This window comes from Streptomyces lasiicapitis (assembly GCF_014646335.1).
Taxonomy (GTDB): Bacteria; Actinomycetota; Actinomycetes; order Streptomycetales; family Streptomycetaceae; genus Streptomyces; species Streptomyces lasiicapitis.
The window spans coordinates 459,319-574,661 of record NZ_BMNG01000002.1 but is presented as its reverse complement, the minus strand read 5'-3'; the positions used below and the strand labels follow the sequence as shown (position 1 = coordinate 574,661).

Here is a 115,343-nt window from a genome sequence, read left to right as displayed (position 1 = left end):
GAGGGCGGCGTCGACCTCTCCGGCGGCCAGTGGCAGCGCATCGCCCTGGCCCGCGCGTACTTCCGCGACGCCGACATCCTCATCTGCGACGAGCCGACCAGCAGCATGGACCCCGCCGCCGAGATCGAGGCCTTCCGCAAGATCCGCGCGCTCGCGTCCGCCGACCAGACCATCGTCCTGGTCACCCACCGCCTGCACAGCGTCAAGGAGGCCGACGTCATCTACGTCCTCGACGAGGGCAGACTCGTCGAGCACGGCGACTTCGCCACGCTGATGTCCGACGACGGACCCGGCCTGTTCCGGCGCCTGTTCGAGCTGCAGTCGCTCCAGTACCGCACGGACCTGCCGGCCGACACTCCGGCCGACACGCTGGACGCCGTGCCCACGCAGCGCGGCCCGGCCGCCCGGGAGGACGCTAGGCCGGGCCGGTCCCCGGTGAACGGTCCGGGCCAGTCCCCGACGGGCGGCGCAACCGGTTGAGCCGCAGGGCGAGTTGGAGCTCCAGGGCCCGGTCGGGCGTGTTCCAGTCCGGGCCCAGGAGGCGGGCCGTACGGTCCAGGCGCTGCACGACGGTGTTCACGTGTACGTGCAGCACCTCCTTGGCGCGCGACAGGCTCGTGCCCGCCTCGAAGTAGGCGTCGAGGGTGCGGACGAGTTCGGTGCCGCGCCGTTCGTCGTAGTCGATGACGGGCCCGATGACACGGTGCACGTAGCCGTCGATGTCCGTGCGGTCGCCGAGGAGTACGCCGACGAAGCCGAGCCCGGACACGCTCGCGCCCTCGCCGGTGCGGCCGAGGACCGTGAGCGCCTGAAGGCAGCGGACGGCTTCGCCGTGGACGGCGGGCAGCCGGGCCGGTCCTTCGGCGGGTCCGGCGGCGCCGCACGTCACCGGCGCCCCGAGGGCCTGGCCGAGGTCGGCGGCCAGGCGCTCGGCGAGCGGTCCGGGCGCGTCGGTCGGCGCGAGCACGACGACGTGACCGCCCTGCGGTCCGGCGAGGCCGCGCAGGGTGCGGGCGTGCCGTGCGGCCTCGGTGGTCAGGCGGGAGCGCAGGCCGGGCTCGCAGTGCAGGACGAGGACGGACGTCGGTTCGGTGAGGTCGACGCCGAGGCGGCGGGCGCGCAGGGTGAGGCTGCCCGCGCGGCGCGGGTCGCCCGCGTGGGCGGGGGTGAGCAGGTCGTCGAGGAGTTCGCCGCGCACCCGGTCCTCGGCCTCGGCCACGGAGCGGCGCAGGAGCAGCAGCAACGCCGTGTCCAGGCTGGCCCGTTCGAAGAGCCGCCGGTCGCTGTCGGTGAGGTCGGGGCGGTCGCTCAGTGCGATGCTGCCGAGCGGTTCGGGTCCGGCGAGCACGGCGGACACCCAGACGCCGTCCACGGGCACGGCGCGGCCGCTGGCGCGCGATGCGGCGACGCCGCGCGCGGCCGGGGCGGGCGAATCGGCGCCCACGCGGGCGAGTTCGGTGCCGTCGGCGTCCTGGACGACCAGGCCGCCGCCGAGGAGCGCGGCGATCTCGGCGGCGAGGTCGGACACGTCGCCGCCGCGCAGCACCAGGTCGGTGAGGCGGTCGTGGGTCTCGGCGGCGCGCCGCATGGCCTCGCTCTGGGCGCGGGCGGTGGCCGTCGCGGCGTTGAGTTCCACGAGGGCGGCGCGGGTCTCCTCCAGGAGGCGGGCGCTGTCGATGGCGACGGCCGCGTGGTCGGCGAGGGAGGCGAGCAGGGCGATCTGGTCGGGGTCGAAGTCGCGCGGCGTCCGGTCGGCCGCGTACAGGACGCCGATGACGCGGCTGCCGACCCGCAGCGGCACGCCGAGGATGCCGCGCAGGCCCTCCTCGCCGACGCCCGTGTCGATGGTGTCGGTGTGCTTGAAGCGGGTGTCGGCGCGGTAGTCGGCGCTGGCGTAGGGCCGGGCGGTCTGCGCGACGAGACCGCCGAGCCCCTCCCCCATGCCGAGCCGCAGCAGTTGGAACCTCGCGGACGTGGAGCCGTCGGTGACCCGCATGAACGTGTCGCCCTCGGCCGGGTCGTTGAGGGTCAGATACGCGACATCGGTACGGAGGAGCAGGCGCGCGCGGCGGACGATGGCGCGCAGGACCGCGTCCAGGTCGCTGAGGGCGGCCAGGTCGCCGGCGGTGTCGAACAGCGCGGACAGTTCGGCCTCGCGGCGGCGGTGCTGGTCGAGGGTGCGGCGGATGGCGAGGGCGGTCTCTGCGGCCTCCTCGACGTAGGCGAGTTCCGCGGGGCCCGCCCCGGCCTCGCGGGCGGCGGCGACTGGCCGCGCGAAGCTCTCGGCGGGGGCCTGCCGGCCGAGGAGGTCGAGCAGGTCACGAAGGGTGGCGGCGGCGAGGCCGTGGGGGGCGGCGGGGCCATCGGGCGTGCTGGTGGGGGCCAGGCCGTCGTGGGATGCCATGTCGCTGCTGCCTTCCGGCCGTTGTCCGTTGTCCGTGGCCCGCTGGTGTCCCTCTGCCGGATGCGCTCAGGACGGTTCGCCGGAGCGTACTGGCGTGCGGGCGGTGTCGGGCAGCGGGGTGTCCGTCGTCGCTGTGCCTGTCTCGACGTGCCGGAGGTCGCGGCCGCGGGTCTCCTTGGCCAGGGCCACCGTCACCGTCGTCACCAGGGCCGCCGCGCACAGGTACACGGACACGGGCACCGACGAGTCGAAGTCCTTCAGGAGCTCGACGGCGATGATCGGGGCGAGCGCGCCCGCGACGATCGAGGCGAGCTGGGAGCCCATGGAGGCGCCGGAGTAGCGGACCTTGGTGTCGAACATCTCCGAGATGAACGCGGCCTGTGGCCCGTACATGGCGCCGTGCAGCAGCAGCCCCACGGTCACCGCCGCCGTGATGACGGTGAACGACTCGGAGTCGACGAGCGTGAAGAACGCGAACGCCCACAGCGCCATGCCCACCGACCCGATGAGCGTCACGGGCCGCCGCCCGATCCGGTCGGAGAGCGCGCCCCAGGCGGGGATCGCGGCGAAGTGGAGGGCGGAGCCGATGAGGACGGCGTTGAGCGCGGTGCTCTTGGGCAGGTCCAGGTGCTTGGTGACGTACACGAGGACGAAGGAGGTGAGGATGTAGTACGAGATGTTCTCGCCGAAGCGGGTGCCGATGGCCGTGAGGACCTGCCGCCAGCTCTTGCGGAACACCTCCACGACGGGCGGCTCGTCCTTCTCCCCCTGCGCGGCGGCGGCCTCGGCCCTGGCCTGCGCCTCCAGGAAGACGGGCGACTCGGACACGGAGAGCCGGATCCACAGGCCGACCATCACCAGGACCCCGGACAGCAGGAACGGCACGCGCCAGCCCCAGGCCTGGAAGGTGGACTCGGACTGCACGGCGGCGAGCAGCGCGAGCACACCGGTGGCGAGGAGGTTGCCGCCGGGGGCGCCCGACTGCGGCCAGGACGCCCAGAAGCCGCGGTGCTTGTCGCCGCCGTGCTCGGAGACGATGAGGACGGCGCCGCCCCACTCGCCGCCGAGCGCGAAGCCCTGCACCAGGCGCAGCACGGTGAGGAGCACGGGCGCGCCGATGCCGATGGCGTCGTACGTGGGCAGCAGCCCCATGGCGAAGGTCGCGCCGCCCATCAGGAGCAGGCTGAGCACGAGGAGTTTCTTGCGGCCGACCTTGTCGCCGTAGTGCCCGAACACGACGCCGCCGAGCGGGCGGGCGAGGAAGCCGATGGCGTAGGTGATGAAGGCGATGAGGGTGCCGGTGAGCGGGTCGGCGGTGGGGAAGAAGATCTCGTTGAAGACGAGGGCGGCGGCTGAGCCGTAGAGGAAGAAGTCGTACCACTCGATGGTGGTGCCGACGAGGCTCGCCGCGACGATGCGGCGGATGCTGTGCGGGGAACGCTCGGGACGCTGGGAACGCTCGGGACGCGCCATGGGGATCACCGTGTTTCGCTCTCGGGGACGGACGGTCAACTGCCTTGCCAGGGAGCCGAGTTGGTCAGGTCGCCGCCCAGCCGCCGTCCATCGACAGACAGGCGCCGGTGACGAAGCCGGTGTGCGGGCCGCACAGCCACAGCGCGGCCGCGGCGACCTCCTCGGGTTCGATGAGCCGCTTCATGGGTGAGCGGGCGAGCAGCACGTCGGAGACGACGGCCTCGTCGCTGATGCGGTGGGCGGCGGCCTGGTCGTGGATCTGCCCCTGCACCAGCGGCGTACGTACGTAGCCGGGGCTCACGCAGTTGCTGGTCACGCCGTGCGGGGCGCCCTCGACGGCGGTGACCTTGCTCAGCCCCTCCAGGGCGTGCTTCGCGGCGACGTACGCGCCCTTGAACGCGCTCGCCCGCCGGCCGTGGACGCTGGAGATGTTGACGACGCGGCCCCAGCCGCCCGCGTACATGTGCGGCAGGGTCTGGCGGAGCAGCAGGAACGGCGCGGTCACCATGACCTGCTGGATGAGCGCGAACCTCGCCGGGGGGAACTCGGTGAGCGGGGCGACGTGCTGGAGTCCCGCGCTGTTGACGAGGATGTCGACGCCGGTGGGCAGCGCCGCTATCGCCTCGGCGTCGGCGAGGTCCGCGATGTGCGCGTGCCCGCCGACGGCGTCCGCGACTGCCTTCGCCGACGCCGCGTCGATGTCGACGACGTGCGTGTCGGCGCCGGCCGCCGCGAGGGCCACCGCGCAGGCCCGGCCGATGCCGCTGCCGCCGCCCGTGACCAGGGCGACGCGTCCGCTCAGGTCGGCGCCGGCCGCGGCGGGGATGGGGTCAGGTGCGCTTGTCATGGCGGGAAACATAGGGGCGGGGCAGGTGAAGGCCCATGTGGCCGGATGCCACACTCACGGCCGCTTTCATGGTGCGTGCCGCCACCTGCCTCACCCGGCGAGCCCCCACCCCGCCCCCATCCGGTATGCCGCGCACATCCCGACATCGAGCAGGTTCGCCCCCGCCGCACCGCACTGTTCACTGCCGGTGCCCGGATCGACGGGCTGGCCGTGCGCCATGCCGGTGACGCGGTACGTCTCCACGACGGGGTCGCCGCCGGGGCCGTGGAAGACCTGGTGCGGGTATCCGGCGACCGTGTCGGAGACGTCCGGTGCCTGATCGGCGCCCTGGACGTCGGTCCACTGGTCGGCAAGGCCGGTCATGTTGACGGGACCGACCTTGGTGTCGGCGGTGCCGTGGAACACGGTGAGCCGCGGCCACGGTCCGGTGTAACCGGGGCGGGCGGCGCGTACCCGGTCGCCCCACTGGCGCGGACTCTGACCGCCGCCCGCGCTCATGCACACCCACGGCGATCCGGCGGCCTGCGCGCACCCGTACGGCAGCCCCGCGACGACGCCGCCCGCAGCGAATTTCTCGGGGTACGTCGCCATCATCACGGCCGTCATGCCGCCGCCGGCGGACAGGCCCGTGACGTACACGCGCGAGGAGTTCCCCGCCACGTCGGCGAGCTGCCGGTCCACCATCTGCGCGACGGACGCGGCCTCGCCCTGGCCGCGCGCCGTGTCGCCGGTCTGGAACCAGTTGAAGCACGAGGAGATGTTGTTGAGGGGCTGCTGCTGCGGCAGCACGAGGGAGAACCCCCACCGGTCGGCCAGCTCGGTCCACCCGCTGCCGGTGCCGTACCCGGCGGCGTTCTGGGTGCACCCGTGCAGCACCACGACGACGGGACGCCCACGCGCAAGGCCGTCGGGAACGTACCGGAACATCTTCAACTGGCCGGGGTTGGTGCCGAAGCCGGTGACTTCCTGGACGGGCGCGGCGGCGCGGGCCGCGGGCGCGGCCGTAGCCGCGGGAAGGGAGGGGGCGACGAGGAGGGCGGCGGCGGCCAGGGCCACCACCGCACCTCCCCGTGACCGACGAAAGCGTCGCGCTCTTCTGGTCTCTGTCTCTGTCATGCGCAGGGACTGTAGAAGCGGGCGCGCGCCGCCCCTATGGCACCGGGAACCACAACTCGCCCGGCACGCCTGTCGGTCGCCGCCCGTTCAGCGCTGCCGGAAGCTACGCGGCGCGGGCGCCGTCGACGGCCGACGAGCGGCCGAGCTTGTCGACGGCCTGGTAGTACGTCCAGGCCAGCGCGTCGCAGGAGACCTTCTTGGCCCCGCTGTACGCGGAGCACACGCGCTTGAGGTCGGCGTAGAAGGCGCTGTCGATCCGGGCCTTGTTGGCGTCGAAGGAGCCTGCCTCCTTGTAGTTGCGGTACCCGAAGTCGTGTCGGGCACAGGACGTCTCGAAGGGGAAGCCGAACGGGTTGTCGGGGGACGAGGAGCAGTAGTCCGTGGACCAGTTGAACTGGTAGGCGCTCCAGGCACCCTGGTTGTTCCGGGCCGAGAGCCAGGCGTTGTAGCTGCCCGCGTCGGTCTGGGTCCAGCGGCTGAGCACCTGCGGCTTGTCCGCGGGGGCGGCGGCGGCCGGGGACGCGGCGATCCCCGTCCCGATGGTGAGGGCGGCGGCACTCATGGCCAGAGCGGCAAGTCGGCGACGCATGGGGGTTCCTCCCGTGGGGGTGGTGCACGAATCGTGGGGGTGGTGCCCACGGGCCGCACCTACGCGCACGGCCCGCGCACTTCAGTGATCACCACTGATCTTTCGACCAGTGGTCGTACGCGCCGCCCAGGCCTGTCGACCCGATGACCAATGAGATCCGGACGGCATCTTCCCTATACGACACCGGAGTTGGCTCGAAACCTTCGTACGACTCCACGCTGCGAGTACGCGCTTCCGCGACTAGTTCGACCACCATGGGGGAAAGGCCCCCGAAAACGATCAAGGGCCCTGCCTCACCGAAGTGAGACAGGGCCCTCGACCCTGGGCTCGAAGCCCTCTTGCACCGTCGGGACGACAGGATTTGAACCTGCGACCCCTTGACCCCCAGTCAAGTGCGCTACCAAGCTGCGCCACGTCCCGGTGCGTTTTGCGCGGTGTCCCGCGTGATCACGCAGGTAGAACTCTACCGCACCCCGCGGGGTGCTCCGAAGCGGTATCCGCGCCGGTGGGGCGGCGGGTGGCCGTCCGGTCCCGCACTCCGGCGCGGGGCGCGCGAGAATCGGCGTATGAGTAGCGCACTTGGTACGGACGGGGCGGACGGCGGGCGTGATCGCGACGCGGAGGGGCGGGCCCGCAACGCCCGGCCGCGCGACGGGCTCGGGCGGCCCTTGCCGTACGGCACCGAGGGTGTGGAGCGGCAGCCGGAGGGCGTGGTGCGTACGCCCCGGGAGACCCTCGCCGAGGCGCAGGCCCTGCTCGACGCGGGCCGGCCCTTCCACGCCCACGAGGTCTTCGAGGACGCCTGGAAGTCCGGGCCCGACGAGGAGCGCGGCCTGTGGAAGGGCCTCGCCCAGCTCGCCGTCGGCCTGACGCACTCCGCGCGCGGCAACACCACCGGCGGGGCACGGCTGCTGCTCCGGGGCGCGGGCGCCGTCTCGGCCTGGGCCGGGGAGGCCTCGGGGCGGCAGCGGCCGTACGGGATCGACGTACCGGAACTGGTGGAGTGGGCGCGGGGGTTGGCGGCGCGGGTGGAGCGAGGGGAGGGCGAGCCGCTGGACGCGGCGGTGTGCGCGCCGCGTCTCGTCTCCGGCGACAGCAGCGGCAGCGGCAGCGGCAGCGGCAACGGCAACGGCAACTGAGCACTCCCGTGCACACCCGCCCACACCCCCCACTCCCCCGTCCGGCAAACTCGCCCCGTGCGAAAGATTCATGTCATCGGCATCGGCGCGGGCGACCCCGACCACCTCACCCTTCAGGCGGTCAAGGCGTTCGGGGACACGGACGTGTTCTTCATTCTCGGGAAGGGCGAGGAGAAGGTGGACCTCGTGGCGCTGCGGCGGGGCATGCTCGACGCGCATCGGCCGGACGGGGCGTACCGGGTCGTGGAGGCGCGTGACCCGGAGCGGGACCGGAAGGCGGGCGGCGCGGACTACTCGCCCGCCGTGGACGACTGGCGGGGCCGCCGCGCGGACATCTACGAGCGGCTCATCGCTGAGGAGCTGCGCGCGGAGGAAACGGGGGCGTTCCTCGTGTGGGGCGACCCGGCGCTGTACGACAGCACCATCGGGATCCTGGAGGAGGTGCTCGCGCGCGGGTCCGTGGAGTTCGACTACGCCGTCGTACCGGGCATCAGCAGCGTCTCCGCGCTCGCCGCGCGCCACCGCACCGGCCTGAACCGCGTCGCGCGCCCCGTGCAGATCACCACGGGCCGCCGCCTCGCCGACGAGGGCTTCCCGGACGGCGTGGACGACGTGGTGGTGATGCTGGACGCCCGGCAGGCCTTCGGGCGGTTCGCCGACCGGGACGATGCCGGGATCTACGAGATCTATTGGGGCGCGTACATCGGTACGCCGGACGAGATCCTCGTCTCCGGGCCGCTGGCCGAGGCCGCCCCGCGGATCGAGCGGCTGCGCGCCGAGGCCCGCGCGCGCAAGGGCTGGATCATGGACACGTATCTGCTGCGCAGGCGCGGCGACGGCTGATCCGCTCCGGGCCGCACTCACCCGCCGTCAGCCCGTCACCGGACCGGACGGCCCCGCATGCACATGCCCGGTGCCGGTGTGAGGGTGGGCCTGTGACCGTTACCGAGCAGCCCGCGGCCGCGCAGGAGCAGGGCCCGCCGGTCCTGGACAAGCGCCGGCGCAATGTCGTCTTCGTGACGATCATGCTGGGCGTCCTCCTCGCCGCGCTCGACCAGACGATCGTGGGCACCGCGCTGCCGACGATCGTGTCGGACCTGGGCGGCGCCGAGCACATGTCGTGGGTCGTGACGTCGTACCTGCTCGCGGAGACGGTCGCGACGGTGCTCGTCGGCAAGTTCGGCGACCTGTTCGGCCGCAAGATCGTGTTCCAGGTGTCGGCGGTCGTCTTCATCACCGGATCGTTCCTGTGCGGCCTCTCGACGAACATGACGCTGCTCATCGCCTGGCGGGCGCTGCAGGGCATCGGCGCGGGCGGCCTGATGGTGACGGCGATGGCGCTGATCGCCGACGTCATCCCGCTGCGGGAGCGCGGCAAGTACCAGGGCGCGATCGGCGCGGTCTTCGGTGTGTCGACGGTCATCGGGCCGCTGCTCGGCGGCCTGTTCACGGACCATCTGACCTGGCGCTGGGCGTTCTACGTCAACGTGCCCATCGCGATCCTCGTGGTGGTGGCGGCGGCCCGCACGATCCCGGTGGTGAAGTCGGCGTCGAAGCCCGTCATCGACTATCTGGGCATCGCGCTCGTGGCGGTCGGCGCGAGCGCGCTGATCCTCGCGACGAGCTGGGGCGGCAACGAGTACGCGTGGGGCTCGGCCACCATCATCGGCCTCTTCGCGGGCGGACTGCTCTCACTCGCGGGCTTCTGCTGGGTGGAGACACGCGCGGCGGAACCCATGCTTCCGATGCGGCTCTTCGCGAACCCCGTGTTCACGGTCTGCTCCATCCTCAGCTTCATCGTGGGCTTCGCGATGCTCGGCGCGATGACGTTCCTGCCGACCTATCTGCAGTACGTCGACGGGGACTCGGCCACGATCTCCGGCGTGCGGACGCTGCCGATGGTCGTCGGGCTGCTCATCGCGTCCATCTTCAGCGGCAATGTGGTCAGCAAGACGGGTACGTACCGTATTTTCCCGATCGTGGGCGCCCTGGTGATGGCGCTCGGGCTGTTCCTGCTTTCGCTGATGGGCAGCGAGACCAGTACGTGGCTGGAGTCCCTGTACATGTTCGTGCTCGGTGCCGGCATCGGGCTGTGCATGCAGGTGCTCACCATCGCCGTGCAGAACACCGTCGCATACGCCGACCTGGGCACCGCCACGTCCGGCGTCACGTTCTTCCGTACGCTGGGCAGCTCGTTCGGGACGGCCGTGTTCGGCACGATCTACGCCAACACACTGGCGCCGAACCTGCGCGACGGGGTCGCCGAGGCCGCGCGGACCGGGGCCGCGCCGCAGGACGCGATCGCGAAGGCCTCGCAGAGCCCGCAGGGGCTGCACGATCTGCCGGGCGCGGCGGCGGCTCCGCTGGTCAAGGCGTACGCGGACACCCTCCAGACGGTGTTCCTGTGGACCGTGCCGGTCGCGCTCGTCGGGTTCGTCGTGGCGTTGTTCCTCAAACAGGTCGAGCTGCGCGACAGCGCGCGGATGAGCTCGTCCGACATGGGTGAGGGCTTCGCGTCGCCGCAGTCGGGCGACTCCGGGCGGCTGCTCGAACTCGCCGTCGGCAACATCCTGCGCGCCAAGGGCCCGCAGACCGCGCGCGCCATCATCCAGAAGTCCGACACCCGCCTGGACATGGCGGGCGCCTGGGCCGTCATGCAGGTCGCCCTGTTCACCCGGATGGTCGGCCACGCCAACCTCAACCTCATCGCGGCCCGCCGCCAGTTGCCCGCCGAGGTCCTTGTGCCGGTGTTCGACCGGATGGTCGAGGAGGGCTATCTGGTCCGCACCGGCACGCTGTTCGAGCACACCGCGGCGGGCGCGCGCGAGGCCGACGTGATCGGTGCGGCGTGGGCGGCCTGGCTGCGCGAGGAGTTGGAGAAGGACGGCGGGCGCGCCCTGGAGGGGACGACCGAGGGCGACGGACGGCTGATGGCGGCGGTCGACGCGATCGCGAAGCGGCTGCTGGCGGAGGAGCTGGCGCAGGGGCTCGCGCTGGACCGGGGGCGGCGGCCCCGACCGGCGGCACCGGCGGTGTCGGCGTAGGCCGCACGCCCACTCCGCCCACTTGCCTGTTCCGCCCCCTTGTCTGTGGTGGGCCCGCCACCTCGCGGCTTACGCGCCCGGCAGTCCGAGTCGTGCGAGTACGGCCTCGATGTCCGCCACCACCGTCACCCCCGGCGGCGGCTCCGGACGGCGGACGATCACCACGGGCAGGGCCAGGTCGCGGGCGGCCGTGAGCTTGGCCGCGGTGGCCGCGCCGCCGCTGTCCTTGGTCACAAGGACGTCGACGCGGTGGGCGCGCAGCAGCGCCGTCTCGCCTTCGACGGTGTACGGGCCGCGGTCCAGGAGGATCTCCACGTCCCGGGGCAGCGGTGGCTCGGGCGGCTCGACGGAGCGTACGAGGAAGTGGAGGGCTTCGTAGGGGGCGAAGGCCGCGAGGCCCAGGCGGCCCGTCGTGAGGAAGACGCGGCGGCCGAGCGCGGGGAGCACGGCGGCGGCCTCGTCGAGGGAGGCCGTCTCGTGCCAGTCGTCGCCGGGGACGGGGCGCCAGCCCGGTCGGCGCAGGGCGAGCGCGGGGACGCCGGTGGCCCGCGCGGCCTGGGCCGCGTGCGCGCTGATCATGACGGCGAAGGGGTGCGTGGCGTCCACGAGGGCGGTCACGCGGTTCTCGCGCAGCCAGTCCGCGAGGCCGTCCGGGCCGCCGAAGCCTCCGACGCGTACGTCGCCGTCGAGTGCCGCGGGACGGCTGACCCGGCCCGCGAGCGACGTCGTCACGCGCACGCCCGGCCGCGCGGCGAGCGCGGCGGCGAGGCGGCGGGCCTCGGTGGTGCCGCCGAGGACGAGCACGTGGGGCGGGTGGGGCATGGGTCGAGCGTACGTGGGGGTGTCGTCGCAGCCGCCGGGCGCGGGGTCAGCGCAGCAGGAGCTGGAGGCCGCCGAGGACGGTCGCGCCGATGACGAGCTGTTCGAAGAGCCGCTGGTTGATGCGGTTCACGCACGCCTTGCCGAGGAGCGCGCCGGGAATCACGAAGAGGGCGAGGGCCGCGTCGAGAAGGAGCGAGGGTCCGTCGATGAGGCCGAGGCCGACGCTGAAGGGCACCTTGGAGGTGTTGACGATGAGGAAGAACCACGCCGAAGTGCCCAGGAAGCTCAGCTTCTTGAAGCCCGCCGAGAGCAGATACATCGACATGACGGGGCCGCCCGCGTTGGCGACCATGGTGGTGAAGCCGCCGAGCACGCCATAGGAGGGGGCGGCGAGCCGTGCCGCCCCGCCCGACGCCTGGTCGTCCTCGGCCTCCGCCCGCTCGGCGGCCCGTCGGCGCCACACCGTCACGGCCGCCATCAGCAGCAGGATCGCCCCGATCGACGTACGCACTGTTCCGTCGTCGGCGAACATCAGGAACACCGTGCCGACGGCGACGCCCGCGCCGACCGCGGGGAACAGCCGCCACAGCGTGGGCCAGTGGGCGTGTCTGCGGTAGGTGAGGACGGCGAGGACGTCGCCGACGATGAGGATCGGCAGGAGCACGCCCGTCGACGCGCGGGCGGGCAGGACGGCGGCGAAGACGGCGAGACTGATCGTGTTCGCGCCGCTGACGGCGGTCTTGGAGAAGCCGACGACACCGGCGGCCAGGGCCAGCGCGCCGAACTCCCAGACGGTGAGGGCGGATGTCCCGGAGAGGGCGGATATGACGGTGGGGGCGGCTGTGGCGTCCATGCTGGGAACCGATGGTATGCCCAAGCAGTTCGCGGCGGGGAAGCCCCGGAGGGCCGGGGTCGCCGGTCCCGTTCGATGCCGGGGTCGTCAGTCCCGTTCGACCAGGAGGGCGCTGCCCTGGCCCACTCCCACGCACATCGTGGCGAGGCCGCGGGTGGTGCCGGTGCGGCGCATGCGGTGCAGGAGGGTGGTGAGGATGCGGGCGCCGGAGCAGCCGAGGGGGTGGCCGAGCGCGATGGCGCCGCCGTCGGGGTTGACCAGCTCCGGGTCGATGCCGAGGGCGTCGACGCAGGCCAGCGCCTGGGCGGCGAACGCCTCGTTGAACTCGGCCTCCTGGATGTCGGCCACGGTCCAACCGAGCCGGGCGAGGGCCTTCTGGGTGGCGGGCACGGGGCCGATGCCCATGACGTCCGGGTGCACGCCTGCGGAGGCGCCCGCGGCGTACCGGCCGAGGGACTCCAGGCCCAGGTCGTTCAGGGCCTCTTCGCTGACGAGGAGCAGCCCGGCCGCGCCGTCGTTCATCGGGGACGCGTTGCCCGCCGTGACGGTGCCGCCCTGGCGGAACACCGGTCGCAGCCCGCTGAGCTTCTCGTACGAGGTGTCCTCGCGGATGCACTCGTCCGCGGTGACGACCGTGCCGTCGGGGGTGGTGACGGGCAGCAGTTCGTCGTCGAAGTGGCCGTTCTTGCGGGCGGCGGCGGCGCGTTGGTGACTGCGCAGGGCGAAGGTGTCCTGGCGCTCGCGGGAGACGTCGTACCGGGCGGCGACCTCCTCGGCCGTCTCCCCCATCGACAGGAGCCCGTGCAGCTCCTTCATCTTCGGGTTGACCAGGCGCCAGCCGAGGCGGGTGTCGACGGTCTCCATGCGGTGCGGCAGGGCCTCGTCGGGGCGGGGCAGCACGAAGGGGGCGCGGCTCATGGACTCGGAGCCGCCCGCGAGGACGATGTCGGCGTCGCCCGCGGCGATGGTGCGGGCCGCCGTGGTGACCGCCTCCAGGCCCGAGGCGCACAGCCGGTTCACCGTGGCGCCGGGCACGGACTCCGGGAGGCCCGCGAGCAGGACGGCCATCCGGGCGACGTTGCGGTTGTCCTCGCCCGCCTGGTTGGCGGCGCCCCAGTAGACGTCGTCGATCCGGGCCGGGTCGAGCTGCGGCACGCCGTCGAGCAGTCCGCGTACGACGGTCGCGGCGAGGTCGTCCGGACGGACGGCGGACAGGGCGCCGCGGAGCTTGCCGATCGGGGTGCGGCGGGCGGCGACGAAGTGAACGGTGCGCACGGGGCTACTCCGGGACGTGAGCGGTTTAATTAGCGCTGCTAGTTTCGGAGTGTACGGGGACCTCGTGCGGCCGTCCAGGGACCTCAGGGGGTGATCGTGCGTGCGCCTCAGGCGGCCGTCCAGGCGCGGAAGACGCCGACGCAGCCGCGGACGGTCAGCTCGTGGCGGTCGAAGTGCCGGTCGAGCTGGGCGCGGAGGTCGTCCAGGGTGTCGCCGTCGTTGTGGAACGCGCCCCGCTTGTTCAGCGTCCGCATCGCCCTGCGGGCGACGGAGGACACCGGCACGCCGCCCGACAGGACCGTGGTGCCGAAGACGACGCCCCCGGGGCGGACCACCGCGGCGGCGTGCGCGAGGGCGATGCCCTTGTCCGGCAGGCCACCCGGGACGCAGTGCAGCAGATAGCTCATGCCGACCGAATCGTGGGAGTGCTCCGGTACGGGCAGGGGCTCGAGGACGTTCGCGCGCACCGTCTCCACCTCGTACCGGCGCAGGCGATGGGCCGTGTGCGCAAGGGAGTTGGGGTTGAGGTCGACCAGGGTGATGCGGGGCTCGGGTACGGGGAACCGGGCGTGGTGGAGCAGATAGCCGCTCCCTACGCCGATGTCCATGTGGCGGGCGCCGACGCACGTGTCGTACAGCTGCCGGGAGACCTTCGGCGGGCAGCGCCAGAGCAGGGGCGCGGTGCCTCGGTACACCATCAGGTCGTAGAGGTTGAGGAACGGCTTCGAGTAGCCGGCCTGGCCGTCGATGACGGCTTGGTCGAGGTGGTCGAGGGACTTGCCGTCGGGGGACTTGCTGTCGGGGGTGCGGTCGGGGGTCATTCTGCTCCTTGGGTGGGGACGGGGGCGGGGACGGGGGCGGGGGCGGCGAGCCAGTCGCGGACCGCGCGCAGGGTGGGTTCGCTGTGTTCGCGGATGAGCGAGAAGTGGGTGCCCGCCGTGTCGACCGCCGTGTGCGGGAGGTGCCAGTGCGGGCGCCAGTTCTCCGGTGCCTCGGCCAACGGTGCGTCAGCCAACTGCGGCTCGGCCAACGGCGGTTCACCCAGAGGGGATTCGGAAGCGCGGACGAGGAGCGTCGGCGCGTCGATCTCCTGCGGCGTCCACGCCCGGAACAGGCCGGTGTAGTGCGCCATCGCGGTGAGGTAGGCGTCGTCCACGGCCTCCTCCGCCCACAGGACGTCCGGCGCTCCGGTCGTCCGCGCGTGCTCGATCCGGGCGTGCAGGTCGGCGAGCGCGGGGCTGTCGGGCCAGTGGGTGTCCAGGAGGACAACGGCGTCGGGGCGGGTGCCACGCGCTTCGAGGACGGCCGCGGTGGCGTGGGCGATCCAGCCGCCCGCGGAGTACCCGAGCAGGACGACGGGACCGCCGTCGGCGCACTGCTCGACGCCGTCGGCCAGCAGCTCCGCCAGGGCATCGACGGACGCGGGCAGCGACTCCTGCCGGCGGAAGCCGGGCACCGGCTGGACCCACACGTCGTGTGCGCCGCCGGACGCGGCGGCGAGGCGTGCGTACTGGGGTGCCCCCGAGCCGACGGCGAACGTCGGGAAGCAGACGAGGCTCGCGGCGGCGGAACCGCGCGCGAGACGGACCTGCGGAGGCCGCAGCCGCTCCTCGGGGACGTCGAAGGCGGGCCTGAACTGGGCTACAAGGCGCACCAGTTCATGGAACTCTTCGGTACGACCCTGCTCGCTCGCGCGGGCGAGGAGGGGCCCCAGGGTGAACTGCGATTGGCTGGGGTCGCCGGGTGCCACGTCGGGGCCTGGGATGTCCCGGCCCGGCGCGTCCGAGTCGTCGTGCGCGGGGCCCGTCGTCTCCCACTCCGCGGCCAGGTGCCGGGTCAGGTCGGTCACCGTCGGGTGCTGGAAGACGAGGGCCGGGGGGAGACGGAGGCCGGTGTCGGCGCCGAGCCGGTTGCGCAGGTCCACCGCCGTCAGCGAGTCGAACCCGAGCTCGGGCAGCGGCCGTTCGTCGTCGACCTCGTCGGCGTCCGGCAGCCTCAGCACCGCCGCGACGTGCGTGCGGACCAGGGCGGCGAGGAGGCGGGCCCGTTCGTCCGCGTCCGCCCCGGCCAGGCGCCCTCGGTCGGTCAGCGCCGGGACAGCGGCGCCCCGGGGGCGGGCCGCGCCGAGCGGCAGGGCGGTCGACTCGGGCCAGTACCGCTGGTTCCGGAAGGCGTACGTGGGCAGGTCCACCAGACGCGCGCCGCAGTCGGTGAGCATCCTGTCCCAGCCCACCGGTACGCCGCCGACGTGCAGGCGAGCCAGCGCGCGCAGGAGGGCTTCCATGTCCGTGACACCGTCCGCGCCCGTGCCGTCGGCCCCCAAGGAGAGCTGGCCGTACACCCCTTGGGAACTGAGCCACGGCTCGGCGTCCGTCGACGGGACGTCGTCCGCGCGCGCGAGGCGTACCCAGTGCTCCGGGGACGAGAGTTCCTCGTACGACACGGGCGTGCCGGTCCGGCCGGAGGCGAGGGGGATCACCGGTGGGCGGAACGTCAGCTCCTTGACGGTGCGTCGGATGCCGTCCCCCGCTTCGCCGCCGGACGACGACGGTTCGGCAGATGCCTCCCCGGCGAGGGCGACCACGAGTGCGGCCGCGTCGGCCAGGGAGAGCACGCCCGCGCAGTGGGCAGCGGTGACCTCGCCGACGGAGTGGCCGAGGAGGGCGTCGGGGGTGACGCCCCAGTGTTCGAGGAGGCGGAAGAGCGCCAATTCGGCGGTGAACAGGGCGACTTGGTCGAGGACGGGGTCCGGGTCGGGGAACGGGTCCAGGTCTGGCTCCAGGTCTGGCTCCAAGACCGCCGCGAACGCGGCCCTGGTCTCCTCGGCGGCGGACGCGAACACCGGCACCCGCGCGTACAACTCCCGTGCGAGCACCGTCCATCCGCCTTCCCGGCCGACGAGCCCGGAGAACGAGAACGCCACCCGGCCGCGTCCGCGCGCCGAGCCGTGGACCACGTCCGGGACGTCGCCCTCGCCCCGGGCCAGCGCCGACAGCGCCGCCATCAGCGCGTCCCGGTCCTGGCCGAGGACCACGGCACGGTGTTCGAGGCAGGCCCGGGTGGCCGTCAGCGAGCGTGCGATGTCGGCCGACAACAGCTCCGTACGCTGCCCGACGAACACGCGCAATCGGTCGGCCTGCTCCCGCAAGGCCTCTTCGGTCCCGCCCGACAGCACCCAGGGCACGGTGGGCAGGCTGGCGGCGGGGGCCACTTCACTCCGGTCGGGTTCGTCCGGCGCCTGCTCCACCATGTCGTCGTCCGGTGCCTGCTCCACCACGTCGTCGTCCGGTGCCTGCTCCACGATCACGTGCGCGTTCGTCCCGCTGATCCCGAAGGACGAGACGCCGGCCCGGCGGGCCCGGCCCGTGTCCGGCCACGGCCTGGACTCGGTGAGGAGTTCCACCGCACCCGAGGACCAGTCGACGTGCGGCGTCGGCTCGTCCACGTGCAGGGTGGGCGGCAACACGCCCTCGCGCAGCGCGAGCACCGTCTTGATCACGCCGCCGACCCCGGCCGCGGCGGCGGTGTGGCCGACGTTGGACTTCAGCGAACCCAGCCACAGCGGGGCGTGGGCGGGCCGACCCCGGCCGTACGTGGCAAGCAGGGCCTCGGCCTCGATGGGGTCGCCGAGGGTGGTGCCCGTGCCGTGGGCCTCGACGGCGTCCACGTCGCGGGCGGTGAGACCGGCCTGGGCCAGGGCCTGGCGGATCACGCGTTGCTGGGCGAGGCCGTTGGGGGCGGAGAGGCCGTTGCTCGCGCCGTCCTGGTTGACGGCGCTGCCGCGGATGAGGGCGAGGACCGGGTGTCCGGCGCGCCGGGCCATGGACAGCGGTTCGATGAGGAGCATGCCGACGCCCTCGCCCCAGCCAGTGCCGTCGGCCGCCGCGGCGAACGCCTTGCAGCGCCCGTTGGGTGCGAGCGCGCCCTGAAGGCTGAATTCGAGGAACGCCCCCGGGGTGGAGAGGATCGTCGCTCCCCCGACCAGGGCGGACGCGCAGTCGCCCTGCCGCAGCGCCTGCACGGCCAGGTGCAGGGCGACCAGGGACGACGAGCACGCGGTGTCGACAGTCACCGCGGGGCCTTCGAGGCCGAAGGTGTAGGCGAGCCGCCCCGACGCGACGCTCGTCGAGGTCCCGGTCATCAAGTGGCCCGCGCCGCCGTCCGGGTCGGCGGTGAGCAGCGGCAGGTAGTCCTGGCCGCTGACGCCGACGAACACGCCGGTGCGGCTGCCCCTGACCGCGTCGGGCGACAGCCTCGCCCGCTCGATGACCTCCCAGGCCACCTCCAGGAGGAGGCGCTGCTGCGGGTCCATCGCCAGCGCCTCGCGGGGGCTGATCCCGAACAGGAGGGGGTCGAACCGGTCGGCGTCGTGGAGGAAACCGCCCCGGCGGACGTACGTGCGCCCTGGCCTGCCCGGGTTCGGGTCGTACAGGTCCTCGGTGTCCCAGCCCCGGTTGACCGGGAAGCCGGAGGTCGCGTCGCGCCCCGAGGCGACCAGGTCCCAGAGCTGCTCGGGCGAGGTCACGTCGCCCGGGTAGCGGCAGCCCATCGCGACGATCGCGATGGGCTCGTCGGCGGCGGGCGCGGCCAACACCGGCCCCTGGGTCACTTCCTGATCGCCCGTCAGGTGGGCGAGGAGGTGCGCGGACAGCCGCTCGGCCGTCGGGTGGTCGAAGACCGCCACCGGTGAGAGCCGGACACCCGTCGCCGTGGCCAGCCTGTTGCGCAGCTCCATCGCCGTCATCGAGACGAACCCGAGATCGGTGAAGGCCTGGGTGACGTCGACGTCCGCCGGGGAGCCGAGGTTCAGTACGGCGGCGGTGTGCTCGCACACCGTCTCCAGGACCAGGCGTTCCCCGCCGCCCGTGGGCAGTTCCGCGAGGCGCTCCCGGAAGCGGGCGGCCGCGCTCTCGTCGCCCTCCGGGGCCGGGACCGCGGCGGGAAGCCCGTCCGGCCAGTACCGGCGGCGCTGGAACGCGTGGGTCGGCAGGTCCACGAGGCGGGCCCCCGGCCCCACACGGGACGACCAGTCCACCCGCAGCCCCTGGACGTGGGCCTCCGCCACGGAGGTGCGGAAGCGCAGCAGGTGCCCCTCGTCGCGCCGCAGCGAGGTCAGCACCGTGCCGTCGCCGACGCTCCCCGTGCTCTCGGCGGCTGCTGCGCCTTCTAGGAGCTCCTGCACCGACACCGCGAGCACCGGGTGCGGGCTCATCTCGATGTACGTGCGGTGTCCGGCCGCGAGGAGTTCGCGCACGGTGGGGTCGAAACGGACCGTCTCGCGCAGGTTCCGGTACCAGTACGTGGCGTCGAGTCCGGTGGTGTCGACCTGGCCGCCCATGACCGTCGAGAAGAAGGGGATCGCGGCGGCCCTCGGGGTGACGCCCGCGAGGGTGGTGAGGAGTTCGCCCTTCAGCGACTCGACCTGGGCCGAGTGCGACGCGTAGTCCACCGCGACGCGGATCGCCCGTGTCCCCTCCCGCTCGGCGGCGTACAGAAGCTCGTCCAGGGCCTCGGCGTCGCCCGAAACCACCACGGACGAGGGACTGTTGGCGGCGGCGACGGAGAGGCGCGTGCCCCACTCCGAGAGCCGGTCCCGCGCCCGGTCCTCCGGCAGGGCGAGGAACGCCATGCCCCCGCTGCCCGCCAGGCGTTCGGCGACGAGCCGGGAGCGCCGCGCCACGATCCGCGCCCCGTCGTCCAGGGAGAGCGCGCCCGCGACGCACGCCGCGGCGATCTCGCCCTGGGAGTGCCCCACGACGGCGCCGGGCTCCACGCCGTGGGACCGCCACAGCGCCGCGAGCGACACCATCATGGCCCACAGCGCGGGCTGGACCACGTCGACCCGGGCCAGGGACGCGGCCCCTTCGGCTCCGCACACGACGTCGACGAGCGAGAAGTCCGCGTACGGGGCCACGGCGTCGGCGCATTCGTGCAGCCGCTCGCGGAAGACCGCTGAGTCGCGGCACAACTCGGCGGCCATGCCCTCCCATTGGGCGCCCTGGCCGGGGAAGACGAACACCGGTTTCCCCGGCTCCTTCGCGACACCCGTCACCACTCCCTCGGCGCTCGTCCCCTCGGCCAGGGCGGCGAGGCCCGCGAGGTACGCGTCCCGGTCGTCGGCGAGCACGACGGCCCGGTGGTCGAACCGGGTACGTGACGTCAGGAGGGAGTGGCTGACGTCGGCCGGTGCCAGGTCAGGCCGGGCGAGGACGTGGTGGCGCAGCCGGGCCGCCTGTTCGCGCAGGCCTTTTTCGGTCCTCGCGGTGATGAGCCAGGGCAGGGGTGGGGCGACCTCGCGGTCGGCGTCGGCGGCGCGGCCGGAGTCGGCGACGGCTCCGAGCGGTACGGCCCGTGCCGGTGCCGCGACTGCGGGCGCGGGGAACGCGTCGTACGCCGACTCCTCAAGGATCACATGGGCGTTGGTGCCGCTGATCCCGAAGGACGACACGCCTGCCCGGCGCAGCCGGTCGCCGCGGGGCCAGTCGCGGGCCCCGGTCAGCAGCCGCACCGCGCCCGAGGACCAGTCCACGTGCGGGGTCGGCTCGTCCACGTGCAGGGTGGGCGGCAGGACTCCCCGGCGCAGCGCCATCACCGTCTTGATGACGCCGCCGACGCCCGCCGCCGCCTGCGTGTGGCCGATGTTGGACTTGATGGAGCCGAGCCAGAGCGGCCGGTCGGCGGGGCGGTCCTGGCCATAGGTGGCGAGGAGTGCCTGGGCCTCGATGGGGTCGCCGAGGGTGGTGCCGGTGCCGTGCGCCTCGACGGCGTCGATGTCGGCCAGGTCGAGGCGCGCGTCGGCGAGGGCCGCCCGGATCACGCGTTGCTGGGAAGGGCCGTTGGGGGCGGTGAGGCCGTTGGACGCGCCGTCCTGGTTCATCGCCGAACCGCGTACGACGGCGAGTACGGGATGGCCGTTGCGGTGCGCGTCGGACAGCCGCTCAAGCAGCAGCAGGCCGACGCCCTCGCCCCAGCCGGTGCCGTCCGCCACCGCGGCGAACGGCTTGCACCGCCCGTCCGGCGCGAGTCCGCGCTGGCGGCTGAACTCGACGAACATGCTCGGTGTCGTCATGACCGAGGCGCCACCGGCAAGGGCCATGGTGCACTCGCCCTGCCGCAGCGCCCGCACCGCCAGATGCAGGGCCGTCAGGGACGCCGAGCAGGCGGTGTCGACGGTGATCGCCGGGCCTTCGAGGCCGAAGGTGTAGGCGAGGCGGCCCGAGAGCACGCTGGCGAGGAATCCCGTCGAGTAGCCCTCGAAGGTCTCCCGGGCGCTCTGCAGCAGCATCGCGTACTCCTGGCTGCTGGTGCCGACGAAGACCCCGGTCCTGCTCCCCCGCAGGGAGGCCGGCGTGAGTCCGGCGCGCTCGAAGGTCTCCCAGGACACTTCGAGGAGCAGGCGCTGCTGCGGGTCCAGCGTCAGCGCCTCCCGCGGGCCCACTCCGAACAGGGCCGCGTCGAACGACGCCACGTCCGCGAGGAAGCCGCCCTCGCGGGCATAGCACTTCCCCAGACGGTCCGGGTCCGGGTCGTAGAGGCCGTCGACGTCCCAGCCGCGGTCGTCGGGGAAGGGCGCGACGGCGTCCCGTCCGGCGGCGACCAGATCCCACAGGTCCTCCGGCGAGGCGACGCCGCCCGGATAGCGGCAGCCCATCGCCACCACCGCGATCGGCTCCCCGGCCGCGTCCTCCAACTCCCGCAGACGGCCCCGGGTTTCGTGCAGGTCGGCGGTCACCCTCTTGAGGTAGTACCGAATCTGGTCGTCCGTCACCATGTGAATCCACCTCGTCGAGACGTCACCGTTGTCCGGCCCGGGCTGGGGCCCCATCTGAGCCGTTGCCGGGGGTCAGGAGATGCCCAGCTCCTTGCTGATGAAGTCGATGACTTCGTCGTCGGTCGCCAGGTCGAGTTCGCCGGCGACGGTCGTTCCGTCGCCCCGGGCGGGCCCCGTCCCGTCCTGCGGGCGCCCTGGCGTGTCCTCGCCCCACTTCCGGGCGAGCGCGCGCAGCCGGTCCGCCACTCGTTCCCGCTCGCCGTCGTCGAGTCGCGTCGCCGCGAGGCGCGTCGCCCAGTCGTCGAGCCGGGAGAGGGCCGAGTCGACCGGCGAGCCGAGGCCCGCGAGGAGTTCCGCCTCGACGTGGTCGCTCAGCGCGGCGGGCGTCGGGCGGTCGAACACCAGGGTGGTGGGCAGGGTCAGACCGGTCGTGGCGCCCAGGCGGTTGCGCAGCTCCACGGCGGTGAGGGAGTCGAACCCGAGCTCCTGGAAGGGGCGGTGCGGTTCCACGTGAGCGGGCGTCATGTGCCCTAGAACCAGGGCGATTTGGCTGCGTACGAGATCGAGTACGGCCGCGCTCCTGTCCTCCGGCGCCAGCGACGCCAAGCGCGTGCGCAGCGTGTCCGCCGCGCCGGGCTCCGCCGCTGTCGCGGTGGTGTGGACCAGGCCGCGGAGCAGGGCGGGGAGGGTGCCGTTGCCTGCTGCGGCGCGCAGTTCGCGTGGGTCGATCCTGGTCGGCACGGACACCGGTTCGCCTGCGGCGAGTGCCGCGTCGAAGAGGGCGAGGCCGTCTTCGGTGGAGAGGGTGGCTGCGCGGGAGTGGCCCATGCGGTCGGCGGGACCTGCGGGGGTTGCGGGACCTGCCGGGTTCGTGGGACCTGCCGGGTTCTTGGGACCTGCCGGGTTCTTGGGACCTGCTTGGTCCACGGGACCTGCCGGAGCCGGCTTCCCCGGCCCCTGCCCCGTCCCCATTCCCCCGGACACGGCCCAGCGGCCCCAGGCCAGGGACGTCGCGGGGCGGCCGGTGTCGTGGCGGTGCCTGGCCAGCGCGTCGAGGAAAGCGTTGGCGGCCGCGTAGTTGGCCTGGCCGGGGGCGCCCAGGGTGCCCGCGGCGGAGGAGAAGACGACGAACGCGGCCAGGTTCTCGTCGCGGGTCAGCTCGTGCAGGTGCCAGGCGCCGTCGGCCTTCGGCCGGAAGGCGGCGTCCACCCGCTCGGGCGTCAGCGACTCCAGGACTCCGTCGTCGAGTACGCCCGCCGTGTGCACCACGGCGGTCAGCGGATGCCCGGCCGGTACGGACGCCAGCAGCTCCGCCACGGCGGCCCGGTCGGCGACGTCGCAGGCCGCGGCCCGCGCCGTCGTCGCGCCCGCCGCGCGCAGCTCGGCCACGAGTTCCGCCGCTCCCTCGGTGTCCGGCCCGCGGCGGCCCGCGAGCACGAGGTGCCGCACCTGGTGGGTGCGCACCAGATGCCGGGCCACCTCGCGGCCGAGAGCGCCGAAGGCACCGGTGACCAGGACAGTCCCCTCCGGATCCCACACCGGCGGCATCGTCAGGACGACCTTGCCCACGTGCCGGGCCTGGGCCAGGAACCGGAACGCGGCGGGCGCCTGCCGTACGTCCCACGCCGTCACCGGCACCGGCCGCAGCCGCCCGCGCTCGAACAGCTCGACGATCTCCGCCAGCATCCCGGCGATGCGCTCGGGCCCGGCGTCCATCAGGTCGAACGCGCGGTAGGCGACACCGTCGTACCGGGCAGCGATGTCATCGGCGTCGCGGATGTCGGTCTTGCCCATCTCGACGAACCTGCCGCCCGGCCGCAGCAGCCGCAGCGACGCGTCGGTCAGCTCGCGCACGAGCGAGTTCAGTACGACGTCGATGCCACGGACACGGGCACTGCCACCGCTGCCGCCGCTCGTCTCCGCGAACCGGGCCTCGAACTCTCCGGTACGGGAGGAGGCGAGATGCTCGTCGTCGACACCGAGGGCGCGTACCGCGTCCCACTTGGCGGGGCTCGCCGTCGCGAACACCTCGGCGCCTAGGTGCTGCGCCAGTTGTACGGCGGCCATCCCGACGCCGCCCGCCGCCGCGTGCACGAGCACCGCGTCGCCGGGTCGGACGTCGGCCAGGTCGACGAGACCCTCGTACGCCGTGAGGAACGTGACGGGAACGGACGCCGCCTGCGGGAACGACCAGTCCCGGGGAATCCGGGCGATCATGCGGTGGTCGACGACGGCGACCGGCCCGAGGCATCCGGCAGCGAGCCCGAACACCCGGTCGCCGGGGGCGAGTTGTTGGACGTCTGCCCCCACCTCGGTGACGACGCCCGCGATCTCCCCGCCCAGTGCCCGCCGGTCGGGCACCATGCCGAGGGCCATGACGACGTCCCGGAAGTTGAGCCCGGCGGCGCGCACGGCGACCCGGACCTGCCCGGCCGCGAGGGGGGCGGCGGCCTCCGGGGAGGGGGTGAGGACGAGGTCGTCGACGGTTCCTCCACCGGTCAGGTCTACGCGCCATTCGCGTGCGCCGGGCGGGGGCAGGAGTGTGCCTGCCGGTAGTCCGCGGGTCAGTCGGGGGGTGAGCAACTGCCCTGCTCGCACGGCGCATTGGGGTTCGTCGGCGGTCAGGGCCGCGGGTAGTGCTGCCGCCGACTCGGGCCGCCCGTCCGTGTCGACGAGCACGAACCGTCCCGGGTTCTCGGCCTGCGCGGCTCGCACCAGGCCCCAGAGCGCGGCGGCGGCCACGTCGGCGATCTGTTCTTCGGCGGCGGCTGCGATGGCGCTGCGGGTCGCGAACACCAGGCGGGAGTTGTGGAGTTGAGTGGTGGCGAGCCAGGTCTGGAGGGTGTCGAGGGCGGAGTGGGTGAGGGAGCGGGCGATGTCTGCGTGGTTGGTGGCGGCGTGGTGCGTGGGGTCGCCCCCTCGGGCTTCGACCTGGGGGGCGGCTGCGGCTGCGGCTGCGTCGTCTCCTGCGTACGACGCCACCACCAACTCCGGTACGGGCTCCCCCGATTCGATCGCCGTCGCCAGCGCGCCGAGGTCGGCATACGCCTGGGCGCCGAGCTGCGCCGCCAGCGCGTCGTCCCCGAGGACGGCGCGACGTGCGGGCGGGGCCGACGGGGGCAGCTCCGTCTCCGCCCAGTCGACGTGGAACAGGGTGTCGTGGGTACCGGTCGCGCGGAGCTGGTGGGCGGAGACCTGGCGGGTGACCAGCGATCCGGCCGACGCCACCGGGGCCCCGTGCTCGTCCCACAGGGCGAGGGACACCGCGTCCGCACCCGCCGGACTCAGCCGCGCCCGCAGGGCCGGTCCGCCCGCGCCGTGGAAGGACACGTCATGCCATGCGAACGGGACCCGCACATGGGCCTGTGCGTGTGCGGGCCTCTGCGTCTGCGCGGGGGTCTGCGTCGGTTCGGACACCGGTTCCGACGCCGACACCGAAGCCCTCGTCCCTTCCCTCTGATCCCCTCCGGCAAGGAGCGCGGCAGCGTGCAGCGCGGCGTCCAGCTGCGCCGGATGCAGTCCGTACCCACCGGCACCCGCGCCGGAAGAGTGCGCCGCGTCCGGGAGCGCGATCTCCGCGTACACCTCGTCGCCGACGCGCCACACCCGCGAAAGGCCGCGGAACGCGGGGCCGTAGGCGAAGCCCGCGTCGGCCATGCGGTCGTAGAAGCCTTCGAGCGGGACCGGTTCCGCGCCGGGAGGCGGCCATGCCTGGCCGGGGCGGAGCGGCGCGGCCGTCGCCTCGGGGGCGAGGACGCCACGGGCGTGGCACGTCCAGGGTTCGTCGGTGAGGGCGTCCTCGCTGCGGGAGTACACGCCCAGCGGGCGGTGACCGTCCTCGCCCGCGGCGGGGCCGACCTTCACCTGGAGGTGGACGGCGCCGCGTTCGGGCAGGAGCAGGGGTGCCTCCTGGGTCAGCTCCACCAGCCGTCGGCACCCGGTCTCGACGCCGGCGCGGAGGCCCATTTCGACGACGGCGGTACCGGGTACGAGGACGGCGCCGAGCATGACGTGGTCGCCGAGCCACGCCTCGGTGCGGCGCGACAGCGTCCCCGTCAGCACGACGCCCTGGGCGTCCGCGAGCTCCAAGGACGCACCGAGCAGCGGGTGTTGGAGGCCCGACAGGCCGACTGCGGTCGGAGCGGCGTCGGTTCCCGCCGTGCTGCTCCAGGGGTAGCGGTGGCGTTGGAAGGGGTACGTGGGCAGGTCGACGACACGGGCCCCGGTGCCGTCGAAGAAGCGGGTCCAGTCGACCCGGGCGCCGTGGGCGAACGCCTCGGACACCGCCGTGCGTACGGTGTCGGCCTCCGGGCGGCCGGCGCGCGCGACCGGGATCACCGCCGTCGCGGTTCCCGGCCGCTGCCCGGCGACGCAGTCCTCGGCCATGGCCGTGAGCGTCCCGGACGGCCCGATCTCCAGGAACGTACGCGTCCCCGCGGCGAGCAGCCGCCGCATCCCGTCGTGGAAGCGCACGGTGGCGTGGGCGTGCCGCACCCAATATTCCGGCGAGCACAGCTCCTCGGCGGTGGCGATGTCCCCCGTGACGTCCGAGACGATCGGGATGCGCGGTGGGTGGAAGGTGAGTTTGCGGGCGACCTGGCCGAACTCGTCGAGCATTCCGGCGAGTTGTGGGGAGTGGAAGGCGTGGCTCACCCGTAGCCGCCGCGTCTTGCGGCCCTTGTCGCGCCAGCGCGCGGCGATGTCGAGCACCGTGCTCTCCGTACCGGAGACGACCACGGACGCGGGGCCGTTGACGGCGGCGACGGCGACTTCGTCCGCGTGGGCCGCGACGTCCGGCAGGATCTCCGCCTCCGTCGCCCGCACCGCGACCATCGCGCCGCTGCCCGGCGCGTCCTGCATGAGGCGGCCCCGGGCGGCGACGAGGGCGCACGCGTCCGGGAGCGAGAGCACTCCGGCGACGTGCGCCGCCGCCAGCTCGCCGACCGAGTGGCCGAGCAACAGGGCGGGGGCGAGCCCCCAGTGCGTGAGCAGCCTGAACAGCGCCACTTCGTACGCGAACAGGGCCGGCTGGGTGTAGGCGGTCTGCTCCAGGAGTGCGGCGGTCGGCGTGCCCTCGACCGCGTACAGGACGTCGCGGAGCGGGCGGTCGAGATACGGGGCGAGGCTGTTCGCGACCGTCTCCAGCGCTTCCGCGAACACCGGGAAGGCGTCGGCCAGTTCACGGCCCATGCCCGGTCGCTGGCTGCCCTGTCCGGCGAAGAGGAACGCCGGGGCGGCGTCGGTTGCCGTACCCCGGACGAGGCCAGGGGCGGGGCGGTCCTCGGCGAGGGCCGTGAGTCCCGCGAGCAGTTCGTCCCGGTCGCGGGCCCACAGCACGGCGCGGCGGTCGAGGGTCGCGCGGGAGGTGGCCAGGGAGCGGCCGATGTCCGCGGGGCGGGCGGCGGGCCGGGCGCGGACGTGGGCGGCCAGGCGCCGCGATTGCTCTCGGAGGGCTTGCTCTCCGCGTGCGGAGAGCACGAGGGGTACGGGGGGCGGGGCGAGAGGTGGCGGGGTGAGCGCGCCCTCGTCCCGCCCGGCCCCCGCAGGAGCCTCCTCCAAAATCACATGCGCGTTGGTGCCACTGATCCCGAAGGAAGACACACCCACCCGCCGCGGGCGCCCCGTCCGCGGCCACTCGCGCTCCTCGGTCAGCAACCGCACCGCACCCGAGGCCCAGTCCACGTGCGGCGAGGGCTCATCGACGTGCAGGGTCCTCGGGAGTACGCCGTGCCGCAGGGCCATGACCATCTTGATCAGCCCGGCGATGCCCGCCGCGCCCTGCGTGTGGCCGATGTTGGACTTGATGGAGCCGAGCCAGAGCGGGCGGTCGGCGGGGCGGTCCTGGCCGTACGTCGCTAGGAGTGCCTGGGCCTCGATGGGGTCGCCGAGGGTGGTGCCGGTGCCGTGCGCCTCCACGGCATCGATCAGGTCGGCCGACAGGCGGGCGGCGGCGAGTGCCTGCCGGATCACGCGTTGCTGGGAGGGGCCGTTGGGGGCCGTGAGGCCGTTGGACGCGCCGTCCTGGTTGACCGCGGAGCCGCGTACGACGGCGAGTACGGGATGCCCGTTGCGGCGCGCGTCGGACAGCCGCTCAAGGAGCACCAGGCCGACGCCCTCGCCCCAGCCGGTGCCGTCCGCCGCCGCGGCGAACGCCTTGCACCGGCCGTCGGGGGCGAGTCCCCGCTGCCGGCTGAACTCGACGAAGATCCCCGGTGTCGTCATCACGGCGGCGCCACCGGCCAGCGCCATGGTGCACTCGCGCTGCCGCAGCGCCTGCACGGCCAGGTGCACCGACGCCAGCGACGCGGAGCACGCGGTGTCGACGGTCATCGCCGGGCCTTCGAGGCCGAAGGTGTACGCGAGGCGCCCCGACAGCACGCTCGCCGCGCCCCCGGTGAGCTGGTGCCCCTCCGTGCCCTCGCCCGTCGCGGCACCGCCGCCGCTGGTCATGAGCACCGACCCGACGAAGGCCCCTACAGGTTGCCCCTTCAGGCCCCCGGGGTCGACGCCCGCACGTTCGAACGTCTCCCACGCGGTCTCCAGGAGCAGCCGCTGCTGGGGGTCCATGGCGGCCGCCTCGCGCGGGCTGATGCCGAACAGATCGGCGTCGAACTCCGCGGCGTCGTCGAGGAAGGCTCCTTCGCGGGCGTAGGTGCGGCCGGGCCGGTCGGGGTCCGGGTCGAAGAGCGCTTCGGTGTCCCAGCCGCGGTCGGTGGGGAACGCCGAGACCGCGTCGGTTCCGGTGGCCACGAGGTGCCACAGGTCCGCCGCGGAACGGACGCCGCCGGGGAAGCGGCAGCCCATCGCGACGACGGCCACGGGCTCGTGGGCGGCTGCGGTCAGTTCACGGGTCCGCGCGCGCAGCGCCTCGGCCTCCTTGAGCGAGACCCGCAGCGCCTCGACGAGCCTCTGGTCACCTACCGGCATCGCGGTCCTCCGTCTCGGCGTGCGCCGCGTTGTTCCGGTTGGTGGTCGGGGTGTTGTCGGGGCTGTTCAACGCCATAGCCAGCAACCCCTCGGCATCCATCGAATCGATCGAGTCGGACACCGAACCGGAATCCGAGCCGACTCCGTTGCCGTCCGGCAGCGCTGTGCCCCCGACACCGTGACCCGCCAGCTCCAGCAGCGCGTCGAGGAGGCCCGCGTCGCGCAGGCGGAGCAGCGGGATGGCGGCCAGGGCCTCGCGCACCTGGCGTTCGGTGTCGCGGTGGGCATCGGACTCCTCGTCCCGGGGGGCGAGTTCGGTGGCGAGGTGTTCGGCGAGGGCCACGGGGGTGGGGTGGTCGAAGACCAAGGTGGGGGGCAGTCGCAGCCCGGTCGCCGCCGTGAGGCGGTTGCGGAGTTCCACGGCGGTCAGCGAGTCGAAGCCGAGGTCCTTGAACGCCCGGTCCCGTCCCACCGCCTCCGGCGTCGCGTAGCCGAGGACGGTGGCGGTCTCGGCGTGGACCAGATCGACCAGTTGCCGGTTCCGCTCGGCCGGGGGCAGCGCGGCGAGACGGCGCCGCAGCGCCCCGGCATCGGACCGGGCGCCGCCCCGCCGCGCCGGGGCCCGCACCAAGCCGCGCAACACCGGTGGCAGCGTGTCGGGACGCGCCCGCAGCACGGACAGGTCAAGGCGGACGGGCAGCAGCAGCGGCTCGTCCGCCGCGCGGGCCGCGTCGAAGAGGGCCAGGCCGTCCTCGGTCGAGAGGGCCTGGACGCCGGAGCGCGACATCCGGGCCCGGTCGGCACGCTCCAACCCGGCCGTCATGTCGCCTGCCTCGGCCCACAGACCCCAGGCGAGCGACAGCGCGGGCAGTCCGGCGCGGCGTCGGCGGCGTACCAACGTATCCACGAACGCGTTCGCCGCCGCGTAGTTGCCCTGGCCCGCGCTGCCCAGCGTGGCCGCGGCCGACGAGAACACCACGAACACCGGCGGCTCACCGGTGCGGGTCAGCTCGTCGAGGTGGCACGCGCCGTCCGCCTTGGGCCGGAACACCCGGTCGACGCGTTCCGCCGACAGCGCCGGGATCACGCCGTCGTCCAGTACACCGGCCGCGTGCACGACGGCCGTGAGCGGGTGCTCGGCGGGCACCGACTTCAGCAGCGCGGCCACCGCGGCGCGGTCGCCGACGTCACATGCCGCCCACGTCACCTCCGCGCCGAGCACGGTCAGTTCGGCCTCCAGGACTGGTGCCTCGGGAGTGTCGCCTCCGCGTCGGCTTACGAGCAGCAGTCGGCGTACGCCATGAGTGGCGACCAGATGCCGGGCCACGGCACGCCCCAGCACCCCGGACGCGCCGGTCACCAGCACGGTGCCACGGGTGTCCCACGCGGGGGCGGTGTCCTGGGCCGGCGGTCGGGCGCGTTCGAGGCGGGGTACGAGGAACTGGCCTGCGCGGAGCGCTAGTTGGGGCTCTTCCGTGGCCAGGGCGGTGGCCACGGCGGTGTCGAGCGCGGCCGTGGAGTCGGGGTGGCCGTCCAGATCGGCCAGCACGAAACGGCCCGGGTGCTCCGCCTGGGCCGAGCGCACCAGACCCCAGACCGCCGCCGCGGCGGGATCGTCGGCGGGCCCCGGATCCCCGTCGGGCGTTGCGGACTCGTCGGGCGCCGAGTGCTCGTCGTCCGGCGCGCCCGACGCGCCGCGCGTGACGAGGACAAGGCGCGCCGTGCTCCCCCGCTCCTCCGCGAGCCAGGCCTGCAACAGCTCCAGCCCGCGGCAGGTCAACTCCCGTGCGCGCGCCGCCTCGTCGTGGTCGCGACCGTCGCGCGGGTCCGCGCCGAGAGCCACGAGGACGGCATCGGGAGCCGTCGTACCCGATCCCATCGCCGCTCGGTACGCGGACAGGTCGGCGAAGCGTTGTACGGAGGCGGGCAGGCCCAGGTCGTCGTCCCCGAGGACCGCCATCCGCACGGGCGCGTGCGTCCCGGTCGGCGCGCCCGGCACACCTGCCCCACCGGGCTCGGCCGTCCACGTAAGACGGAACATCGCGTCCCGAAGCCCCCCAGAAGCCCGCAACTGCTCGGCGGACACCGGCCGGGCCACCAGCGAGCGCACGCTCACCGCAGGCACCCCCTCCGCGTCCGCCACCACCACCGACACCTCCTGCTCGGACGCCCCCGGCGACACCCGCACGCGCACCGCCGGACCGCACGGCCCGTGGAAGGCGACGTCGTTCCAGGCGAACGGCATGGCGGCCCGGTCGGGGCCGCCGTCACGGGCGCGGAGCAGACAGGAGTGCAGCGCCGAGTCGAGGAGCGCGGGGTGGGCTTGGTAGCTGCCCGCCTCGGCGTGGTTCTCGTCCGGCAGCGCCGCCTCGGCGAAGATCTCGTCGCCGAGGCGCCACGCGGTGTGCAGGCCACGGAACATGGGGCCGTAGCCGAGCCCGATCTCATCCAGGCGCTCGTAGAAATCCGAGGAATCCGGGGCACCCGGGGCACCCGAGGAACCCGAGAGTGCCGACAGGTCGACCGGCACAGCTCCCGCAGGCGGCCAGGCCCCGTCCAGCGCAGGCACCGTCCCGGCCTCCGCAGCCGTGAGCGAGCCCCGCGCGTGGCACGCCCACGGGTCCTCCGATGCCGCGTCCTCGGCGCGTGCGTACACACCGAGCGACCGGGCACCGTCCTCCTCCGGCGCCCCCACCCGCACCTGGACGCGCACCGCGCCCCGTTCGGCGAGGACCAGGGGCAGTTCCTGGATCAGTTCGCGGACGTGCGGGCACCCCGTCTCGGCGCCTGCCAGGGCCGCCAGTTCCAGGAACGCGGTGCCCGGCACCACCACGGTGTCCGCGACGGTGTGGTCGGCGAGCCAGGGGTGCGTGTCCAGGGACCACCGCGCGGTGAGTACGGCCTCGGCGGAGTCGGCGAGTGCGACGCGGGCGCCGAGGAGCGGGTGGTCCGGGCGGCCGAGGCCCGCGGCGGTGACGTCACCGGCGCCGGTGGGCGTGTCGAGCCAGAACCTGCGCCGCTGGAAGGGGTACGTCGGCAGGTCCACGACGCGCGGCGCGCGGCCGGCCCAGGCCGCCGACCAGTCCACGGCGACGCCATGGACGTACGCCTCCGCGACCGACGTCAGGAAACGGCCCGTACCGCCCTCGTCGCGCCGCAGCGACGCCACGGCCACGCCCGGCGTCCCGGGACGCTCCTCGATGACCTCCCGCAGGGCCATGGTGAGCATGGGGTGAGGGCTGGCCTCGACGAACGCGCCGAACCCGTGGGCGATCAACTCCCTTACCGCGGGCTCGAATCGGACGGGCTCGCGCAGATTTCGGTACCAGTAGTCGGCGTCGAGCCCGGCGGTGTCCTGGAACTTTCCCGTGAGCGTCGAGAGGAACGCGACGTCGCCCGTTCGCGGGCGGATGCCCGCGAGGTCCCGCGCGATCCGTTCGCGCGCGGCTTCCACGTGGGGCGAGTGGGAGGCGTAGTCCACGGGGATCCGGCGGGCCCAGAGCCCGGTCCGCTCGCAGTGGGCGAGGAGTTCGTCGACGGCGGCCGTGTCGCCCGAAACCACCACCGACGCGGGCCCGTTGACCGCGGCGACGGAGATGCGCCCCCACCACTCGGCCACCAGTTCCTCGGCCCGCGCCGGTGTCGTCGCCAGCGAGACCATCCCGCCGCGCCCCGCGATCGCCGTCAGGGCCCGGCTGCGCAGCGCCACCACGCGCGCGCCGTCGTCGAGGGACAGCCCGCCCGCCACACATGCCGCCGCGATCTCGCCCTGCGAGTGCCCCACGACTGCGGCGGGTTCGACTCCGTACGAACGCCACAGCTCCGCAAGGGACACCATCACCGCCCACAACACCGGCTGCACCACGTCCACCCGGTCCTCGTCGACACCTGCGGCGGTGCCCTGTACGACGTCCGTCAACGACCAGTCGACGTACGGGGAAAGCGCCTCGGCGCACTCGGTCAGTCGGTCACGGAACACCGACGAGGCGTCCCACAACTCAGCGGCCATTCCCGGCCATTGGGCTCCCTGGCCGGGGAACACGAACACCGTCCTGCCGGGGTCACCGGCCAACCCCTCGACGGCGGTGGGTACTTCACGCCCCTGCGCCACGGCGGCGAGACCGGACAGCAGCGCGTCCCGGTCGCCGCCGAGGACCACGGCCCGGTGTTCCAATGTGGCGCGGGTCGTGAGGAGTGAGTGGGCGATGTCGACGGCGTCGAGATCCGGGGCGGCGGCGAGGTGCTTCCGCAGGGCTGTGGCCTGGGCGCGCAGGGCGGGCTCGGTGCGGGCGGAGAGCGTCAACGGGACTGGGGCGTCCGCGACTTGCGCCGATGTCGGCGCGTGGGTGGGTTGAGCGGGGGGAGCCGTATCCACGTCCGACCCCGCAGGAGCCTGTTCCAGGATCACGTGGGCGTTCGTGCCGCTGATGCCGAACGACGACACCGCGGCCCGGCGCGGCCGATCCGTGTCGGGCCACGGGCGGGCCTCGGTCAGCAGCCGGACCCCGCCGGAGGACCAGTCGACGTGCGGCGAGGGCGCGTCGACGTGCAGGGTCCGGGGCAGGACGCCCCGGCGCAGCGCCATGACCGTCTTGATGACCCCGGCGACGCCCGCCGCGGCCTGCGGGTGCCCCAGGTTCGACTTGACGGAGCCGAGCCACAACGGCCGGTCGTCCGGGCGCCGTTGGCCGTACGTCGCGAGGAGCGCCTGCGCCTCGATCGGGTCGCCCAGGGTGGTGCCGGTGCCGTGGGCCTCGACGGCGTCCACGTCGGCGGGGGCGAGCTGGGCACCGGCGAGGGCCTGGGTGATCACGCGTTCCTGGGAGGGCCCGTTGGGGGCGGTCAGGCCGTTGCTCGCGCCGTCCTGGTTGACGGCGGAGCCGCGTACGACGGCGAGGACGCGGTGTCCCCTGCGCCGCGCGTCCGAAAGGCGCTCGACGAGGAGCACACCGGCACCCTCGCCCCACACGGTGCCGTCGGCCGCCGCCGCGAACGGTTTGCAGCGCGCGTCGGCGGCGAGCGCGCCCTGGCGGCTGAACTCGGTGAACGCGTTCGGCGTGCACATCACGGTGACGCCGCCCGCGAGGGCGAGGTCGCAGTCGCCGCCGCGCAGCGCCTGCGCGGCCAGGTGCAGGGCCACAAGCGACGACGAGCAGGCCGTGTCCACGGTGACGGCCGGGCCCTCGAAGCCGAAGGTGTACGCGATGCGGCCGGTGGCGACGCTGCCGGACCCGCCCGTGCCGAGGTACCCGGCGATGTCGTCGGTGATGGTCCCGAGCCGGGTGGTGTAGTCGTGGTACATCAGCCCGGCGAACACGCCGGTGCGGCTGCCGCGCAGGCCCTTCGGGTCGAGGCCCGCGCGTTCGAGGGCCTCCCAGGAGACCTCCAGGAGGAGCCGCTGCTGCGGGTCCATCGCGACGGCCTCGCGCGGGCTGATGCCGAAGAACTCGGGGTCGAACTGCGCGGCGTCACGCAGGAATCCGCCCTTCGCCGCGTACGTTCCCGGGTCGAGGGACCAGCCGCGGTCGGTGGGGAACGCGGACACGGCGTCGGCGCCGCGGTCCACCAGGTCCCACAGGTCCTCCGGCGAGCCGATGCCGCCCGGGAACCGGCAGGCCATGCCCACGACGGCGATCGGCTCGTCGGCACGGACCGCGGCGCGCACCGGCGGCCGAGCCCGTCGGTCCCGGCCGCCGCTCAGCCGTCCGCACAGGTACGCGGCGAGTTCCTGCGGCGTCGGCCGGTCGAAGACGAGGGTGGCGGGCAGCCGCAGGCCGGTCACTCGCGTCAGGCGGTTGCGCAGCTCGACCGCGGTGAGCGAGTCGAAGCCCAACTCCTTGAAGGCGCGGCCCGGTTCGACGGCGGCGGACCCTGCGTGCCCGAGGACGGCGGCGGCCTGGGCGCGCACCATGTCGAGGACCTTCGCGGTCCGGTCGTCGGGCGCGAGGCCCGCGAGGTCGCGCGCCAGGGCGGAGTCCCCGTCGGCGCCTACCGCCGCGCGCCGCGCCGGTGGCCGCACCAGGGCGCGCAGCAGCGCGGGCACACCGTCGGCGGCGGCCCCGGCCCGTACGGCGGCCAGGTCCAGGTGGGCCGGGACGACGACGGGGGCGCCCGCGGCGAGGCTCGCGTCGAGCAGGGCGACGCCCTCCTCGGCGGACAGACCGCTCACCCCGGCGCGGCGCAGCCGGTCGCGGTCGGTGTCCGACATCTGGCCGGTCATCGCGCTGGTCTCGGCCCACAGCCCCCAGGCAAGGGAGAGCGCGGGCAGCCCTTGCGCGCGCCGGACGCAGGCGAACGCGTCGAGGAAGGCGTTGGCCGCCGCGTAGCCGCCCTGGCCCGCGGTGCCGAACGTGCCCGCCGCCGAGGAGAACACGACGAACGCGGAGAGATCGGCGTCCCGGGTCAGCTCGTGCAGATTGACCGCCGCGTCGGCCTTCGGCCGGAACACCGTGTCGATCCGTTCCGGTGACAGGGACGGCACGACGCCGTCGTCGAGGACACCGGCCGCGTGCACGACGCCGCACAGCGCGTGGTCCGGCGGTACGTCCGCGAGGACCTCGGCAAGGGCCGCGCGGTCCGCCGCGTCGCAGGCCGCCCAGCACACCGACGCGCCCAACTCCCGCAAATGCGTGGTGAGTTCGCCCGCTCCGGGCGCGTCCGCGCCACGGCGGCTCACCAGCAGCAGGTGACGTACACCGTGTGCCTCGACGAGGTGGCGGGCCACGACCCGGCCGAGGACGCCGGAGGCGCCGGTCACGAGGACGGTGCCGTCGCTGTCGAAGCCGTCGCCGACGTCAGCGCCGTCGGCGGTCTCCGTCTCACTTTCGTACGGAGCCACTCGCCGGAGCCGCGGGGCGAACGCCTCCCCTGCCCGCAGCGCCACCTGCGGTTCGTCGCCGCCGACGGCGGCGGCCAGCGCCTCGGCCGCCGCGAGCGGCTCCTGTCCGTCGAAGTCGACCAGGACGAGCCGCTCCGGGTTCTCCGCCTGTGCCGAGCGCAGCAGTCCCCACACGGCGGCCAGGGCCGGGTCGGCCGTCTCGTCGTCATTCACGGCGACGGCACCCCGGGTCATCACGACGAGTCGGGCGGACGCGGAACGGTCGTCGGCGAGCCAGTCCTGAATGAGCGTCAGCACCCCGGCGACGGCGCTCCGGGCGGCTGCGGCCGGCCCGTCCGAGTCGGGCGAAGGCACGGGGAGTTCCCACAGCACCGCGTCCGGCGGATCCTGCGACGCGATGGCCGCCGCAAGCTCCGTCTCCCGGCGCACCTCGGCACCGGCGGCGTCGAGCGCCACCGCGATCGCCGTACTCCCCTCGGCTTCGCCGCCGACCACCGCCCAGGTCCCGGGCCGCCCGTTCGCGGCAGCCGGTGCGACCGGCGCCGGGACCCACCCGACGGCGTACAGCGAGTCCGTCGGCACCGGGCCTGCGGCGCGCAGGTCGTCGAGCGCCACAGGGCGCAGCGCCAGGGAGTCCACGGACACGACGGGCGCGCCGGTCGCGTCGACGGCCTCCAGCGCGACGGCGTCGGGCCCCGCCGAGCTGACGCGTACCCGCAGCCGCGTCGCGCCGACCGCGTGGACACGTACACCGGACCAAGAGAACGGAAGCCGGGGACCGATGGCACTCGTCCCGCCGTCGCCGACGACCGCCGCCGCGTGCAGCGCGGCGTCGAGCAGCGCCGGGTGGACGGCGAACCCGTCGCCGTCGCCATCCTCATCCCCGCCCCCGCCGCCCGGGAGCGCGACCTCGGCGAAGACCTCGTCCCCCTGCCGCCAGGCGGCCCGCAGCCCCCGGAAGCGGGGGCCGTACCGCAGGGACAGCGCCGCCAAGTCCTCGTACACCCCTTCCACCGGCAGGGGTTCGGCGCCCGGCGGGGGCCACTCCGACAGGTCGGCCTCGTCCTGGCGAGGGCGGTGGGCGGCGCGGGTGAGTGTGCCGTCGGCCTGCCTGGTCCACGGCCGGTCGGGGGTGTCCTCCGGGCGCGAGTGGAGGGTGACCGGGCGGTCTCCGTGCGCGTCGGCGGGGCCGACGAGGGCGCGGAGGTGGACGCCGCCGCGCGGGGGCAGGACCAGCGGAGCGGCGAGGGTCAGTTCCGCCACGCCGTCGCAGTCCACCTGTTCGGCGGCCGCAACTGCCAGCTCCAGGAAGGCGGTTCCGGGAAGCAGGACGGCGTCGTCGACGGCGTGGTCGGCGAGCCAGGGGTGGGTTTCGCGGGACAGGCGCCCGGTGAGGAGGAAGCCGCCGGAGTCGGGGAGGTCGGTGACCGCGCCCCACCACGGGTGGTCGAGCGGGCTCAGGCCGACCGATCCGACGTCGCCCGCGGGGGCCGTGGCGCCGAGCCAGTAGCGCTGCCGCTCGAAGGCGTACGTGGGCAGGGGCACCCGGCGGGCCCCGGTCCCGGCGAACACCTTCTCCCAGTCGGGGCACAGGCCGCCCGCGTACAGCTCGCCGAGGGAGCGCAGGAAGCGGTCGAGGCCGCCGTCGTCGCGGTGCAGGGTGCCCGTCACGAGCCCGTCCCGGCCGAGGCCGCCGAGTGTCTCCGTCAGGCCGAGGGACAGGACGGGATGCGGACTGCACTCGACGAACGTGCCGTGTCCGGTGGCGGCCAGGCGCTCGACGGCGTCGGAGAGCCGGACGGTCCGCCGCAGGTTGCGGTACCAGTAGTCGGCGGTCAGCTCCTCGCCCGCCACGATCCCGCCGGTGACCGTCGAGTACAGCGGCAACTCCCCGGCGCGCGGGCGGATCCCCGCCAGCGTGGTGAGCAAGTCGGCGCGCAGCAGCTCCACTTGCGGGGAGTGGGAGGCGTAGTCGACCGCGATGCGTCGGGTGCGTACGCCGTCCCGCTCGCAGTCGGCCGTCAACTCGTCGAGGGCGTCCGGGTCTCCGGAGAGCACGACGGACGACGGGCCGTTCACGGCGGCGAGGGCGAGCGTGCCGCCGAAGCCCTCCAGGCGGGCGCGGACCTCGGCCACCGGGGCCGTCACGGAGACCATGCCGCCCGCCCCGGCCAGGCATTCGCCGACCAGCCGGGACCGCAGCGCCACGACCCGGGCGCCGTCGTCCAGCGACAGCGCGCCCGCGACGCATGCCGCGGCGATCTCGCCCTGCGAGTGCCCGACGACTGCGGCGGGCTCCACTCCGTACGAACGCCACAGCTCCGCCAGCGACACCATCACCGCCCACAGCACCGGCTGCACCACGTCCACGCGGTCCTTGTCGCAGTCGTCCGCGACTCCGAACACCACGTCGCGCAGCGACCAGTCGACGTGCGGGGCGAGCGCGGCCGCGCAGGCCTCCATGCGGGCGCGGAAGACGGGAGAGGAGTTCCAGAGGTCCACGGCCATTCCGGTCCACTGGGAGCCCTGGCCGGGGAACACGAAGACGGTCCTGCCGGGGTCGCGCGCCACGTCCTCGACCAGGTTCCCGCCGGGTTCGCCGGACGCCAACTCGCCGAGGGTGAGCAGGAGTTGGCCGTGGTCACGGCCGACGACAACGGCACGGTGGGACAGGGACGCGCGGGTGGTGGCGAGGGAGTACGCGACGTCTGCGGGGCGGAGGGCGGGGTGTGCGGCGAGGTGGTCCCGGAGGCGTGCGGCCTGTGCGCGCAGGGCGGTCGGGCTGCCTGCGGAGAGGACCCAGGGGAGGGGGGATGGTGGTGCCGTGTCGGGTGTGGTCGGTGTGGCTGACGCGTCCGGGGTGCCTGGCGTGGGCTCCGCGTCCGGGGCGGCCTCTGTGGCTCCTGTGACCTCTGCGGCTTCCGTGCCCGGCGCGACCTCCGCGGCCTCTGCGGCTTCCATGCCCGGCGCAGCCTCTGTGGCCTCCACGGCCGCCCGGCGCGCGTCGCCCCCGCCGCCCCCGCTCCCCCCGTCCCCAGCCGGCGCCGCCTCGACGATGACATGCGCATTCGTACCGCTGATGCCGAACGACGACACCCCCGCCCGCCGCGGCCGCCCGGTCTCCGGCCAGGGCCGCGACGCCGTGAGCAGCCGCACGGCGTCGCCGGACCAGTCCACGTGCGGCGTGGGCGCGTCGACGTGCAGGGTCGGCGGCAGCACCCCGTGCCGCAGTGCCATCACCGTCTTCATGACGCCCGCAATGCCCGCGGCGGCCTGCGTGTGGCCGAGGTTGGACTTCAACGACCCGAGCCACAACGGGTGTTCGGCGTCGCGGCCCTGCCCGTAGGTCGCGAGGATCGCCTGTGCCTCGATGGGGTCGCCGAGGCGTGTTCCCGTGCCGTGGGCCTCGACCGCGTCGACGTCGGCCGCCGTGAGTCCGGCGTTCGTGAGGGCCGCGCGGATCACCCGCTGCTGGGAGGGGCCGTTGGGGGCGGTCAGGCCGTTGGACGCGCCGTCCTGGTTGACGGCGCTGCCGCTGACCACGGCGAGCACGGGGTGGCCGTGCCTGCGCGCGTCCGACAGGCGCTCCAGGAGGACGACGCCGACGCCCTCGGCGAGCCCCGTGCCGTCCGCCTGCCCCGCGAAGGCCTTGCAGCGGCCGTCGGGCGAGAGCACGCGCTGCCTGCTGAACTCCAGGAGCGTCGCCGGGCTGGACATCAGCGTGGCCCCGCCGGCCAGGGCGAGGTCGCACTCCCCGTTGCGCAGTGCCTGGACGGCGAGGTGGAGGGCCACCAGTGACGAGGAGCAGGCCGTGTCGAGGGTGACCGCCGGGCCTTCGAGGCCGAAGGTGTACGCCACCCGTCCCGACGCGACGCTCGCCGCGCGGCCCGTCTCCAGGCGGCCCTCGTGCTCCGGGTGTGTGCCGGGCCGGCGGTCCGTGTAGTCCTGTCCCATCATCCCGGTGAAGACCCCGGTGCGGCTGCCGCGTACGGCGGCGGGGGTGAGGCCCGCCCGCTCGAACGTCTCCCAGGAGACTTCGAGGAGCAGCCGCTGCTGCGGGTCCATCACCAGGGCGTCGCGCGGGCTGATCTCGAACAGTGCCGCGTCGAACGACGCGATGTCGGCGAGGAATCCGCCCTCGCGTGCGTAGCAGGTGCCGGGTTGGTCGGGGTCCGGGTGGTAGAGGCCCTCGACGTCCCAGCCGCGGTCGGCGGGGAGGGCGGAGACGCCGTCGGTGGCGGAGGCGACCAGGTCCCACAGGTCCTCGGGGGACGCCACGCCGCCCGGGAAGCGGCAGGCCATCGACACCAGCGCGACGGGTTCGCGGCCCGCCTCCTCGGCGAGGCGCAGGCGCTCGCGGGTCCGGCCCAGCTCGGCGGACAGCCGCTTGAGGTAGTCCAGCGTCCTGTCGTCGTGCGTGCCTCGGGCACTGGAGGAGTCGTGGGTGTCGTGGCTCATGTCGAACGTGCTGCCCTTCGCGCGAAGATGTCGGACCTCGTGCGCTCGCCGTCGCCGACGGCCACCCACGCCTCCCCATGCCCAGGGCCGTGCCCCGAGCCCCGTGGCACCTCAGCGGCGTACCGCCCGCCCGGGTGCCGTCACGCGTCGGTCCTGGCGCGCAGGCGCAGCGGCAGGACGTCAGGACCCGAGACCCCGGTCGAGGGCCGCCAGGTGATCGGCCCGGCGATCTCGGGCGGGTCGAGACGTGCGGCGAGCACCTGGAGGGCCTCGGCGAGTTCGGCGCGGGCCAGGGCCGCGCCCAGGCAGAAATGCGCGCCGCCGCCGAAGGCCAGCGGGGTGGCCTCGCGCTCCACGGTGATGTCGAAGGCGTCGCCGCCCTTGAAGACGAGGGGGTCGCGCTGCGCGGAGTGCGCGCACAGCCAGACCGGGGTGCCCGCCTGGATGGGGAAGTGGTTGACGGTGAAGTCCTCGGCCGCGGCCTTGGTGGCCACCACCGTCGTCGTGGGGCACCAGCGCAGCACTTCCTCGACGGCTCGCGGGATCAGTTCGGGCCGCTCCCGCAGCAGCGCCCACTGCTCGGGGTGGGCGGCGAACGCGACCATGGCGTGGCCGAGTTGGTGGCTGGTGGTCTGGTAGCCGGCGACCAGGAGGGTGGCGATCAGGGTGCGCAGCTCGCGGTCGTCGAGGGCGCCGTTCTCCTGTTGGGCGCGGAGGATGTCGGAGAACAGGTCGGATCCGAGGTGCGTCTTGCGGTGCTTGATGACGGTCTCGAAGTAGTCGTACATCCCCGCGAGGCCTTCCTCGACCTCGCCGACCCGGCTCTGGTCGGGGCCGAGGGCGAGCACCAGGTTGGTGTTCTTGCACCAGCGGCCGACGGTGGCGTGGTCCTCGGGCGGGAAGCCGAGCAGTTCGCACACCACGGCCGCGGGCAGCGGGTCGGCGAACGCCGCGACGAAGTCGCGCTCTCCCCCGGCCGCGAGCTCGTCGGCAAGGCGCTCCGCGGTGGCGCGGATGAACGGCGTAAGGGCGGTGATGCGGCGGGAGGTGAACGCGTGCGTCACCAGGCCGCGCAGCCGCCGGTGGTCGGGACCCTCAAGGCTCTGCATGAAGTCGCGCATGAAGTCGCGCACCAGGCCGTCGGAGGGACCGACCAGGTCCACGACGCCGCGGAAGCCCGAGACGAGCCGCGCGTCGCGGGAGAGGCTGTGGGCCTCGGCGTACCGCAGCACGAGGAGCCCGAGCGGGGTGCTCGCGACCCAGGACCGCTCCCTGGCCTCGGCGACCTCGGGCGAGTCCCAGGCGAAGTCGGGCACGGTGATGTCCAGGAACGGCAGGTCCTGCCAGGACGTTTGGGAGTCTGCGACGGTCGACATTCTCGGTCCTTCCCTCGGGGGAGGCGGATGCGCTGCCGCACCGCATTGTGTTCAGTGGGACTTGGCGCGTTCTTGGAGTGGGCTTGGCTGAGGGGTCCGCTCGTCGGGCGCCGTCAGGAGGGCGTGTGCCCGCAGCAGGGCGCGGCCTTTGAGGAGCACTTCGTCGAACTCGTCGTCGGGGTCGGAGTCGAGGACGATCGCGCCGCCGGCTCCGATCACGGTGCCCGTGCCGGAGGTCACCGCGGTGCGGATCACGATGTTGAGGTCCGCGCCGCCGCCGAGCCCGAAGTAGCCGATGGTGCCCGAGTAGATGCCCCGGGCGTCCTGTTCCAGGCGGTCGATGATGGCCATCGTCCGCAGCTTCGGGGCGCCCGTCATCGAGCCGCCGGGAAAGCAGGCGCGGACGCAGCCGACCGGGTCCACGTCGCGCCGCAGGCGGCCGCGGACCGTCGTGACGAGCTGGTGCACCGTCGCGTACGTCTCGGTCACCATGTAGGCCGGTACGTCGACGGAGCCCACCTCGCACACCCGGCCCAGGTCGTTGCGGAGCAGGTCGACGATCATGAGGTTCTCGGCCCGGGTCTTGGCCGACGCGGTCAAGGACCGGCGGAGTTCCTCGTCGTCGGCGGGGTCCGTGCCGCGGGGCGCCGTGCCCTTGATCGGCTTGCTCTCCACGGTGCCGTCGCGGTCGATCCGCAGGAACCGCTCCGGTGACGAGCAGACGACGCCGACCGCGCCGAGTCGCAGGAAGGCGCTGTACGGGGCGGGGTTGAGGCGACGCAGGAGCAGGTGGTAGTCCAGCGGGTCGGGCAGGGACGGCAGCCGCAGCCGGTTGGTCAGGCAGATCTCGTAGCTCTCCCCGGCGCGCAACTGCTCCAGGCAGTCCTTGATGTCGTCGACGTACTCGGCGCGGGCGCGGGCGAGGTCGACGTGGTCCGGCGGGGGCGCGGGGGCCGTGGCGGGAGCGGCGGAAGGCGCGGGCGGCGCGTCCGGCAGGGTGCGGGCGCGCTCGGCCGTGCGCGCCACCCAGGCGCGGGCGCTCTCGGCCTCGCCCGCGCGGCCGCCGCTCAGCGCCAGGACGTACGTCTTCGCCTCGCCGTGGTCCACCGCGAGGAGGCGGTCAGCGAACATCCACACGGCGTCCGGCGTCTCGGCCTTGTGGACGTTCGGGCTGCCGCACTCGGCCTTCAGCTCGTACCCGAAGTAGCCGACGTAACCGCCGTTGAGGTCGAAGGGCAGGTCCGCCGATGTGACCCGGCGGACGCGGAGCCGCTCCTGGAGCACCTCGAATATGGTGCCGTCCGCGGTCCGTTCGCCACTGCCGTCGCGGACCGCCACGGTGTTCTCGCCGGTTCGGTACGTCAGCGTCTCGGCGAGCGGTCCTGAGTCGTCGCCGAGGAAGGAGAACCGGGACCCGCCGACGCCCGGGGCACTGCTGTCGAGCCAGAAGGAGTGCTCGCTCGCGGAGAACAGCGTGGTGAACAGCGCTTCGGTGTCCACCGCACGGTCGACGACCTCGACGGTCAGGTCGAGGTGCGGTGCCTGGGAGCCGTCGGACGGGCAGGCGCTGTCGGCCGCGCGGACTCCTCCGTCGGACGGGCGGGCCCAGGGCGCGTACTCCGGGGGCGGCGGCGCGGCGTAGTGGCCGCCTATGAGTTCCGCGAAGTTCCGCAGGAGCTGGGCGCCCCATTCGCTCGCCACGGACTCGGGGTGGAACTGCAGGCCCCAGCGCGGCAGTTCGCGGTGGCGCAGCGCCATGACGGTGCCGTCCTCCGCCCAGGCGGTGGCCCGCAGGGCTCCCGGCAGGGGTTCGGTGACACGCAGGGAGTGGTAGCGCACGGCGGTGAAGTGCTGCGGCAGGCCGTCGAACAGGTCCTGGCCGCCGTGCCGGACCCGCGTCAGATGGCCGTGGCGGGCCTCCCCCGGCACCACGTGCCCGCCGTAGTGGTGGGCGATCGCCTGGTGGCCGAGGCACACGCCGAGCACGGGCACGTCCTGCCAGCGGTCCAGGAGGTCCTGGCAGAAGCCGAGGTCGGACGGGCGCTGCGGGCGGCCGGGGCCGGGTGAGACGACCACGCAGTCGAAGGCCGCCGGGTCCTGCTCCGCCCAGGCCGGGTCGTCGTTGACCAGGACGGTCGGCTCCTTGCCGTACACCCGGGCGAGGAGCTGGAACAGGTTGTAGGTGTAGGAGTCGTAGTTGTCGATCAGCAGCGCACGCATCGAGCGATTCCTTGTCAGGTTCGAGCGGGACCGGATCGTTTCCGGTTCGGCGCGCCGGAGACGGCCTACTCGCCGAGCAGGTTGTCGATGTAGTCGAAGACCTCCTCCCGGGACGCCGATCGGAGTTGCTCCGGCACGGCGGCCTCGGCGGGCGTCGCCGGGGGCGCGTCCGGCAGCAGCAGGGTGCGCAGGTGCTGGGCGAGCACCGCGGGCGTGGGGTAGTCGAAGACCAGGGTGGCCGACAGGCGCAGGCCGGTGCCGCCGCCCAGGCGGTTGCGGAGTTGCAGGGCCCGCAGCGAGTCGAAGCCGATGTCGGCGAACGGGCGCCGCTCGCCGACGGTCCCCGGGTCGTCGTAGCCGAGGACGGCCGCGACGTGGGTGCGGACCAAGTGCAGCAGCAGGGCGTCCTGTTCGGGCTCCGGGAGGCGGGCGAGGCGGGTGGCGAGGGAGTCGCCGTCCGTCGTGTCCGCGGTGCCGCCCGGGGAGGCGACGGCGGCGCGGCGGACGGGGGTGCGGGCGAGGCCGCGCAGCAGGGGCGGTACGTCGTCGCCACCACCGGCACCGTCACTGGACCGTCCGCCCAGCCCTGCGATGTCCAACCGCAGCGGGTAGACCACCGGTTCACCGGTGGCGCAGGCGAGGTCGAACAGGGCGAGACCCTGGTCGCTCGACAGCGCCTTGACGCCGGAACGGGCCATACGCCGTACGTCCGCGTCGTCGAGGCCCTCCGTCAGCCCCGACCGCGCGCCCCACAGGCCCCAGCCCAGGGCCAGTCCGGGAAGGCCGACGGCCCGGCGCCGTGCCACCAGCGCGTCCACGAAGGCGTTGGCCGCCGCGTATCCGGCCTGCCCGGCGGGGCCGAGGACGCTCGACACCGAGGAGAACGCGACGAACGCGACATCCGCGCCGGTCAGTTCGTGCAGGTGCCACGCCCCGTCCGCCTTCGGCCGCAGCACCCGGTCGACGCGCTCCGGCGTCTGCGCCTGAAGCACGCCGTCGTCCAGTACGCCGGCCAGGTGCACCACGGCAGTCAGCGGATGCTCGTCCGGAATCGAGCCCAACACCCCGTCCAGGAGCGCCCGTTCACCCACATCGACGGTGACGACGCGGATGTCGGTACCCTCTGCCCGCAACTCCTTCACGAACTCGGCCGCGCCCGCGCCGGACTCCCCGGACCGCGACACCACCACGACGTGCCGGACCCCGTGCGACTCCGCCAAGTGCCGCACCACGAGCCGGCCCAGCGTGCCGAGGCCGCCCGTCACGAGGACAGTCCCGTCCGTGTCCCAGAGCGGACCGCCGCCCTGGGAGGCCGACGCCGTCACCCGCGCCAGGCGCGGAACCATCAACGCCCCTGCACGCACGGCGACTTGGGCTTCCGCGCCCGCCACCACGTCGGGGAGCGCCGACCAGGACGCGTCGAGGCCGTCGACGTCCACAAGGCGGATGCGGTCCGGATGCTCCGACTGGGCCGACGCCACGAGCCCCCACACGGCGGCGAGCGCCGGATCGGGCGCCGAGCCGGGCTCCGGCGCGACCGCACCCCGCGTGACGACGACCAGGCGCGACTCCGCCAGACGCTCGTCGTCCAGCCAGTCCTGCACGGCGGCCAGGACACGGCGGGTGGCCCGGTGGGCGGCGGCGGCCATGTCGGTGTCGGTGTTGCTGTCAGTGTTCCCAGCGCGCGGCGATTCCGCGAGTACGACGACGTCGGGCGCGCTGCCGCCGGTGTCCAAGTACGCCCGCAGCGCTGCCGGATCGGGGTGGTACACGCACTCGATGCCGCGCACGCCGAGCGCTTCGGCCCACTCAGTCGCTCCGGCTCCGGCTCCGGCATCGGCACCGGCACCGGCATCGGCCCCGATCCAAGCCCATCGCGTCGCCGCACTCACGCCACGCGACACGCCCCGCCTCCCCGGCCCCCACTCCAACCGCAGCAGCGAAGCGTCAGCCATCACCGCCGTCCGCCGCAGCGAGTCGACGGAGACCGGACGCATCCCGAGGGACTCGACGGTCACGACGGGGAGCCCGGCGGGATCCGTCGCGGTGACGGACAACGCACCCGTCCCGGTGAACCGGATGCGCGCCCGCAACCTGGTCGCGCCCGTCGCATGCAGCGACACACCGCTCCAGGCGAACGGCAGCCGCGTCACGGCCTCACCCTGATCCGCGCCGGACGGTGCCACGAGCGCCGCGGCGTGCAGGGCCGCGTCGAACAGGGCGGGATGCAGCCCGTAACGGTCGGCGGCCCCGGCACCCTCGGGGAGTTCGACCTCAACGTACAGATCGCCGTCCACACCCCCGTCCGTACCGGCAGCGGCACCCTCCGCGAGCCGCCAACACCGCTTGAGCCCCTGAAACGCGGCGCCATAGTGAAGCCCAGCCTTGGCCAACTCCCGGTAGGCATCCCCGAGTTCGACCTCCTCGGCGCCGGCGGGCGGCCACTCCCCCGCCAACCCGGGCGCCCCCTGCTCACCCCGCGCCAGCATGCCCTCGGCGTGCCGCGTCCACGGCTCGTCGACCCCGGCCTCAGCCGCCCGCGCGTACAGCGCGACGCCGCGCCGCCCCGACTCGTCCGGGCCGCCGACGGTCACCTGCACCCGGACCGTGCCCTCCTCCGGCAGGATCAACGGGGCTTCCAGGACCAGCTCTTCGAGGACGTCGCACCCCGCCTGGGCGCCCGCGTGCAGCGCGACCTCCACCAGTGCCGTGCCCGGTACGACGATGACGTCAGCGACGGCGTGGTCGGCGAGCCACGGGTGGGTGCGCGTGGACAGCGTCCCGGTGAGGAGCATGCCCCCGCTCCCGTCCGCCAGCGGGACGGCGGCCCCCAGGAGCGGGTGGTCGACGCCGTCCAGACCGGCCGAGGCGACGTCCGCCTCGGGCGGGGCGGCGTCCTGGAGCCAGTAGCGGCTGCGCTGGAAGGCGTACGTCGGTACGTCCGTCAGGCGGGCGCCGGTGCGGGCGAACGCCTCCGGCCAGTGGACGGCGACGCCGTGGACGTGGGCCTCGGCGACGGCCGTCAGCATCCGCGCCAGGCCGCCCTCGTTGCGGCGCAGCGACTCCACGACCAGCACGTCGCCGGTGCCCGCGCGGTCGGCGCCCGCCGCCTCGGCGCTCTCCTGGAGGCCGACGGTGAGCACCGGGTGCGGGCTCATCTCGATGTACGTGGTGTGTCCGTCCGCGATCAGCCGGTCGACGGTGCGGTGGAACTGGACGGTCTCGCGGAGATTGCGTACCCAGTACTCGGCGTCCAGGGCCGTGGTGTCGATCGGTTCGCCGGACACCGTCGAGTAGAACGCCACGGCGGCCGGTCGCGGCCGGACGCCGGACAGCGCGGTCAGCAGGGTCTCGCGGATCTCGTCGATCTGCGTCGAGTGCGAGGCGTAGTCGACGGGGATCCGCCGCGCCCGCACACCGCTCGCGTCGAACGCCGCGAGGGCCTCGTCCAGCGCGGCGGGTTCCCCTGAAATCACCACGGACTGCGGTCCGTTGACCGCCGCGACGGACACGGCTCCGCCCCACGGCGCGAGGTCGCGCCGCACCCGGTCGACGGGGGCGACGACCGAGACCATCCCGCCCCGCCCGGCGAGCACCCGCAGGGCCCGGCTGCGTACGGCCACGATGCGGGCCGCGTCGTCCAGGGACAGCGCTCCCGCGACATGGGCCGCCGCGATCTCGCCCTGCGAGTGCCCGACGACCGCGGCGGGTTCCACGCCGTACGACCGCCACAGCGCCGCCAACGAAACCATCACCGCGAACAGCGCGGGCTGCACGACGTCGACGCGGTCCAGCGTGGGTGCGCCGGACTCGCCGCGCAGCACCTTCGTCAGGGACCAGTCGACGTGCGGGGCGAGGCTCGCCGCGCAGGCCTCGATCGCATCGCGGAAGACCGGTGAGGTACGCATCAACTCGGCTGCCATGCCCGGCCATTGGGACCCCTGCCCGGGGAACACGAACGTGACCCGGTCACGGGTCGCGGCCACTCCGCGTGCCACGTGCGAGCCGTGTTCGCCGTACTCGCCGTCCGCCAGGTCGGCGAGGAGCCGCATGGCTTCCGTCCGGTCGGCGGCGACCACGACGGCCCGGTCCGCGAGCGCGGCCCGCGACGTCGCCAGGGAGTACGCGACGTCCGCGTCCGGCGCGTCCGGGTCCGACTCCAGGAAGCCCGCCACGCGCCGGGCCTGGGCGCGCAGGCCCGCCTCGCCGTTCCCGGAGACCAGCCACGGCAGCGGGCGGCTCCCGGCGGCTCCCGCGTCGTGGGTGTCGTGGGTGTCGTACGTGTACGTGTCCTCGGTGGGCGCGGTCGCCGTGGTCCCGTCGGGCTCGGGCGGCCCCTCCTCCAGGATGATGTGGGCATTCGTGCCGCCCACGCCGAACGAGGAGACAGCCGTGCGGCGCGGCCGGCCGGCCTCCGGCCAGGGTGTGGCCTCGGTCAGGAGCCGTACCGCGCCGGATTCCCAGTCGACGTGCGGCGTCGGCTCGGCGATGTGCAGGCTGCGCGGCAGCACGGCGTGGCGCATCGCCTGCACCATCTTGATGACGCCCGCGACCCCGGCCGCGGCCTGAGTGTGGCCGATGTTGGACTTCAACGAGCCCAGCCACAGCGGCCGTTCGGCCGGTCGGCCCTGGCCGTAGGTGGCGAGGAGTGCCTGCGCCTCGATGGGGTCGCCGAGCTGGGTGCCCGCGCCGTGCGCGTCCACGCAGTCCACGTCGGCCGTGGACAGGCCCGCGTGCGCCAGTGCCTGCCGGATCACGCGCTGCTGCGCCGGGCCGTTCGGTGCCGTCAGGCCGTTCGACGCGCCGTCCTGGTTCACCGCCGAGCCGCGGACCACGGCGAGCACCCGGTGCCCGTTGCGCCGCGCGTCGGAGAGCCGCTCCAGGAGGAGGACGCCCGCGCCCTCGGACCAGCTGCTGCCGGCCGCGTCGGCGGAGAACGACCGGCACCGCCCGTCCGGCGCGAGCCCGCGCTGCCTGCTGAACTCGATGTAGCCCCAGGGCGTGGCCATCACGGTGACCCCGCCGGCCACGGCGAGCGTGCACTCGCCCTTGCGCAGCGACTGCGCGGCGAGGTGCACGGCCACCAGGGAGGAGGAGCAGGCGGTGTCCACGGTGACCGCGGGGCCCTCGAAGCCGAAGCTGTAGGCGAGCCGCCCCGAGGCCACGCTGGGCATGCTGCCCACGACGCGGTAGCCCTCGGCGCTCGGCGGCACATGGCGGATGCGGGCGCCGTACTCGCTGTACATGATGCCGACGAACACGCCGGTGCTGCTGCCGCGCAGCGTGGTCGGGTCGATCCTGGCGTTCTCGACGGTCTCCCACGCCGTCTCCAGGAGCAGCCGGTGCTGCGGGTCGATGGTGACGGCCTCGCCGGGGCTGATCGCGAAGAACCCGGCGTCGAAGTCGGCGGCGTCGTAGAGGAATCCGGCGTGCCGGGTGCACGAGGTGCCCACGTGGTCGGGGTCCGGGTCGTACTCGACGGTCCAGCCGCGGTCGCGCGGGAACTCGGAGATCGCGTCCGTCTCCGTACGGACAAGGCGCCACAGGTCCTCCGGCGACGCCACCTCGCCGGGCAGCCGGCAGCCCATGCCCACGATCGCGATGGGCTCGTCCCGCTCACCGGGCGCGTCGGGTTCCCCGGGGTCTCCCACCACCCATAGATCTCCCGTCTCCCCGAGGATCAGGGCGCACAGCCGCTCGGCGAGCGCCCCGGGCGTCGGATAGTCGAAGAGGGCGGTCGCGGGCAGCGTGACGCCCGCCGCCTCGCTGAGCCGCTCCCGCAGCCGCGCGGCGACCCACCCCCGGACGCCCTGCGCGCCGAAGGCCCGGCCGGGGTCGAGGGGCACCTGGTCGGCGCGGTCCAGGGCGGCGGTGGCGTGCGTACGGATCAGGTCGATGAGCAGTCGGCGCCGCTCCGCATCCCCCGCAGCCAACAGGCGCTCGTGCAGCGGCCGTTCGCGTCCCTCGTTCCACTCCATCTCTGCTTCCTTCCTGACGGCGGGCGGCGGGCGGGGCGGGGTGCGGCGGGCGGGTGTCGGAAGCGGATGCGTGCGTACGTGGGGGCGTGCGCGCCATCGCCTTCGGCGGCGTCCGGTCACGTTCCGGGACGCCCGGGGCGGCGGCGTGGCCCGGCAGACTCAGTGGCCCGCCATCGCGGCGGCGGTGGCCGATTCCACTGGGCCGAGGCTGTGCAGCATCCGGTTCGTGCGCCGCGCGAGCGCGCCGAACTCGGCTGGTGTGATGGCCTGTTCGCCGTCGCAGAGCGCGACGTGGCCCTCCTGGTTGACGTCGACCATGACGCCGTCGGCTCCGGCGGCCGCCGCGGCCGCGGCCAGCGGCGCCACCAGGTCCCTGCGGCCGCAGGCGTGGCTGGGGTCGACGATCACCGGCAGATGGCTGAGCCCCTTCACCAGCGGTACGGCGCTGATGTCCAGGGTGAACCGGGTGGAGTTGCCGAGGGTGCGGACGCCGCGTTCGCACAGCAGCACGTCGCCGTTGCCCGCCGCAAGGAGGTACTCGGCGCTGTGCAACCACTCCGGCACCGTGCAGCCGAAGCCCCGCTTCAACAGCACCGGGCGGCCGGTCAGCGCCACTTCGTGGAGCAGCGGGAAGTTCTGCGCGTTGCGGGCGCCTATCTGAAGTACGTGGGCGACTTCGGCCACGGCCTCTACGTGCGCGGCGTCGACGACCTCCGTGACGACGCCGAGCCCGGTCGCGGCGGACGCGTCGCGCAGCAGGTCGAGGCCGTCCTTGCCGATGCCCTGGAACGCGTACGGAGAGGTGCGGGGCTTGAAGGCGCCGCCCCGCAGCAGGTGCGCGCCCCCGTCCCGCACGTCCCGCGCCACGGACATCAGCTGGGCCTCGCTCTCCACGGCGCACGGACCCGCGATCCAGGTGAAGCGGCCGCCGCCCACGGTCCACCGGTCCGACACCCGCACCGCGCTCGGCTCGCCCGTGGCGGCGAGGCTGCCGAGCGGCGGGGCGGCGGCGCTGTCGACGACCGTGTCGACCGTGGGAGTGGCGCGCAGTTGGGCCACGAACTCCTGGCCCGAGGGCGAACCCGCGGCGAGGTCGGGGAAGGTGACGAGGGTGTGGCGTCCTGCCCGGCACTGGAAGGACCGCTGTCCGCGGCGGAGCCACGCCGACGTCAGCCGGCTCCGCTCGTCGACCGGCACGTCGGGATGGAGGCGGGCAACGATCATCGGGTCACCTTTCTGCGCCTGAGGGGCGGTGCGGGGCGGAGTCCGGCGGCGTCATCGGTGCCTTCCCACGCCGGGGGACCATTCCGGGCGTTCGGGGAAGTCGAAGTCGACGGCGTCGGCCACGTCGAGGCGCTCGACCAGCCGCTGGGCGCCGGAGAAGTCCCGGACAAGGCGGCGTCCGGAGCCCGTCGCGCGCAGGTCGCCCACGATCTCGTCGGCGCCCTCGACGCCCGCGGTGACCAGTTCGAGCCGGAGCGTGGAGAGGTCCTGCTCGGCGAACGCGTCCAGGGCAAGCGGCAGACAGCGCACCAGGGTCCGGCGCTGCTCCGCGTTCATCCGTGCGTACAGCTCCCGGACGACCTCGATGACGAGGGAGCCGTGCGCCGTCTCGTCCCGCAGATGCAGGGTGGTGATCAGGGAGTGCATGGGCTGGATGGAGCCGTCCCTGGCAAGGAGCGCGAGCAGCGAGTTGATGCAGGTCTCGGCCACCGCGCCCCAGACCAGGACGGCGACGTCGCGTTCCCACTGCTCTGGCATGTCGGCCAGCAGGGCGCGCAGCCGCCGGTAGGTGACGAGCTGCGGCTGGCGCGGCCTGCTGCGTACGCGGCGCAGCTCCCGGGTGCGGTCGATGGCGAGCATGTGCATGTACGTGTGGAAGCTCTCGTCCACGACGGACTGCTGCACGCCCTGCCGCACCAGCGGGTCGTCGCTGCCGGGGAAGACACCGCGCATCACGAGGTCGAAGGCGGGCTCGGCTATGAGGTGTTCGGTGGCGATGACCCGCTCGTTGTAGCCGATCCACAGGCCCGTCAGGACCTGCCCGCGCTGTTCCGGGGTGGCCGCGAGGAACCGGGGGTGCCCGGCGAACGGCACGATCTCCAGGGGGTAGTCCGGCAGTGCGGGGTCATAGGCGGCCGACGTGTCGAGGGCCCCGGGACTGGTCGTCACCGCGGCCCTGCGTGGCCAGGCGGCCACCAGGCGGCGCAGTGTCGCGCTGCCGACGCCGTCCTCCTCGGTCCACCCTCCGGCCGCCCAGGTCGTCACCAGGTCCGGCTCCTCTCGCATCGGCCCTCCCGGCCTCGTGGTCGCGGTGCCGGTGCATCGTCACCGGCTGCTCTTGGCGGTTTCTTGAACGGGACTTGGCCGCGCCCGAGGGAGCCTTCTGGAAGCCGTCGGGGGGTGCCAGGATGGCCGCCGGGTCCTCCCCGCACTCCCCCGTCGGGCGTGACCGTCTCCCCCGTGCAACCCACTGTGAGGACGCATCATGTTCGTTCCGCTCACCACGGCCGACTTCCTCGACCGCGCCGAGGCGGCCGCCGCCGGGCGCACCGCGCTCGTCGACGAACCCGACCAGCCGGCGGGCCCGTTGCCGACGACCACGTACGGCGGGCTGCTGCGGCGGATACGGGCCTGGCAGGCGGGACTTGACGCGCTGGGCGTCGGCGAGGGCGAGCGCGTCGCCGTCGTCAGCCCCAACTCGGCCCGCCTCCTTGAGCTGTTGTACGCGGTCCCGGCGAGCGGCCGGATCTGCGTGCCGGTGAACCATCGGCTCACGCCCGAGGAGATCGCGTACATCCTGCGGCAGTGCGACGCCTCGGTCGTGTTCGTCGACCCGGAGGTCGAGGCGGCGCTCGGCTCGGTCGAGGGGCCGAAGCGGTTCGTGCTCGGCGAGCAGACCGAGACGCAGGTCATGCGGTACGACATCGCTCCGCGCCCCTGGTCGCGGCCGGACGAGAACGCGGTGGCGACCCTCAACTACACCTCGGGCACCTCCGCGCGTCCCAAGGGCGTGGCGCTGACCCACCGCGCGATCTGGCTGAACGCGATGACGTTCGGCGTGCACGGCCGGATCTGGGAAGGGGACGTCTATCTGCACACGCTGCCGACGTTCCACTGCAACGGCTGGGGAGTGCCGTTCCTGCTCGCCGGGCTCGGCGCCAAGCAGGTGCTGCTGCGCCGGGTCGACGGCGCCCGGATCCTGCGGCGGGTCGAGGAGCACGGCGTGACCCTCGCGTTCGGCGCTCCGGCGGTGTGGGACGCCGTGCTGCGGGCGGCGCGGCAGTGGACCGGGGAGACTCCGGGGCGGGGCAGGGTGCGCGTGGTGTGCGCGGGCGCACCCGTCAGCGAGCGCCTCGTCGCCCAGGTCGAGGAGGAGCTGGGCTGGGAGTTCCTGCAGGTGTACGGCCTGACGGAGACGACGCTGCTCACCTTCAACCGGCGGCCGCCGGGCGCCCCCGGGAGCGGCGGTCTGACGCGGGCGGGCGCGCCCGCGCTCGGCGTGCGGCTGCGGACGGGGGCGCGCGGTGAGGTCCTGGCGCGCTCCAACATGGTGCTCGACGGCTACTGGCAGGACGAGCGGGCGGACGCGGCGGCCCTTGACGGGGGCTGGTTCCGCACCGGCGACGTGGGCGCCTTCGACGAGGAGGGGCAGCTGTCGCTGTTCGACCGGCTGAAGGACGTCATCGTCACCGGCGGGGAGAGCGTGTCGTCGGTGGAGGTCGAGGACTGTCTGCTGAGCCATCCCTCGGTCGCCGGGGCGGCCGTGATCGGCGTGCCGGACGAGCGGTGGGGCGAGACCGTCAAGGCCCTGGTGGTCCCGGCGCCGGGCGCCGAGCCCGCGGAGGACGAACTCATCGCCCACTGCAAGCAGCGGCTCGCCCGGTACAAGGCACCCACGTCCGTCGAGTTCCGCGACACCCTGCCCCGCACCAGCAACGGCAAGGTCCAGAAGGGCGGCCTGCGGGAGCCGTACTGGACGGGCCGGGACCGCCGCATCAACTGACGACGGTACGACTCCGTGGGACCGGCCGGTGACGGCGGCCGGTCCCACGGAGTCGTACCGTCGTCAGTGCTGGAGGCACATCCGTCCGACCGACTCGTCCCGCAGGATCCGGGTGAACAGCACCCGCAGCTCCCGCCCCGGGTCCACGCCCAGCTCCTGGGCCAGGGCCCGCCGGATGCGGTGGTACACGCGCACCGCCTCCGCCTGCCGGCCCACCTCGCACAGCGCGACCATCAGCAGCCAGCCGAGCCGCTCGCGGTTGGGGTACCGCGCGCTGAGCGCGGCGAGTTCGGCCACGGCGGAGCCGTTGTCCCGCCCCCACGCCAACTCGGCCTCCCAGAGGGCCTCCCACGTCATGAGGCGCAGCTCCTCGAGGCGCGCCGCCTCGCGCACGGCGGGTTCGTAGTCGCCCAGTTCGGCGTAGGGCGCGCCGCGCCACAGCGCGAGTGAGGCCTCAAGGGCCCGGGTCGACTCCGCGAAGCGGCCCTCCCGCAGCAGTTGCCTGCCGTCGCGCAACTGGCCCTCGAAACGGCAGGCGTCGACCCGCTCGGGTTCCACGGCGAGTACGTATCCGTGCGGTTCCCGGCGCAGGACCCGGTTCCGTCCCCGTGGCGGGCAGTCCGGCTCCAGTTGGCGGCGCAGATGCGAGACATAGCTGTGCAGGCTGGCGACCACGTTGCCGGGCGGTCCGGCCGGCCAGATGGCCTCGGTGAGCCGCTCCGCGCCGACCACCTGTCCGGGCGCCAGCAACAGGGCGGAAAGCACGGCCCGTTGTCGCGCGGGGCCTAGCAGCAAAGGACCGTCGGCCGACCACACCGCGAGTGGCCCGAGGATGTTGAACGACAACTCACCCGACAATTGCGCAACACCTTTCACAGACATCACATTCTCCCCCTGGTAACACTGATTTCCGGTGGTCACCGATATCCCCCTGCCGATGGTCAGATGCCGCTGGTCGGATGCCGATGGTCGTAATGACGCCTGCACCGACGGTCAGGGTTGTTGGCCGGTCCGCGCCTGGACTTTTCCATGTGTGCCGCATGAGTAAAGAGAGGGAAACTTTCCCCACTATGACCGCGCGTTACTCTATGCCGCACGCCCTTTGCTCGCTTTTGCCAACGACCTGTCCTGATGGCGCGAAAACGCGGTTCCGTCGACGCTTTTGCGTGAGATACGTTGAGAAGTTGGGCAACCGCTCCGAGGATCTTGGAACGGTGCCCGCCGCCGCCCGTGCGGACCGAAGGCATCGCACAGTTCACTCATTCCCGCACGCATTTCCGTACGGATATCAATCACTCAGTGCTTAATTCGAGACAGCAACGCACTTGAAGTAACAACAATTTTCAGCGGGCGGCCGAATATCCGGGTTGCGCCCGGAGAGAATCGATTCACCCGGCGGAAACGGGGGTCACCGGGCCGCGCGCACGGCGGGCGGCCACTCGCCCGAAGAGAGAAAGCGGCGCACCGAGGCCGCCGCGCGCCGCCCTTCGGCGGCCACTGCCCCGGCGGGCCGCACCGCGTGTGTCGCGTTCCCGGCCGCGAAGACGCCGGGGACCGCCGTGCGGAAGGCCGCGTCGATCGCCGGGCCGCGTGTGCCGGGGGCGAGCGGCACCCCGCCCCGGCGCGCCAGTTCGTGGTCGGGCACGAAGTCGCCGGTGAAGACGACGGTGTCGCAGGCCAGTCGGGCGAGTCGGCCGGTGCGGTGCCGTACGAGCACGGCGGAAAGCCGCCCCCGGCCCGCCAGTTCGCTCACCACGGTGTCGGTGAGGAGCGGGACGCCATGCCGCAGCCGGGCCTCGGCGGCGCGCCAGGGCGTGGTCCCGTGCCGGGGCTCCGCGGTCACCTGGGCGGCCACGGCGACGCCCGCGCGCCGCAGCGTGTCGAGCGCGGCGTACGCGACGGGCCCGGCGCCGACGACCACGGCCCGCGTCCCGATGCGCTGGCCGTACAGATGGACGGCCTGCTGGAGTTCGCCGGTGGTGTAGACGCCCGCGGGGCGGCTGCCGGGCACGAGGCGGGCGCTGCGGGGGCGTTCGCGGGCGCCGGTCGCGAGGACGATCGCCCGCGCGGTGACGCGCTCCAGTCCTTCGGGCGACGTCGTGTCGAGGGTGCGGGGTCCGGCCCATCCGGTGGCGGTGACGCCGGTGCGCACGGTCGCGCCCGCGCGGACCGCCGCGTCGACGAGGCTCCGCGCGTACCGGGGCCCGCTCGTGCCGGGGCCGGTGAACCCCGCGAAGGTGCGGGCGCCGAAGCCCCCGTGGTCGCAGTGGCGCGGCACGCCGCCCGCCTGTTCCTCCCGCTCCAGGACCTCGACGCGGCCCGCGCCCGCGGCGGCGAGCCCGGCGGCGACCGTGAGTCCGGCGGGTCCAGCGCCGACGATCAGCACATCGAGGGTGCGCTCGCGCCTCATCGCGTCGCCAACCAGTCACGTCGGTCGAAGAGTTCACGCACGGCGGCCCCGCAGTAGAACCCTTGGCACCGCCCGCCCCGCGCGCGCGTGCGCCGCCGCAGGCCGTCGAGGGAGCCGGGCGCAACGGTGCTCGCGAGCGCGTCGCGGATCTCGCCGCGCGTGACGCGCTCGCAGTGGCAGACGAGGGCACCGTACTCCGGGTCCGCCGCGATCAACTCGGCCCGCTGGTACGGACGGGGGAAGTTCTCACCCAGGTTGGGCATTGTCACGGGCGCCAACTCCCTCGACTCGCCGCCCAGATCGAGGCCGCAGTCGGCGAGCAGGCCGGTGACGTACGCCGCGATGGCCATGGACGCGGTCAGGCCGGTGGAGCGGATGCCGCCGACGGTGACGTACCGCTGCCCGGGCCGGGCGTGGATCTGGTAGTCGTCGTCCTCGGTCGCCGCGCGCAGGCCCGCGTAGACGGCGGTGACGTCCTCGTCGAGGAGTTCGGGCAGGATGCGGGCGCCCTTCTCACGCAGCCCGGCGAGCCCCTCGGCGGTGGAGCCGGTGGCCTGCTTGTCGTCGAGGTCCTCCGCCGTGGGGCCGAGCAGCACGTTCCCGTACACGGTCGGCGCGACCAGCACGCCCTTGCCGAGGGCCGTCGGCACCGGCAGGAGGATGTGGCGTACGAGATCGCGGGCGAGCTTGTCGAAGACGATGAGCTGGCCCCGGCGCGGGGTGACGGTGAAGGTGTCGTGGCCGAGCATGCGGTCCACGGTGTCGGCGCCCAGGCCCGCCGCGTTGACGAGGTAGCGGGTGCGGACGTCGCCGCGGCTCGTGCGCAGGGTGTGCGGGGTGCCGTCGGCCGCGTCGCCCTGACCGACCGCTGTGAGGCGGCAGTTGAGGTGCAGGTCCACGCCGGAGCGCACGGCCTGCGTCGCGAACGCCAGCGGGGTCGTCCACGGGCAGATGATGCTCTCGCCGGGCACCTCGAGGGCCCCGAGCGCGCCGGGGCCCAGGTGCGGTTCGCGGGCGCGGACCTCGGCGGCGTCCAGCAGGGCGGCCTCGTCGTGGCCGTTGCGCCCGGCCTTCTCCAACAGGCTTGGCAGCGCCGCGAGTTGCTCCTCGTCCCAGGCGACCAGGAGCGCGCCGACCCGCTCCACGGGGATGCCGCACTCGGCGGCGTACGCGGAAAGAAGGCGCTGCCCCTCGCGGACAAGGCGGGCCTCCAGGGAGCCCGGCACGGCGTCGAACCCCGTGTGCAGGATGGCCGTGTTGGCCTTCGACGTGCCCTCGCCCACGTCGTCCGACGATTCCACGACGGCGACGCGCAGACGGTACCGGGCCAGTTCGCGCGCGAGCGCGGCGCCGACCACTCCGGCGCCGACGACGGTGACGTCGTAGGGCTCTGACGGCAGGCTCCCGGACCTGGTGACGAGCCCCGTACCGTCCTGGTTCATGCGGGGTGACGTTCCATCAGCGCCGTCACCTGCGTGCGGAAGGCGGCGCGGCGCTCGGCCGCCTCGGCGGGGCCGATCCGCGGTTCGTGGACGGCGGCGGGGCGCCAGTCGGGCACGACGTCGCGCAGGCCGAGCCGCGGGTCCAGGCCGAGGCGGGCGACGGCGCCCACGCCGAGGGCCGTGACGTCGGGCAGGTCCGAGACCTCCACGGGCAGTTGGAGCAGGTCGGCCTGGGTCTGCATGAGCAGGTCCGAGCGGGTCAGGCCGCCGTCGACGCGCAGGCTCCGCAGCGGTTCGCCGAGGTCGGCGGCCACCGCGTCGGCAAGTTCGGCGACCTGGGCCGCGATGCCCTCGCACAGCGCGCGCACCAGGTGTCCAGGCGTGGTGTCCAGGCCGAGGCCGGTCAGCGAGCCGCGCAGGTCGCCGCGCCACCAGGGGGCCGCGAGCCCGGCGAGCGCGGGCACGAACGTGACGCCCCCGGCGTCGGGGACGGCGGAGCCGACGGGGTCGAGGTCCTGGGCGCCGCCGATCACGCCGAGGTCGGTGAGCCAGCGGACGGCGGACGCGGCGGTGTAGACCTGCCCGTCCAGGCAGTAGCTGCTGCGCCCGTCCAGACGCCAGGCGAGACAGGCGACGAGCCCGGAGTCGCCGCGGCGCGGCCGGTCGCCGGTCTGGGCGAGCAGGAACGCGCCGGTGCCGTAGGTGCACTTGGCGCTGCCCGGCTCGGTGACGTCCTGGGCGAGGAGCGCCGCCTGCTGGTCGACGAGGAGCCCGGTCAGCGGGACGTCCTGGCCGAAGGCCTTGGTGGTGCCGATCTCCCCGGCGGCGTCGACGACGCGCGGCAGCCGTTCGCCGGCGAGCCCGAACACGTCCAGTGCGCGCTCGGACCAGGTCGCGGAGTCCAGGTCGAGGAGCTGGGTGCGGCCCGCGGTGGCCGCGTCGGTGACGAAGGCGCCGGTGAGGCGGTGCACCAGCCAGGCGTCGCTGGTCGTGACCACGCCGCGCCGGGTGAGGTGGCGGCGTATCCACGCCATCTTCGGAGCGGCGAAGTACGGGTCCAGGGGCAGGCCGGTCAGCGACTTCAACTCGGCCGCGTGCTCGGCGAGTTCCGCGCACAGCGGCTCGGCGCGCCGGTCCTGCCACACGAGGGCGTCGGTCAGCGGCTCGCCGGATGCGGGGTCCCAGGCGAGGACGGTCTCGCCCTGGTTGGCCAGGCCCACGGCCGCCACCGGCTCGCCCGCATCGGCCAGGGCGGCGCGGCCCGCGTCGAGCACGGAGGAGAGCAGGTCGTCCGGCGTGACCTCGACGAGGCCGCCGGGCAGATGGCGCGGGCGCACGGGCGCGGTGCCGGAGCCGATCACGCCGCGCTCCGGGCAGACGACGAGCGCCTTCGTGCCGGAGGTGCCCTGGTCGACGGCGAGTACGGGGCCGGTCATCGACGCCCTCCGCGACGCGGCGCGCAGTAGGTCATGATCACTGCGGAAGCCTGCTACAGCGGGCGCGACCCCGTCAAGGGATCGCATGCCTCAAATGCCGCATTCAAGGCCGACGTTGAGCGGAAGGGAACGCAATGTTCACACCGGCGCGCCGCGTTGACACAACTTGGTCAAGAAAGATTCGAGGACCAACCGGTAACCGGAGGACTCGGCTCTACACTGACCGCCGAACAACATCAGCCACTCACACACCACTTCACGACTACTTTCACGCCAGAATCACACCAGAAGCACGCAGGACCATCGCCAAGCACGCCGCACCATTGCCAAGCACGCCAGACAATCGCCTGCGGACACCCCCCACCCGCTCGGAGCCAGAGCCCAGAGGACCCATGCCGATGCCGTTAGCCCGCCCGGTGTACCACCCGGCCGGTCACGACGCTCCCCTGCGCGCCGTGCTCCAGGACCTCAAGGCAGGCCGCTGGGTGTCGACGAGAAACCTGCTCACCGAGACCCCCGACTGGGGACTGTGGACGCAACGTACGCAGATCCTGGCGGCGGCCCTCGCGGGTTCCGACGTGGTGCGCGCGTGGCTCTCCGAGGAGCCGCGCAGCGTCGCCGCGACGATCCTGCACACCCGCGTCACGGTGGAGCGCGCCCTGCGCGCGCACCGCGCGGGCCACCGGCACACCAACGAGCTGTGGCGCGAGGCGAACGAGGCCTGCCGCCGCGCCTCGCAGACCGCGCCCGAGGACCCCGTCCCCTGGATCTGCCTGCTGGCCCTCGCCCAGCTCGACGAGGGCCAGCGGTGGGACGAGCACCGCGTCGCGGCGCCGGAGCCGATGCTCTTCCCCGGCCCGTGGGGGATCCTCGCCGAGGCCGAGAAGCGCGACCCCGGCAACCGCGAGGCGTACCACCGCATGCTCCAGTTCGCCTACAACCGCAGGCGCGGGGCGCCGCTCACCGAGGCCGTGAACTTCGTGCACTGGGCGTCCGCGGCGGCGCCCGCGGGCTCGGCGCTGCACGTCCTGCCGCTGTACGCGCGCGTGGAGCGCTACCGCCGCGAGGGCGGCAACGAGCGCGCCCTGGACCTGCACTGGGTCGCGGAGGACGCGACGCGCAGCGCGCTCAGGGCGCTGCAGCTGTGGTTCGACCACGCGCTGCCGGAGGCCACCTCACTGCTCGACCTCAACCACCTGGCGCACGCGCTGTGGGGTGCCCATCAGTTCCACGACGCGGTCCGGGTGTTCGAGGCCCTGGACCCGTTCTTCACGGTCGTGCCGTGGACGTACCGCACCCAGTCGCCCAGTGACGCGGACGCGGCCGCCGAGGCCTTCGTCCAGGCCCGCCAGCGCTGCTACCACGCGGCGCGCGGCCCTGGCTCCGGCCCGCACGGCTGATCCCCGCCCCTCTCAAGACCCCACACCACCGCACCCCCGCCACCCCCCGCTCATCCCCGGAGGTTCACCAGTGTCCCGCACCACCGTGTCGTCGAGCTCCGTCCCGGCGCCCGCGCTCCCGGACGAGGAACAACGGCTCAGAGAGCTCGGCTACCAGCCGGTCCTGGCCCGCCGCATGGGTGGGTTCGGCAACTTCGCCATCAGCTTCTCCGTCATATCCATCCTGTCCGGCTGCATGACGATGTACGGCTTCGGCCTCGGCACCGGCGGACCCGCGGTGATGATGTGGGGCTGGGCGGGTGTCGGCCTCATGGTGCTGTTCGTGGGCCTGGCGCTCGCGGAGGTCACGAGCGCCTACCCGACGTCGGGCGCCCTCTACTACATGGCGGACCGGCTCGGCGGGCGGCGCTGGGGCTGGTACACGGGCTGGCTGAATCTGCTCGGCCTCCTCGGCGCGATCGCGGGCATCGACTACGGCGCGGCTCTGTTCAGCGGCGCCCTGCTGAGCATGCACACGGACTTCACGCCGACGGCCGGCTCCACCTTCGTGATCTTCTTGTGCATCCTGCTCCTGCACGCGCTCCTGAACCTCTTCAACGTCCGCCTGGTCAGCCTCTTCAACTCCATCTCCGTGTGGTGGCACCTGTCCGGCGTCGCGGTGATCGTCGGTGTCCTCGCGATCGTCCCGGACCACCACAAGTCGCCGTCCTTCGTCTTCGGCGAGTTCGTCAACGACAGCGGCTGGTCGAGCCCGCTGTACGTGGCCATGATCGGTCTGCTGCTCGCCCAGTACACGTTCTCGGGGTACGACGCGTCGGCGCACCTGTCGGAGGAGACCAACAACGCGTCCGTGACCGCCGCCCGCGGCATCGTGCGGGCCATCTGGGTCTCCTGGATCGCCGGTTTCGTGCTGCTCGCCGGTCTCACCTTCGCGATCCAGGACTACGCGGGCACGCAGGAAAGCGCGACCGGTGTGCCCCCCGCCCAGATCTTCATCGACGGGCTCGGCACGTCCGGCGCCACCGCCTTGATGCTCATCGTGATCGTGGCGCAGATCTTCGCGGGCAACGCCGAGACGGCCGCGGCCAGCCGCATGGTGTTCGCGTTCAGCCGTGACAACGCCCTGCCGGGCTCCTCGCTGTGGCGCAAGGTGAGTGCCCGTACGCAGGTGCCGGTCCCGGCGGTGTGGCTGTCGGTCGGCGTCGCGGGCGTCATCGCGCTGCCGTCGCTGTACTCCGCGACCGCGTACACCGCGGTCACCGCCATCAACGTCATCGGCATCACACCCGCGTACGCCATCCCGGTGCTGCTGCGCCTGAAGGCGGGCGACCGGTTCCAGCCGGGCCCGTGGAACCTCGGCAAGTGGAGCAAGCCCGTCGGCTGGATCGCGGTGTGCTGGGTCGCCTTCGTGACGGTCCTGTTCTGCCTGCCGCAGTCGTCGCCGGTGACCACGGACACCATGAACTACGCGTCCATCGCGCTCGCCGCGGTCCTCGCCCTCGCCACCGTCTGGTGGTTCGTGGCCGGGCGCTCCTACAGCACGCCGTCCGCGTACGGCTCGGACAAGGAGCAGGCGGACATCGCGGAGGACATCATCTAGGGCCCTTCCGAGGGTGCCGGCGATCTCTCGCCGGCACCCTCGTCCCACAGGCTCACATGCCGCCCGCCACGCGCAGCACCGCCCCCGTCGTGTACGACGCGTCGTCCGACAGGAGCCAGGAGACGGCGCCGGAGATCTCGTCGGGGCGGCCCGAGCGGCCCATGGGGATGGTGTGCGCGAGCTTCGCCGGGCGCTCGGGGTCCTGGTGGAACTCGGTCCAGATGACGCCCGGGGCCACGCAGTTGACGCGGATGCCGAGCGGGGCGACCTCCTTGGCGAGGCCCACGGTCATGGTGTCCGTCGCGGCCTTGGTGGCGGCGTAGTGGACGTACTGGCCGGGGCTGCCGAGGGTCGCCGCGCCCGAGGAGATGTTCACGATCGCGCCACCCCCGGTGCGGGTCATGTCGCGCACCGCGCGGCGGGCGCAGAGCAGATAGCCGAGTACGTTCACGTCGATGGCGCGGCGCATCCCCTCGGCGTCGGCGTCCGCGAGCGGGCCGTTGGGGCCGCTGACGCCCGCGTTGTTCACCAGGCCCGTGACGGTGCCGAGTTCGGCGGCGGCCGTCTCGAAGAGCCGGTCCACGTCCTTCTCGTCCGTCGTGTCCAGGCGGACGGTGACGCAGCGGCGGCCGGTCGCGCGGACGGCCTCCGCGGTGCGCTCGGCGGCCTGCTCGTCGGAGCGGTAGCCGACGGCGACGTCGTGGCCGTCCTGCGCGAGGCGCAGGGCGATCGCGGCGCCGATGCCTCGGGTGCCGCCGGTGATGACGGTGACGTGCTGCTGCACGGGGCCTCCGTCCGGGGTCGTGGGTGTGGGGGTCACGCGGGGAGGCTGTCCATGAAGCTGCTCACGGAGAAGACCGCGTTGCCGGGGCCCGCCGGGCCGTATCCGGGCGGCGAGGAGAGGCCGAACTCCTCCATCGTCGCGCGGTACTCCTGGAGCAGCCGCACGTGGTACTCCAGGGGCGCGCCCAGCGGGTTGGCCTTGCCGAGCGGCGTCGTCGGCTCCGGGCACCAGGTGGTGAACCGGGGCGTGATCCCCTGCGCCATGAAGTACCTGAGGCCCTCGACGGTGGAGTCGATGGCCTCGTCGACCGTCTTGAACCCGAAGGGCTCGGCCATCTCCACGCCCGCGACGAAGTTGGGGATGACGTTGCGCGGACCGAACACCTCGGCGGAGTCCAGGATGCGCCGGTGCCACTCGTCGCGGCCGACGTAGCGCTCCTTGCCGGGGCAGTACCGCTCGAAGAGATACGGGTCCCACACCTCGTAGTTGGGGTGGTAGATGCGCACGCCGTAGTCGTGGAAGCGCTGCACGTCCGCCTTGGGCAGCGCCTGGGCGACGACCTTGCCGATCCAGCGGCCGGGGAAGCGCTCCTCGATGGCCTTCGCGTACTGGCCGTAGAAGTCGGCCTCGTCCTTGCCGCCGATCGTCGAGGTGACCGCGCCGCCGGTGAGGGTGTACGCCGTGGAGGTCTTCGCGGTGTCGTACTTGTCGATGATCTCCAGCGCCTCCAGGACCTCCTCCACGGGCTTGACGCCGGTGTAGGGGCGGCCCGCGGCCTTGTGCTGGCGCCAGTTGTGGTTGATGTCGCAGTACTGGCACTCCTCCTTGGCGCCGAAGTACTGGCACACCCGGAAGACCGTCAGGTAGACCAGGTAGCCCCACTGGATGGTCGGGGCGACCTCCATGACGGACTTGCCGTTGGCGAGCTTGTGCCGGTAGTAGTCCGGCATCGGCGGCAGGCCCACGTCGGAGATGCGCTGGCCGTCCAGGTAGAGGCCGAGCAGTCCGTCGGCGTCGGCCGCCACGCGGTACGGCGAGGACGGGTTCACCCGCACCGACACCACCGTGCGGCGCAGCTCGTAGGGGCCGCCGGTGAGCACGATCTCCTCCGGCGGGCGGCGCAGCGCGGCCTCGCCCAGCTCCGGCAGGGTGCCGTGGTCGAAGGAGAAGATGAAGTACGACTTCGGCTTGATGTCGCCGGAGGCCTCGTTGGCGCTGTCGCTGAGCGCCGACTCGTCGAAGGCGATCCCGCCGCGCAGCAGGTCCTCCTTGATGACGGCCTCACGCGGCACCTGCGAGTGCCGCTGCATGAGTCCTTCGATCAGCTCCGTACGCCTGGGCATGGGGCGGGCACCTCGGATCCTCTTGAGCTTTGACGTTATTCGACTGTTGTTTGGACGCATTTGTACGTGTACGTCCACTTTTGCCGCAGCGCTCGGGGTCGCCGTGTGCAAGGTCCACGCTAATACCGGCCCGCGCGGCGCCGAATCCGCCTCCGGTTTTGGCGGGAACCCAGGCGCCGGGCCTGCGCGTTCTCCAAGTCAGCACAGCCCGAACCGACGCACAGGGGGCGCCGATGACCGATCTGATCCCGGGAGGCAATCTGCCGCTGCCGGACGGCGCCCTCACGCTCCGCGTGCCCGGCCCCTTCGACCTGTCCGTGGTGATCACGGGCGACAGCGGCAAGGTCGCGGGCGACGCCGACTTCGTCTTCTACAACCAGCCCGCCGCGCCCGGCGCCCGCCTCAGCGGTGACACGGTCACGGTCGACACCCGCCGCCTGCGCACCGGCGCGAGCCGCGTCACGGTCGCCGTCAGCCCCGCCGAGCCCGGCACCCCGCTCGGCCGGCTGCCCTCGATAGCCCTCCAGGTCAGCGGCCTGCGCGGCGAGACCGTCGCCCGCTTCAGGCCACCGCGCCCGGACCACGAGACGGTGCTGCTGCTCGCCGAGATCTACCGCCGCGGCACCGCGTGGAAGATCCGCGCCCTCGGTCAGGGGTACGCGGACGGCCTCGCCGGGGTGGCCCGGGACTTCGGCCTGGACGTGACGGACGACGCACCGCCACCCGCGCCGCCACAGCCGACCCCATCGCCCCGAGTGCCCGCCCGTCCGGCCCCCGGAATCCCCGCCTCATCCGGCAACGTCCCAGCCCCTACCGGCCCCGGATCCCGCACGGCATCCGGCACCCCCGCCCCTCCCCGACCCCGCACCCCCACCGCTCCCCCACCCCCAGCACCCCAGGCGCCACCTCCCACCACCTGGCCCGCACCACCCCCCGCGGCCCACGCCCCACCACCCCCGACCACCGACACCTTCCTCACCCTCGTGAACGCCGCGCGCGCCCAGGCCGGCGCCCCGCCCGTCCGGCTCGACCCCCGGCTCACGGAGGCCGCGCGGGCGCACGCCGCGGGGATGGCGGCGCGCGGGCGGCTCGGCTCCGAGGGCCCGGACGGCGTCTCGCTGCACCAGCGCGTGGCCGCGGGGGGCTACGCGTACCTGGCGATGGGCGAGCATCTGGTGTCGGGCCCGCGCAGCCCGGCCGGCTTCCTCGACTACTGCCTGGGCGACGACCGCTCCCGGCAGACGGTCCTGGAGCGCGCGTACAGCCACGTGGGCGTGGCGCACGTCCCGGCCGCACGCTCCGGGGACGTGTTCTGGACGGCGCTGTGGGCCGAACCGTTCTCCCCGCAGGGCCTGGCCCGCACGACGGCCGACGTGCTCACGCTCACCAACTCCCACCGCACGGCGGCCGGCCTTCGCCCCCTCGCGCCCGACCCCCGCCTCACGACCGCCGCCCAGGCCCACAGCGCCGACATGGTCGCCCGCGCCTTCTACTCCCACACCGCGCCGGACGGCAGCGAGCCCTGGCACCGCGCGGCCGCCGCGGGCAGCCCGCACCGCACGGTCGGCGAGAACATCGCGTGCGGCCAGCGCTCGGCGGCCGAGGTCGTCCAGGGCTGGATGGACAGCCCCGGCCACCGCGCCAACATCCTCAAGCCCGCCTTCACCCACCTCGGCGTCGGCTTCGCGGGCGGCGGCTCGGCGGGGACGTACTGGACACAGCTCTTCGGGGGCTAGGCCGTCGCCACACCTCGGGGCCGGCCCGGCACGGGTGCGGGCACCGCCACCGGGATCCCCGTGCGCGCCGACTCGTACCCCGCCGCCACGATCCGCAACGTACGCAGCCCACCATCGCCGTCCGCGACGTCCATGCCGTCCGTTCCCGGCCCGAACAGGAAGGCGCGCAGCATGCGGGCGTCGAGGTCGACGCCGAAGGGGATCTCGAGGGTGCGGCCGTGGCGTTCGCTGTGGCCGTGGAGCTTCTGGTCGAAGGCGTCCATCTCCAGGGTGGCGTGCTCGCCCACGAGGGTCAGTTCGAGGCCGCCCCAGGTGGGGTGGGAGCGCGGGTGGGACCAGCTGCAGTCGAGGGTGGCGACGGTGCCGTTGTCGTACACCACGGTCACCAGGCCGCTGGTCTCGGCGGCGACCTCGTCGGCGTACAGAAGGTTGTTGGTCTGGGCGTAGACCTCCACCGCGCGGGCCGCGAGCAGGTCGTCGAGGAGGTCGGCGAGGTGGACGGTGTGGTCCATCAGGGCGCCGCCGCCCGCGAGTTCGGGGTCGGCGAACCAGCGGCGGGCGCGGGTCGGCATATGGCCGTTGTTCGCGCCGGACACGGTCAGGACGCGGCCGGTCTCCCCGGCGGCCACGGCCCGCTTCACCGCCGCGTACGCAGGGCTGAAGCGCACCGGGAACGCCACCGCGAGGCGCACCCCCGCGGCTCGGCATGCCGTGACCATCGCCTCGCCGTCCGCCACCGTCGTCGCGAGCGGCTTCTCGCAGAGCACGTCCACGCCGTGCGCGGCGGCCAGTTCGACCAGCGGGCGGTGCCGGGCGTTCTCCGAGCAGACGATCACCGCGTCGGGCCGCCGGGCGAAGACCTCCTCGTACGTGTCCGCGTACGGCACTCCGTGGCCCTCGGCGAACGCCCGGCCGCGTATCTCGCCGGGCGCGGCGAACTCCGTGTCCGGGTCGCTCGCCAGGACCTCCACGCCCGGCATGTCGCGCAGCAGGGTCAGATACGCGGCCGCGTGGACGTGGGCGAAGGACAGCACGGCGACCTTCATCGCGGGGGCTCCTCGGTGTCGGTGGCGGTGTCGGTGGTCTCTGAGGGGCCGGAGGCGGACGCGTGGGCGGGCGTCGGTGCGAGTTCCACCGCGCGGCCGGTCCTGCTCGACTCCACCGCCGCGCTCGCGATCCGCACCGCCTCGATGCCATCGCGGGCGCTCACCCGTGGCCGGGTGGTGCCGTCGTCCCAGGACGCGGCGAACTCGCGGAGTTCGGCGAGGTAGGGGCTCTCCGTCATCGGGCTCGACGGGATGCCTTCGTTCGCATTGCGCGCGCCCTGCGCGGTGATGCGGAAACCGGGCACGGCGGTGGAGTCGTGGCGCAGCAGCCCGTCCGCTCCCGCGACCCGGAACGTCGTACGGAACCGCTGGTCGGGCAGCCCCCACAGGCCGCTGATGTGGCTGATCGCGCCGGAGGTGTGGGTGAGCACGGCGGTGGCGGTGACGACGTCGGCCGGTGCGCCGGTGGCGCGTTCGGAGCCTCGGGTGCGGGCGTGGACGCGGACCACGTCGCCCGCGACCCAGCGGGCGATGTCGATGTCGTGCACCATCAAATCCATGATCACGCCGCCGGACTTGGCGGGGTCCCCGAACCAGGGTGCCCACTGCGGCCGCGCCCCGCCCCGTGTGAAGCGCAGCACGGCGAGCGTGCCGAGGTCTCCCCGGACGACGGCGTCCCGCAGGGCGGCGTACGCGGGGAAGTAGCGCACCACGTGCGCCGGATGGAGTCGCACGCCCGCCGCGTCGGCGGCCGCCGCGATCTCCTCGGCGTCCGGCACGGTCAGCGCGAGCGGCTTCTCGCACACGACGTGTCTGCCCGCGGCGACGGCGGCGAGCGCCAGCTCCTTGTGGGTCGGCGTGGGGGTGCAGATGTCGACGGCGCGGCAGTCGGCGAGGAGGTCGTCGAGGGTGGGCACGGCGGTGACGTCGTGGCCCAGCTCCGCGTACTCGCAGCTGAGTTTCTCGGCGGAGCCGTCCTGGGTGTGGACGCTGACCCGCGCGCCCAGTTCGAGCCAGCCGGGGAGGTGCGCGCGGGCGATGCCGCCCGCGCCGAGCAGGCCGATGTGAAGCGGTGGCATGGAGGATCTGGCCTTTCTCTGTACGACTCTCTGTACGTCTCTCTGGTCGTCGGGATGCCGTCAGCCCTTGGAGCCGGTGAAGGCGACGCTCTGTACGAAGTGCCGCTGCAGGAAGACGTAGACGAGCAGCATGGGCAGGCTCGCGATCAGCGAACCGGCCATCATCACCGGGTAGTTGGTCTCGTACTGGCCCTCAAGGGAGGTCAGGCCCGCGCTGATCGGCATGGCCTTGGGGTCGGTGTTGACGATGAGGGGCCACAGCAGGTCGTTCCAGGCGGTCATGGCCGTGATGACGGCGAGCGCGGCGAGCGCGGGCCGGATCAGCGGCAGCATGATCGACCAGAAGATGCGGAAGGAGCCCGCGCCGTCGATGCGCGCGGCCTCCTCCAGCTCCTTGGGCAGCGCGAGGAACGCCTGCCGCAGCAGGAACGTGCCGAAGGCGCTGAACATGCCGGGAAGGAACAGCGCGGGCGTCGAGTTGAGCAGCCCGAACTGCTGGATGATGTCGTACTGCGGCAGCACGAGCAGTGAGCTCGGCACCATCAGGACGGAGAGGAAGAGCCCGAACAGCACGTCACGGCCGCGGAATCGCATGCGCGCGAACGCGTAGGCGGCCAGCGAACAGAACACGAGCTGGCCCGCCGTGCGCCCGGCGGTGGCGAGCGCGCTGTTGGTGAGCATCTCGCGGAACGGCAGCGCGGTGAAGACCTCGTCGAAGCTCGACCAGTTCCAGTCGTCGGGCAGCACCGTGGGCGGCACCCGGGAGACCTCGGCGAGCGACTTGAGCGCGGTGAGCCCCTGCCAGACGAAGGGGAAGACCATCACGAGCGCGCCGAGCGAGAGCACCAAGTGGGTTGCCAGGGAGCCGGTGTTGATACGCCGCCGGGGCCGGGGAACGGCGGCCCGCGTGCCGGAAGGGCCCGTCCGCGCGCCGGCGATCTCGGTGTCAGCCATAGTGCACCCACTTCCGCTGGAGCCGGAACTGCAGATAGGTGAGGCCCGCGATGAGCAGCATCAGCAGGAAGGCGAGGGCGGCCGCGGCGCCCTGCGCGTTCTCCATGAACGCCCACTTGTAGAAGAGGCCGACGACCGACTGGGTGTCGCCGACGGCGGGGTTCTTCTCGCCCATCATGATGTAGATCAGGTCGAAGGTCTGCAGGGACTGGATCATGCAGATGACCGAGGCGAAGAACAGCGTCGGGCTGAGCAGCGGCAGCGTGATGGTGAAGAAGCGGCGCAGCGGCCCGGCGCCGTCCAGTTCGGCGGCCTCGTAGTAGTCCTGCGGGATCGACTTGATGCCCGCCATGATGATGATCAAGTAGTAGCCGGTGGTCGACCAGACCATGACGGCGCCGATGGCGAACACGGCCGTCGAGGGGTCGGAGGCCCAGTAGTGCCGGTCGACGCCGAACCAGCCGAGGATCTCGTTGAGCAGGCCGAAGTCGCCGTTGTAGAGCCAGTTCCAGACGAGGCCGACGGCGACGGGCAGCGTCACGAACGGCACGAAGTACAGCGCGCGGTAGACGGAAACCCCGCGCAGGCCACGGCGGTTGAGGAGGGCGGCCACGACGATCGCGAGCGGCAGCGCGAGCAGCCCGATGCCGCAGTAGACGAGCGTGTTGCCGAGCGCCTGCCAGACGGTCACGTCGCGCAGCACGCGCGCGTAGTTGTCGGTGCCGGTCCAGGTGTGGCCGCCGAAGGGGCCGAACTCCGTGAAGCTGAAGTAGAACGTCTGGATCATCGGCCAGAAGTAGAAGACCGCGAAGCCGATGCCGAGCGGCGCGATGAACCCGTAGGCGGCCCGCTGACCGCGCGAGGCGGGCCGCCGCGCCGCGGCCCTGGGTGCCCGGCGCCCGGCCGACTTCGCGGCCGCCGTGGCGGGAAAGAGACTCATCAGCTGCGCTCCTCCTTCAGGGCCCGGTCCATCTGCTCGCCCAGGGTGCGGGCGGCGCCCTCGATGCCGCCCTTGCCGCTGAACGCGGCGCCGAGGAGCGGGTATTGGAGGTTCTCCCAGACGGCGGTGTTCTTCGAGCTCGGATACGGGACGCCGTACTTCTCCATGTCGATGAAGTGCTTCAGGTCGAACTCGGGCATCGACTTCAGCCAGGCGTCCTGCGTGCCCGCGTAACTGGAGATCGTGACGCCCGACTTCGCCTGGATCTCGGCGGCCCTGCGGCCCGCCATGAAGTGCACGAACTTCCAGGCAGCGGCCTTCTTGTCGCTCTTCGCGGAGATCACGTTGGCCAGGCCGTGGATGACGGTGGTGCGCTCGCGGCCCTTGGGCAGCACGGTGACGCCGCCGTGGTCCTTCAGGGCGGGCACCGCGTACATCTGCCCGGCCATCGCCGACAGGTCGTGCACCATCGCCGCCTTCTCCGACCAGAAGCGCACCCGGCCGATGTTCTCCACCATGGCGCTCTGCGGCGGCGACCAGCCGCGGTCGATCATGTCGGTGAGGAAGCGCAGCCCCTCGATGGAACGCTCGTCGCCGAAGCCGGAGTGCCCGTCGCGCAGCACATAGCCGCCCGCGGCCTGGATGGCGGGGTAGAGGACGATCTGGCGCTGCATCTCGGAACAGAAGCCGTGCACGCGCTCGCGCGGGTTGGTGAGTTCGGCGGCCGCGTCCCGCAGGTCGTCCCAAGTCCAGGTGGTGTCGGGGTACTTGATGCCCGCCTTGTCGAAGAGCGCCTTGTTGTACCAGAGACCGATGGTGTCGAAGTCCTTCGGCAGGCCGTACTGGGTGCCGTCGTACGCGTAGAGCCGCACGAGCTGCTCGGGGTGGCGGTCCACCGGGGTCGCGTCGCGCGCGATGTGCTCGGACAGGGGCTCCAGGACGTCGTGGGCCGCGTACAACTGGAAGTTGACGGCGTTCATCCAGAACACGTCGGGGGCGGTGCCGCCGCGCATCGACGTCTTCAGGGTGGTCCAGTAGCTCGCCCACGGCGTCAGCTCGATGCGCACCGAGATGTCCGGGTGCTCCTTCTCGAACGCCGCGATGATCTGCTTCATGCCCGGGACCTGTGCGGGGTCCCACATTCCGTACGACAACGTGGTGCGCCCGCCGCCTTCGGTGCCGCCGCCCCCGTCCGAGCAGGCGGCGAGCACGGGTGCCGACGCCGCCGCGAGGCCTGAGCAGAGGAGGGTCCTCCTGCGCATGCGCGCCTCCGCGTGTTGTTGGGGTTTCAGAGGGGTTGGGGTGCAGGGGTGGGGTCGAGGGGTGGCCACCGGCCGCGTGGGGCTGGTCGGCCGGGGTGGCCACCGGCCGCCCGGGGCTAGCCGGCCGGGTCCGCGAGCAGTTCCTCCTCCACGCGGTCCAGCGCTTTGCGTACGGCGCCGAGCGCCACCCCGCGTTCGCCGAGCTCGCTCAGCGCGATCCGCGGGGCGTGCAGCGTGAGGGAGCGCAGCCGCTCGTGCAGGAGCGGCACGAGGTGGGTGCCGAGCGGGGTCGCGCCGCCGGTGAGGACGACGAGTTCGGGGTCGACGGCGAGGGCGAGGGCCGCGATGCCGGGCGAGAGGCGGTCGGCGAAGTCGGCGATCGCGTCGAGGGCGCGCGGGTCGCCGGTGTCCGCGGCGCGCGCGAGTGCGGCGACCTCGGACTCCCCGGCGCGCTGCCCGTCCTTCCAGGCGAGGGCCTCGTGGGCGGTGTTCATGCCGAGCAGCGGGAGCAGGCCGAGTTCGCCCGCACCGCCGCGGCCACCGCGGTGCAGCCGGCCGTCGATGGTGAGGCTGCAGGAGACGCGGTGGCCGGTCAGGACGCAGACCACGTCACTGGCGAGCGTCGCGGCGCCCTGCCAGCGCTCGGCGAGGACGGCGAGGTTCACGTCGTTCTCGACCAGCGTGTGGCCGCTCTCGCCGTCGGCGAGCAGCCGGCCGAGGTCGACGCCGGACCACTCGGGCACGACGAGGGAGGTGATGAGGCCGCCCGAGTCGACGACGCCGGGTACGCCGACGCAGCGGGCGAGCACCAGGTCGCGCCGGACGGTGTGGGCGTCGAGGAAGTCGTCCAGGCCGTCCTGGAGGAGCGCGAGGCGGGGGCCGCCGCCCAGTTCGGGGTCGATGTCGGCGCGTTCGGCGGCGACGACGGTGCCGCCGAGGTCGGTGAGGAGCAGGACCATCTTGTGCAGCCCTATGTCGGCGCCGAGCACGTACCCGGCCTCCACCCGGAACCGGAACCTGCGCGCGGGCCGCCCCCGCACCCGCTCCCCCGCCTCCGCCTCGGTGACCCACCCCTGCGCGGTGAGCTCCTCCAGGGCCGCGTCGACGGTGGGCCGGGACAGGCCGGTGCCCGCGGCGAGTTCGGCGAGGGTCTGGGGGCTGCGGCGGTGCAGGGCGCGCAGGACGACGGTGGTGTTGAGGCGCCGCAGGGCGGCCAGGTCATGGCCGCGCGTACGTTTTCGCATCAGTTCTGCACCCCAGGAGGCGTAGTGGGACAGCCCGAGTACGGCCCTGTTGCGGGGCCGTCGCTCGTCTCGCACCGAGATTTGGGAGGAGAGTTGCATAAAGCGGGGCTCGCGGGAAGACCCCGCGCACGGACGTTCTCCGTCCCGCGGCGCGTCGGTACCGTCTCCTGGCCGGGCCACAATCGCTGGTTCATGCAGCGCGCCACCCGCCATCTCGCGGGCGCGGTCGGCATACGCCAGTTCCTCGACCTCGGCAGCGGCATCCCGACCGAGCCGAACCTGCACCGGATCGCCCAGGGCATCGCGCCCGAGGCACGTGTCGTGTACGTCGACAACGACCCGATCGTCCTCGCGCACGCGGCACCGCCGAGGGCGCGAGCACCTTCCCCCCAGGCGGACGTCCGCGAGCCCCACAGAATCCTCGAACTCGCCTCGTCCGTCCTGGACTTCGACCGGGCCGTGGAGATGTACAGGGCGGGCGGCGTCACGCTGGTGCCGCGTTCGCGGGCGCGGGTCGAGCGGCTCTTCGAGCGCTTCGACCTGCTCGAGCCGGGCCTGGTGTGGCCGCCGGACTGGCGTCCCGAACTGGGCGTGGGCGAGGTGCGGGACGAGGGGACGCCGGTGCCGTTGTACGCGGGGGTGGGTCGCAAGAGGTAGAGGCCCCTTTTAGTCGCCTTGACGATAAGCGTGCGTACGTCATATCGTCGAGGTGACGAAAATGGGAGGGGTTTCCATCATGGCCGACATCACCCGGCGCCTTGGCCTGCGCCATCTGCGGTCCGCGCCGACCGCCCACATCCGCCACCACAGGAACGGGCGGCTCGCCCACGACGGGCCGGGGCTGAGCTTCTGGTTCCGGCCGCTGAGCGCCGCGCTGTCCGAAGTACCGGTTGACGACCGGGAGTTGGCGGTTGCCTTCCACGCGCGCACCGCCGACTTCCAGGACGTCACGGTGCAGGCCACGGTGACGTACCGCGTCAGCGACCCGGCGCTGGCCGCCGCGCGCCTGGACTTCTCCGTGGACCCCGACACCGGGTCCTGGCGGTCCGCACCCCTTGAGCAACTGTCCACGCTGCTCACCGAGTCGGCCCAGCAGCACGCCCTGGACGTGCTGGCCCGCACCCCGCTCGCGGAGGCGCTCGCGGACGGCGTGGCGGCGGTGCGCGAGCGGATCGGCGCGGGGCTCGCCGCCGAGCCCCGGCTGCCCGCCACGGGGATCGAGGTCGTCGCCGTCCGGGTGGTCGCGATCCGGCCCGAGCCCGAGGTCGAGCGGGCGCTGCGCACCCCGGCGCGCGAGCGCATCCAGCAGGACGCGGACAGCGCGACGTACGAACGCCGGGCAGTCGCGGTACAGCGCGAGCGCGCCATCGCCGAGAACGAGATGGCAAGCCGCATCGAACTCGCCCGCCAGGAAGAGCGGTTGGTCGAGCAGCACGGCACCAACGCGCGGCGCGAGGCCGAGGAGAAGGCCGCCGCCGACGCCGTACGCACCGAGGCCGAGGCCGCCCGCACGGTGGCCCTCGCGCGGGCCGAGGCGGAGTCCGCCCGCACCGTCGGCGAGGCGCGCGCCGCCGCCCAGCGCTCCTGGCTCACGGCCCACGCGAGCGCCGACCCCGCGGTCCTGCACGCCCTCGCGGCCACGCGGCTCGCCGAGAACGTGCCGCGCATCGAGAGCCTCACGCTGAGCCCGGACGTGGTGACGGGGTTGCTGGCGAAGCTGGGGCACGGGGCGGGGGCGGCGGGACGTGGGGGCGACGGCGGCGCGGGGCGTGGCGCGGGCGAGCGTGGCGGTGGGCGGTCGTGAGTCTCGCCCCGCGCGCCGTCCTCGTACACCGCACCACCGAGTACGAGGAGCTGCTCGCCCGGCACGGCACGCACGGGCAGGCCGCATTCTTCCTGTCCTCGCGCGGCCGGGACATCGACGAGGTGGCAGGGCGGCACCGGCTCGCGCGGCACGCGCTGACCGATGTGGCCGCCGCCGTGCCGCTGCGCTGGCGCAGCGCCCGGGTGGAGCGCGCCGACCTGGACCGGTTCCTGTTCGCACCGGAGGACGTCGTCATCGTGGTGGGGCAGGACGGCCTCGTGGCGAACGCGGCGAAGTACCTGGCCGGTCAGCCGGTGGTGGGCATCGACACCGAGCCGGGCCGCAATCCGGGGGTGCTGGTACGTCACCGCCCCGCCGACGCCGCGAAGCTGCTGCCGCACGCGGCGGCGGGCGCGGCCGGCGCCGAGGAACTCACCATGGCCGAGGCCATCACGGACGACGGCCAGCGGCTGCGCGCCCTCAACGAGATCTACGTCGGCGCCGCGGGCCACCAGACCGCCCGCTACCGCATCGGCTGCGGCGCCGGTCCCGGCACGCCGGGGAGTTCGGAGACGCAGGCGTCCTCCGGGGTGGTCGTCGGCACCGGGGCGGGGGCCACGGGCTGGCTGGGTTCGCTGCGACGACAGTCCGGCGGCGACGGCCCGCCTCCCCCGGAGCCGGACGAGGGGCGCCTGCTGTGGTTCGTACGCGAGGCGTGGCCGTCCCCGGCGACCGGGACCTCGCTCGTACGCGGCGAACTGACCCGCGATCAGCGCCTCTGGCTCACCGTCGAGTCGGACCGTCTGGTGGCCTTCGGCGACGGGATGGAGGCCGACGCGCTGGGCCTTGGCTGGGGGCAGAGCGTGCGGGTGGGGGTGGCGGACGTCGCGCTGCGGCTCGTCGGCTGAGCGCGACGGGCCGCCCGGCCAGGGGATTGCAGCTTTCTCCAAGCTTCGCGTGACGCGGTCGGTGGATCGTGCTGTCCCGGCCGCCCAACCGGTGCGGGCTCGCCCATCCGATCAGAAGGTAGGGACGAGTGATCGAGGCGTCTTTCACCACCGCGGACCTGCCCGCGCGGGAGCGGTTCGAAGGCTGGCACGAGCTGGCCTGCCGCGTGCTCATCCCGACGCACGTGCGCTGCGACGACGAAGCGGACTTCGAGGCCTCGGTTCTGCTGCGCGGCTCGGACACGGTCCAGCTCTCGTCCGGGAAGGTGCGGTCGTTCCACGCGGAGCGCACCCAGAAGCTCGTACGCCAGTCGGATCCGGAACGGTACGTGCTCGATGCCGTCCGGACCGGTAGCGCCGGCATCAGCCAAGGCGACCAGGAGACCACCCTCAAAGCCGGTGACCTGGTCCTGACCGACTCCTCGCTGCCGTTCCGGGCACGGCACAGGACCGGCACGCACGAGACCCTCGCCGTCCCCAAGGCCCTCCTGCCGTTCCCCGCGGCGGAGATGGCCCCACTGATGGCCCGCGGCCTCCCCGGAGACACGGGCATCGGCGCGGTCCTCTCCCACTGCCTGCACGAGGCCGTAAGGCCGGGCACCCGGTACCGGGCCGCGGACATCCTCCGTCTCCTCGACATCGCCACGGAGCTGCTGACCACCCTGCTCGCCCACGAACTCCACACCCTCCACGCACTCCCACCCGAGAGCCACCAACAGGCCCTGCTGGCCCGCATCCAGTCCTTCATCCACCACCACCTCGCCGACCCGGCCCTCTGCCCCCAGGCAGTGGCCGACGCCCATCACATCTCCCTGCGCCGCCTCCAACAGGTCCTGGCCACGGCGGGCATGACCCCCGCGACCCTGATCCGGCGCAAGCGCCTGGAGCGATGCCGACGCGCCCTGGCAGACCCCGCGCAGAGCGCCCGCACCATCCAGACGATCGCCGCCCGCTGGGGCTTCACCAACCACGCCCATTTCACGCGGCTCTTCCGCACCGCGTACGGGATGTCGCCCAGCGAATACCGGGCTGCCCACAGCACGCTCGTGCGCGAACCGGCAAGGGCGTTGCACGAATAGGCAACGACATGCCGGGGCGACTCTGACGTTGGTGCAGGCCACTCACACAGTTGGGACCTTGTGAAGTGCACGGGGCCATGGTGCCTGCAGCGCTCGTTCGCGAGTGAGAGAAGCGGCAGCCACAGCCACGGGGCCGACGGGCCCGGGACCCGCGGCGAGCGGGCCCCGGGCTCCGAACGCCCGGCACGGGCACGAAGATCGCAGGTGGGGGCAGGTGCGCCGGCCCCCGGCGGGTAGGGCAGGATGGGCCGCCGTGTCGCCGGGCGCGGAAGTGCGCCGGTGGGCACGGAGCGAACCGGCCGACCACGGGAGCCCATTGATGGACCGAGCCCTCACCCTGCACGACTGGACGATCGCCGGCGTCGCCGTGGTCTCCGGACTCGCCGCGGCGCTGCTGCTGCGGGCCACGCTGCGCTGGCTCGGGGTGCGGGCGAGCCGTACCCGGTGGGGCGGGGACGACGTGATCGTCGACGCCGCCCGCGCCTTCATACCGTGCGCGGCGATCGCGGGCGGCCTCGCCGCGGCCGCCGCCGCGCTGCCGCTGACCCCGCACACGGGACGCACCGTCACCCTCGTCCTGTCGGCGCTGCTCATCCTCGCGGCGACGGTCACCGCGGCCCGGATCGTCGCGGGGCTCGTGAAGTCCCTGGCCCAGTCACGCTCCGGCGTGGCGGGCTCGGCGACCATATTCGTGAACATCAGTCGCGTGATCGTGCTCGCCATCGGGTTCCTGGTGGTGCTGCAGACGCTCGGTGTATCCATCGCTCCGCTGCTCACCGCTCTCGGTGTGGGTGGCCTCGCCGTCGCGCTCGCGCTCCAGGACACCCTCGCGAACCTCTTCGCGGGCGTGCACATCCTCGCCGCCAAGACCGTGCAGCCCGGCGACTACATCGAGCTGACCAGCGGCGAGGAGGGGTACGTCGTCGACATCAACTGGCGCAACACCGTGGTGCGCAACCTCTCCAACAACCTCGTCATCATCCCCAACGCCAAGCTCGCGGGCACCAACATGACCAACTACACCCGCCCCGAGCAGGAGTTGTCGATCATGGTGCAGGCGGGTGTCGGTTACGACGCCGACCTCGACCACGTCGAGAAGGTCACCGTCGAGGTCGTCGACGAGGTGATGACGGAGATCACCGGCGCCGTCCCCGACCACGAGGCGGCCATCCGCTTCCACACCTTCGGCGACTCCCGGATCGGCTTCACGGTGATCCTGGGCGTCGGCGAGTTCAGCGACCAGTACCGGATCAAGCACGAGTTCATCAAGCGGCTGCACCGCCGCTACCGCGCCGAGGGCATCCCCGTCCCCGCGCCCACCCGGACGGTGACCGTGCGGCAGGGGGAGCTTCCCGTGGTGATCCCGCACCAGCGGGACTCGTCGCCCAAGCCGGTGCCCAAGCCGGTGCCGAAGCCGACGCCGCGCGGCGACGCCCCGGTCTGACCCGAGTCCTCGGACACAGTTCTCAAAGGCCCTTGTATAAGGGGGCGTTGGGGGGCCGCGAAAGCCCCGTAGGGGAGCAAAACCAGTCGCATATGACGAGTGCGCATGACGGGTGCCGCGGGCCGGAGGGCCGTACAGCCCGTTGTACACGGGCAGACGTCCGCTCCTCCGCTTGCAGTGTTCGGTTATTTCCGGCCTAGTGCTAAAAGTAGTTGAAAAGTTACGCCTTGTGGTCACGGAACCGCATGAAGACGATCGGCCCTGCCCTTGCCCGTCTTCGAGGAGGTTCCCGTGACCGTCAACGACCGCCTGTCGCTCTCTCCGGATGCAGCACGGCAACTCGCGACCGCCACCAAGACCGCGCCGCAGATGCGCGGCACCACGCCCCGCTATCTGCTGCGCGCCCTGCCCTGGGTCGACCTCAAGTCCGGCGTGTACCGCGTGAACCGGCGCCGTACCTTCGTGCTCGGCGACGACCGCATCGCCACCCACAACGACGGCGGCTCGCCCCGCGTCGTCCCCGGCGACCTGCGCGAACTGCCCTACCTGCGGGACGCCGAGGACTCCTGCCTGAACGAGCTCGCGGGCGCGTTCACCGAGGTGCACTTCGAGTCCGGGCAGGTCCTCGCCCAGGAGGGCGACCCCGCCGAGCGGCTGTGGATCATCGTGCAGGGCCGCGCCGAGAAGCGCGTGACCGGGCGGTACGGCGAGGAACAGCTCATCGAGGTCATAGGCGACGGCCAGTTCTTCGACCTGGGCGCCTGGTCGCGCGAGGAGCCGACGCCGTACCGCGTCAAGGCCCTCACGCCCGGCACCGCCCTGTGCGCCGAGCGGAGCGCCCTCGCGGGGCTCGCCGAGCGCGACGAGCGGGTGCGGAACTCCCTGACCGCGTACGTCTCCGGCAACGGCGTAAGGCCCGGCGGCGAGGTGCCCGTCGACCTCACGGCCGGCCACGTCGGCGAGCCCGACCTGCCCGCCACGTACGTCGACTACGAGGACGCGCCCCGCGAGTACCACATGACGCTCGCGCAGACCGTCCTGCGCGTCCACACCCGCGTCCACGACGTCTACAGCGGCGACGTCGACCAGACCCGCCAGCAGGCGCTGCTCACCATCGAGGCGCTGCGCGAGCGGCAGGAGTCGGCGCTGCTCAACCACCCGGAGTTCGGCCTGTTCCACAATGTCGCGCCGGGCCAGCGGGTACAGACGCGCACCGGCTCGCCGACCCCCGACGACCTGGACGAGCTCCTGTCGCGGGTGTGGAAGCAGCCCAGCTTCTTCCTCGCGCACCCGAAGGCCATCGCCGCGTTCGGCCGCGAATGTACGCGGCGGGGCGTGCCCCCGGTGACCGACAGCAGGTTCGGCAGTCCGCTGCTCACCTGGCGCGGTGTGCCGCTGCTCCCGTCCGACAAGGTGCCGTTCAGCAACGGCGCCGGCTCCAACGGCTCGGCCGCCGCCGTCGGCACCACGGAGATCCTGCTCATGCGGATGGGCGAGGCCGACCGTGGCGTGGTCGGGCTGCGGCCCGCCGAGGTCGCCGACGAGGTCGAACCCGGCCTGTCCATGCGGAACATGGGCACCGACCAGAAGGGCATCACCTCGCACCTGTTGACGGCGTACTTCAACACGGCGGTGCTCGTCGAGGACGCCATCGCGGTGCTCCGCAACGTCGAGGTGAACAACTACCATGACTACTCCTGATCTCAGGTCGCTGCTGCGGGCTCCTGAGCAGGCGCCGTCCGTGCCCGCTGTGTCATCGCCCGCTGTGCCGTCCGTGCCGGCTGTGCCGTCTGTGCCCGCGGCACCGGCGGCGGCCACGGCCGCCGTGCCGACGGCGGCGCCGGTGATGCCCACGATGCCCGCCACCGGCGCGGCGGCGGCGCCCGCGGAGGTCCCGACGACACCCCCGGCGGAGGTCCCGACGACGCCCACGACGGCGGTCCCGGCAACACCTCCGGCGGAGGTCCCCGGCCTCCCCACCACCGCCCAACCAGGCGTGTTCTCCCCGGAGTCCGCCCGCAAGGACGTCCCGATCCTGCACCGCACCGTCAACGGCCAGCCGCTGGTGTGGCTCGACAACGGCGCGACCACGCAGAAGCCACGCCAGGTGATCGAGGCCGTGAGCGCGTACTACAGCGCGGCGAACTCCAACATCCACCGCGGCGCGCACACCATGGCCCGCGAGGCCACGGAGCTGTACGAGGCGGGGCGCAACGCGGTCGCCCAGTTCCTGGGGGCGCCGTCGCCCGACACGGTCATGTTCGTGCGGGGCACCACCGAGGCCATCAACCTGGTGGCGCAGAGCTGGGGCCGCGGCCACCTCGGCCCCGGTGACGACATCCTCGTACCCGTCCTTGAGCACCACTCGGACATCGTGCCCTGGCAGTTGATCGCGGAGGAGACCCGCGCGCGGGTCGTCCCCGTGCCGCTGACGCCGGACGGCGACATCGACCAGGACGCGTACGCCGACCTGCTCTCCGCCCGCACCCAGATGGTCGTGGTGAGCCAGGCGTCGAACGTGCTCGGCACCGTGCCCCCGGTGCGCGAGATGACGGCCCTCGCCCACCGCTACGGCGCGAAGGTGCTGGTGGACGGCGCGCAGGCGGTGGCCCACATGCCCGTGGACGTACAGGAGTTGGGGGCGGACTTCTACGCCTTCTCCGGGCACAAGCTGTTCGCTCCGACGGGCATCGGCGCCCTGTACGCGACGCCCGAGGCGATGGCGGAGATGCGGCCGTGGCAGGGCGGCGGCAACATGATCGAATCGGTGAGCTTCGAGCGGACGACGTTCGCGCCGATGCCGCACATGATGGAGGCGGGCACCGGTCACATCTCGGGCGTGGTCGGCCTGCTGGCCGCGATCGACTGGCTGCGCGGCTTCGACCAGCAGGCCGTGGCGGCGTACGAACAGGCGCTGATGTCGTACGCGATGCAGGCGATGGCTACCGTGCCGGGCCTGGAGGTGATCGGCTCGGCGGCGGAGCGGATCGCGGTCATGACGTTCACGCTGGCGGGCCACGATCCGGCGTCGGTCGCGAACTGGCTCGACAAGGACGGGATCGCCGTCCGCGCGGGCCATCACTGCGCGCAGCCCGCGCTCGCGCACTACGGCCTGGAGTCCGCGGCCCGCGCGTCGTTCGCGCTGTACAACACGTCCGGGGAGGTGGACCAGTTGGTGGCGTCCCTGCGGCGGCTCCAAGAGGCCGGTCCAGGCGCCGAGAAGGCGTAGGCGGCTCCCGTTCGGGACCCGGTGGCCGTCAGCCGGTGGGGCGGCGGCTCCGGGTCCTGAAGTGGAACACGATCAGTCCGACGACGGCGAAGGACGCCGCCCAGATCAGGCCGAGCCCGAGATAGCGCCACAGGACGGTGTCGCCGAGCGAGCCGCCGACGGAGAACTGCATCGGCCCGAACGACGGGAAGTACTGCAGGACCGGCTTGTTGGCGGCCGGGTTGCCGAGCGGGTTCTGCAGGAACGTGTCGGTGAGCCCGCCCATGATGATCAGGAAGAAGCCCTCCAGGTCGTTCTTGACCAGCACGCCGAGCAGCAGCCCGAGCGAGCCGTAGGTGAGGGTCATGGTGACGAACCCGGCGAGGATCGTGGCCCAGCCGGTGAATCCCGGGCGCCAGTACACGAGCAGCGCGAGGGCGGTGTAGAGCGCGATCGTGCCCGCGACGATGCCGATGGCGAGCATCTTGGCGCCGATGAGGGTGGACTGCCGGAACCCGGCGAAGGCGAGCCGCCTGTCGAAGGCCAGGGCCTTGCGGACGGCGTCGAAGACCACGAACCCGGCGATCATCGTGAGGGAGTTGAGCCCGGCGGTGATCAGCGTGATGTGCTTGCCGTTGACGCTGAGCATCTCGCCCGTCGCGTACAGCTTGAAGTCAAGGCCCTTGTCGCCCGCGATCGACGTCATCAGCAGGTACCAGAGCGGCACGAACAGGACGAGGAGCAGCGCGGCGAGGCGGTTGCGGCTCTGCTCGCGTACGGAGAACTTCAGCGCGGTCGGGAACTGGCCGAACAGCGGGGTGCCCTTCAGGGCGTCAGGCGCCGACATGGGTGCGCTCCTTCACTGCCGTACGCGGCGTCAGGCGCCCGTCGACGAGGTCGGCGAGGACGTCGAAGCGCTCCTGCTCGAAGACGAGGTGGGTGATGACGACGACGGCCTTGTCCCGCTCGTGCAGCTGGTCGACCAGGTCCCAGAAGCGCAGGTACGTCTCCCAGTCGAAGCCCTGGTACGGCTCGTCGAGCAGGAGCACGTCCGGGTCGTGGAGGAGGGCGAGCGTCAGGTTGAGCTTCTGCCGGGTGCCGCCGGAGAGGTCGCCCGCGGCGGCTTCGCGGTACTTGTCGTAGCCGAGCAGCTTCACCAGTTCGTCCGCGCGCTCCAGGCTGCTCAGCCTGTGGGCGGCGGCGAAGTACTGGAGGTGCTGGTCGACGGTGAGGTTGAGGTTGAGTACGGGGTCCTGCGGGCAGTAGCCGAGCTCGCCGCTCAGGCGGACCTCGCCCTCGTCGACGGGGAGCGTGCCCGCGATCGCCTTCAGGAGCGTCGACTTGCCGGAGCCGTTCTCGCCGACCACGGCGACCAGTTGGCCCGGTTCGACCGTGAGGTCCGCGCCGCGCAACACCTGATGTCTGCCGAACGCCTTGTGGATGTCCCGGGCGGCGAGTGCGGGCTCGCGCTCTGTCGTCATGCCTGGCCTCCTTCTGCTTGCGGTGCCGGGGGGTCCGCGTCCGCTTGGGGTTCCGGGGGGTCCGCGTTCAGGCCGGCCGCGTAGATGGTCAGCAGCTCGGGGCCGAGTCGGGCGAGGCCGGCCGCGGAGAGCGGGTCCACGCCGAGGACCGCGGTGAGCTGGTCGCGCAGCAGGAACACCGAGAGGTCGTTGACAAGCAGCAGCGCGGCGCGGACCTGCGGGTCGTTGCCGCGCGACGCGGCCCCGGACTCGGCGAGGGCGTCCAGGGTCTCCCTGCTCACCGCGTACAGGCGGCGGAACAGGCCGCGGCCCGCGTCCGTGTTGGACAGCAGCAGCCTGCGCAGATAGCCGGGCAGCGGCGAGCCGACCGGCAGGTGCCGCAGGAAGACCTCGCCGAGGGTGGCCGTCGCGGCCCCCGTCCCCTCGAACGCCCCCGACCCGTCGCCGGTCAGCTCGCTGAGCAGGCCCTCGAAGACCGTGAGGACGTACTGATCGACCTCCTGGCGCAGGTTGTCCTTGGACCGGAAGTGGTGCACCACGAGCCCCGGCGAGACGCCCGCCGCGGTCGCGATCTGCCGGATGGTGACGACTTCGGGGCCGTGCTCGGCGAACAGCCGCAGGGCCTCGTCGCGGATGACGGCCCGCGTGGTGCGGTCGTCAGGCATTGAACGCATGTACAGCAGACTAAACACTCGTTCAGCGATCTGTCCAGTGCGCGCCCAGTGCGGGCGGAACGCGGGGCTCCGGAGGCCCCTGGGGGAACGCGGGGCTCTTGGGGCGGCGCCCGTCGGCCGTCCGTTGAGGTAGCGGGCGCGGCGCCTCAACGGATGATGGATGCGGTGCTCCGGAAATTGATCGGGACATGTGTGCGGGAAACCCGTCAGGCGGTCGATGACATCGCGACGCCACGCCTGCGAAACTCGTGCCCAGCCGAAAAGAGGGGGTCAAGAAGAGGGCGCCGAGGGGGGCCGGGCACCTTCTTCTCTTCGCGCGACGAGTGCTGCCCTTTGCTGTCCAGTGATGCCATTTGCTGCCACCGGGGGGAACTTCATGCACATCAATATCCTGGGGCCCGTTTCCGTGGCCACGGACGGAAAGCGCACCGGAATACAGGCGAACAAGGTAAGGGCCATGCTGGCCACACTCGCCCTCGACGCGGGCCGGGCGGTCTCGCACGGCGACCTCGCCGACGAACTGTGGGCGGGGCAGCCACTGGGCAACACCCGCAACGCACTGCAGGCGCACGCCACCCGGCTGCGCAAGGCGCTCGACGACGGTCGCCCACCGGAGCGCGGCACGGCGGTGCTCCGCGCGGTGCGCGGCGGCTATCTGCTGGACGTGCCGCCCGGCTGTGTGGACGGCAACCGGTTCCTCGACCTGGCCACACGTGGCGCCGCGGCGCTGCCGGTGGCACCGGAGCGCGCGATCGAGCTGCTCCAGGCCGGTCTGGAGCTGTGGCACGGGCCCGCGCTGCTCGACGCGGGCGACGGGCTGCGGTGCCGGGGCGCGGCCGCGCTCTTCGACGAACGGCGGCTCACCGTCTGGGAGGACCTGGTGCGCGCCCGGCTCGCGGCCGGCGAGGCCTCGCGCGCGGTGGCCGAGCTGCGTCGCCTGGTGGCCGAGCATCCGCTGCGCGAGCGCTTCTGCGAACTGCTGATGCTCGCCCTCTACCGGACGGGGCGGCAGGCGGACGCCCTGGAGTTGTTCCACGCGACGCGGCGGCGGCTCGACGAGGAGTTGGGCGTACGGCCGGGAATCGTGCTGCAGCGCCGGCACACCGAAATCCTGTCCCAGGATCCGGCGCTTTCTCTCTCAACTGTCACTGCCGCCACATGAAACGCCGACAGAATTTCCTTGCCTCTTGAAACATCCGCCCCGCAAGTAATTGCACCCGGAAGTAGATGCGCGCGCCCTCGCCCTTTCCCTCCCGCCGTTCCGGCGGGCCGCCGACGACCGCAGGAGCAGCCGCGTGACTACGTCCGATTCGCCCCACGGGGAGCCGGTCGCGATCGTGGGGATCGCGGAGCTGGATCCGGCGGCCCTCGACGACATCGTGGTCGACGTCGCCCGGTACGGCATACCGCCGATGCAGGCCCGGTCCATGAACCGGATGCAGCTTCTGATGCTGGAGGCGGCGCGCCGGTGTCTGGCCGACGCGGGCCATCCGGCGCGGCCGCTCCCCGCCGAGCGCACCGACGTCGTGACGGGGCTCTGCTTCGCCCTCGACCGGCAGCACGCCAACGCCCTGCGCGTCGAACTCCCCCGCTACGCCCGGGAGGTGGAGCGCGCGGCGGCCGCGGCGGGCGCCGACCCGGACAGCGCGGCGCGCGCCGGGGAGGAGTTGCGCGGGCTGCTGACACGGCGGCTCGGCGGGTCGCCGCACGACCGGGTCGGCGAGATGGCCAGCACGATCCCCGCGCGGATCGCGGCCGCCTTCAAGCTCCGGGGCCGCACCCTCGCCGTGGAGTCGGCGGAGGCCACGTCGTTCGTCGCCCTCGCCCACGCGACGGTCCAGCTCCGCGCGGAGGTGTCGGACGCGGTCCTTGTGCTCGCGGGGCAGCGCCGCGAGAGCGCGTATGTGGCGGCGGCGCTGGCGGCGAAGGAGGGCGGGGCGGGCGTCCGGCCGCTCACCGAGGGCGTCGGCGCGGTGCTGCTCAAGCGGCTCTCCGACGCCGTGCGTGATCAGGACCGTGTGTACGCCACGATCCTCGACTGCACCTTGCGTCACGATCCCCGGCCCGGGTGCTTCCGCCCGTCCCCGTCCGTCGAGTTGTGGCAGCGGACGGCCGCGGAGTCGCTGCGGGCGGCGGGAGTCGCTGCGGACACCGTTCAGTACGTGGAGGGGGTGGGCGCCGCTGTCCCGGGCGGGGCGGACGGCGCGGCGGGCGTCGAGTATGGCGACGTCGTGTCCGGCCTCGGCGACGGTCGCGCCTTCGCCCATGCGGGGCTCGCCTCCGTCACCAAAGTCGCCCTGGCCTTGCGTGGATGCCGATATCCGGGCCAACTGTCCGATTCTGACGGCGAGTTGGGTGATACGTCCGAGCCAGGGACTCCATGGCAGACAGGTGTACGGGACGGTGTGCCCCGGCGGGCCGTCGTGCACGGCGCCTCACTCACCGGGACGTTCTGTCATCTCGTGCTGGAGGAACACTCCGAGCCCGGGGCACCGGCCGAAGGGCGAACAGGTACCGAGGTGCGCCCCGCCGTCCGGAACCGCTCGCGCCGTCCCTGGGCCGCCGCCGCACGCGCCGTGCCCATCGCCGTCGTCGGGCTCGGCGGGCGGTTCGCCGGAGCGCCGGACGCGCGCGGGTTCTGGCGTGTCGTGTGCTCGGGCCGCACCCGCATCGGGCCGGTCCCGGACACAGTGCTCGACCGGGAGCTCTCCCACTCCCCCGGCGCCCTCAGCCTCACCCACACGTACACCGACCAGGGCGGCCACGTACCCGTACCCGACGAGCCGCCCGAGGACCTGGCGGTGCTGCCCCAGCGCTACGCCACCCTCGACGGCGCCCAGCGACTCGCGCTCACCGTCGCCGCGGAGTTGTTCTCGCAGCAGAGCCCGAGCCAGGGACAGGGGCAAGGACAGGGGCAGGGGCGGGGCGGGCGCGGCGTCGTCGCGATCGGCGGCACGCTCGGGCCCCCGCGGGAGCGCCGCGCCCACACGGACCTCGTACTCGGCGGCCTGGACGACACGGTCACCGGACTCGCGGCGCTGGACGGGCTCTCGGCCCTGCAGAAGAAGCGGCTCCTGGAGCGGTTGCGGGAGCGGAGCGGTCAGGGCGACGGCGCTCTGCCGCCCGCGCTCCTCGACGGCTGTCTGGCCAGCGGCGTCGCCGCGCTGCTCGCCAACGAGTACGGACTGCGCGCGGTGCCCCTCGCCGTTGAGGCGGCCTGCGCGTCCTCGCTCGCCGCGCTCGACATCGCCGTCGGCGCGCTGCGCTCGGGCGCGGCGGACTACGCGGTGGCGGGCGGAGTCGAACTGGCTTGCAACGTACGGGACATGGTGCTGTGCTCGGCGCTCGGCCTCCTCTCGCACAGCAGGAACGCCCCCTTCGACGCGGGCGCCGACGGCTTCACGCCCGGCGACGGCTGCGGTCTCTTCCTCCTGAAGCGGTACGACGACGCGCTGCGCGACGGCGACACCGTCCACGGCCTGATCCGTGGCATCGGCGCCTCCAACGACGCCAAGTCGCTCATCGCCCCCGACGTCGCGGGCCAGGTACGCGCCATGCAACGCGCCTTCGCCCAGGTCGACTTCGAGCCCTGCACGGTCGACTACCTGGAGGCACACGGCACCGGCACGAAGGTCGGCGACCGCGTCGAGATCGCCGCGGCGGGCCGCCTGTACGCGGGCGGCCCGCGCGCGGAACCGCTGCGCATCGGCTCGGCGAAGTCCTTCTTCGGGCACACCTTCGCGGCGGCGGGCAGCGCCGGGCTGCTGCGTACGCTGCTCGCCCTGCGGGCAGGCACGCTGCCGCCCAACACGCTGCTGCGGACGCTGAATCCGGCCCTGGACCTGGCCGCCATCCCAGCCGAGATCGCCACCCGGCCCGAGCCGTGGACCCGGCCCCCGGGCCGACCGCGACGGGCCGCCGTCAGCTCCTTCGGCACGGGCGGCATCAACTACCACGTCCTCGTAGAAGAGCACCGAGAGCACTGAGAGCGCTGCGAAGGCCGCCCAGATCGACATGAAGGGCCCGACCACGATGACCTTCACCTTCGGCACCGATGACGACCCCGCCGCCGACATCAAGACCACCGAGGCCACCGAGACCGCCGAGATGTGCCGCGCCGTCGAGCGCTTCGCGCGGCGCGAACTCGGCTTCGTACCACCGTCGTTGGACCGCGACGAGTTCCGGCGGCGCTGGCTGCTCGCGGGCCGCCAGGGCCTGGTCGGCAGCGTGGTGCCGGAGGCCTACGGCGGCAGCGGTCTGGACGCGGTCAGTGCCGCGGCGGTCCTGGAGGCGCTCGGGTACGGCAGCCCGGACACCGGGTTCGCGTTCTCCGTCGCCGCGCATCTGTTCGCCGCGGTGATGCCGGTCGTGGAGTTCGGCACGGAGGAGCAGAAGCGCCGCTGGCTGCCCGCGCTCTGCTCGGGCGAGCGGATCGCGGCGCACGGCATCACGGAGCCCGAGGCCGGTTCGGACACCCTCGCCCTGCGGACCCGGGCCGTGCGCGAGGGCGATCACTACGTCCTCGACGGGGCCAAGGCGTTCACGACGAACGCGCCCGTGGCGGACGTCTTCGTGGTGCAGGCGGCGACGGCGCCCGGCGGCGGCTACTTCGGCCTGACGGCGTTCGTCGTCGAGGCCGACACGCCGGGGCTCACGGTCGGGCCTCCGTACGACAAGGTGGGGCTGCGCGGCTCGCCGACGGCCGATGTGCGCCTCGACGGATGCGTGGTGCCGGCGAGCCATGTCCTCGGTGCCGAGGGCGCGGGGGCCGCGGTGTTCGCGGGGTCCATGAAGTGGGAGCGGACCTGCCTGTTCGCGGTCTATCTCGGGGCGATGCGGCGCGTCCTGGAGTCCACGGTCGCGTACGTCAAGGAGCGCGAGCAGTTCGGTGTGCCGATCGGCGGCTTCCAGGCGGTGAGTCACCGCGTCGTCGACATGACGCTGGCTCTGGAGTCGGCGCGGCTGCTGCTGTACAAGGCGGCGCGGGGCCTGGCGCGGGGCAGTGAGGACGAGGTCGCGCCCGCCCTGGCGAAGCTCGCGGTGAGCGAGGCCGCCGTACGGATCGGTCTCGACGCGGTCCAACTGCGGGGCGCGCTCGGCGTTCTGACGGGTGGTGACGCGGAGGCGCTGCTGCGGGACGCGCTGCCGTCGCGGATCTTCTCCGGCACGAACGAGATCCAGAAGAACAACATCGCCCGCGCGCTCGGCCTGGGCGGCACCCGCCGCCCGGCCCGCCGGCGCCGACGGGCCCAAAACCCACCACCCACCAGTTGACGGGATGCCCTCACCATGACCTACACCCCAGCCCGTGCCGCGGCTTCCGCCGTCATCGTGCACCGCATCCGCCTCCACGACGGCGTGGACCCGGAGCGCTTCGAGACCTGGGTGCGGGACGTCGACTACGCGACCTGCCCGCGGCTGCCCGCTGTCGTGTCGTTCGCCGTGCAGCGCGTCACGGACGCCGAAGCCGCCGCGTCCGGCGAGTACTTCGAGATCATCGAAGTGACGAGTCGCGCGGACTTCGAGCGCGATATGCGGTCCGAGCCCTTTCACCGGCTGGTCCGCGATTTCGACAAGATAGCCGCGGTGGTGGCCGAGTTGACGGGCGATCGGGTGGGATCGGGATACCGGGCCCGGTGATTTTGCGAACCGGAAAGGCGGGGCGGCCGCGCCGCGAAATCCGGGCCGCGGAAACCGACTGCGGAACCCGGCCGCGAGAAACCGGACCGTCGGATGAATATGATTCAACCTTTCCGAACGGCCGGACCGGTTTCGTTCACCCCTCTTGTCCGCGCAATTCAGCGGTCCTTCCAATTGCCGCCATCAATCCGGTTTCATAGGCGATGGCGACGGCCTGGGCGCGTGTGCTCACGCCCATCTTCCGGAGCACGTGGTGCACATGGGATCTGACGGTCGCGAGGGACACGGAGAGTTTCTCGGCGACTTCCGCGTTGGACTTGCCCTGGGCGAGCAGCACGATCACCTCGGACTCGCGCGGGGTGAGCTCGGCGGCCATGCGGGCGGTGCGGCGCGAGCAGCCCTGCTGCGGCAGGTGCTCCAGGGTGCGGCGGGCGGCGGCCGGCATCACCATCGTGGCGCCCGCGCTGACCGTGCGCAGCACGTGGATGAGGTCGTCCGCCGACGAGTCCGGGGCGAGGACCGCTCTGACGCCGACGCACAGGGCCTCGACGGAGCGGTGCGCGGACTCGGCCTTGGCGATGAGGATGATCTTCGTCAGTTCGGCCAGCTCAGCGAGCTCGCGCTTGTCCTCAAGGCCGAGCGCCGGGGCCACCACGATCATGACGTGGGGTGCCATCTCGGCGACGGCCGCGGCGGATTCACGGCCGGTGGTGAAGCCCGTGACGTCGATGTCCGGCTGCTGATCGAGCAGCGCGCGCATCGCCGCGGACATGATCGACTCGTCGCAGCACACCAGGACGCGGATCTTCATGGGTCGCCGCCTCACCGCATCCCGCCCGGCGGCGGGCCGCCGCCGCGTCGGTCGCGACGCACCGCGCCTCCGGTCACGGCATCACGCCCGGCCGGACCGGCCTCCCGGGCCCGACGGTGACTTCCGGCAGGTGCTCCTCGCAGCAGTGCTCCTTGCAGCAGTTCGCCATCTCGCCGCCCCCCTGGGAATGACACGCCCATGTGCCTTCGGGTACCCCTCGTAGCCGCTGCCCTTATTGGCATCCGTCGACGTGTCTGTCGGCGCAGCCCGCCGGCACATCCGTCAACGCATCCGTCTTCCGTTCGAATCCGCGTTTCCCCTGTCCTGCTTCCTCCTCTCCCGGCATATCAGGGCAGGCACGCGGGCGCGGCATATTCCGTCCGCACTGCAACAGTATGTGGGCGCAACTGGCTTCTGGGCGAGCTTTATAGGAAGAACCATGAAAATGGCTCGAAACGGAGCGGAGCGAATCTCTCAGATCGTCCGCAGGGATGCGTCGGCGGGGCGGCGCGGCGAGACGGGGAACTCGGTGGCGGGCCACCCGAGGCGGCTCATGAAGAACGCGCGCCCCGCGATGCCGAGCCTCGACTGGAGCGCGGTGCGCAGATCGTCGTGTTGGAGTACGACGCTCACGGGGTGCAGGACGAGTCCGGCGCCGGTCGCGCACAGCCAGTAATCGGCCAGTCGCGCACCGCCCTTGACGGCGTCGGCGAGCGTCGGTTCCGTACGCGCGAAGCTCATGGCGACCACGACGGGGGTGGGCCGCACGAGGTGGGCGAGCCGGCTGGCGAGGAGGCGGTGGTAGCCGACGTGGCTCAGGATCCGCATCGTCGCGGGCGCGAGGGCGGCGCGCATCACCTGCCGGTGCGGCCATGGCAGTGGCCCGAACAGCCGGTCGATGGCGAACCCGTCGCCCCGCGCGGCGGCCTCGATCTCGTTGGACCGCAGATACGCGTGGGTCTCGCGCCACGCCGCGCGGTGCCGGAAGTCGCGGCCGCCGTGCCGGGCGACGAAGTCCGCGAACGCCGCGCGGTCGGCGCCGGAGGTCAGATGCCGCACGGTCACGTCGGCCCCGCGTGCCGCGGCGGCGCCGGACGGGGTCAACAGGCCGTCCAGCAGAGCGGGTTGGACGGGGTGGGGGCGGTAGGGGGCACGGTTGGTGCGGCGCGCGCGGGCTGCGGCGCTCAGGGTGCGCAGTTCCTCGGCGTGCTCCGCTCCCGCCGGGACGGCGCGCAGCCGGGCGACGCACAGGGCCGCCCAGGACCGCGGCCAGGCGGCCCCTGGCAGCTCGGCCCCGCGCACCGGCTCCGCGTCCGCCGGGCCCTCCGCGAAGCGCAGCGCGTCGACGGTCCAGCCCTGGGCGTCCAGGGCGCGCAGCAGGAGCTGCCAGTGGAGGCCGCAGCTCAGCAGCATCTCCACGGCGTGCGCGGGCAGCGACCGCAGGCTGCGTGAGCGGTCGAGGCCCAGGACGAGATAGCGGTACGTTCCGTCGCCGCTGCCGTCCTCGGGGGTACGGGCACACGGCACGAGGTCGCCACCGGGCTCCGCGTCACCCACCAGCCGCGCGGCCGCCGCACGGGACGCCGGGCTCCTGGCCCACGCCACGGCCCAGGGCTGGCAGTTGTGGGAGGAGGGACTGAGGACGGCGATACGGGCGGCGGTTTGGAGGGCGGTGGTGAAGTCGGTGGGGGTGGTGGGGGGTGCGGGGGTGGGGGGTGCGGGCGGGTCGGTGGGGGCGGGCTTGCTGGTGAGCGTGGGCTTGCCGGAGGGGGCGGGCTTGCCAGTCGGCGCAGGCGCACCGGTGAACGTGGGCGTGCCGGTCGGGGCCGGGGTGGGGGCGCCGCCCGGGGACGCGGCCCGGTCTGTGGTCATCGTCGTGTTCTCCTCAGCTCCGCACGAGGGCAGTTACGTTCAGCTCCGCACCGGCGCGAGATGATTCAGGTCCGCACCAGCGCGCGTTGGTCCATCTCCGCACCGGAGCGAACCGGTTCGGCTCCGCACCAGCGCAAGTCGGTTCTGCTCCGCACCGGAGCACTGACGGCCAGCTCCGCACCGGAGCGCTTGCGTTCAGCGCCACACCGGAGCACCGTCGTTCAGGTCCGCACCGGAGCACCGTCCTTCAGCTCCACACCGGAGCGCATACGTTCAACTCCACACCGAAGCACCGTCCTTCAGATCCGCGCCGGAGAACCATCCTTCAGCTCCGCACCACCGCGAGCGAGTTCACCTCCGCCCCAGACAGGCAGCGTTCAGCTCCACAGCAGAGCCAGCGAGTACCCGTCCACCTCTCTCGCCCAGCTGTCCAAGCGGGCCGCGTCAGCGCCAGGGGCGTGGCGGCGCAGTCCAGGGCCGGGGCGCCAGCAGAAGCGGCCGTCGGGGTGCCACGCCGTGAGTTCCACCTCGCGGGTGTCGACGCGCAGGCCGAAGCCGAAGTGTTTGAGCACCGCCTCCTTGCAGGCCCAGCGCAGCGGCAGCGGCATGGTGGCGAGTACCGGGCAGCCGGGGGCCGTGAGGGTCAGCAACTGGGCCAGTTCCCTTGGCAGTTGGCGGGTGCGTTCGAGGTCGATGCCGAGCGGTCGGGGCCCGCACGCGGCCACCGCCAGGTCGCCCGAGTGCGTGAGGCCGACCTCCACGGGGGCGTTCACGGTGGGCTTGCCGGCCCGGATGCCCCGGGCCACCGCGCCGACGCGCACCTCGCGCGTGGGCACCCACACCCCGCCGTGCCGCCGCAGATAGGCACTCACGCCGTGCTTGACGGCGAGGCGCCCGGCCAGCCACTCCAACCGCCGCTTGGGAATGGGGAGTTCGGCGGCACGGGCCCGCTCCTCGGCGCTCAGATGGCGCTTCTGGATCGCCGCGCGGTCCGCGTCGGCACGGGCCCGTATCCAGGCGATGGACACGACGGCGAGGGTCAGGGGGCCGCGTGCGTGGGTCACGCGCAGGGGCCGGGCGGGGTCGAGGACGACGGCGCCGTCGAGCCGGGGTGCGGCGGTGCGGGCGAGGAGGGGCATGGGGTTCAGCGGGCCACGGGCGGCGGAAGGAGGAAGGGGTAGGTGCGGCGCCGCACCTTGCGGTGCCAGAGGCGGTCGGCGGCGCGCAGCCGCTGGATCAGCTCCCACATCCGCGCGTCGGCGCGGTAGTACGCGGCGACCTCCGCGGCCGTGAGGGGCTGCGCGAGGCGGGCGTTGGCCTGCTCCAGGAACGCGGGGATCAGCCCGTCGAGGCGTTCCTTGTGGAGGTTGCCGAGGAAGTCGAGCAGCACGCCGCGGGTCGCGTAGAACTTGTCGAAGATCGAGCCGGCCATGGACAGGCGCACGGCGTCGCGCAGGACCCAGGGCAGCGACGTGAAGAAGAGGCGCACGTCGAGACGTTCCCGGCCGCGCGCGTCACGCATCAGCGGAGTGGTGACGTCCAGGTACGTCAACTCCCCTTCTTGGTCTATCCAGTTGGAGGCCTGCGCGTCCAGGCCGAGCCCGGCGTGCACGGTCGCGTCGACGCGGTCGAGGAAGCGGGCGAAGAAGTTCTTCGCCCAGACCTCGTCCTCGCTGTGCAGGAGCCGCGAGCACAGCCGCTCGGACGGCAGCTCCCGCTGCACGCAGTACGCGGTGACCCGCCCGGACGGCGCCCGGGTGTGCCACACCTCGGTGGGCGCGACGGCGAGCCCGCGGTCCGCGAGGCGGCGCAGATACTCGTCGAGCGACCCGCGGTAGCTCTCGAAGCGGCGCTGGTCGGGGAAGACGGGCAGGCGCTTGCAGGCGTACGACCCCCCGTCGGTGCGCAGCCGCAGGACGAGGGTGATCTCGCCGTAGCCGAGCACGTCGAGGGCGCTGTCGTCGGCGGTGCGCAGGGCCTGGCGGACCTGCGACTCCAGGTGCTCCAGGGCGGCGTGCGGGACGGTGAAGGTCATGGGGTGCGCTCGCTCTCGTGTCCGGTGGGCCAAGGGCCGGTGAGCCGGTCGCGAGGACCGGAGGACCAGAAGCCGGTGGCCCGGCGGGCGCGGCCGTCACCTCTCACGCCGCCGTCACCACCAGCACGGCGTTCTGCCCGCCGAAGCCGAAGGAGTTGCTGACGGCCACGTCCAGCGCGCGTGCGCGCGGCGCGCCGGTGACGACGTCGAGGTCGACGTCCGGGTCCTGGTGGTCGAGGTTGGCGGTGGGCGGCACGGTGCCGTGCTGCACGGCGAGTACGGTCAGCGCGGCCTCGATCGCACCGGCCGCGCCCAGGGTGTGCCCGAGCACGCCCTTCGTGGAGGTGACGGCCGCGCCCGCCCCGAGGAACTTGCGCAGGACCGCGGCCTCGGCCGCGTCGTTGAGCGGCGTGGACGTGCCGTGCGCGTTGACGTGGTCGACCTCGTCCGGCATGACGCCGGCCCGCGCGAGCGCCGTACGCAGGGCGAGGAGCACACCCGTGCCCTGCGGGTCGGGCGCGGTCATGTGGTGCGCGTCCGCCGACGCGCCGTACCCGGCGAGGCGGGCGCGGACGCCCGCGCCCCGCGCGCGGGCGTCCGCCGCGCGCTCCAGGACGAGCATGCCGCTGCCCTCGCCGATGACGAACCCGTCCCGGTCCCGGTCGAACGGCCGGGACGCCGCCGCGGGTTCCCCGAGCCGCCGGGACAGCGCGCCCATCTGCGCGAAGCCCGTCACCATCAGCGGCGTCACACCGGCCTCTCCGCCGCCCGCGATCACCACGTCACAGCTCCGGTCGCGCAGCAGGGCGAGCGCCGTGCCGATCGCGGTGGCACCGGACGCGCAGGCCGTCGCCGTCACCAGGTTCGGCCCCGTCGCCCCCAGGTCCATCGCGAGATGCCCGGCGACCATGTTCGGTACGAGCATGGGGATGAGGAGCGCCGACACCGCCTGCGGACCGTCGTCCAGCATGCGGCGGTGCTGCGCCTCCCACGTCGCGACCCCGCCGAGACCGCAGCCCACGACGACGCCGACGCGGGCACCGTCCCAGGTCCGCGGGTCGAGACCGCTGTCCGCGACGGCCTCGCGGGCGGCGGCGATCGACAGCTGGCTGAACCGGTCGTGCGTCAACGAGCTGCGCCGGCCCACGTGTTGGCGGGCCGAGAAGCCGGGCACCGTGCAGGAGATGTCCACGGGCAGGCCCGCGAGGCCGGGATCGGTGGCGGCTGCGGACTCTCCCCGGCACACCCCTGCCCAGGTCGCGTCCACGCCGATACCGGCGGCGGTGACGAGTCCGAGGCCGGTGACGACGACGTCCGCCTCGCGGGCGGGTGCGGGCGCCGTCATGAGGCGACCGGCTCGCGCCGGACGACCTGGACGACTTCGCACTGGATGTCCTGGGTGACTTCGCGCCGGATGACCTGGATGACAAGGAGCGGCTCGACCGGCCTGTCGTACGTCGCGCTCATGGAATGCGCCCCACCTCTCGGTCGCCTGGCGTCGAGTCTGCGGTCCGCGCCTGACCGGCCACGCCGCCGGACGCTGACCGATGACTGACCACACGGGCACGCGGGCCGCGCGGCAGGGCACTTCCGGTCCCGATCAGCGCGCGGTCAGCGAGCCGTCAGCACGCGTGACCGTGCCCCGTCAGCCCGCCGGGCGAGACTCGGTGTCCCTGGTGGTCTCGGCGCCGCGTCACCTCGCGGCCCGGACACGTACGCCGGATACGTACGTACGCGGACACCGCGCCACCACGAATCCGCACCGCACCAACGTCCTGCCGTCCCGGAGACCGAGGAGCACGTGTGACCGCACCCCCACCGAGCCGTCCGGCGCCGCACCGGGCCGCGGTGCTCACCGGGGTCGGCGGCTGTCTGCCGCCGACCGCCGTCAGCAACGACGAACTGGCCGCCCGCCTCGACAGCTCCGACGCCTGGATCCGCTCCCGCACCGGGATCCGGCAGCGGTACTTCGCCTCGCCCGGCACCGCCACCTCCGACCTCGCCGTCGGCGCGGGCGCACGGGCCCTGAAGTCGTCCGGCACCCCCGACGTGGACGCCGTGCTGCTCGCCACCACCACACCGGACCGGCCGTGCCCGGCGACCGCGCCCGCCGTCGCGGCCCGGCTCGGCCTGACCGGCACCGCCGCCTTCGACGTGTCCGCGGTCTGCACGGGCTTCGTGTACGCCCTGGCCACGGCGGCCGGGCTGATCGCCACCTGCGCCGCCGACCGCGTCCTGGTCATCGGCGCGGAGACGTTCTCCACTCTCCTCGACCCGGACGACCGGTCCACCTCGGTGATCTTCGGCGACGGCGCGGGCGCGGTGGTGCTGCGGGCCGGCGACGCCGAGGAGCCGGGCGCGCTCGGTCCTTTCGACCTGGGCAGCGACGGCGGCCGTGAGGACCTGATCACGGTGGCGGCGGGCGGCTCGCGGCAGCGGCTCTCCGGCGTCGCGCCGAAGTCCGCCGACCGGTACTTCGCCATGGCGGGCAAGGACGTGTTCCGGCACGCGGTGCAGCGCATGTCCGCGTCGGCGCGGGCCGTCCTCGCGCGCGCCGGGTGGGAGCCTGGGGACGTCGACCACCTGGTCGGCCACCAGGCCAACCTGCGCATCACCAACCACGTGGCCGACGAGGTGGGCATCCCGCGGGCGCGCTGCTTCAGCAACATCGCCGACGTCGGCAACACCGCCGCCGCGTCCATCCCGCTCGCCCTGGACCAGGCCCACGCCGACGGCGTCCTGCGCGCGGGCGGACGGGTGCTGCTCACCGCGTTCGGCGGCGGGCTCACCTGGGGGTCGACGGTCCTGACCTGGCCGGAGCTCGACCGCCCTTGAGGACTCGCCCCGCCTCGACTGCCCCCTGAGAACGCGCCCGACCCCGCCCTACCTCGCACGACAAGGAGAACCGCATGAGCGAGACGTACGACAGGCTGGTCGATCTGCTGGTCGACCGCTTCGAGGTGGACCGCGCGGAGATCGGCCCCGACACCAAGTTCGAGGACCTCGACATGGACTCGTTGTTCCTGGTCGAGCTGCTCCTCGTCATCCAGTCCGAGTTCAAGGTCTCGATCGCGGAGGACGCGGCGACCCCGGGCGACACCGTCACGGCGGTGGCCGGGCTCATCGAGGACCGGCGCCTCCTGGCGGCCCGCGGCGCCCCCGCGGCGCAGTCCACCGGAGAGCGGGCGTAGGGCGGCCATGAGCACCGAGCAGTCGATCATCAACTACATCGCCGACGTCTGGCTCGACGGCGACACCGAAGGCCTCGACGCCGACCTCCCCATCGCCGAGCTCAACATCATCGACTCGGCCGGGATCTTCGACCTCGTGCACTACCTGCAGAGCGACTTCCGCGTCACCGTTCCGCTGCGCGAGATCTCCCCGGCGAACTTCCGGACCGTCGACTCCATAGCCGCGCTCGTCGAGCGGCTGCGGGCCGAAGAAGCCGTCGCGGCAGCCGCCGAGAAGGCCACCGCGGAAGCCGTCGAAGGGGAGAGTGTGCGATGACCGATGTCGCGGCAGGCACCGTCCACCGGCAGATCGTGGACATCGTGGCCTCGCGGACCCTGTACGACGAGTCGTATCTGCTGCCCGAGAGCCACTTCGAGGCCGATCTCGGCATCGACTCCGTCATCTTCGAGTCCATTGTGGCGGCGGTACGGGAGCGCTTCGCGCTCGACGCGGCGCTGCCCGCGGGGCTCGCGACGATCGGCGAGCTGGCCGCCGCCGTCGAGGAGGCGCTGGCTGCGGGGGGCGGCGGTGCACCGGCCGTGGCCGTGTCCGACGGCCACGCCCCGGACTCCGGCGCCGCCGACCCCGTACAAGAAGCCGTCGTCCGTGCCGCCATGCGCCACACCCAGTACGAGCGCGAACAGCTGCCCCTGGACGCGGACTTCGAGAGCGAGCTCGGCATCGACTCCGTGGTCCTCGTGTCGATCGTGGCCGACTGCGCCCGCGAACTCGCCCTGCCCGACAATGTCGCGGGCAAGGTCACCGCGCCGACACTGCGCGAACTGATCGCGGAACTCCGGGTGTTCGCGGCAGCGCAGGGCGGCACAGCAGGCACAGCAGGGCAGGAGGGCACAGCCGCGGAGAAGCCCTCCCGCCCGGCCTGGGACAGCCGCTCCATGAAGGACTTCGTCGAGCAGCGCGACGGCGACCTGTTCGCCAAGACCCGCAGCTTCCGCGGCTACCTGCGCGGCCGCGAGGCGGAGCGGCTCTACTGGTACGGCATGCCGCTGCACTCCCGCTGCGGCAACAAGGCGCTCATCCTCGACGAACTCACGGGCCAGAAGCGTGAGTTCCTGATGTTCGCGTCCAACAACTACCTGGGCGTCGCCAACCACCCGAAGGTGATCGAGGCGGTCTGCGACGCCACCCGCCGCTACGGCGCCACGCACACCGGTTCGCGTTTCATCGGCGGCACGAACGCGCTGCACAAGGAGCTGGAGCGGCGCCTCGCGGCGTTCAAGGGCAGGCCGGCGTGCATCGTCTATCCGGGCGGGTACGCGGCCAACCTCGGCACCATCTCCGCGCTGGTCAAGAGCTACGACACGCTGGTCGTCGACAAGCTCAACCACATGAGCATCGTCGACGGCGCCCGGCTCTCGGGCTCCGTACGCAGGATCTACCAGCACAACGACATGGCGGACCTGGAGCGCATCCTCAAGCGCTGCGACGACCGCACGGCGGGCAGACTCATCGTCGCGGACGGCGTGTTCAGCATGCACGGCGACATCTGCGACCTGCCGGAGATCGTCAGGCTCGGCAGGGAGTACGGCGCCCGCGTCATGATCGACGACGCGCACGCGACGGGTGTGCTCGGCGAGCGCGGCTCGGGGACCGCCGAGCACTTCGGCCTCAAGGGCGAGGTCGATCTGGAGCTGGGCACGATGAGCAAGTCCCTCGCGGGCATGGGCGGTTTCGTCGTCGGCGAGGAGGACGTCGTCGAGTATCTGCGCTTCTACGCCCACTCCTATGTGTTCGCCGCCAACATCCCCGCCGGGGTCGCCGCCGGTCTCATCGCCTCGCTCGACGTCATCGAGGCGGAGCCGGAGCGGATCACCCGGCTCTGGTCCAACATCCGTTTCCTGCACCGCCAGTTGGCCGACGCGGGCTTCGACCTGGAGAACACCGAGAGCGCGATCCTGCCGCTGGTCATCGGCGACGAGCGCAGGGCCATGGAGATGGGGCGCGCCGTGCGGGCGCGCGGCCTGTTCTGCCAGACGGTGGTGTTCCCCGGCGTGCCGCTCGGCGACGCGCGGCTGCGGGTCAGCGTCACCTGCGAGCACACTCGCGAGGACCTGGAGGCGGCGGCGGGCATCTTCGTCGAGGCCGCCCGTGAGACCGGCGTACTGCCGTCGGCCGGGTGAGCGCCGTGACCGCCACGACCGCCCGGACCGGGCACCCCGACCACACCCGCCTCTCCGACGTGGCCCTGATCCGCGGGCCCTGGCCGCAGTCCGCCGAACAGGCCGCGCGCCCCGCCCTCGTCGGGCCCGGCGGGCGCACCTACGAGCAACTCGCGGCGCACGTCGCCGCCGTCGCCGCCGGACTGCTCGGCCTCGGCGCCGAGATCGGCGACCGCGTGGCGATCTGGACGGACAAGCAGCCGCGCTACGCCGAGGCGATCCTCGCCGCGCTGCACGCCGGTTGCGCGTACGTTCCGCTGGACGGCGGTCAGCCGGTGGCCCGCGTGGAGACGATCCTCGCGGACGCCGAGCCCGTCGCGCTCGTCACGGACCGCGGCCGTCTGGCGGCGCTCGCGGGGCGTCCGCTGCCCGCGTCGGTGCGGGTCGTCGTACTCACGGACGAGGGCCCGACGGAGGAGACGGGCCCGGAACCGGCGTCCGACACGGCGGCGGTGCCCGTCATCATCGAGTGGTCCGCCTTCACCTCCAGCGCCGCGGGCCACGTCGTCCTGCTTCCGCCCCTGGAGCGCGACGACCTCGCCGCGATCCTCTACACCTCCGGGTCGACCGGCACCCCCAAGGGCGTGCGCGTCACGTACCGGAATCTGGCGTGCTTCATCCGCTGGGCGCGCGACGAGCTGGACGTCGGGCCCGGCGACGTGTTCGCCAACCACGCCTCCTTCAACTTCGACCTGTCGACCTTCGACCTGTTCACCGCCCTGTCGGCGGGCGCGGGCGTGTGGATCGTGCCCGACGCGCAGACCCGCGACGTGGGCGCGCTCGCCGCCGGCATCCGCGAACACCGCGTCAGCGTCTGGTACTCCGTGCCGTCGGTCCTCCACCTCCTCACGGTGTCGGGCGCGCTCACCGACGAAACGGTGCGCGGTCTTCGGTACGTCCTGTTCGCGGGCGAGGTGTTCCCGATCCCCCAACTGCGGGCGCTGTACGAGCAGTTGGCGCCCGGCACCGGCCTGTACAACCTGTACGGGCCCACCGAGACCAACGTCTGCACGTACCACCGCGTACGTCCCGGGGACCTGTCGCGGCACGAACCCGTACCCATCGGCACGGCGCTGCCCGGCGCCAAGGTGTCCGTCGTCGACGACGCGGGCCGCGCGCTGCCGGGGCCCGGCGCGTTCGGCGAGCTGGTCGTCGAGGGCGACTGTGTCACCCCCGGCTACTGGCGCCGGGACTCCGAGCCCGCCGCGGCCGGACACCGCCGGGGGCGCCACGCCACCGGCGACCTCGTCAGCCAGGAGGACGGCGCCCTGGTCTACCGGGGCCGCAAGGACCGCATGGTGAAGCTCGCGGGCCACCGCGTGGAGCTGGGCGAGATCGAGGCGGCCGTGCTGCGCCATCCCGGCATCGCGCAGGCCGCGGCCGTGGTCCCCGACCCCGCCGGCGGATCCGGCACGAGCGATCCCGATGGATCCGACACCGGCGGCTCCGGCACCGGCGGGTCCGGCACCGGCGGGTCCGGCACCGGGATCGCCCTCTACTTCACCCTCAACGGCCGCACCCCGCGGCCCGGACTCATCGAGCTCAAGCGGCACTGCGCCCGGTACCTGCCCCGCTACATGGTGCCGCGCACGGCCACCTGCCTCGACGAGCTGCCGCGCAACGCCAACGGCAAGACCGACTACCAGCGCCTCGGCGGCGCGGCGCCCGCGTCCGCCCCTGCCCCGCGGGCCGTGCCCGGCGAGTGACGGAGACGTACATGACCCAAGGCCCGACCGAGACCCACGGCCGCGGCGACGAGCCGCGCACCCTCGTCGCCCTGCTGCGCCACCATGCCGCCGACCGCCCGGACGCGCTGGCGTACCGCTTCCTGGGCGGCACGGAGGTCGCGGGGGCGGGCGTGCCCGGCAGCGGCGCCGCGCACGGCGGCGGCGCCGAGACGAGTGCGCCCGGCCCGCAGGCGTGGCCCGGCGGCAGCAGAGCCACGTCCGGCCCGGACGGGAGCCCCTGCGGTGGTACCGGCACGGCCCGCCCGGCGGCGGACCTCGGGGGCGACCGCCGTCCGTTCGGCCCGGATGCGAGCCCTCGCGGCGGTACGGGTGCGCCTCACCCGGCAGCGGACCCGTACCCCGGCGGCTCGCCCTCCTGGACCTTCGCCGAACTGGACCTGCGGGCCAGGCGCGTCGCCGCCCTGCTCCAGCACGAGGGCGCGACGGGCGAGCCGGTGCTGCTCCTGCACCCGCCCGGACTCGACTACATCGCGGCCTTCCTCGGCTGTCTGTACGCGGGTGCCGTCGCCGTCCCCGCCTATCCCCCGGACACCCGCCGCTTCGGCCAGACCATGCCCCGGCTGGCCGCGATCGCACGGGACTCGCGGGCCACGCACGCGCTGACCACGGGCGGGCTCTCGCGCTTCGCGGGCGGACGCAGGGAGGAGCTGGCCGCGCTCGGGCTCGGGGGGCTGCGGTGGCTGGTGACGGGCGGGGCGGGTGACGGCCCAGGCACGTCGGCGGGTGACGGCCCGGGCACGTCGGCGGACGGCTGCGCGAACACCGCGCACCCGCACACCGTGAGCGCGGCCGACTGGCGCGAACCGGACCTCACCGGCGACTCGCTGGCCTTCCTCCAGTACACCTCCGGCTCGACGTCCGCGCCCAAGGGCGTGATGGTCAGCCACGGCAATCTGCTGCACAACCTGGCGGCCATCCACCGCAGGCTCGCGCACGACGAGGACTCCGCGATGGTGTCGTGGCTGCCGCCGTACCACGACATGGGCCTGATCGGCGGCATCCTGTCGCCGCTGTACGGCGGCTTCCCCGCGCATCTGATGGCGCCCATGGCGTTCGTTCGCCGCCCCCTGCTGTGGCTGGAGACCCTGTCCGACACGCGGGCGTCGACCAGTGTCGCCCCCGACTTCGGCTTCGAGGCGTGCGTACGGCGGATCACCGACGAGGAGCGCGACCGGCTCGACCTGAGCCACTGGCGGCTCGCCCTCAACGGCGCGGAGCCGGTGCGCGCCGACACACTGGACCGCTTCGTCGCACGGTTCGCCCCGTGCGGGTTCCGGCGCGGCGCGCTGCTGCCCTGCTACGGCCTGGCGGAGGCCACGCTGATGGTGACCGGCGTGCGCGCCCACGACCAGCCCGTCGTCGGGGAGTTCGACGCGGCGGCGCTCGGCGCGGGCGTCGCCACCGAGGCGACCGCGGCGTCCGGAGGACGGGTCACGCGGGTCGTCGGGTGCGGCCCGGCGGTCGACGGCGTGGACGTGGCGGTCGTGGACCCGCGGACGCGGCGGCGGGTCGCGGGCGAGGGCGCGATCGGCGAGGTGTGGATCACTGGCGGCAGCGTGGCGCAAGGCTACTGGCGTCAGCCGGACGCCACCGAGGCGACCTTCCGGGCCCGTGTCGAGGGCGAGCCCGACACGCCGTACCTGCGCACCGGCGACCTCGGTTTCCTGCGCGACGGCCAGCTGCACGTCGTCGGCCGCACCAAGGACGTCGTCATCGTGCAGGGCCGCAACCACTACCCCCACGACGTCGAACTCACCGTGGAACAGGCCGACTCGGCGGTCCGTCCGGGCTGCGGCGCCGCGTTCGCCGTGGAGGTGGACGGCGCCGAGCAGCTCGTGGTGGCGTACGAGATCGACGGCAGGCGGGCCGCCGACGCGCCGGCGCTGCTCGCCCGGCTGCGCTCCGCGATCGCCGACCGGCACGAGGTCGCGCCGCACGCCGTCGTGCTGCTCAAGCGCTCCACGGTGCACAAGACCACCAGCGGCAAGATCCAGCGCCAGGCCTGCCGCAAGGACTTCCTGGACCTCGGCCTGAAGGTGGTGGCGGCCAGCGTCACCCGGGACACGACGGAGGAGCCGGGCGGGCTTCGGCAGGGGCAGCCGGTGGGCGCGGTGGTCGAGGAGGTGGTGCGCGCGTACGTCCCCGACGCGACGTACGCCTCCGAGCAGGCGGGCGCGGCCGGGCGATCGTTCGCGGACCTCGGCCTGGACCACCCCCGACTCCTCGCCCTCGTACGGGACTTGGAACGGCGTGTCGGCGTGCCGATCCCCGTCGGGGAGCTGCTGGTACGGCCGCGTGTCGACACGCTCACCGAACTGCTCGCGGACCGGGTGCCCGCCGGTGGGGCCTGGGCCGCGGACTCCGTCGAGTCGTGGCTGACGGCCCGCGTAGGTGAACGCCTGGGCCTGGCCCCGGAGTTTATCGACCCGGAGCGTCCGCTGGCGTCGCTCGGTCTGGACTCCAAGCAGGCCGTGGCGGTCCTTGCGGAGCTGAGTGCGCGTACGGGCCGTGAGATCCCCTCGACCGCGGTCTTCGACCACCCGACGATCCGCGCGATCGCCGCGCATCTGGCGGCCACGGGCGCGAAGGCCGCCGAGCCGGTGGCGCCGGACACGGGAGCCGTGACGGCGGACGGCCGCGACGGCGGACAGGAGCCGATCGCCGTCGTCGGCATCGGCTGCCGCTTCCCGGGCGCGCCCGACCCGGACAGCTACTGGCGACTCCTTCGCGACGGCCGCGACGCGATCACCGAGGTGCCGGCGGGGCGCTGGGACGCCCGGCGGGTCGCCGCGCCGGACTTCGGCGGATTCCTCGACGGCGTCGAGGAGTTCGACGCCCGCTTCTTCGGCCTGTCGGCGCGCGAGACCGCCCGCATGGACCCGCAGCAGCGCCTCCTCCTGGAGACCGCGTGGCGGACCCTGGAGGACGCCGGGCGCGACCCGGCGTCGCTCGCGGGCAGCGCCACCGGCGTGTTCGTCGGCATCAGCAGCCACGACTACACCGAGCTGCAGATGGGCCGCCTGGACACCGTCGACGTGTACGGCGCGACCGGCAACGCGCACGCCATCGCCGCCAACCGGCTTTCGTACGCCCTCGACCTGCGCGGTCCGAGCCTCGCCCTCGACACCGCGTGCTCGTCGTCGCTGACGGCCGTGCATCTGGCGTGCGACAGCCTGCGGCGCGGCGAGTGCGCGACGGCGCTCGCGGGCGGCGTGAACCTGATGCTGACGCCCGGCCTGTCGGTGGCGTTCACCGACGGCGGGATGCTGTCGGCGGACGGGCGCTGCCGTACGTTCGACGACGCGGCGGGCGGCTACGTACGCGGCGAGGGAGTCGGCCTGGTGTGCCTCAAGCCGCTGTCGGCCGCGCTGGCCGACGGCGACCGCGTGCACGCGGTGATCCGGGGCTCGGCCACCGGGCACGGCGGACGCGGCAACGGCCTCACCGCGCCGAAGGGATCCGCCCAGCGCTCCGTCATCGAACAGGCCCTGGCGCGGGCGGAGTTGAGCGGCAAGGAGATCGACTACGTCGAGGCGCACGGCACCGGCACACCGCTCGGCGACCCCGTCGAGTGGGAGGGTCTCGCGGCGGCGTACGGCATGGGCCGCCCCGACGGCGCCCGCTGCCTGGTCGGCTCGGTCAAGACCAACATCGGGCACCTGGAGGCGGCCGCGGGCATCGCGGGCCTCATCAAGGCCGCGCTCGTCGTACGCGACCGCGAGGTGCCGCCGACCCTCCACCTGACCACGCCCAACCGCCGCCTCGACTGGGACGGCGCCGGACTCGACGTACCGACACGGCTGACGGCACTGCCGGGCGAGGGGCCGGTGCGGGCCGCCGTCAGCTCCTTCGGGTTCGGCGGGGCGAACGCGCACGTGGTCCTGGAGTCGCCGCCGCCCGCCGATCGGGAGTCTCCGGCGGAGCCCACGGCGCCCGAGGCGCGCCCCGTGCACGCCCTGTGTCTCTCCGGCCACACCCCGACCGCCCTCACCACCCTGGCCCGGCACTGGCGCACCCACCTGGCCGCCCACCCGGAGGCGCCCGTCGCCGACCTGTGCCGGGCCGCCAACACCGGCCGGGCCCGGCTCGCGCACCGCGCCGTCGTCGTCGGCGGGTCGGCCGGCGCGCTGGACGCCGGGCTCGACGCGCTGGCCCGCGGCGAGGCGTCGACGGCCGTCACGCGCGGCACGGCCGGGCACGGTCCTGGGCCGAAGGTCGCGTTCCTGTTCAGCGGCCAGGGCACGCAGTACACCGGCATGGGCTGCGGCCTGTACGACACGCACGCCCCGTTCGCGCGGACGATCGACCGTGCGGACGCCGTGCTGCGCCCGCACCTCGAAGTCCCCCTGACCGAGCTCCTTTTCACGGACGGCGGCGCGGAGCGGCTGCGGGTCACGCGGTACTGCCAGCCCGCGCTCGTGGCCCTCGAAGTCGCGCTCGCCGAACTGTGGCTGACGCTCGGCGTGCGGCCGGCCGCCGTGCTCGGGCACAGCGTGGGCGCGTACGCCGCCGCCTGCGTGGCCGGGGCGATGAGCTTCGAGGACGCCCTCACGCTTGCCGCGACGCGCGGGCGGCTCATGGACGAACAGCCCGGCGACGGGGCGATGATCGCCTGCCTGGGCGACGCGGAGACGGTGCGCGAAGTGGCGGCGGGGTTCGGTTCGCTGTCGGTCGCCGCCGTCAACTCGCCCACGCACCTGGTGCTTTCGGGAGAGCGCGAGGAGGTCGACGCGGCGCGCGCGGCGCTGCTGGAGCGGTCGGTCGTCGTCAAGCCGCTGGCGGTCTCGGGCGCCTTCCACTCGGCGCTGATGGCGGGCGCCGCCGGGCCGCTGCGCGAGGCCGCCCGCTCGGTGCGCTTCGCCGAACCGGTCATCCCCTGGGTGTCGGACGCCACCGGCGAGACCGTCGGCCGCATCGACGCCGACGCGCTGGCGGACCATCTGCTCGGCACGGTCCGCTTCGCCGACGGCTTCACGACGCTGCGGCGGCTCGGCTGCACCGCGTTCGTGGAGGCTGGCCCGCACCCGACGCTGCTCGGCCTCGGCCGGGCGATGACTTTGGCCTCCCCGGAGAGCGACGCGGGGTCCGCGCTGTGGCTGCCGTCGCTGCGGCGGGGGCGCGCCGGTGCGGTGCCGGGCCCGGCGGGCGACTGGGAGACGCTGCTCCAGTCCCTGGGGCGGCTGCACTGCGCGGGCGGCGCGGTGGACTGGGCGGCGCTCGACGAAGGGCGGCGGGGGCCTCATGTGCCGGTGCCGCACGCGGTGTTCGAGCGGGAGGCGTACTGGTTCACACCGCCGGAAGCCGTGGCCGAGGCCACGACGACGGCCACGACGACGGCCACGACGACGGCCACAGCCCCTGCCACGCGCCGGGACGCGGATGCCCCACCGGACGTATCCCTCCAACTGGACGTACCTCTCCCGGAGGTACGCATGGAATCAGGCCGTGTCACCGAGGCCGTCGTCCCCCCGACCGCACCAACCCCTGGCGCCCGCCAGGAAGTGTTCGCGCAGGTCTCCCTCGTCTGCGGCCACCCCGTCGCGCACATCCCGCGCGACGCCCGGCTCGGCGCGGACCTCGGCTTCGACTCGCTGATGCGTACGGACCTGGAGCGCGCCCTGATGCGTCGGTTCCCCGGGCACCTGAACGGCAACCGCGAGCGGCTGCCCGAGGATCCCACGGTGGGGCAGCTCGCCGATCTCCTCGACGGCGCGGTGCCCGAAGGCGCGCCCGTGGCGTCCGTGGCCCACGCCGCGCCGTCGTCCCCCGCACCCGCGGCCGAACCCGCCCCCGAAGACCTCCCGGCCCCCGCAGTCCGCCAGGAGCGCGTCTTCGAAGAGTGGCCCGAGTACGCCGAGTTGCAGGGCCGACTGCGGCAGGCCACCGCCGACGGCGACAACCCGTACGGCCGCACCCACGAGGGCTTCAACGGCGGCCGGTCCACGGTCGACGGGCGTCCCGTCCTCAACTTCTCCGCCTTCAACTACCTTGCCCTGTCCCACCATCCGCGCGTCCGCGAGGCCGCGCGCGCCGCCGTCGACCGGTACGGCACGTCCTGCTCGGCGACACCGCTCCTGTTCGGCGAGACACCGCTGCACCATCAACTCGACGCGGAGATCGCCTCGTTCCTCGGCACCGAGGCGGCGATCGTCTTCGCGGGCGGGCACGCCACGAACGTCGCGACCATCGGGCACCTCTTCGGCCCCGAGGACCTGATCCTGCACGACGAGTGGATCCACGACAGCGCGGTGCGCGGCAGCGTTCTGTCGGGCGCGCGGCGCAGGCCCTTCCCGCACAACGACTGGCGCGCCCTCGACCGTCTGCTCGGCGCGTCGCGGGCGCTGGCGCGCCGGGCCCTCGTCCTCGTCGAGGGCGCGTACAGCCAGGACGGCGACCTGCCCGACCTGCCGAAGTTCATCGACGTGAAGAAGCGGCACGGCGCGATGCTGATGGTCGACGAGGCCCACTCGCTCGGCGTGCTCGGGCGCACCGGGCGCGGCATCGGCGAGTACTTCGGCGTCGACCGCGCCGACGTCGACCTGTGGATGGGCACGCTCAGCAAGGCCGTCGGGAGCCTCGGCGGCTATGTGGCGGCACGTCAACCACTGGTGGAGTACCTGAAGTTCACCGCTCCGCTGCACATCTTCAGCACCGGGATCTCACCCGCCAACACCGCCGCCGCCCTGGAGGCGCTGCGGGTGCTGCGGAGCGAGCCGGACCGGGTGGCGCGGCTGCGGCACCTCGCCGAGCACTTCCGCGACTCGGCGCGGGCCCGGGGGCTCGACATCGGCGTGTCGCGCGCCTCGGCGGTGGTCCCGGTCGTCATCGGCGGCTGGGAGGAGACCATGGCGCTCTCCAACGCGCTGCTGCGCCTCGGCGTGAACGTCATGCCGATCGGCCATCCGGCCGTCCCGCGCGACGAGTGCCGCCTGCGCTTCTTCATCAACGCCGACCACACCGAACGTGAACTCGACCGCGCACTGGACCTGTTGGGGCGAGCCATGGCTGAACACAGGACGAACGGAACGTCGCGCGCGGGGAGGGGTTCCGGCACGGGGACCTCACCGAGCGCGGCCACCACACCCTCCCCCGTCCACGAACCCTCCCTCGACCCCTCCCCCGCATCACCCGCCCCCGACGTCCTCGTCGCCGGCGCGGGCGGCTTCATCGGCGGCCACCTCACCCGCCGCCTCGCCGAACGCGGCCACCGCGTACGCGTCCTGGTCCGCGACGGCAGCGACCGCTCCGCCTTCGCGGGCGTCGACGTCGACGTGGCCGTCGGGGACCTCGGCGATCCGGACAGCCTGCGCCGCGCGGCCGCCGGGGTGCGGCACGTGTACAACTGCGCTGGCCTGTCAGCCGATTGGGGCCCGTGGGCGGACTTCGCGCGGGTCAACGTAGATGGCAGCCGCAACCTCGTCGAGGCCGCCGCGCACGCGGGCACCGTCGAGCGGTTCCTGCACGTGAGCACCACCGACGTGTACGGCTACCCGGTCCGCCCGTGCGCCGAGGACACACCGCCGCGCGACATCGGCCTGCCGTACAACCGCAGCAAGCTCCTCGGCGAACAGGCCGTGCGCGAGGCGGCCTCGCGCGCCGGTCTTCCGCTCACGGTGGTGCGGCCGGTCAGTGTGTACGGGCCCCGCAGCAAGGACTTCGTCATCGAGATCGCGACGCTGCTCCTGAGCCGGCAGATGGTCCACGTCCGCGGCGGTGACGCGCCCGCCGGACTGCTGTACGTGACCAACGCCGCCGACGCGATGATCGCCGCCTGCGCCTCCGGCGCCGCCGCGGGACGCACGTACAACCTGCGCGACCCCGACCGCACGACATGGCGCGAGTACGTCGGCGCGCTGGCCCACGGCCTCGGCGTCAAGCCGCCCGCACTGAGCCTGCCCGCACCGGTGGCGCGCGGCCTGGCGACGGTGTCGGAGGGGTTGTACGGGGCGCTGCGGATCAAGGCGCGCCCGGTCCTCACCCGGCACGCGGTGCACCTCCTCGACCGCGACCAGTCGTACGCGATCGACCGGGCCCGCGACGACTTCGGGTTCAAGAGCGAGGTGGGCTTCGAGGAGGGCGTGCGGCTCACCCTCGCGTGGCTCGACTCGCCCGAGGGGCGTGATCGCGTACCCCGCTGACGCGCCCCCGCCGAACGCACCGGACCTCACCACACCGCACCGGACCACGCCAGTCCGGACCCGGCCCGTCCGGCCCGCCCGAGCCCGAGAGGAACCCGCTGTGCCCCTCACCGAGCGCACGCAGGCACCGGCCGAACCGGCCCGCGCCTGGTTCACCGGCCCCGGCTTCGGGCCAGGACCGCAAGCCGACGGACCACAGCCCGACGGACCGGAGGCCGCCCCCACCGGCCCCCGCCTGATCTGCTTCAGCTACGCGGGCGGCACCCCCTCCGTCTACCGCGACTGGCCGGACCTGCTCGGCCCCGGCGTCACCGTCGTACCGGTGCTGCTTCCCGGTCGCGGGCTGCGGCTCGGCGAGGCGCCGTACACCGACATGGCGCCACTGGCCCGTGACGTGACCGACGCGCTGCTCGCCGCCGGACACGTACACGACCACTACGCCCTGTTCGGGCACAGCATGGGCGCGCTGCTCGCCTACGAGGTCGCCTGCGAGCTGCGGGAGCGGGGGCGGCCGGGGCCCCGGCACGTGTTCGTGTCCGGCAGCAGGGCGCCGCACCTGTACGACGGCCCGGACGGCCAGGGGCTCGGCGACGACGACCTGCGTCAACTCGTCCACGAACTCGGCGCGTTGGGATCCGGCGACGAGGTGGGCCGCTTCTACCTGGAGCGCAGGCTGCCGGTGCTGCGCGCCGACCTCACCCTCTGCGCCCGCTACCGCTGGCGCCCGCGCCGCCCGCTCGACTGCCCGATGACCGCGTTCTCCGCCGCGGGCGACCCGATCGCACCCCGCGCCCACGTCGAGGCGTGGCGCGCGTACACCTCCGCCTCGCTGCTGCACCGCAGGGTGCCGGGCGGCCACTTCTACCTGAACGGACCCGCACGGCTTCCGCTCCTTCGTGAGCTGCGCGCCGAACTCACCCGTACCGCCCCCAAGGAGAGGGAACCCTCATGGATCTGCTGAGCCTGGCCAGGGCCGTCAAGGACCGGGCGCAGGAACCGTTCACGGACCTTGCCGCGATGGCGCGGATCGTCGCGGACCCGCGGCTCCCGCTGCTGCTCGTACTGAACCGGACGCTGTTCACGCCGCTGTACCGGGCCTCGTTCCTCGCCGCCGCCGCGGGCTCCGGCGTGCTGCGCTGCATGGCGTCGCGCCCGTGCGACCTGGAGAGCCTCGCCGAGCACCTCGGGACCCGGCCCGAGGACCGGCAGCGGCTGCGCGCCTGGCTGGACATCGGGGTGCGCCTCGGCGAACTCGACCGGCGCGAGGGCTGCTACCGGCTGAAGAGCCGTACCGCCAAGGCGCTCGCGCAGGTGGCCAACGACGCCGTCGCGGCGGCTCTCGAAGAGCTGCTGCGCTTCCATGTGCCGGCGCTGCGCGACGCCCCGCGCATGCTCAAGGACGGCAGCCGCTTCGAGCTGTCCGACCAGGACGGTCTGGTCATCGCCCGCTCCTCGCTTGTGGTGCGCGGCTTCGTCGAGGACGCCGTCGCCCGCACCCTGCCGCGCACCACGCCGGTGCGCCTCCTGGAGGTCGGCTGCGGCAGCGGCACGTACGTGCGGTACGCGGCCGGGCTCAATCCGCGCCTGACCGCCCTGGCCGTCGACCTCCAGGCCGAGGTCGCCGAGCAGACGGCCAAGAACATGGCGCAGTGGGGGCTCGCCGACCGCGTCGAGACCCGCCAGGGCGATCTGCGCACCCTGGACCTGCAACCGCAGTTCGACGTCGTGACCCTGCACAACAACATCTACTACTTCCCGCAGGAGGAGCGCGCCGAAGTCCTCGCGCGCGCCCGGTCGTTCCTCGCCCCGGGCGGCACGCTGCTGGTCACCTCCTCATGCCGGGGCAGCTCCACGCTCGGCCTCGAAGTGCTCAACCTGTGGTTCGAGTACGCCGGTTTCGGCGGGCCGCTGCCGCGCGAGGACGAGCTGCTCGACCAGTTGCGCGAGGCGGGCTTCGACGGCGTACGGGCGACGCGGGCGCTGCCCGGCCAGGCGTTCCGCGCGTTCGTCGGCACCAACTCCGCCACCGGGCCGGTGGGTTCACTCCCGGTCCGTACGGCCACCACCCCCACGAACGCCGAGGAGGCCGCGTCATGACGACGAAGGCGACCACCGACACGCCCGCGACCGACGAGACCGCCACCGGCCCCGACGCCCCCACCACCCACGCCGACGCCCCCCACGCCGACCTCGTCGCCGTGCTCGGCCGCCCCCACACCGCCACGCCCGACGAGCTCGGCGGCAAGGCGGCCCGGCTCGACGAGCTGACCGGGGCGGGCCTCCCGGTGCCGCCCGCGTTCTGCCTGACCACCGGCCTGTTCGACCTGTTCCTGCGCGAGAGCGGCCTCAACCCGGAGATCCGCGCCGCCGAGGCCCGCGCCGAACCTGCCCTCACCGTGCGCGAGGCGATCCTCGCCCGGGACGTCCCCGAGCCGATCGCCCGCACGATCCTCGCCGCGTACGAGGACCTGGGGCGCCCGCGCGTCGCGGTGCGCTCGTCCGCGCCGCGCGAGGACTCCGCCGAGCGGTCCTTCGCGGGCCAGCACGACACCGTCCTCGACGTGTCGGGCGACGCGGCGCTGCTCGACGCGGTCAAGGTGTGCTGGGCCTCGCTGTGGTCGGACCGGGCGGCCTCCTACCGCTCGGATCCCGGCCCCGCGGGGTCCATCGCCGTCGTGGTGCAGGAGATGGTGCCCGCCGACGTCAGCGGCGTGCTGTTCACGGTCGACCCGATCGGCGGCAGGCCCAACCGGCTTGTGGTGGAGGCCTGTTGCGGGCTCGGCGAGGGCCTGGTGTCCGGCAGGGTCTCCAGCGACTTCTTCGTCGTGGACGACCGTACGCTCGACGTCGTCGAGGAACGCGTCCGCTACAAGGTCACCAAGTGCGCGCCGCTCTCCCCCGGCCGCATCGGCATGACGAAGGTCGACGCCGCCGACCGGGACGCCCCCTGCCTGACGCGCGACCAGCTCGCTGCCCTGGCCCGCCTCGCCCTGGACGTCCGGGCCCGCTACGGCACCGAGCAGGACATCGAGTGGGCGATGCGCGACGGGGAGCTGCATCTGCTGCAGGCCCGCCCCATCACCACCCGCCCCCGCCCGGAGACCTCCGACGACGCCCGCAGCCCCTACCTGCCCCAGCACCTGAAGGAGCAGTCGGACGCGGTGCGGCACGGCACGCTCTGGTCGCGCATGGACATCGGCGAGATCTTCGTCGGCCTGATGTCACCGCTCGGCCTGAGCTTCGCCCGGCACTACCAGGACCATGTGCACGGCGACTGCGCGGCGGCCCTCGGCGTGCGCGACACCGGCGACGTCGGCCTGCACATGGGCTTCTTCCAGGGCCACGTCTACCTGAACATCTCCTACACCGCCTATCTGCTCGGCCAGGCCCCGCCCACCCGCGACCAGCGGCACTTCACCCGCCGCTTCGTCAGCGAGGAGGTGGACCTGGCGACGTACGAGAACCCCTTCGGCACCTTCCCCGGCGGCATCGAGGACCTGCTGTCCACGACGCACTGGCTGCGCGCCACCGCGGGCGAAATGCTGGTGATGAAGGGCCGCGCCCGCGACATGGCGGAGGCCCGCCTGTACGAGTTCGACCGCGCCCGGCGCCTGGACCTGAGCCGCATGGGCCGCCGCGAACTGCACGCCGAACTGACCCGCTACCTCGACTACTTCCACGACGCGCACGTCGGCTACATGCCGTACTACATCAACGCGTTCGGGTTCTACGGCATCCTCACCGAGCTGTGCGCCAAGTGGCTCGGCTCCGCGGGCGACAACCTGCAGAACCGCATCAAGACCGACATGTCCAGCCTGCGCACGGTGGCCTCCGCGCAGGAGATCTGGAGCGTGGCGCAGGCCGCGAAGGCCAGGCCGCGGGTCATGGAGATCATCGAGGCGGCGCCCCTCGAGGAGGTCGCGGACAAGCTGCGCGCCGACCCGGATGGCGAGGCGTTCTGGCAGTCGCAGATGGAGCCGTTCCTGCGCGCCAATGGCACCCGGGGGCGCCAGGAGATGGAGCTCACCCACCAGCGCTGGATCGACGACCCGTCGTACCTCTTCCAGATGATCCGCCGCTACGCCGCGGACGGCTTCACCGCCGACGACATCATGGGCCGCAGCCGCGCCCGCCAGGAGGGCGACACCCGCGCCGTCCTGAAGAAGCTGCCGCTGCCGCAGCGCAAGACCATCGAGGGCCTCATCTCCATGTACGCCCTGTGCAGCGAGCTGCGCGAGGCCACCCGGATGTCCATGATCACGTCGATCTGGCTGGTCAGGAACGTGGTGTACGAGGTGGGGCGGCGCCTTGTCGAGGAGGGCGTGCTGCACTCCCTGGACGAGGTGGCGTTCCTGGACTTCGCCGACGTACGCGGCTACTTGGCCGGTGAACTGCCGGCGCGCGACGCGTTCCCGCGGGCCGCGATCGAGGAGCGGCGGCGGGTGCACGAGTACCACAACCGGCTGCCGGAGCCGCCGCTCACGTTCGTCGGCGAGCACGACTGCACGCGCGCGGTGCGGCCGGTGAAGGACGGGACGCGCCTGGAGGGGCTCGGTTCGTCCCCCGGGCGGATCGTCGGCCGGGCCCGCATCGTCGAGGACCTGGTGTGGCAGGCCGACGAGTTCCAGGCGGGCGAGATCCTCGTGACCCGGCACACCGACGCGTCCTGGACGCCGCTGTTCGCCATCGCCGGCGGCGTCGTCACCGACATCGGGTCGATGCTCTCGCACAGCTCCATCGTGTCGCGGGAGTTCAACGTGCCCTCGGTGGTCAACACCAAGTACGCCACGCAAGTGATCAACACCGGCGACATGGTCATGGTCGACGGCGACACCGGTGTCGTCGAGGTCGTGGAGGGCTGAGCGCGCCGGACCGCCCGAGGAAGGCAGGACGTTCCAGAGGAAGGCAGGAAGTTCCAGATGATCCCGAATCAGTGGTATCCGATTCTGCGGACCGAAGACATCAAACGTGACGCGCCGACCGGGGTGCGCCGCCTGGGCGAGGAGCTGGTGCTCTGGCGCGCTCTCGACGGCACCCTGGTGTGTCAGTCGGCGCGCTGCCCGCACAAGGGCGCGAACCTCTCCGAGGGCCGCCTCGTGGGCAACTCGGTGGCCTGCCCGTACCACGGCTTCCGGTTCGGCACCGACGGGGCGTGCCGCCTGGTGCCGGCGCTCGGCGCGGAGGGCCGCGTCCCGGCGTCGCTGCGGGTCGACACCTACGAGGTGCGGGAGAAGTACGACCTGGTGTGGCTGTGGTGGGGCGACAAGCGCGCGAACCTGCCGGAGATCGAGCTGCCCCACGAACTCGCCGAGCACCCGCGGCCGTACGAGACCATCACCTTCAGCCGCCCGGTCCACTACACGCGCTACATCGAGAGCCTGCTCGAGTTCTACCACGTGACGTTCGTGCACCGCGATCACTGGGCGAACATCATCGACTACACGTTCATGTACGGCAGTTGGCGCAAGCTGTGGACGGACGGGCGGCGGCGCTACATCGCCGCCAACAAGATCGTGAACCATTCCGTGGACGTCGACGGCACGATCATCCGCAACACGTTCGACCAGTGCGAGGAGGGCGACCCCTCCAACACCTGGCACTTCAACCTGATTTACCAGGCCCCGTGCATGACCCACGTGAAGCAGGGCCTCCTGGAGGTCACGACCTGGCTCGTGCCCATCGACGAGCACCACACCCAGGCGATCATGCGCCTGTACGAGTACCCGCTGCTCAAGATGATGGTGCCGTTCAAGCCGCTGCGGCCGCTTGTGCTGCGGTTGTCGCTGATGATGGAGCAGTACGTCCAGGACCAGCAGGACAACGACATCATGGCGCGCCAGGAGCCCAAGGTCAGCGAGCGCGGCGTGAACAAGTTCATCGCCGTCGACGAGATGAACGCCAAGTACCTGCAGATGCGGGACCGGTTGAAGGCGGAGGCCCGCGCGGAGGCGGAACGGCCACAGGAGCCGGTGGCCGACGACGCCCCGGCGGCGGCTCGTGCGGTTGCCGACACGAACGGCCACGGCAACGGAAGCGGCGACAAAGCCGTGCGCGCGGGCGGGCTCAGCAGGACCGCGCCCTGATCACGGCGCGCGTTCCGGTGCCGGCGGCCGCCGGAACGTGCGCCGCGGGGGTCGTGACGAGCGATGCGTATGTCGCGGCCGTCAGGACGAGGCGACCCGCAGCGACACCGTGCCGCCGTGCCCGCGCCCCGCGCCCGCGTCCGTGAGGCCCGCCGTCACGTCGTCCCACCACTGCGCGCCGTCCTCGATGCGGCGCAGCAGGATGCCCTCGCGCACCGCCCAGGGGCAGAGGTCGGCCGACGCGATGCCCATGAGCTTCATCGCCGTGTGCCCGACGACCGCCCCGGCCAGGCTCTGCCCGGCCCGCGGCGCCGAGATCCCCGGCAGTCGTACGCGTTCGGCGGCCGGAAGGCGCGCGAGCCGGTCCTTCGCCCGGCGCAGCGCGGACCGCTCCAGGTGCCGGGGCGCGAACGGCCCGTGCCGTCCGGGTGCCGCGCCGGTCAGCCGCGCCAGTTGCTGGAACGTACGCGAGGTGGCGACCGCCGTGCGCGGCCCCTCCCAGCGGATCCGCGCGGCCACGTCCCGCAGTTGATGGCGCACCCGGCGCCGCAGCGCCTTGACCTCCTGAGGGGACGGCGGGTCCGCGCCGAGGAGGAACTCGTGCGTGAGGCGGTTCGCGCCGAGCGGCAGCGACACCGCGAAGTCCGGCAACCGGCCGCGCCCGAAGGCCACTTCGAGCGACCCGCCGCCGATGTCGAGCAGCACCAGTGAGCCCGCCTGCCAGCCGAGCCAGCGTCGGGCGCCGAGGAAGGTCAGCTCGGCCTCCAACTCGCCGGGGAGCGTGGCCAGTTTGACGCCGGTGCTCGCCCGCACGGCGTTCAGCACGTCCAGGCGGTTCGGCGCGTCGCGCACCACCGCGGTCGCGAAGGCGAGCGGCGGCTCGGCGCCCCAGCGCGCGGCCGTCACCGCGGCCTCGTCGACGGCGCGCACGAGGTGCCGCACGGCATCCTCGCCGAACGGCCCGCCGGGCACGACCCGTTCGCAGAGCCGCAGCTTCCACTTCTCCGTGTGCACGGGCAGCGGTGCTCCGCCCGCGGCGTCCGCCACCACGAGGCGCACCGTGCGCGAACCCACATCCAGCACGCTCACTCGCATGAGCCCTCAGTACCCAGAGCACGTCGCGACACGCACACGAATCGGCTACCTCCCGTTTGCC

The 115,343-nt window shown here is 73.3% G+C and carries 64 protein-coding genes, 1 tRNA gene and 4 pseudogenes (1 of these 69 running past the window's edge); 29 read left to right on the top strand and 40 right to left on the bottom strand.

Features of this window, described 5'->3' with window-relative positions; genetic code table 11:
• Window positions 1-480, top strand: partial view of an ABC transporter ATP-binding protein gene (locus tag IEY91_RS05745; RefSeq protein WP_229696726.1) — the 3' end only. The gene continues 1,593 nt to the left of window position 1, outside the view; only the last 480 of its 2,073 coding nucleotides appear in the window; its start codon lies off the left edge, out of view; the stop codon is at window positions 478-480.
• On the opposite strand, the gene IEY91_RS05740 is transcribed toward IEY91_RS05745, so the two are convergent.
• The 6 genes from IEY91_RS05740 to IEY91_RS05715 all read right to left on the bottom strand — a co-directional run bounded on the left by IEY91_RS05740 (window position 416) and on the right by IEY91_RS05715 (window position 6,849).
• The gene (locus tag IEY91_RS05740) at window positions 416-2,404 is read right to left on the bottom strand and encodes a helix-turn-helix domain-containing protein (protein WP_189173097.1); all 1,989 of its coding nucleotides are present in this window, start codon (window positions 2,402-2,404) and stop codon (window positions 416-418) included. The genes IEY91_RS05745 and IEY91_RS05740 overlap by 65 nt on opposite strands.
• A 66-nt stretch (window positions 2,405-2,470) precedes the next feature.
• Window positions 2,471-3,877, bottom strand: a complete 1,407-nt coding sequence (locus IEY91_RS05735; protein WP_189173096.1) for an MFS transporter — start codon at window positions 3,875-3,877, stop codon at window positions 2,471-2,473.
• 64 nt (window positions 3,878-3,941) lie between these two features.
• Entirely contained in the window at window positions 3,942-4,724 is a 783-nt protein-coding gene (locus IEY91_RS05730) for a 3-hydroxybutyrate dehydrogenase (protein ID WP_164318104.1), read from the bottom strand.
• Window positions 4,725-4,814: 90 nt separating this feature from the next.
• On the bottom strand, window positions 4,815-5,783 hold the full coding sequence (locus tag IEY91_RS05725) for an extracellular catalytic domain type 1 short-chain-length polyhydroxyalkanoate depolymerase (RefSeq protein ID WP_229696725.1): 969 nt from the start codon (window positions 5,781-5,783) through the stop codon (window positions 4,815-4,817).
• 160 nt (window positions 5,784-5,943) lie between these two features.
• Entirely contained in the window at window positions 5,944-6,429 is a 486-nt protein-coding gene (locus tag IEY91_RS05720) for a phospholipase (RefSeq protein WP_189173094.1), read from the bottom strand.
• Window positions 6,430-6,775: 346 nt separating this feature from the next.
• A tRNA-Pro gene (locus IEY91_RS05715) sits at window positions 6,776-6,849 on the bottom strand.
• A 146-nt stretch (window positions 6,850-6,995) separates the two neighbouring features.
• Here IEY91_RS05715 and IEY91_RS05710 point away from each other — a divergent pair.
• The 3 genes from IEY91_RS05710 to IEY91_RS05700 all read left to right on the top strand — a co-directional run bounded on the left by IEY91_RS05710 (window position 6,996) and on the right by IEY91_RS05700 (window position 10,612).
• Window positions 6,996-7,568, top strand: coding sequence for a DUF309 domain-containing protein (locus IEY91_RS05710; RefSeq protein WP_189173093.1), 573 nt, complete (start codon window positions 6,996-6,998; stop codon window positions 7,566-7,568).
• Between the two features lie 57 nt (window positions 7,569-7,625).
• Window positions 7,626-8,411, top strand: a complete 786-nt coding sequence (cobF, locus tag IEY91_RS05705) for a precorrin-6A synthase (deacetylating) (RefSeq protein ID WP_189173092.1) — start codon at window positions 7,626-7,628, stop codon at window positions 8,409-8,411.
• A 92-nt stretch (window positions 8,412-8,503) separates the two neighbouring features.
• Window positions 8,504-10,612, top strand: coding sequence for an MDR family MFS transporter (locus tag IEY91_RS05700; protein WP_189173091.1), 2,109 nt, complete (start codon window positions 8,504-8,506; stop codon window positions 10,610-10,612).
• A gap of 69 nt (window positions 10,613-10,681) precedes the next feature.
• On the opposite strand, the gene IEY91_RS05695 is transcribed toward IEY91_RS05700, so the two are convergent.
• The 12 genes and pseudogenes from IEY91_RS05695 to IEY91_RS05610 form a co-directional block, all read right to left on the bottom strand.
• A complete protein-coding gene (locus IEY91_RS05695; RefSeq protein ID WP_189173090.1) occupies window positions 10,682-11,434 on the bottom strand; it encodes a cobalt-precorrin-6A reductase in 753 nt (250 codons plus the stop codon).
• Window positions 11,435-11,480: 46 nt separating this feature from the next.
• Window positions 11,481-12,287 (bottom strand): sulfite exporter TauE/SafE family protein, encoded by an 807-nt coding sequence (locus IEY91_RS05690; RefSeq protein ID WP_164318116.1) that lies wholly within the window; start codon window positions 12,285-12,287, stop codon window positions 11,481-11,483.
• Between the two features lie 87 nt (window positions 12,288-12,374).
• Window positions 12,375-13,562: a thiolase family protein gene (locus tag IEY91_RS05685; RefSeq protein ID WP_189173089.1), complete on the bottom strand. Its 1,188-nt coding sequence runs from the start codon at window positions 13,560-13,562 to the stop codon at window positions 12,375-12,377.
• Window positions 13,563-13,669: 107 nt separating this feature from the next.
• Window positions 13,670-14,383, bottom strand: coding sequence for a class I SAM-dependent methyltransferase (locus IEY91_RS05680; RefSeq protein ID WP_189173088.1), 714 nt, complete (start codon window positions 14,381-14,383; stop codon window positions 13,670-13,672).
• Between the two features lie 62 nt (window positions 14,384-14,445).
• Window positions 14,446-21,330: pseudogene (locus IEY91_RS05675) on the bottom strand (type I polyketide synthase); the annotation flags it as partial.
• Between the two features lie 75 nt (window positions 21,331-21,405).
• Window positions 21,406-28,176 carry a type I polyketide synthase gene (locus tag IEY91_RS05670; protein ID WP_444545467.1) on the bottom strand — a complete coding sequence of 2,257 codons (6,771 nt, stop codon included), beginning with the start codon at window positions 28,174-28,176 and terminating at the stop codon, window positions 21,406-21,408.
• Window positions 28,177-28,246: 70 nt separating this feature from the next.
• On the bottom strand, window positions 28,247-39,481 hold the full coding sequence (locus tag IEY91_RS41595) for a type I polyketide synthase (RefSeq protein ID WP_444545466.1): 11,235 nt from the start codon (window positions 39,479-39,481) through the stop codon (window positions 28,247-28,249).
• 215 nt (window positions 39,482-39,696) lie between these two features.
• Entirely contained in the window at window positions 39,697-40,932 is a 1,236-nt protein-coding gene (locus IEY91_RS05630; protein WP_189173085.1) for a cytochrome P450, read from the bottom strand.
• A 51-nt stretch (window positions 40,933-40,983) separates the two neighbouring features.
• A complete protein-coding gene (pabB, locus tag IEY91_RS05625) occupies window positions 40,984-43,152 on the bottom strand; it encodes an aminodeoxychorismate synthase component I (protein ID WP_189173084.1) in 2,169 nt (722 codons plus the stop codon).
• Between the two features lie 65 nt (window positions 43,153-43,217).
• Window positions 43,218-48,764, bottom strand: a pseudogene (locus IEY91_RS05620) (type I polyketide synthase); the annotation flags it as partial.
• A gap of 525 nt (window positions 48,765-49,289) precedes the next feature.
• Window positions 49,290-50,354: a 3-deoxy-7-phosphoheptulonate synthase gene (aroF, locus tag IEY91_RS05615; protein ID WP_189173082.1), complete on the bottom strand. Its 1,065-nt coding sequence runs from the start codon at window positions 50,352-50,354 to the stop codon at window positions 49,290-49,292.
• Between the two features lie 51 nt (window positions 50,355-50,405).
• On the bottom strand, window positions 50,406-51,419 hold the full coding sequence (locus tag IEY91_RS05610) for a 4-aminobenzoate N-oxygenase (RefSeq protein ID WP_189173081.1): 1,014 nt from the start codon (window positions 51,417-51,419) through the stop codon (window positions 50,406-50,408).
• Between the two features lie 199 nt (window positions 51,420-51,618).
• On the opposite strand from IEY91_RS05610, the gene IEY91_RS05605 reads away from it, so the two are divergent.
• Window positions 51,619-53,136 (top strand): AMP-binding protein, encoded by a 1,518-nt coding sequence (locus tag IEY91_RS05605; RefSeq protein ID WP_189173080.1) that lies wholly within the window; start codon window positions 51,619-51,621, stop codon window positions 53,134-53,136.
• 63 nt (window positions 53,137-53,199) lie between these two features.
• On the opposite strand, the gene IEY91_RS05600 is transcribed toward IEY91_RS05605, so the two are convergent.
• The 4 genes and pseudogenes from IEY91_RS05600 to IEY91_RS05585 form a co-directional block, all read right to left on the bottom strand.
• Window positions 53,200-54,018 (bottom strand): AfsR/SARP family transcriptional regulator, encoded by an 819-nt coding sequence (locus tag IEY91_RS05600; protein WP_164318141.1) that lies wholly within the window; start codon window positions 54,016-54,018, stop codon window positions 53,200-53,202.
• 550 nt (window positions 54,019-54,568) lie between these two features.
• Window positions 54,569-55,546: pseudogene (locus tag IEY91_RS05595) on the bottom strand (NAD(P)/FAD-dependent oxidoreductase); the annotation flags it as partial.
• Entirely contained in the window at window positions 55,543-56,988 is a 1,446-nt protein-coding gene (locus IEY91_RS05590; protein WP_189173077.1) for an FAD-dependent oxidoreductase, read from the bottom strand. The pseudogene IEY91_RS05595 and the gene IEY91_RS05590, both read right to left, overlap by 4 nt.
• A complete protein-coding gene (locus IEY91_RS05585) occupies window positions 56,985-58,424 on the bottom strand; it encodes an FGGY family carbohydrate kinase (protein WP_164318147.1) in 1,440 nt (479 codons plus the stop codon). The genes IEY91_RS05590 and IEY91_RS05585 overlap by 4 nt, the downstream gene beginning before the upstream one ends.
• Window positions 58,425-58,816: 392 nt before the next feature.
• On the opposite strand from IEY91_RS05585, the gene IEY91_RS05580 reads away from it, so the two are divergent.
• The gene (locus tag IEY91_RS05580; protein WP_189173076.1) at window positions 58,817-59,824 is read left to right on the top strand and encodes a hypothetical protein; all 1,008 of its coding nucleotides are present in this window, start codon (window positions 58,817-58,819) and stop codon (window positions 59,822-59,824) included.
• Window positions 59,825-59,894: 70 nt separating this feature from the next.
• Entirely contained in the window at window positions 59,895-61,424 is a 1,530-nt protein-coding gene (locus tag IEY91_RS05575; protein WP_189173075.1) for an amino acid permease, read from the top strand.
• 52 nt (window positions 61,425-61,476) lie between these two features.
• Here the strand turns inward: IEY91_RS05575 and IEY91_RS05570 are convergent, their stop codons facing one another.
• Together IEY91_RS05570 and IEY91_RS05565 are read right to left on the bottom strand one after the other, a co-directional pair.
• A complete protein-coding gene (locus IEY91_RS05570) occupies window positions 61,477-62,208 on the bottom strand; it encodes an SDR family NAD(P)-dependent oxidoreductase (RefSeq protein WP_164327999.1) in 732 nt (243 codons plus the stop codon).
• Window positions 62,209-62,240: 32 nt separating this feature from the next.
• Window positions 62,241-63,551, bottom strand: coding sequence for a radical SAM protein (locus tag IEY91_RS05565; RefSeq protein ID WP_164318151.1), 1,311 nt, complete (start codon window positions 63,549-63,551; stop codon window positions 62,241-62,243).
• Between the two features lie 233 nt (window positions 63,552-63,784).
• On the opposite strand from IEY91_RS05565, the gene IEY91_RS05560 reads away from it, so the two are divergent.
• The gene (locus tag IEY91_RS05560) at window positions 63,785-65,287 is read left to right on the top strand and encodes a CAP domain-containing protein (RefSeq protein WP_189173074.1); all 1,503 of its coding nucleotides are present in this window, start codon (window positions 63,785-63,787) and stop codon (window positions 65,285-65,287) included.
• On the opposite strand, the gene IEY91_RS05555 is transcribed toward IEY91_RS05560, so the two are convergent.
• The 6 genes from IEY91_RS05555 to IEY91_RS05530 all read right to left on the bottom strand — a co-directional run bounded on the left by IEY91_RS05555 (window position 65,284) and on the right by IEY91_RS05530 (window position 71,812).
• Window positions 65,284-66,333 (bottom strand): Gfo/Idh/MocA family protein, encoded by a 1,050-nt coding sequence (locus IEY91_RS05555; protein WP_189173073.1) that lies wholly within the window; start codon window positions 66,331-66,333, stop codon window positions 65,284-65,286. The two genes, IEY91_RS05560 and IEY91_RS05555, sit on opposite strands and share 4 nt — an antisense overlap.
• Window positions 66,330-67,412, bottom strand: coding sequence for a Gfo/Idh/MocA family protein (locus IEY91_RS05550; protein WP_229696722.1), 1,083 nt, complete (start codon window positions 67,410-67,412; stop codon window positions 66,330-66,332). Before IEY91_RS05550 ends, IEY91_RS05555 begins: the two co-directional genes overlap by 4 nt.
• Before the next feature lie 60 nt (window positions 67,413-67,472).
• Window positions 67,473-68,366 carry a carbohydrate ABC transporter permease gene (locus IEY91_RS05545; RefSeq protein WP_189173072.1) on the bottom strand — a complete coding sequence of 298 codons (894 nt, stop codon included), beginning with the start codon at window positions 68,364-68,366 and terminating at the stop codon, window positions 67,473-67,475.
• On the bottom strand, window positions 68,359-69,306 hold the full coding sequence (locus IEY91_RS05540) for a carbohydrate ABC transporter permease (protein WP_189173071.1): 948 nt from the start codon (window positions 69,304-69,306) through the stop codon (window positions 68,359-68,361). Before IEY91_RS05540 ends, IEY91_RS05545 begins: the two co-directional genes overlap by 8 nt.
• The gene (locus tag IEY91_RS05535) at window positions 69,306-70,568 is read right to left on the bottom strand and encodes an ABC transporter substrate-binding protein (RefSeq protein WP_229696721.1); all 1,263 of its coding nucleotides are present in this window, start codon (window positions 70,566-70,568) and stop codon (window positions 69,306-69,308) included. The genes IEY91_RS05540 and IEY91_RS05535 overlap by 1 nt, the downstream gene beginning before the upstream one ends.
• A 116-nt stretch (window positions 70,569-70,684) precedes the next feature.
• Complete coding sequence (locus tag IEY91_RS05530; protein ID WP_164318160.1) at window positions 70,685-71,812, bottom strand: ROK family transcriptional regulator; 1,128 nt, start codon at window positions 71,810-71,812, stop codon at window positions 70,685-70,687.
• Between the two features lie 180 nt (window positions 71,813-71,992).
• On the opposite strand from IEY91_RS05530, the pseudogene IEY91_RS05525 reads away from it, so the two are divergent.
• From IEY91_RS05525 to IEY91_RS05495, 7 genes and pseudogenes are all read left to right on the top strand, one after another.
• Window positions 71,993-72,469, top strand: a pseudogene (locus tag IEY91_RS05525) (SAM-dependent methyltransferase); the annotation flags it as partial.
• Between the two features lie 79 nt (window positions 72,470-72,548).
• Window positions 72,549-73,616, top strand: coding sequence for an SPFH domain-containing protein (locus IEY91_RS05520; protein ID WP_189173069.1), 1,068 nt, complete (start codon window positions 72,549-72,551; stop codon window positions 73,614-73,616).
• The gene (locus tag IEY91_RS05515; RefSeq protein WP_189173068.1) at window positions 73,613-74,524 is read left to right on the top strand and encodes an NAD(+)/NADH kinase; all 912 of its coding nucleotides are present in this window, start codon (window positions 73,613-73,615) and stop codon (window positions 74,522-74,524) included. The genes IEY91_RS05520 and IEY91_RS05515 overlap by 4 nt, the downstream gene beginning before the upstream one ends.
• Window positions 74,525-74,652: 128 nt before the next feature.
• Window positions 74,653-75,642, top strand: a complete 990-nt coding sequence (locus IEY91_RS05510; RefSeq protein WP_189173067.1) for a helix-turn-helix domain-containing protein — start codon at window positions 74,653-74,655, stop codon at window positions 75,640-75,642.
• Between the two features lie 319 nt (window positions 75,643-75,961).
• Window positions 75,962-77,086, top strand: coding sequence for a mechanosensitive ion channel family protein (locus IEY91_RS05505; RefSeq protein WP_189173066.1), 1,125 nt, complete (start codon window positions 75,962-75,964; stop codon window positions 77,084-77,086).
• A 291-nt stretch (window positions 77,087-77,377) separates the two neighbouring features.
• Window positions 77,378-78,787, top strand: a complete 1,410-nt coding sequence (locus IEY91_RS05500; protein ID WP_189173065.1) for a family 2B encapsulin nanocompartment shell protein — start codon at window positions 77,378-77,380, stop codon at window positions 78,785-78,787.
• Window positions 78,774-80,315: a cysteine desulfurase gene (locus tag IEY91_RS05495; protein ID WP_189173064.1), complete on the top strand. Its 1,542-nt coding sequence runs from the start codon at window positions 78,774-78,776 to the stop codon at window positions 80,313-80,315. Before IEY91_RS05500 ends, IEY91_RS05495 begins: the two co-directional genes overlap by 14 nt.
• A 28-nt stretch (window positions 80,316-80,343) precedes the next feature.
• Here IEY91_RS05495 and IEY91_RS05490 read toward each other — a convergent pair whose 3' ends face one another.
• From IEY91_RS05490 to IEY91_RS05480, 3 genes are read right to left on the bottom strand one after another with little or no spacing between them, the layout of a single operon-like run.
• The gene (locus IEY91_RS05490; RefSeq protein ID WP_164318174.1) at window positions 80,344-81,141 is read right to left on the bottom strand and encodes a hypothetical protein; all 798 of its coding nucleotides are present in this window, start codon (window positions 81,139-81,141) and stop codon (window positions 80,344-80,346) included.
• Entirely contained in the window at window positions 81,128-81,775 is a 648-nt protein-coding gene (locus tag IEY91_RS05485) for an ABC transporter ATP-binding protein (RefSeq protein ID WP_164318175.1), read from the bottom strand. Before IEY91_RS05485 ends, IEY91_RS05490 begins: the two co-directional genes overlap by 14 nt.
• Window positions 81,772-82,449: a TetR/AcrR family transcriptional regulator gene (locus IEY91_RS05480; RefSeq protein WP_189173063.1), complete on the bottom strand. Its 678-nt coding sequence runs from the start codon at window positions 82,447-82,449 to the stop codon at window positions 81,772-81,774. The genes IEY91_RS05485 and IEY91_RS05480 overlap by 4 nt, the downstream gene beginning before the upstream one ends.
• A 457-nt stretch (window positions 82,450-82,906) precedes the next feature.
• Here IEY91_RS05480 and IEY91_RS05475 point away from each other — a divergent pair, with 457 nt between their 5' ends.
• The 4 genes from IEY91_RS05475 to IEY91_RS05460 all read left to right on the top strand — a co-directional run bounded on the left by IEY91_RS05475 (window position 82,907) and on the right by IEY91_RS05460 (window position 88,089).
• Entirely contained in the window at window positions 82,907-83,611 is a 705-nt protein-coding gene (locus tag IEY91_RS05475; RefSeq protein WP_229696720.1) for an AfsR/SARP family transcriptional regulator, read from the top strand.
• A 133-nt stretch (window positions 83,612-83,744) separates the two neighbouring features.
• Window positions 83,745-86,435, top strand: coding sequence for a polyketide synthase (locus IEY91_RS05470; protein ID WP_229696719.1), 2,691 nt, complete (start codon window positions 83,745-83,747; stop codon window positions 86,433-86,435).
• 28 nt (window positions 86,436-86,463) lie between these two features.
• Window positions 86,464-87,723 (top strand): L-prolyl-[peptidyl-carrier protein] dehydrogenase, encoded by a 1,260-nt coding sequence (gene redW / locus IEY91_RS05465; protein WP_229696718.1) that lies wholly within the window; start codon window positions 86,464-86,466, stop codon window positions 87,721-87,723.
• 15 nt (window positions 87,724-87,738) lie between these two features.
• Window positions 87,739-88,089, top strand: coding sequence for a RedY/HapK family protein (locus tag IEY91_RS05460; RefSeq protein WP_189173061.1), 351 nt, complete (start codon window positions 87,739-87,741; stop codon window positions 88,087-88,089).
• Window positions 88,090-88,225: 136 nt separating this feature from the next.
• Here the strand turns inward: IEY91_RS05460 and IEY91_RS05455 are convergent, their stop codons facing one another.
• The 6 genes from IEY91_RS05455 to IEY91_RS42300 form a co-directional block, all read right to left on the bottom strand.
• Window positions 88,226-88,900 carry a response regulator transcription factor gene (locus IEY91_RS05455; RefSeq protein WP_164318179.1) on the bottom strand — a complete coding sequence of 225 codons (675 nt, stop codon included), beginning with the start codon at window positions 88,898-88,900 and terminating at the stop codon, window positions 88,226-88,228.
• A gap of 474 nt (window positions 88,901-89,374) precedes the next feature.
• Entirely contained in the window at window positions 89,375-90,772 is a 1,398-nt protein-coding gene (locus IEY91_RS05450; RefSeq protein ID WP_189173150.1) for a RedV protein, read from the bottom strand.
• A 377-nt stretch (window positions 90,773-91,149) separates the two neighbouring features.
• Window positions 91,150-91,911: a 4'-phosphopantetheinyl transferase family protein gene (locus IEY91_RS05445; RefSeq protein WP_164318180.1), complete on the bottom strand. Its 762-nt coding sequence runs from the start codon at window positions 91,909-91,911 to the stop codon at window positions 91,150-91,152.
• A gap of 5 nt (window positions 91,912-91,916) precedes the next feature.
• Window positions 91,917-92,807 carry a DUF6206 family protein gene (locus IEY91_RS05440; protein WP_164318181.1) on the bottom strand — a complete coding sequence of 297 codons (891 nt, stop codon included), beginning with the start codon at window positions 92,805-92,807 and terminating at the stop codon, window positions 91,917-91,919.
• Window positions 92,808-92,910: 103 nt separating this feature from the next.
• Window positions 92,911-94,152, bottom strand: coding sequence for a beta-ketoacyl-[acyl-carrier-protein] synthase family protein (locus IEY91_RS05435; RefSeq protein WP_189173060.1), 1,242 nt, complete (start codon window positions 94,150-94,152; stop codon window positions 92,911-92,913).
• A complete protein-coding gene (locus IEY91_RS42300) occupies window positions 94,149-94,274 on the bottom strand; it encodes a hypothetical protein (RefSeq protein WP_268240852.1) in 126 nt (41 codons plus the stop codon). The genes IEY91_RS05435 and IEY91_RS42300 overlap by 4 nt, the downstream gene beginning before the upstream one ends.
• A gap of 336 nt (window positions 94,275-94,610) precedes the next feature.
• Between IEY91_RS42300 and IEY91_RS05430 the strand changes: the two genes are divergently transcribed.
• The 10 genes from IEY91_RS05430 (at window position 94,611) to IEY91_RS05385 (ending at window position 114,187) form a co-directional block, all read left to right on the top strand.
• Window positions 94,611-95,642 carry a beta-ketoacyl-ACP synthase III gene (locus IEY91_RS05430; protein ID WP_164318183.1) on the top strand — a complete coding sequence of 344 codons (1,032 nt, stop codon included), beginning with the start codon at window positions 94,611-94,613 and terminating at the stop codon, window positions 95,640-95,642.
• A gap of 74 nt (window positions 95,643-95,716) precedes the next feature.
• A complete protein-coding gene (locus IEY91_RS05425; RefSeq protein WP_164318184.1) occupies window positions 95,717-95,998 on the top strand; it encodes an acyl carrier protein in 282 nt (93 codons plus the stop codon).
• A gap of 7 nt (window positions 95,999-96,005) precedes the next feature.
• Window positions 96,006-96,314 (top strand): acyl carrier protein, encoded by a 309-nt coding sequence (locus tag IEY91_RS05420; RefSeq protein ID WP_164318185.1) that lies wholly within the window; start codon window positions 96,006-96,008, stop codon window positions 96,312-96,314.
• Window positions 96,311-98,179, top strand: coding sequence for an aminotransferase class I/II-fold pyridoxal phosphate-dependent enzyme (locus tag IEY91_RS05415; protein WP_189173059.1), 1,869 nt, complete (start codon window positions 96,311-96,313; stop codon window positions 98,177-98,179). Before IEY91_RS05420 ends, IEY91_RS05415 begins: the two co-directional genes overlap by 4 nt.
• A 5-nt stretch (window positions 98,180-98,184) precedes the next feature.
• The gene (locus tag IEY91_RS05410) at window positions 98,185-99,924 is read left to right on the top strand and encodes an amino acid adenylation domain-containing protein (protein WP_229696717.1); all 1,740 of its coding nucleotides are present in this window, start codon (window positions 98,185-98,187) and stop codon (window positions 99,922-99,924) included.
• Between the two features lie 11 nt (window positions 99,925-99,935).
• Entirely contained in the window at window positions 99,936-108,104 is an 8,169-nt protein-coding gene (locus IEY91_RS05405; RefSeq protein ID WP_189173057.1) for a type I polyketide synthase, read from the top strand.
• A gap of 100 nt (window positions 108,105-108,204) precedes the next feature.
• The gene (locus tag IEY91_RS05400) at window positions 108,205-109,065 is read left to right on the top strand and encodes a thioesterase II family protein (protein ID WP_189173056.1); all 861 of its coding nucleotides are present in this window, start codon (window positions 108,205-108,207) and stop codon (window positions 109,063-109,065) included.
• A complete protein-coding gene (locus IEY91_RS05395; RefSeq protein ID WP_189173055.1) occupies window positions 109,053-110,201 on the top strand; it encodes an SAM-dependent methyltransferase in 1,149 nt (382 codons plus the stop codon). Before IEY91_RS05400 ends, IEY91_RS05395 begins: the two co-directional genes overlap by 13 nt.
• Window positions 110,198-112,966, top strand: a complete 2,769-nt coding sequence (redH, locus tag IEY91_RS05390) for an undecylprodigiosin ligase RedH (protein ID WP_189173054.1) — start codon at window positions 110,198-110,200, stop codon at window positions 112,964-112,966. The genes IEY91_RS05395 and redH overlap by 4 nt, the downstream gene beginning before the upstream one ends.
• Before the next feature lie 57 nt (window positions 112,967-113,023).
• Window positions 113,024-114,187, top strand: coding sequence for a Rieske 2Fe-2S domain-containing protein (locus tag IEY91_RS05385; protein WP_164318199.1), 1,164 nt, complete (start codon window positions 113,024-113,026; stop codon window positions 114,185-114,187).
• 81 nt (window positions 114,188-114,268) lie between these two features.
• Here the strand turns inward: IEY91_RS05385 and IEY91_RS05380 are convergent, their stop codons facing one another.
• Window positions 114,269-115,282 carry a Ppx/GppA family phosphatase gene (locus tag IEY91_RS05380; protein ID WP_164318201.1) on the bottom strand — a complete coding sequence of 338 codons (1,014 nt, stop codon included), beginning with the start codon at window positions 115,280-115,282 and terminating at the stop codon, window positions 114,269-114,271.
• Between the last annotated feature and the right edge of the window lie 61 nt (window positions 115,283-115,343).

Coding starts and splice junctions, on each gene's coding strand:
- IEY91_RS05740 (WP_189173097.1), bottom strand. CDS start 2,404: ATGGCATCCCACGACGGCCTGGCCCCCACCAGCACGCCCGATGGCCCC.
- IEY91_RS05735 (WP_189173096.1), bottom strand. CDS start 3,877: ATGGCGCGTCCCGAGCGTTCCCAGCGTCCCGAGCGTTCCCCGCACAGC.
- IEY91_RS05730 (WP_164318104.1), bottom strand. CDS start 4,724: ATGACAAGCGCACCTGACCCCATCCCCGCCGCGGCCGGCGCCGACCTG.
- IEY91_RS05720 (WP_189173094.1), bottom strand. CDS start 6,429: ATGCGTCGCCGACTTGCCGCTCTGGCCATGAGTGCCGCCGCCCTCACC.
- IEY91_RS05710 (WP_189173093.1), top strand. CDS start 6,996: ATGAGTAGCGCACTTGGTACGGACGGGGCGGACGGCGGGCGTGATCGC.
- IEY91_RS05695 (WP_189173090.1), bottom strand. CDS start 11,434: ATGCCCCACCCGCCCCACGTGCTCGTCCTCGGCGGCACCACCGAGGCC.
- IEY91_RS05690 (WP_164318116.1), bottom strand. CDS start 12,287: ATGGACGCCACAGCCGCCCCCACCGTCATATCCGCCCTCTCCGGGACA.
- IEY91_RS05680 (WP_189173088.1), bottom strand. CDS start 14,383: ATGACCCCCGACCGCACCCCCGACAGCAAGTCCCCCGACGGCAAGTCC.
- IEY91_RS05630 (WP_189173085.1), bottom strand. CDS start 40,932: ATGTCGACCGTCGCAGACTCCCAAACGTCCTGGCAGGACCTGCCGTTC.
- pabB (WP_189173084.1), bottom strand. CDS start 43,152: ATGCGTGCGCTGCTGATCGACAACTACGACTCCTACACCTACAACCTG.
- aroF (WP_189173082.1), bottom strand. CDS start 50,354: ATGATCGTTGCCCGCCTCCATCCCGACGTGCCGGTCGACGAGCGGAGC.
- IEY91_RS05610 (WP_189173081.1), bottom strand. CDS start 51,419: ATGCGAGAGGAGCCGGACCTGGTGACGACCTGGGCGGCCGGAGGGTGG.
- IEY91_RS05605 (WP_189173080.1), top strand. CDS start 51,619: ATGTTCGTTCCGCTCACCACGGCCGACTTCCTCGACCGCGCCGAGGCG.
- IEY91_RS05600 (WP_164318141.1), bottom strand. CDS start 54,018: ATGTCTGTGAAAGGTGTTGCGCAATTGTCGGGTGAGTTGTCGTTCAAC.
- IEY91_RS05590 (WP_189173077.1), bottom strand. CDS start 56,988: ATGAACCAGGACGGTACGGGGCTCGTCACCAGGTCCGGGAGCCTGCCG.
- IEY91_RS05585 (WP_164318147.1), bottom strand. CDS start 58,424: ATGACCGGCCCCGTACTCGCCGTCGACCAGGGCACCTCCGGCACGAAG.
- IEY91_RS05580 (WP_189173076.1), top strand. CDS start 58,817: ATGCCGATGCCGTTAGCCCGCCCGGTGTACCACCCGGCCGGTCACGAC.
- IEY91_RS05565 (WP_164318151.1), bottom strand. CDS start 63,551: ATGCCCAGGCGTACGGAGCTGATCGAAGGACTCATGCAGCGGCACTCG.
- IEY91_RS05560 (WP_189173074.1), top strand. CDS start 63,785: ATGACCGATCTGATCCCGGGAGGCAATCTGCCGCTGCCGGACGGCGCC.
- IEY91_RS05555 (WP_189173073.1), bottom strand. CDS start 66,333: ATGAAGGTCGCCGTGCTGTCCTTCGCCCACGTCCACGCGGCCGCGTAT.
- IEY91_RS05550 (WP_229696722.1), bottom strand. CDS start 67,412: ATGCCACCGCTTCACATCGGCCTGCTCGGCGCGGGCGGCATCGCCCGC.
- IEY91_RS05545 (WP_189173072.1), bottom strand. CDS start 68,366: ATGGCTGACACCGAGATCGCCGGCGCGCGGACGGGCCCTTCCGGCACG.
- IEY91_RS05540 (WP_189173071.1), bottom strand. CDS start 69,306: ATGAGTCTCTTTCCCGCCACGGCGGCCGCGAAGTCGGCCGGGCGCCGG.
- IEY91_RS05535 (WP_229696721.1), bottom strand. CDS start 70,568: ATGCGCAGGAGGACCCTCCTCTGCTCAGGCCTCGCGGCGGCGTCGGCA.
- IEY91_RS05530 (WP_164318160.1), bottom strand. CDS start 71,812: ATGCGAAAACGTACGCGCGGCCATGACCTGGCCGCCCTGCGGCGCCTC.
- IEY91_RS05520 (WP_189173069.1), top strand. CDS start 72,549: ATGGCCGACATCACCCGGCGCCTTGGCCTGCGCCATCTGCGGTCCGCG.
- IEY91_RS05505 (WP_189173066.1), top strand. CDS start 75,962: ATGGACCGAGCCCTCACCCTGCACGACTGGACGATCGCCGGCGTCGCC.
- IEY91_RS05495 (WP_189173064.1), top strand. CDS start 78,774: ATGACTACTCCTGATCTCAGGTCGCTGCTGCGGGCTCCTGAGCAGGCG.
- IEY91_RS05490 (WP_164318174.1), bottom strand. CDS start 81,141: ATGTCGGCGCCTGACGCCCTGAAGGGCACCCCGCTGTTCGGCCAGTTC.
- IEY91_RS05485 (WP_164318175.1), bottom strand. CDS start 81,775: ATGACGACAGAGCGCGAGCCCGCACTCGCCGCCCGGGACATCCACAAG.
- IEY91_RS05480 (WP_189173063.1), bottom strand. CDS start 82,449: ATGCGTTCAATGCCTGACGACCGCACCACGCGGGCCGTCATCCGCGAC.
- IEY91_RS05475 (WP_229696720.1), top strand. CDS start 82,907: ATGCTGGCCACACTCGCCCTCGACGCGGGCCGGGCGGTCTCGCACGGC.
- redW (WP_229696718.1), top strand. CDS start 86,464: ATGAAGGGCCCGACCACGATGACCTTCACCTTCGGCACCGATGACGAC.
- IEY91_RS05460 (WP_189173061.1), top strand. CDS start 87,739: ATGACCTACACCCCAGCCCGTGCCGCGGCTTCCGCCGTCATCGTGCAC.
- IEY91_RS05455 (WP_164318179.1), bottom strand. CDS start 88,900: ATGAAGATCCGCGTCCTGGTGTGCTGCGACGAGTCGATCATGTCCGCG.
- IEY91_RS05450 (WP_189173150.1), bottom strand. CDS start 90,772: ATGACCACAGACCGGGCCGCGTCCCCGGGCGGCGCCCCCACCCCGGCC.
- IEY91_RS05445 (WP_164318180.1), bottom strand. CDS start 91,911: ATGCCCCTCCTCGCCCGCACCGCCGCACCCCGGCTCGACGGCGCCGTC.
- IEY91_RS05440 (WP_164318181.1), bottom strand. CDS start 92,807: ATGACCTTCACCGTCCCGCACGCCGCCCTGGAGCACCTGGAGTCGCAG.
- IEY91_RS05435 (WP_189173060.1), bottom strand. CDS start 94,152: ATGACGGCGCCCGCACCCGCCCGCGAGGCGGACGTCGTCGTCACCGGC.
- IEY91_RS42300 (WP_268240852.1), bottom strand. CDS start 94,274: ATGAGCGCGACGTACGACAGGCCGGTCGAGCCGCTCCTTGTCATCCAG.
- IEY91_RS05425 (WP_164318184.1), top strand. CDS start 95,717: ATGAGCGAGACGTACGACAGGCTGGTCGATCTGCTGGTCGACCGCTTC.
- IEY91_RS05420 (WP_164318185.1), top strand. CDS start 96,006: ATGAGCACCGAGCAGTCGATCATCAACTACATCGCCGACGTCTGGCTC.
- IEY91_RS05415 (WP_189173059.1), top strand. CDS start 96,311: ATGACCGATGTCGCGGCAGGCACCGTCCACCGGCAGATCGTGGACATC.
- IEY91_RS05405 (WP_189173057.1), top strand. CDS start 99,936: ATGACCCAAGGCCCGACCGAGACCCACGGCCGCGGCGACGAGCCGCGC.
- IEY91_RS05395 (WP_189173055.1), top strand. CDS start 109,053: ATGGATCTGCTGAGCCTGGCCAGGGCCGTCAAGGACCGGGCGCAGGAA.
- redH (WP_189173054.1), top strand. CDS start 110,198: ATGACGACGAAGGCGACCACCGACACGCCCGCGACCGACGAGACCGCC.
- IEY91_RS05385 (WP_164318199.1), top strand. CDS start 113,024: ATGATCCCGAATCAGTGGTATCCGATTCTGCGGACCGAAGACATCAAA.
- IEY91_RS05380 (WP_164318201.1), bottom strand. CDS start 115,282: ATGCGAGTGAGCGTGCTGGATGTGGGTTCGCGCACGGTGCGCCTCGTG.